Raw genomic sequence first — 111,558 nt, 5'->3', positions numbered from 1 at the left:
AAGAACACCGGAAAACCACCGCGCCCCGGAAAACCCGCGGCCCGCCCCCGCCCTGGGACGCGAGCGGCGGGGCCTTCACGGGCTAACGTGGAACGGATGGGGACCCGCGAAGGCTGAGCAGGAGGCGCACGTGTCCGAAGGAACCGGCGGTACGCCACCGCGCACCCTCGCGGAGGCCCTGCGCACCCAGGGGGACGACTCGCTCGCCGCCCTGCTGCGTGCCAGGCCCGATCTGCTCAACCCCGTGCCGGGCGATCTCTCCCAGCTCGCGACCCGCGCCGGGACCCGTGCGTCCGTAGTACGGGCGCTGGAACGGCTCGACCGGTTCACGCTCCAGACCGCGGAGGCGCTGGCCGTCGCGCCCGAGCCCGCCCCGTACGACACGCTGCGCGCGCTGCTGACCGGCGACGAGGGCGACGAGCGGATCGAGGCGGCGCTGCCCGCCGCCGTGGCGACCCTGCGTGACCAGGCGCTGATCTGGGGCGCGGACGACCGGCTGCGCCTCGTCCGTACCGCACGCGAGCTGCTGGCGCCGTCCGCCACCCACCCCTCGCCGACCGGGCTCGGCCCGACCGTCACCGAGGCCACGGCCGGGATGTCGCCGGGCCGGCTCCAGGAGATCCTGACCGCGACGGGGCTGCCCTCCACCCACGACCCGGTCTCCGCCGTCGCCGCGCTCACCGCGCTCTTCACCGACCGGACGCGCATGGCGGCGCTGCTCGACACCGCCCCCATGGAGGCGCTGTCGGTGCTGGACCGGCTGGTGTGGGGGCCGCCGTACGGCGAGGTGACGTCGAGCCCGACGCCGCCCGTGCGCTGGCTGCGCGACCGGGGGCTGCTGCTGCCCGCGACCACGCGGACGGTCGTGCTGCCGCGCGAGGCCGCGCTCCATCTGCGTGCCGGGCGCGCGCACCGCAGGCCGGAGCCCGCGGCGCCCGCGATCGCGCCGCGTACCGAGGGGGCTGCGGCCGGGTCGGCCGCCGCACGTGCCCAGGCAGGACGGCTCCTGTCCACGGCCGCCCGCCCGGAGACGGGCCGGCCCGAGGACGCCCGCCCGCAGGTGGTGGACAGCACGGCCGCGGGCCAGGCGTTCACCGCCCTCGCCACCGTCGAGGAGCTGGCCAAGGACTGGAACGAGGGCGGCCCGAACGTCCTGCGGGCCGGCGGGCTCTCCGTACGCGACCTCAAGCGCACCGCCACCGCCCTGGACGTCACCGAGCCCATCGCCGCCTTCTGGGTCGAACTCGCCTTCGCGGCAGGGCTGTTGGCGTCGGACGGTGAGACGGAAGAGCGGTACGCGCCGACCCCCGCCTACGACGAATGGCAGGAGCTGCCCGCCCCCGAACGCTGGGCCCGCCTCGCCATCGCCTGGCTGACGGCGACCCGTACGGCCGGTCTGATCGGCAGCCAGGACTCCAAGGGCCGTACGCTCGCGGCGCTCGGCCCCGACCTGGACCGGGGGCCCGCGCCGGAGGTACGGCGGCGGATCCTCGAACTCCTCGCCACCCTCCCCGAAGGCACCGCACCCGACCCCGAGTCGCTGCTCGCCCGGCTGCGCTGGGAACGCCCCCTGCGCGGCGCGTCCGCCGCCGGCCGCTCGGACGACCTGCGCGCGCGGCTCGCGGCCTGGACGCTGAACGAGGCGGAGGTGCTGGGGATCACGGGCCGGGGCGCGCTGTCGTCCCACGCCCGCGCGCTGCTCGACAGGAGCGACAGGGTCGACGGGGCCGACAAGGGCACGGACACCGGTACGGGTACGGGTACGGGCAGGCTTCCCGGCGCCCCGGCCCCCTCCGGACTCTCCCCCTCCGGTTCCTCCCCCGCCGGGCTCCGCGCCGCCCGCGCCCTCGCGCCGCTCCTGCCCGAAGCCCTCGACCACGTACTCCTCCAGGCCGACCTGACCGCCGTGGCCCCGGGCCCGCTGCTGCGCCCCCTCGCCGAGCTGCTGTCCGTCGCCGCCGACGTCGAGTCGAAGGGCGGCGCGACCGTCTACCGCTTCACGCCCGGCTCCGTACGCCGTGCCCTGGACGCCGGACAGTCCGCCTCCGACCTGCACGAATTCCTCAAGAACCACAGCCGTACGCCCGTTCCGCAGCCGCTCGCCTACCTCATCGACGACGTGGCACGGAAACACGGCCACCTGCGGGTCGGCGTGGCCTCCGCGTACGTACGGTGCGACGACGAGGCCGTGCTCGACGAGATCCTGGCCGACAAGCGCTCCCAGAGCCTGCGGCTGCGCCGCCTCGCCCCGACCGTGCTCGCGGCCCACTCGGACGCGGGGGCGCTGCTCGAAGGGCTGCGCGCCATGGGGTTCGCGCCCGCCGCCGAGTCTGCGGAAGGCGACGTGATGATCACCCGCGCCCACGCCCACCGCACCCCGCCGCGTGCCGCCCCGGTGCCCGTCCCGGACGGGCCGCCCACGCCGGACGGGACGCTGCTGAACGCGGCGGTACGGGCGATCCGGGCCGGAGACCTGGCCGCGACGGTGGTCCGCAGGCCGGTGCCCGAGCCGATGGCGTCCGGGTCGGCCACGCTGTCGGCGGCGGCGACCGCGGCGGCGATGTCCGGTGGCGCTTCCCCGGCCGGCGTGAACGGCGCGCTCCCGCGTACGACGTCCGCCGAAACGCTCGCGACGGTCCAGGCCGCCGCGATGACGGGCTCGGCACTCTGGATCGGCTACGTCAACGCGGACGGCGCGGCCAGCCAGCGCGTCATCGCGCCGGTACGGGTGGAGGGCGGCTACGTGACCGCGTACGACCACACGGCCGACGAGGTCCGTACGTACCCGCTGCACCGCATCACGGGAGTGGCGGAGCTGGCCGACGACCCGGCCTGAACCGCCTCAGCCGCAGCAGAAGCCGGGCGGACGCCCGCTCGGCGGGCTTCTCCACGGACACCTTCGGCTTCGGCTTCGGCCGGGACTCCTCCGGCTCGGGCTCCGGCCGGGCCTGGGGCTGGGGCTGGGGCTGGGGCGCGTTCAGCATGTGGAACCGGCGCGAGACCCGCCGTCCCAGCACCAGATACGCGATGAGCGCGCCGCTGGTGTTCAGGATCACGTCGTCCACGTCGAAGGCACGCCCCTCGACCATCGCCCCCTGCGCCAGCTCCACCAGCGCCATCACCAGGGCCGTCAGCAGCACCACCCGTACCATCCGCAGCCTGCGCGGCATGAGCAACGGAAGGATCACCCCGAAGGGCGCCCCCATCAGCAGGTTCCCACCGATCTGCTTGCAGGCGGCGAGGAACGTGTAGTCCTCGGCGTACTGCCGCAGCGAGTGCCCGGGCCGGAGGTTGGACCCCGCGAGGTCGGCGGACACCGGGGACGGCGTCAACGTCATCTCGGCCAGCACGGCGGCGAACCCCACCAGGGCGACGAACGCCACCGCCATGATCAGGGCCCGTAGCGCGCTCCGGCCCCAAGAACGCCGGGAGGCTCGCGCCCCCCGCCAACCCTGCCGGCCCCACGAGCGCTGCAAACCACGCGAAGTAGCCCCGGGAGCAGCCTTCGCCGACCCGGTCTGTTCCGTCTCAGCGGTCATAGCACCTCTGTGCCCCCGCTCCGCCCGGATATGTTCGCCGACGCCGCCGGGAAGGACGGGCCCCGGCGCTGCCTAGGACTTTGCCCGGGCCGCGCGCAACAGCTCCACCAGTTCATCCACATCTGTCCACGGGTTGGCCAGGTGACCCGATTCGCTCTTTGAGCGCAGGGTCAGCGCCCGTTTCCTGGCAGCAGCGTAATTTTCACCCTTCGCGCCTTGAAGCTCCGCGTAGTCCAGGTGCTTCCGCTGAACCGTGTAGCCGCATCCGGACTCCTTCTCCAGTACACGCTGGGCACCATCCGAGGTGTGATAGGCGAAGACGTTCCTGAGATGCAGAAGAATCCAGAGCTCGAAGCAGGGATTCGTCAGCGCGACCTTGATCCCGCTCTCCCTGGCCAGAGCCAGCGCCTCGTCGAGCGAGGAGTGCTGCTTCGGCGCCTCGACATCCACGACGCACCACACCTCGTCGTACTCCGTGTGCCGATCGGCAGCCGAGTTGACGGCTCGTCGCTTATGACCGATGGCTGCCCGTACGAGCGATTTCGGCTCGCCGTGCGTTCCGCCGAGGCAGATCGTCACCGGTAATGATTTCAGCTCCTGATTCAGTCCCTTGAAGTACTGCTTCTCGGTGCACTCGCCCTCGCAGTAGATCAGAAACCTCCGCTGCTCAGGGCGGGAACTCCCGGCCCGCCGCAACGGCTTCCCCCGACGCCCCACCTACGCCCCTCCGACCGCCGTGAAAATCTCGCGCATCACATCTTCGTCCAAGTGCGGAACCGCACCGTAGCGGCCCGCGAGGTAGCGCTTCTCCAAATTCTCCAGAGAATCACGCACATGAAAATCTGTCATGGGGAAGATCCTGGTCGCGAGAGTGTCGGGGTCCTTCTCCGTGAACCAGACCTGATCCCGGTACAGCTCGGTCCTGACGTTCTTCCCCAACAAGGCCGCCTCATGGGTGCTGAACAGCAACTGCGCTCCGGACCGGTTGATCTCCGGCGACTGGAAGATGCCGACGAGCGCGTCCACGAGGTACGGGTGGAGGCGGGCGTCGAGCTCATCGACGCACAGCACCGATCCGTCGACCAGCGTGGCGAGCACCGGCCCCATGAGACCGATCCAGGTTCGCGTCCCGCTCGATTCCTGCGCCAGGTCCAGCGGAAAGACCCCCTCGCTCGTGCGGTGCTCCACCCGCACCGCATTGGTCCAAGGTTTTTCGATTTGAACCCTGCCCCCCAGCGCATCCTTCATCGCCTGGGTGATCCTGTGGTACTCATCCATGACTGCTTCGTCCGGCTCCCCCACTTCCAGTCCGGACACTCCGAGATCCGCGAAGCGCAGGAGCTCCAGAACAGGAACCGCCGACTCTTTCCGGCGATCATCCACCGAAAGAAGGTCCACGGTTTGTTTGAGTCGTGCCCGGAAGTTTCCGTCCGTGGCCATTCTCAAGCCGGACTGGAACCATTGGTACACCGCACCCAGATGCACATGACCTTGCGCTGCCGCAACCGAGAGATAGAGGCTGTTCGGACGAAGAAGCTCCGAGATGATCTTCTTCCGACCCGTCAGCGAACGGCCGAACACCACACTGGAGTCTGCCTTGCGCTCATAAAGCCTGTTCGCCTTGCGCTCCGGATAGTAGTAGAGCCACTCTTCCGTCACGCGTTCGTCGTCGACGGAGAATCCGAACTCGTGACGTACCCCGTTCAGTGCGAAATCCATGACGAAAGAGGTCGGCAGGGAGGACGTATCCCGCCGCAGCGCGAAAGGGCGACGCGGAACGCCGCCGGCCGGATCCCACTGCCCGAAAGAAGACAGCACCGCCCCACGCATCCATCTGATCGCGTCGATCACATTGGACTTGCCGGAAGCATTCGTGCCGTAGATCGCCACAACGGGCACGGAGCGGTGATCGCCGTTCGCGAGCTGGTGCTCGGCCCTCTCGGGGTGGCGGTCGGAGGCGACGAGCGACAACTCCTGCTCGTCCCGGAGCGATGCGTGGTTGGTCACCTGGAACCTCAACAACATGGCAACCCCCTCCAGCGGAGACGACAAAGACGACTGAGAAACGTGTCGTTCCCAGCTCTCTACGTCAAAACTTGACGATACAAGCAGGTAGCCGCATCAGCCAGGCCGTTCACCCCATCGGGGCGCCTTTACGCCGCTTCCCCGAATGCCGTCCGTCCCCCGGCGACCGACCCACATTCCCACCGACTACGGCAGACTGGAGGTTTGGCCCGCGCCGAAGGGATGTACGCACGTGAACGGACCGCTCATCGTCCAGAGCGACAAGACGTTGCTGCTCGAAGTCGATCACGACCAGGCCGACGCCTGCCGTCGTGCCATCGCGCCCTTCGCCGAACTGGAGCGCGCCCCCGAGCACATCCACACCTACCGGCTGACCCCGCTGGGCCTGTGGAACGCCCGCGCCGCCGGGCACGACGCCGAGCAGGTGGTCGACGCGCTGGTGGAGTTCTCCCGCTATCCCGTGCCGCACGCCCTGCTCGTGGACGTCGCCGAGACGATGGCCCGCTACGGGCGGCTCACCCTCTCCAAGCACCCCACCCACGGCCTGGTCCTGACCTCCACCGACCGGCCCGTGCTGGAGGAGATCCTCCGCTCCAAGAAGGTCCAGCCGCTGGTCGGCAGCCGGCTCGACCCGGACACCGTCGCCGTGCACCCCTCCGAGCGCGGCCAGATCAAGCAGACGCTGCTCAAGCTGGGCTGGCCGGCCGAGGACCTGGCCGGTTACGTGGACGGTGAGGCGCACGCGATCGAGCTGGACGAGTCGGGGTGGGCGCTGCGGCCGTATCAGAAGCAGGCCGTCGAGGGGTTCTGGCACGGCGGTTCGGGAGTCGTCGTACTGCCCTGCGGAGCCGGGAAGACGCTGGTCGGGGCCGGTGCGATGGCGCAGGCGAAGGCGACGACGCTGATCCTGGTGACCAACACCGTCTCGGCCCGCCAGTGGAAGCACGAACTGGTGAAGCGCACGTCGCTGACCGAGGAGGAGATCGGCGAGTACAGCGGTACGAGGAAGGAGATCCGGCCGGTCACCATCGCCACGTACCAGGTGCTCACGACGCGCCGTAAGGGCATCTACCCGCACCTGGAGCTGTTCGACTCGCGCGACTGGGGGCTGATCGTCTACGACGAGGTGCATCTGCTGCCCGCGCCCGTCTTCAAGTTCACGGCCGATCTCCAGGCCAGGCGGCGGCTCGGCCTGACGGCGACGCTCGTACGGGAGGACGGCCGCGAGTCGGACGTCTTCTCGCTGATCGGGCCGAAGCGTTTCGACGCGCCGTGGAAGGAGATCGAGGCGCAGGGGTACATCGCTCCCGCGGACTGCGTCGAGGTACGGGTCAACCTCACCGACCGCGAGCGCCTCGCGTACGCGACCGCCGAGACGGAGGAGAAGTACCGCTTCTGCGCGACGACGGCGACGAAGCGGAAGGTGACGGAGGCGCTGGTGCGCAAGCACCAGGGCGAGCAGACGCTCGTCATCGGCCAGTACATCGACCAGCTCGACGAGCTGGGCGAGCATCTGGACGCGCCGGTCATCAAGGGCGAGACGAGCAACGCGCAGCGCGAGAAGCTCTTCGAGTCGTTCCGGCAGGGCGAGATCTCGGTGCTGGTGGTGTCTAAGGTCGCGAACTTCTCGATCGACCTGCCCGAGGCGACGGTCGCGATCCAGGTCTCCGGCACGTTCGGCTCCCGCCAGGAGGAGGCCCAGCGGCTCGGCCGGGTGCTGCGCCCCAAGGCGGACGGCCACGAGGCGCGCTTCTACTCGGTGGTCGCGCGCGACACGATCGACCAGGACTTCGCGGCGCACCGGCAGCGCTTCCTGGCGGAGCAGGGGTACGCGTACCGGATCGTCGACGCGGACGAACTGCTCACCGAGGGGTGAGGAGGAGCCCCGGAGGGCGGGAGCGGGGCGCCCTGCCCTGCCCACCGGTTCCCGGTACTCTGGCGGAGAATCGGGCGTGGCAAGGAGAAGTGCATGACGCCGCACGAGATCTACCAGGTTCTCTACACCGAATCGGCGGCCCGCGACCGCGACCGTCTGGACGCCCCGCGCCGGGCGCTGTTCGAGAAGGCCGTCGACATCCTGGCGCGTGACCCCTACACGGAGCTGTCACGCACGGTAGGGGTGGGGGAACAGGACCGGGAGATCCGGCTCACTTCTCAGATCGTCGCCGAGTACATGGTGTCGAGGGGGCGCCTGCTCCTCGTGGTGCTCCGCGTGTTCGACGACGCCGACATCCTCCTGCCCGAGACCTGAGCGGCCGGGCGCCGCTCCGCCACCCGCGTCGGCCCCGGCGCGGGGCCCCGGCAGGGCGGACGGGGGCCCGGTGCCGGCGGGGGTCCGGGTGTGGTGCCAGGCCGCGTGGGCCAGGAGGGCCAGGGCGCACAGCGCGTACGGGGCGATCAGGGGCTGCTGCCACCACGGCAGCCGCAGGGCCGGCTCGCCCTCGTACGGTACGGCCCAGAAGCTGCGCGCCGTCCAGACCGCCCCGGCCAGTGCCGCCGTACGGAGGCGGCCCTCGGCGAGCAGGGCCGCGAGCAGCGGTACGCACCAGACCCACTCGTGCGACCAGCTCACCGGGGTGACGAGCAGCGCGGTCACGGCGGTGAGCAGGATGCCCCAGGTCTCCGACCCCGCGCGCAGGACGGCGCGGCGGGCGGTCCACAGCCCGGCGGCGGCCGTGAGCAGGGCGGCGGCCACCCAGACCGTGCCCGGCTCGGGCGTGTGCAGGAGGCGGGCCAGCAGGCCGTGCAGGGACTGGTTGCCGGCGGCCCACGCGGCACCGGTGCGGTCGGTCTCGAAGACCTGGCTCGTCCAGAACTCGCCGCTGGCGTACGGGAGGACGAGCATCCCGAGCAGCACCGTGCCGGTGAGCGAGGCGAGGGCGGTCAGCCCCTGCCGTACGCGGGACGTGACCAGCAGATACGCGATGAAGAGGGCCGGGGTGAGGGTGATGCCCGCCGCGATACCGAGGGCGAAGCCCTTGCCGAGCGCGCGGTCGGGGCGCGCCAGGTCCCACAGGACGAGGCAGGCGAGGGCGAGGGTGATCTCGCCGAGGAGGATCGTCCGGGCGACGGGTTCGAGCCAGAGTCCGAGGGCCATGGCCGCGGCCACGACGGCCGGGGAGGCCACGAAGACCGGGGCGGCCGGGGAGGCCACGACGGCGCGGGCGGCCGGGGCGGCGCCGGAACGGGTCGCCAGCCGCAGGGACAGCCGGACGAGCAGCGCCAGCAGGGCGAGGTTGCCGAGGACGAAGACCACCTTGAGGGCGTCGGCGGACAGCCAGGTGGTCGGTACGAAGAGGATCGCCGCGAAGGGCGGGTACGCGGTCCCGTCGAGGCCGGATCCGTCGAGCCCGGGGCCGTACAGCTCGATCCCGTAGGGGTCGGTCCCGTCGAGGACGGCGGCACCTTCCGCGCGGTAGACGCGGGTGTCGGCCAGCGGGACGGGCCGGGTGACGCAGACGGTGGCGAACGCGGCGAGGGAGAGGACGAGCGCGCCCACTGCGATGAGTGAGCGAGAGGTCACGGTCCGGTAGGTCACGGCCGCGACCCTAGTGGATCAGTGACGGCGCTGGATGCCCGCCTCCTCCTGGTACTCGCCCATCACGGCCACGTTGAACGCCGTGGTCAGGAAGACCTTGGCCGCCCGCAGCGCGTTGCCGACCGGGTGACCCGGGTGGGGGACGGAGCCCGTCGCGGTCGCGCCGGGAAGCGGCGCGCTCTGCGGGGCGTGGACCGGGGTGAAGGTTGCTGTGCTCATACATCCATGGTCGCTCCGGGGACTGTGGACCACATCGGCCCACGGTGTGAAACCCGTGTGCGCCGCTGTACGACTTTCGGCGGGGCCGGGTCCCCTGAAGGACGGAGCCCTCGCCCGGGGAACGGATTCCGTGCCCCGCCCGGGAGGTACGCGGCCCGCGCGGCGGAGACCCGGGGAAAAGCATTCGCCCGCCGGCCGTCCGCTGGCTACAATCCTGCACCTTGCCCGCCTCCCTCCGCTGGGAGCGCCGTCGTCCGGACGGAAACCGGACGGCCGACCGCCATGACGTGATCCACGCCGAAACGGAGCCCGCCGCCCCGCCGCCCCCACACGTCGTCACGCGCCCACCGACGCGTGTACGGGTTGGACGGAGGGAGCGCGCGGCCCGCCGGCGTGCGTACAGCCCCGGAGGCAACACCGTGCCCGCGCCCCTCGACCCCCCTGACCCCCTGCTGTCGCGCGAACGCGCCCACCTCGGCGCCTCCCGCTCCGCCCTGCGCGCCATGCGCGAGGACGTGCAGGCCCTCGACATCCGCGACGTCACCGCGAACTGGGTCAACGCCGCCGTCCTCCAGTCCCAGATCGACGAGCGCGTCAAGGCGCTCGCCGATCTCGCCCACACCCCGCTCTTCTTCGGCCGGCTCGACTACCTGCACGCCGTCGGGGCGGAGGAGGCCGAGGGCGCCAGGGGCGAGTCCTTCTACATCGGGCGGCGGCACGTCCACGACGCCGACGGCGACCCCATGGTGATCGACTGGCGCGCGCCCGTCTCGCAGCCCTTCTACCAGGCGTCCCGGGGGAAGCCGCTGGATGTGGCGCTGCGCCGGCGCTTCGGTTACACGGCCGGTGAGCTGACCGCGTACGAGGACGAGCACCTCTCCGACCCGACGGAGGCCGCCACCTCCAGCAAGCTGCTCCAGGCCGAGATCGAGCGCCCGCGCGTCGGCCCCATGCGGGACATCGTCGCGACGATCCAGCCCGAGCAGGACGAGATCGTCCGCAGCGGGCTGGGCGGCACGGTGTGCGTGCAGGGCGGGCCCGGCACCGGGAAGACGGCAGTCGGCCTGCACCGGGTCGCGTATCTGCTGTACGCGCACCGCGAGCGCCTGGCCCGTACCGGAACGCTGGTCATCGGACCGAACGCCTCCTTCCTCCACTACATCGAGCAGGTGCTGCCCACCCTGGGCGAGCTGGAGGTGAAACAGGCGACGGTCGCCGATCTGGTCGCGGCCGGGACGGAGGTGCGCGGTACGGATCCGGCCGACGCCGCCGTCATCAAGGGCGACGCCCGGATGGCGGAGGTGCTGCGCCGGGCCGTACGGTCCCACGTCACGCTGCCGACGGAGCCGGTCGTGGTGGTGCGCGGCTCGCGGCGCTGGCGGGTTCCGGTGCACGAACTCGTCGAGATGGTCGAGCAGTTGCTCGCCCGCGACATGCGGTACGGCGCGGCCCACGAGGCCCTGCCGCAGCGCATCGCGCACGCCGTGCTCGTACGGATGGAGGAGGCGGGCGAGGCGCCCGACGACCGGGTGCAGAACGCGGTGGCGCGCAACCCTGCGGTGAAGGCGGCGGTCAAGTCCGTCTGGCCGCAGGTGGATCCGGCGAAGCTGGTGCTGCGGCTGCTCTGCGACGCGGAGTTCCTGGCCGCGCACGCGGACGGCGTACTGACGGCCGACGAGCAGAAGACGATCCTGTGGACGAAGCCGGCACGGAGCGTACGGTCCGCGAAGTGGTCCCCGGCGGACGCCGTGCTGATCGACGAGGCGGGCGACCTGATCGCCCGTACACACTCGCTCGGCCATGTGGTGCTCGACGAGGCGCAGGACCTCTCGCCCATGCAGTACCGGGCGGTGGGCCGGCGCTGCTCGACCGGTTCCGCGACCGTGCTGGGCGACCTGGCACAGGGCACGACACCATGGGCGACGACGAGTTGGGCGGACGCGCTGCACCACCTCGGCAAAACGGACGCGCTGGTGGAGGAGTTGACGGCGGGCTTCCGCGTACCGCGCGAGGTGATCGCGTACGCGTCCCGGCTGCTGCCCGCGATCTCACCGGGGCTGGCGCCCGTGGCCTCCGTACGGGAGTCGCCGGGGTCGCTGGCGGTACGGGCGGTTCCCGAGGCGGCGGAGCTGGACGCGGCGACGGTCGCGGCGTGCCGGGAGTCGCTGGCGCACGAGGGGTCGATCGGCCTGATCGCGGCGGACGCCCGGATCCCGGCGTTGGCGGAGGCGCTGACGGCGGCGGGGCTCGGGTATCTCGCGCCGGGCGAGGAGACGAACGCGGAGGCGCGGCTGACGCTCGTACCGGCGTCGCTGGCGAAGGGGCTGGAGTACGACTACGTGGTGCTGGACGAACCGTCGGCGGTGGTCGACGGCGAACCGGACGAACGGACGGGGCTGCGGCGGCTGTACGTGGCGCTCACGCGAGCGGTGTCGGGCCTGGTGGTGGTGCACGCCACGGCGCTGCCGGAGCAGCTCACCGGGGCTTGAGGCCGGGGCCCGGGGCAGGGCGAAGCCCGAAGCCGGGCACGCGGGGCGAGGGCAGGGCGACGCGGGCGGACCCCGGGACGGGCGCCCCGCCCTCAGGCCACCGGGCGGGACGAGGCCCGAGGCCCTGCGGGGCCGGAGGTCGGGCGAAGCCCGAAGCCGGGCACGCGGGGCGGTACCGCCGGTGAGGACGGATCACCGGCCGTCCACGCCCGCCGGGCGTGGCCCGGGACGGTGCGGGCGCGGGGCGGACCGCCCCGCGCCCGCGCTCGCACCGGCCGCCCCCGCACCGCCCGCACGGCGCTCCCGGCCCCGCCCGCGCCCGCCCGCTACGTGTAGGCGGTCACCGCGTCGAGCGTCGCCCGCCACTCCCGTACCGCCGCCGCCGAGACCGGCGCGGTCCATCCCGCCGGGCGGGCCGCGCCGCCGATGTGGAACGCCGTCACGCCCGCCGCGCGCAGGACCGGGACGTGGGGCAGCGACAGGCCGCCGCCGGCCATGAGGCGGGCCCCGTACCCCGGTTCGCCGTGGGCGCCGGCCGCCGCTTCGGCCAGGAGGGTGGGCAGGCCCTCGGCGACGCCCGCCGGGGAGCCCGCCGTGAGGTACGTGTCCAGGCCGGGCAGGTCCGCGAGGCTCCTGCGCAGCGCGTCGCGGTCGGCCGCGTGGTCGATCGCCCGGTGGAAGGTCCAGCGGCAGCCGTCCAGTTCGGCGATCAGCCGTTCGACCGTGACCAGGTCCGGTGTGCCGTCCGGGTCGAGGAAGCCGAGGACGAACTCGTCCGCGCCCTCGGCCCGCAGCGCCCGCGCCGCCTCGACCAGCGCCTCCGCGCCGTCGGGGCCGCCCGCCGCGAATCCGTCCGTCAGGCGGAGCATCACCCGCAGGGGGATCGGGACGGCCGCGCGGATCTTCGCGAAGGTCGCGGTGGCCGGGGTCAGTCCGTCCGCCGCCATATCAGTCACCAGTTCGAGGCGGTCCGCACCTCCGTTCCGTGCGGCGATCGCGTCCTCCGCGTCGAGGGCGATCACCTCCAGGACTGCGCGCTTGGTCATGAGAGGGGACCTCATTCGTCGGGGAGGGGACGGGGAGATAGGTCTAGTCCAATATTCAAGCCTAAAGGGCAGGACCGATCACGGCCAGCCCTTGAATTACATAGGGGTGGGGGGTATACAGGAAGGAGATTCATACCCCTAGGGGGTACGATGGACAGTCGAAGAGAGAAGGAGCCGCCGCCCATGAGCACCACACGGACCACCGGCACCCCGACCGGCACCGCCCCGGGCTCCACCGCCGAAGTCGAACTCATGATCGGCGGCATGACCTGCGCCTCCTGCGCCGCTCGCGTCGAAAAGAAGCTCAACCGGATGGACGGGGTCGAGGCCACCGTCAATTACTCGACCGAGAAGGCCAAGGTCAGTTACGCCGACGGGCTCTCCGTGGACGATCTGATCGCCACCGTCGAGGCCACCGGCTACACGGCGCGCACGCCCCCGCCCGCCCACCCCGTACGCCCCGCGTCGGCCGGGAGCGGATCCGGTGAGCGGGACGAGGAGAAGAAGGACGACGCGGACGACGCCGAGCTGCGGACCCTGCGCGAGCGCCTGATCACCGCCGTCCTCCTCTCCGTCCCGGTCATCGCGATGGCCATGATCCCGCCGCTCCAGTTCGACAACTGGCAGTGGCTGTCCCTCACCCTCGCCGCCCCCGTCGTCACCTACGCGGGCTGGCCCTTCCACCGCGCCGCCTGGACCAACGCCCGGCACGGCGCGGCGACGATGGACACCCTCATCTCGGTGGGCACCTCGGCCGCGTTCCTCTGGTCGCTGTGGGCGCTCTTCTTCGGCACGGCGGGCATGCACGGCATGACCCACCCCTTCGAGCTGACGATCGGCCGTGGCGACGCCTCCGGGAACATCTACCTCGAAGCCGCCGCCGGGGTCACCGCCTTCATCCTCGCCGGCCGCTACTTCGAGGCCCGCTCCAAGCGCAAGGCCGGAGCCGCCCTCCGCGCGCTGCTCGACCTCGGCGCCAAGGAGGTCACCATCCTGAGTGACGGCCGGGAGACCACCATCCCCACGGCGGACCTCCAGGTCGGCGACCGTTTCCTGGTCAGGCCCGGCGAGAAGATCGCCACCGACGGCACCGTCGTCGAGGGCTCCTCCGCCGTGGACGCCTCGATGCTGACCGGCGAGTCCGTCCCGGTCGAGGTCGCCGTGGGCGACGGCGTCACCGGAGCGACCCTCAACGCGGGCGGCCGGCTCGTCGTGGAGGCCACCCGTATCGGCTCCGACACCCAGCTCGCCCGTATGGCGCGCATGGTGGAGGACGCCCAGAACGGCAAGGCGTCCGTCCAGCGCCTCGCCGACCGGATCTCCGCCGTCTTCGTGCCGGTCGTGATCGTGCTCGCGCTGGCCACGCTCGGCGGCTGGCTGGCGGCGGGCGGCGGGCTGACGGCCGCGTTCACGGCCGCCGTCGCCGTACTGATCATCGCCTGCCCGTGCGCCCTCGGCCTCGCCACGCCCACCGCCCTCATGGTGGGTACGGGGCGCGGCGCGCAGCTCGGCATCCTCATCAAGGGGCCCGAGGTGCTGGAGTCGACGCGGCGGGTGGACACCATCGTGCTGGACAAGACCGGCACCGTCACCACCGGGAAGATGACCCTCCTCGCCACGCACAGCGCGGACGGCACCACCGAGGACGAGGTGCTGCGGCTGGCGGGCGCCCTGGAGCACGCCTCCGAGCATCCCGTCGCCCGAGCGGTCGCGGAGGGCGCGGCGGCGCGCGTCGGCACGCTCCCCACGCCCGAGGAGTTCGCGAACGTCGCCGGGCTCGGCGTGCAGGGCGTGGTCGAGGGCCACGCCGTCCTCGTGGGCCGGGCCAGGCTGCTCGCGGAGTGGGAGATCCACCTGTCCGAGGAGCTGGCGCGGCGGAAGGCCGGGATCGAGACGGCGGGCCGGACGGCGATCGCGGTGGCCTGGGACGGCGAGGCGCGGGCCGTGCTCGACGTCGCGGACGCGGTGAAGGAGACCAGCGCGGAGGCGGTACGGCGGCTGCGCGCGCTGGGCCTCACGCCGGTCCTGCTCACCGGTGACCACCGGGCCGTCGCCGCGTCCGTGGCCGCCGAGGTCGGCATCGACGCCGACCGGGTGATCGCGGAGGTCATGCCCGAGGACAAGGTCGAGGCGGTCAGGAAGCTCCAGGCGGAGGGCCGGTCCGTGGCGATGGTCGGTGACGGTGTCAACGACGCCGCCGCCCTCGCCCAGGCCGACCTGGGCCTGGCGATGGGCACCGGCACGGACGCCGCGATCGAGGCCGGCGACCTCACGCTCGTACGGGGCGACCTGCGCGTGGCGGCCGACGCGATCCGCCTGGCGCGCCGCACGCTCGGCACGATCCGGGGGAACCTGTTCTGGGCCTTCGCCTACAACGTGGCGGCGCTGCCGCTCGCCGCCGCCGGACTCCTCAACCCGATGATCGCGGGCGCGGCGATGGCGTTCTCGTCGGTCTTCGTCGTCGGCAACAGCCTGCGGCTGAGGCGCTTCAAGGCGTCCTGACCGCGCCACCGCCCGCTGCCACGAGCCTGGGCCGCTCTCTGGCCTAGGCTCGTGGCATGCCCGACTCCGCCGCCCTCCGCGACCGCTTCGCGACCACCCTCCGGTCCCTGCTGCTCCCCGGGCCGGGCGACGCGGCCCCCGGGGCGGCCGGGGACCCGTACCCGGATCCGTACGTGTACGCCGACGACCTCCTCGCCCGCTGGGCCGAGCCTCAGCGGCGCTACCACACCACCGGCCACCTGACGGCCGTCCTGGACCGGATCGACACGCTCGCGGAGTACGCGGACGACCCGGCGCTCGTGCGCCTCGCCGCCTGGTTCCACGACGCGGTCTACCGCCCTGACCGCTCCGAGAACGAGGAGCGCTCCGCCCGGCTCGCCGAACGCGCCCTGGCCGAGGCCGGTGTGGGCGCGGACGGTACGGCCGAGGTGGCCCGGCTGGTCCGGCTCACCGCCGGGCACGCCACCGGCCCCGGCGACCGGAACGGCGCCGTCCTGTGCGACGCCGACCTCGCGGTCCTGGCCTCCGCGCCGGACGCGTACGCCGCGTACACGACGGCCGTACGGGAGGAGTACGGCTTCGTCCCCGACCCGGACTTCCGCGCGGGCCGGGCGGCCGTGCTGGAGCAACTGCTCGCGCTGCCGGGCCTCTTCCGTACCCCGTACGGTGTGCGGGAGTGGGAGGCGCCGGCCCGCGCGAACATGACGTCGGAACTCCGCGGTCTCACCATCTGAACAGATGACGTGTGCCGGAATGTCACGGCCGACCGGGCCGGTTGCACCTGGCATGCCCGACTCCGCCGATCCCGGCTCCCCGGCCCCGACCAGCGCCGCCGACCCCGCTTCCGCGCCGCCCACCGCCTCACCTTCCGCGCCGCCCACCGCCTCACCTTCCGCGCCGCCCACCGCGTCGCCTGCCGCTTCCGCGTCGCCTGTCGCGTCCGCGCGGCCGTCGGCCGGTATGCCGCTGGCCGTCTACATCCTCGGCCTCTCGGTCTTCGCGCTCGGCACGAGCGAGTTCATGCTCTCCGGCCTGCTGCCGCCGCTCGCCGCCGACATGGACGTGTCCATCCCGACCGCCGGCCTGCTCATCTCCGCGTTCGCGATCGGCATGGTCATCGGCGCCCCGCTGCTCGCCGTGGCCACCCTGCGCCTCCCCCGACGTACCACGCTCATCGCCCTGATCTCGGTCTTCGGGCTCGGCCAGGTCGCGGGCGCGCTCGCCCCTTCGTACGAGGTGCTGTTCGTGTCCCGGGTGGTCAGCGCGTTCGCGTGCGCCGGGTTCTGGGCGGTCGGCGCGGCCGTCGCCATCGCCATGGTCGCGCCGAACGCGCGCGCCCGCGCGATGGCCGTCATGATCGGCGGGCTCTCCATCGCCAACGTGCTCGGCGTCCCCGCCGGCGCGTTCCTCGGTGAACACCTCGGCTGGCGCTCGGCGTTCTGGGCGGTCGGCGCGGCCTCCGCGGTGGCGCTGATCGGGGTGGCGACCCTGATCCCGCGCATCCCGCTGCCCGCCGAGAAGCCGCGGCTCAAGCGGGAGCTGACCATCTACCGGGACCGTCAGGTCTGGCTCTCCATCGCCGTCACCGCCCTCGCGGCCGGGGGCGTCTTCTGCGCCTTCTCGTACCTCGCCCCGCTGCTCACCGATGTGGCGGGCCTGGACAGCGGCTGGGTCCCGACGGTGCTCGCGCTCTTCGGCATCGGCGCGCTGGTCGGTACGGCGCTGGGCGGCCGGTACGCGGACGCGCACCTCTTCGGCGTCCTGATCAGCGGCACCGCCGCGTCGACGGTGCTGCTCACGCTGCTGGCGCTGACCGCCTCGAACCCGGTCGCCGTCGTCGTCCTGACGTTCCTGCTCGGGGTCTCGGCGTTCTTCACCGCGCCCGCGCTCAACGCCCGTATGTTCAACATCGCCGCCGCGGCCCCCACTCTCGCGGGCGCCACCACGACGGCCGCCTTCAACCTCGGCAACACGGGCGGCCCCTGGCTCGGCGGCACCGTGATCGACGCGGACTTCGGCTTCGCCTCGACGGCGTGGGCGGGCGCGGCGATGACCCTGGTCGCGATCGGCCTGGCGGCGCTGTCGCTCCGCCTCCACCGCGCGACGGCCAGCCGGGTGGTGACCGGCTCGGCGGCGTGCTCGGCCACCGACGCGGTCGCGGAGGCGGCAGCCGCCGCGGACGGGGTCAGCGAGCGGCCGGCCGATCGACGAGGTCTGCCAGCTCGGCCGTGAACAGCAGGGCGGGGTCGAACCCCATCCCGTTGAAGTGACCCGCGACTTCCAGGGACAGGACACCGTGCAGCCGGGTCCAGACGGTCAGGGCCCGGTGGAGGGTGGCGGGCAGGGCGGGGTGACCGCTCGCCCACTGCCGGCGGTCCGCGAGGTGGGCGTCCAACGTGGCCGCCGGGGAGGCCGGGGAGGCCGCGGGCAGTTCGCCGCAGGCGTCGAGCAGCGTCGCCATGATCTCCTGGGAGATCGCGGTGATGTCGTCGGGTGCGTGGTAGCCCGGGACGGGTGTGCCGTAGATGAGGAGGTACCGGTGGGGGTCCTCCAGGGCCCATTCCCGCAGGACGTGCGCGAGCGCGGTCACGTCGGCGCCGGACGCGGTGGCCGTGTCGGCCGCGTGGAGGGCGTCGGCGAGGCTCCGGTACGCGTCCCTGATCAGCTCGGTGATCAGCTCATCGCGGCCGGCGTAGTAGCGGTAGAGCGCGGGGCCGCTCATGCCCATCAGCTTGGCGATCGCGTTGAGGGAGAGCGCGGACGCGCCCGCCGTGGCGATCTGCTCCCAGGCGCGTTCCTTGATCTCCGCTCGCACCTGGGCGCGGTAGCGCTCGCGCGGGGTCTTCGTGCCCGTGTCCGTCATGGCAGGCCGCCTTTCCACGCCTCTCGTACCGATTCCGACACCGATTCCGACACCGATACTGGCACTTGGCATCGACACCGGAACCACTACACCTTAACGATATAATTAGAGGCTATCACGGGGTGGTGGGTGCGGATCAGTGCGCGCCGGGCGGCCCTTCGGACGGCGCAGGCCCGCTTCCGTGAGCCGGCGGACGAGTTCCTTCGGGCCGATCCGCACCGCGCCCGCCCGCACGGCGTCGTCGTAACGGTCCGACGGTACGTCGTAGTGGTCCCGCTCGAAGGCGCGCGGCGGGCAGCCGATCGACGCGGCGAAGGCGTGCAGCTCGCCGAAGGAGACGTCGCTGACCAGGTGTGACCACAGGCGGCCGTGGCCCGGCCAGGTGGGCGGGTCGATGTACACCGTCATACGGACCCGCCCCCGCCCGGCCCGCCCCGCGCCTCGGACCCGTCCGGCCCGCCCAGCGCGCCGACCGCCGCGACCGCCACCCCCGCCTTCCCGCACACCCAGTGCGGGTCGGGCCCCAGCTCCGGCTCCACCTCCAGCGCGTGCGGCTCGCCCTCCACGCAGACCGGGCAGAGCGGCCAGCGCCCGTACCGTTCCATCAGCGCGTCCTGGACGTCCTGGGCGACCAGCCCCACCACGTACGCCACACCCTCGGGCCACTGCCCGACCCACCAGCGGCGGTGCGAGACCGACTCCTCGACCAGGGACACGACCTCGGGGCGCGCCACGTCCCCGGCGGCCAGGTCCGCGAGGACCAGCGCGCGGGCGGCGTGCAGCGCCAGTTCCAGCGGATCGGGGGTCGCGTCCGCGTCCGGATTCGCGTCCGGACCCGCGTGCGCGTCCGGATTCGCGTCCGGGTCCGGGTCCGCGTCCGGAGCCGCGTGCGCGTCCGGGCCCGGAATCTCGTCCGGGGTCGGGGTCTCGTCGTCCATTCCGCAATTGTCACCCGGGTGCCGCCCCACACCCCCCGAGGGGGGTTGACGGTCCGATTTGACGAAAATATCTTTCAAGGGTGACCCACGACGTGAAGGAAAGTTTCAGCGGTGACGCTCCCCCCGCCCCCGCCGCCCTCGCCGCCAAGGTGCGGACCCTCGCACCGACCATGACCCGCTCCATGCAGCTCGTCGCGGAAGCCGTCGCCGGTGACCCCGCCGGCTGCGCCGCCCTCACCGTCACCGGCCTCGCCGAACTGACCGGCACCAGCGAGGCCACCGTCGTCCGCACCGCCCGGCTCCTCGGCTACCCCGGCTACCGCGATCTCCGCCTCGCCCTCGCCGGCCTCGCCGCCCAGCAGCAGTCCGGCCGCGCGCCCTCCGTCACCGCCGACATAGCCGTGGACGACCCCATCGGGGACGTCGTCGCCAAGCTCGCCTACGACGAACAGCAGACCCTCGCCGACACCGCCGCCGGGCTCGACACCGTCCAGCTCGGCGCCGTCGTCGCCGCGTCCGCCGCCGCCCGCAGGATCGACATCTACGGCGTCGGCGCGTCCTCCCTCGTCGGCATGGACCTGGCGCAGAAACTGCTCCGTATCGGCCTCATCGCGCACTCCCACAGCGACCCGCACCTCGCCGTGACCAACGCCGTCCAGCTCCAGCCGGGCGACGTGGCCATCGCGATCACCCACTCCGGCTCCACCGGCGACGTCATCGAACCGCTCCGCGTCGCCTTCGACCGGGGCGCGACGACGGTCGCGATCACCGGCCGCCCGGACAGCCCGGTCTCGCAGTACGCCGACCATGTCCTGACGACCTCCACCGCCCGCGAGAGCGAGCTGCGCCCGGCCGCCATGTCCAGCCGTACGAGCCAGCTCCTCGTCGTCGACTGCCTGTTCATAGGTGTGGCGCAGCGTACGTACGAGACGGCCGCGCCCGCGCTCTCCGCGTCGTACGAAGCGCTCGCGCACCGCCACCGGCCGCGCGGCAACGCCCGCTGACGCGTCCGCTCCCCGTCGCGACGGCTCCACCGCGCATCTCCTTCCCACCGGCACCCGCACCCCCGGAAACCGGCGCCCGCACCCCCGGAAAGAAAGAGCCGCTTCCCCATGTCCTCCACGCACGACACGAACCACAAGAACCACACCCGCCACACGGACAACGGCGCGTACGGCGACCTCCGCGCCCAGCTCGACGCCCTCACCACCGAGGCGTTCCGCCCCGAACTGGCGGAGATCGACCGGCTTCCCACGCTCGACATCGCACGGATCATGAACGGCGAGGACGCCACCGTCCCCGCCGCCGTCGCCGCCCAGCTCCCCCGTATCGCCGCCGCCATCGACGCCACGGCCGAGCGCGTGGCCGACGGGGGCCGGCTGATCTACGCGGGCGCCGGTACGGCGGGGCGGCTCGGCGTGCTGGACGCCAGCGAGTGCCCGCCCACGTTCAACACCGACCCGGGCGAGGTCGTCGGCCTGATCGCGGGCGGCCCCGGTGCGCTGGTCACCTCGGTCGAGGGCGCCGAGGACTCCCGGGAACTGGCGGCGGCCGATCTGACGGCGATAAAGCTGACCTCGGCGGACACGGTCGTCGGCGTCTCCGCCTCCGGCCGCACCCCGTACGCGGTCGGCGCCGTCGAGCACGCCCGCGCCCTCGGCGCGCTCACCATCGGCCTCTCCTGCAACGAGGGCAGCGCGCTCGCGGCGGCGGCCGAACACGGTATCGAGGTCGTCGTCGGGCCCGAAATGCTCACGGGTTCCACCCGCCTCAAGGCCGGCACGGCGCAGAAGCTCGTCCTCAACATGCTCTCGACGATCACGATGATCCGGCGGGGCAAGACGTACGGGAACCTCATGGTCGACGTCCGCGCCTCCAACGAAAAGCTGCGCGCCCGCTCCCGCCGGATCGTCTCCCTCGCCACGGGCGCGTCCGACGACGAGATCGAGTCGGCGCTCGCCGCCACCGGCGGCGAGGTCAAGAACGCCATCCTGCTCGTCCTCGGCGCGGTCGACGGCCCGACGGCCGCGCGGCTGCTGACGGAGAACGACGGCCACCTGCGCGCCGCGCTGCTCCGCGCCCACGCGTCCCCCACCCCTTGACCTCCTGAAGCAAGGCAGCGCCGCATGGACAAGAACCGCGCCACAGCGGAAGCGATCCTCCCGCTCGTCGGAGGCGCCGCGAACGTCGCCTCCGTGGCCCACTGCATGACGCGGCTCCGCCTCGGGCTGCACGACCGTTCCCTGGTGCGGGAGGCGGAGCTGCGGGCGCTGCCCGCGGTGCTCGGGGTGGTGGACGACGCGACGTACCAGATCGTGCTGGGCCCGGGGACGGTGGCGCGGGTGACCCCGGAGTTCGAGGCGCTGCTGACGCGGCCCGGTACCCGGCCGACGCCGTCAACGCCCCCCACACCGTCCGCAGCATCTCCGTCCACACCGTCCGCACCGTCTCCGTCCACGGCTGACGGCCTGGCGGCGAAGGGCGAGGCTATCAGGTCGTCACGGAAGGCCAGGAACGCCACCCCGGTCAAGCTCCTCCTCCGCCGGATCGCCGACATCTTCGTCCCCCTGATCCCCGCCCTCATCGGCTGCGGCATCATCGCGAGCCTGGGCGGTCTGCTCACCAACCTCCACCTGCTGCCCTCCCTCGCCCCCGCGCTCGCCGCGCTCGCGTCCGGATTCATGTCGCTGATCGCGGTGTTCGTCGGCCACAACACGGCGAAGGAGTTCGGCGGCACCCCCGTCCTGGGCGGCGCCGTGGCCGCGGTCATCGTCTTCCCGGGCGTCGCGCACGTCGACGTGTTCGGCCGCCACCTCGCGCCGGGCCAGGGCGGTGTGCTGGGCGCGCTCGCCGCGGCGTTCCTCGCTACGCGTGTCGAGAAGTGGTGCCGGAGGCGGGTGCCGGAGGCGCTGGACGTCCTCGTCACCCCGACCCTGACCGTCCTCGTCGCCGGTCTGGCCACGCTGTACGGCCTGATGTACGTGGCCGGCGAAGTGTCCACCGCCATCGGTGACTTCGCCACCTGGCTCCTCACCTACGGCGGTTCCGTCGCGGGCCTCGTGCTGGGCGGGCTGTTCCTGCCGCTGGTGATGCTGGGCCTGCACCAGGCGCTGATCCCCCTCCACACGACGCTCATCGAGCAGCAGGGGTACACCGTGCTGCTCCCGATCCTGGCGATGGCGGGCGCGGGCCAGGTCGGCGCGGCGGCCGCGGTCCACGTACGTCTCCCCCGCAACACCTCCCTGCGCCGCACCATCCGCTCCGCCCTTCCCGCGGGCCTCCTCGGCGTGGGCGAACCCCTGATCTACGGCGTCTCGCTCCCCCTGGGCCGCCCCTTCGTCACGGCGTGCGTGGGCGGCGCGGCCGGCGGCGGCTTCGTAGGCCTGTTCCATCAGCTGGGCACGGCGGTCGGGGCGACGGCGATCGGCCCGTCCGGCTGGGCCCTCTTCCCGCTCCTGGCCGGCGACCGGGGCCTGGGCGCGGCGCTCGCGGTGTACGGGGGCGGGCTGCTGACCGGATACGTCACGGGGTTCGTCGCCACGTACTACTTCGGCTTCACGAGCACGATACTGGCCGGCCTCGGCACATCCCCGCCCGCGACCGGCGCGCCCACGCCCCCGCAGCCGGCCGCGGAGCCGTCCCCGACGCCCTCGGTGAGCTGACCGCCCGGGTCCTCAGCCGGCGGCGGCCGTGCGCAGGAACTCCACCAGGTCGTCCACGTCGTAGCCGAGCAGCGGCCCCCGCTCGGCGGCCATCAGCAGCAACTGGCCCACGATCGCCGCGCCGCGGCCGTCCGTGCCGTCGGCGGTCCAGTCCCAGAGCCCCTCGATCCCCAGGTCGGTCATGAGGACCCCGTACTCCTCCCGGATCTCCGCGCACAGCACCGCCACGGCGGCGAGCAGGGTGACGCCGGGGCGCTCGCAGCGAAGGCAGAAGTAGTCACCGTAGGGCTCGACCGAACACCCCTGCGGCGGAGCGGACCTGAGTACCCCGTAGCGCGGGGCGTAGAAGTCCGGTGCGCCCTCGGCTTCGCAGTGGATCAGCCGGAACCGGTGCAGGGGCCTGTGCGTTCGGGACGCCACATCCGTGTCCTCGGTGACCCGTGTCGCGTTCAATGTTCACTCCCACGCTCCGTATCGATTGTGTGCACACAGCGTGTCCGAGTGTGGTTAGCCTGAAAAGAGAAGCTGTCCCAACACCGCCACCTGTCCGAACCGGGAGATCCCCATGGCTGGACCCAAACCTCTCGATCCGTCCTCGTCGCCGCGCGCCATGCTCGGCGCGGAGCTGAGACACCGGCGGAACGAAGCGGACCTGTCCCAGGACGAGTTAGGGGCGGCGCTGTTCGTCAGCGGTTCGTTCATCGGGCAGTTGGAGGCGGGGACGCGCAGGATGCAGCCGGAGTACGCGACGCACTTCGACCAGACCTTCGGGACGGGCGGCTTCTTCCTCCGGAACTGCGAGGCGCTGAAGAAGTCCAGGTACCCGGACCACTTCGCCGAGGCGGCGGAGGCCGAGGCGGTCGCGACGATGATCCGGGAGTACGCGCCGCAGCTGATCCCGGGCCTGCTGCAGACGGGCCCGTACGCCACGGCGGTCTTCCGCGCGTACCACCCGACGGCTCCGGAGGACGCCATCGAGGAGCTGCTGGCCGCTCGGCTGGATCGGGCCGCATTGTTGAAGGACCCAACAAAACCGATGGTTTGGACGGTGCTCGACGAGGCGGTGCTGCGCAGGCCCGTGGGGAGCCCGGCCGTGATGGCGGAGGCGCTGCGCCATGTGGCGGCCATGACCCGGCGGCACCGGATCCTCGTACAGGTACTGCCGTTCGCGGCGGGCGCGCACGCGGCGCTGGAGGGCGCGCTCAAGCTGATGGCGTTCGAGGAAGCGCCTCCGCTCGTCTATCTCCAGAGCACCGGATCGGGTCAACTGCTGGACGATCCGGCGACGGTCACCCGACACGAACTGACTTACGATCTACTGGGGGCCACCGCGCTGTCACCGAGAGCATCCTTGGTCCTGATCGAATCAGTGGCGGAGGACTACGCGCGTGACGAGCAGCAGCCATGAGTACGTCCTGAGCGCGGCGAGCCGGCACAAGTCCAGCTACAGCGGAGGCACCGGCGGCAACTGCCGTGAAGTCGCCACGGAGTTCACCGGAGCGGCCATGTGGCGGAAGTCCACCTTCAGCGGCGGCAGCGGCGGTGACTGCCTTGAAGTCGCCGACGGCCTGACCGGCATAGTCCCCGTCCGCGACTCCAAGACCCCCCACGCCCCGGGCCTCGCCTTCCAGGCGCCCGTGTGGTCCGCCTTCGTCACCGAGGTCAAGACCGCCCGGCTGGAGACCCGGAGCGAGGCCCCGTCCGGCCGGTCATGAGACGTCCGGCGGCGAAGAGCGCGGACGCGGGCGGCACGTCGGGTCCTTCATGACGCCGGGGCGTCGCCGGGACGCCCGAGCGGAGGATTCGCCTCACGCCGCCCCACCTCACCTGGGGCCACCGCTCAACCGGCCATCCGGTAGCCGAAGTTCCCGCCCCCGGCGGAGCCGCCCAGCGTGCCCAGGTGGAAGCTGGTGGAGCCGACGCCGGTGACGCCGGTCGACGCGCCGGTGGGGAGCTTCCAGACGCGGCCCTTGTAGCCGTCCTCGCCGTTGCCGCCCACGTAGACCTCCGGGGCACCGTCCCGGTCGGTGTCGGCCACCGCCAGGGCCGAGCCGAAGTGGTCGTTGTTCTCCGAGGTGCTGGGAACACCCTTGCTGTTCTGGGTGAGGGACTTCGCACCGGTGGTGGTGATCCCGGAGGCGCTGCCGCGCAGTACGGTGATCGCGCCCGAGGCCGTGGTGGTCTCCGGGTCGGCGCCGGTCTCGTACGAGGCGCCGATGATCACGTCGTCGTAGCCGTCCTGGTCGGTGTCGCCGATGGCCAGCGCCGAGCCGAAGCGGTCGCCCTCCTCGTCCAGGCCCGGGACGCCGGCGCTCGCCTGCGTGTAGGAGCGGGCCTTCGGGGTGGCGCTGACGCCGTTCGGGCCGCCGTAGGCCACGTAGATCCTGTTGTCCTCCGGGTGGCCCGTCACCAGGTCCTGGTAGCCGTCCTTGTTCAGGTCGCCGAAGGCCGAGGGGTAGAAGGTGCTGTACGCCTGCGGTCCGCCGAAGCCGCTGCCCTTGACGAGGCCGGTGGCCGAGCCCTTCAGCACCAGACCTCCGGGCGTGCCGTTCCCGAGGACGACCCCTCCGCTGGCGACGATGTCGTCGATCCCGTCGCCGGTCAGGTCGCCCACGTGGACGACGGAGGTCAGCAGCTTGTCCTGGGAACCGGTGTCGCGGAACCAGACGCCCGCCGACGTTCCCGTCGTACGGTCGATCGGTCCGAGCCGTACGGAGAGGCCGTACGAGGTGCCGTTGTGGCCGCGCGTGACGAAGTCGTCGACCCCGTCGCCGTTGACGTCACCCACGCCGACGGTGCCGCCGAGGACCTTCGGGTCGTGGGCCCGGTAGGTGCCGGGTGCGACGGTGGTGCCCGCGCCGGTGAGGCCCTTGGCGCTCCCCCAGAGCACCGTGTGCCGCTCCGCCCAGTTGACCACCAGGTCGTCGTAGCCGTCGCCGTCGAGGTCCCCGTGGGCGCTGACCGCGCGCCACCTGCCGTCCTCGACCGGCTCACCGGGGACGCCCGGCGTGGCCTGGCTGATGATCGAGGCCGTGTCGTACGTCAGGCCGGTGGCGGAGCCGTACGCGACGGTGACGACGCCCGCCCGCTTGACTCCGTCGGCGGTCGCCGTGTGCGCGCCGATGGCGAGGTCCGGATAGCCGTCGCCGTTGAAGTCCGCTCCGGAGCCGGCGCCGGAGCCCGCCGCCCCGGCTCCCCCCGCCGTGCCCGTACGGGCGGCGGCCGTGCTCTCGGCGGCGGCCGGTGTCACGCCGCTGACGCCGAGCAGGGCGACCGTGCAGACCGCCGCCGTGGTGAGCGCTCTCCTGCGCATCAGAACCCCCCAGGTTCCCGTGGCGGCCCGGTGGGAGGGCCGCCGAAATAGCCGAACGAGTGTGATCATACGGTCCCCTCCGAGCCGCCACCCACCACCGGCGGCTCTTTACATACGGAGCCAACTCCCCTGTTTACAGGGGCAATTTGACGGCCAATATTCTTTGACGAAGGGGCCTGACGGATCATAGGGTCGGATGTGTCGGGTGAGCTGACCGACGGGGACCGACCGGGGGATCCAAGGGGGGAAGTTCAGCTCATCGAGGACGCGTGAAACATATCCGCGTCCTCGTTCCCGATCGGGCATGCGCGCGGCGTCGCGCTGCCGCATGCCCAATTCACCGGGAAGAAATTGAATCGGAGGTTCGCACGGGCATCGCTCGTGCTCACTTCCCGCACCGCGCCGGCTGTCGCCGGCACACCGACCGGTGCGACATCCGCGCAGGCCACGTACTACAGCGAGGGCATGCCGAAGCGGTCGTTCAACGTCAAAACCGTCGGCATCAACGACCAGTGGGCCAAGCACTTCGACACCGGCCGCAAGAACTGGAACGACGCCGGCGTAAAGGCGAAGATCGGCCGGAAGGCCGGCGCCAAAGCCTCGTTCACGGCCAACCGCTCCAGCGCGAGTTGGTACGGGGTTCACACGCCGTCCGGGACGCGGGCCAGACGGGCTTTCAAGATCCAGGTGAATGCCCGCACCATCGACCGGGATTCCGGTTCGAAGTACGACCAGTGGGTCCGCAGCGCCACCACGCGCGAACTCGGGCACGCGCCGAGTCTCCACGACAACCCGAATACGAGTAAAGCGTCGCTCATGAAGCACAGCCGTAATCGCGCGACGGTGCGGAAGCCGCCGGCGTACGACAAGTCCGAGGTGAAGAGGATCTACTCGTGACAGCGACACGGAACATTCTCGTCATCGGCGCCGCGGCCCTCGCCGCGTTCGGCGTCGTCGGCTGCTCCTCGGACGGCGGATCCACGAACGGATCCACGAACGGGTCCGGATCCGGGTCCTCGGCGCGGTCCGACGTCGTGGCGTACCACGCGGACCACCCCGCCTACGACTCGCTCGACGCGGTCATCGAGGAGTCCGGCCTCGTCGGCGACGGCTCCGCCGCCCGGACCGACGCCCGGACCACCGCCGGGGCTCGCCGGACCGCCCTGCTCGTCGACCGGGACGCCGAGACTCTGGTGGTGCACTCCGAGCCGCGAGGGGGAAGTACATGAGCCGCCTCACGCACCCGTACGGAGCCACCGTCAAGCTCCCCCACCCCGTGGGCATCACCCTGGAGACCGAGAAGCTCAAGGACCACACCCGCTGACGTCCGCCGGGAAAAGCCCGAGGGCGGCACCCCTTCCGCAAGCCGAAGCTCGAAGAAGGGATGCCGCCCCCGGTCAGGACGGTTGATCGACCGGCCGGCCGGACGCGGCGGGCGTCCGGGCGGCCTCAGGTCGATCAGAAGTCCATGTCACCGCCCGGCATGCCGCCGCCGGCCGGGGCCGAACCGGCCTTCTCCGGCTTGTCGGCGATGACGGCCTCGGTGGTGAGGAACAGCGCGGCGATGGACGCGGCGTTCTGGAGAGCGGAGCGCGTGACCTTCGCCGGGTCGATGATGCCCTCGGCGATCATGTCGACGTACTCGCCGGTCGCGGCGTTCAGGCCGTGACCGACCGTCAGGTTGCGGACCTTCTCCACGACGACGCCGCCCTCAAGACCACCGTTGACGGCGATCTGCTTGAGCGGAGCCTCCAGCGCGAGCTTGACGATCGCGGCACCGGTGGCCTCGTCGCCCGTCAGCTCAAGCTTCTCGAAGACCGAGGAAGCCTGGAGCAGAGCCACGCCACCACCGGCGACGATGCCCTCCTCGACGGCGGCCTTGGCGTTGCGCACCGCGTCCTCGATGCGGTGCTTGCGCTCCTTGAGCTCGACCTCGGTCGCGGCGCCGGCCTTGATGACGGCCACGCCGCCGGCCAGCTTCGCGAGGCGCTCCTGGAGCTTCTCGCGGTCGTAGTCCGAGTCGCTGTTCTCGATCTCGACACGGATCTGGCTGACACGGCCAGCGACCTGGTCGCTGTCGCCGCCACCGTCGACGATGGTCGTCTCGTCCTTGGTGATGACGACGTTGCGGGCGCGACCGAGCAGGTCGAGGCCGGCGTTCTCCAGCTTGAGGCCGACCTCCTCGGAGATGACCGTGCCGCCCGTGAGGATGGCGATGTCGTTCAGCATCGCCTTGCGGCGGTCACCGAAGCCCGGAGCCTTGACGGCGACGGACTTGAAGGTGCCCTTGAGCTTGTTGACGACCAGGGTCGACAGGGCCTCGCCCTCGACGTCCTCGGCGATGATCAGCAGGGGCTTGCCGGACTGGATGACCTTCTCCAGCAGGGGAAGGAGGTCCTTCACGCTGCCGATCTTGGAGTTGGCGATCAGGATGTACGGGTCGTCGAGCGACGCCTCCATACGCTCCATGTCCGTGGCGAAGTACGCCGAGATGTAGCCCTTGTCGAAGCGCATGCCCTCGGTGAGCTCAAGCTCAAGGCCGAAGGTCTGCGACTCCTCGACGGTGATGACGCCTTCCTTGCCGACCTTGTCCATCGCCTCGGCGATGAGCTCGCCGATCTGGGTGTCGGCGGCGGAGATGGAGGCCGTCGAAGCGATCTGCTCCTTGGTCTCCACGTCCTTGGCCTGCTCCAGCAGGGCGCCGGAGACGGCCTCGACGGCCTTCTCGATGCCGCGCTTGAGGGCCATCGGGTTGGCGCCGGCCGCCACGTTGCGCAGGCCCTCGCGGACGAGCGCCTGGGCGAGGACGGTCGCGGTGGTCGTACCGTCACCGGCGACGTCGTCCGTCTTCTTGGCGACTTCCTTGACCAGCTCGGCGCCGATCTTCTCGTACGGGTCCTCGAGCTCGATCTCCTTGGCGATGGACACACCATCGTTGGTGATCGTGGGGGCGCCCCACTTCTTCTCAAGGACGACGTTGCGGCCCTTGGGACCGAGGGTGACCTTGACGGCGTCGGCGAGCTGGTTCATCCCGCGCTCGAGACCGCGCCGTGCCTCCTCGTCGAACGCGATGATCTTGGCCATGTGAAGTGGTCCTCCCGGACGAATGGGGTCTCCCCTGCTCGAACGCAGCTGAGAGCTTGGGGAAGGATTCTCCGGACCGCGCTGGCGCCCGCGACGGACGGCCTGAGAGCCGACGGTTCCTTGCCCCGCCGACCCTTCGGGCCTCACCGACCCGGTCCTAAGTTGTCACTCTCACTTGCAGAGTGCTAACGCCAATAATTAGCACTCGACCCAGGAGAGTGCAAGCGTCCACAGGGCATCGCCGGGGGGTGGCGGCCGGTTGGACGGGTGGGCGCAGGCGTCCGCGGGACGCAGTCGGGGCAGGTGGCGGGTGGGCGGGGGCCGCTCGGCGACCGCGGGGTCACGCATGAGGGGCCCGCATCCCCGGGCGGGATGCGGGCCCCTCATGCGTGAGTGCGAGTCTTTACCGAGTACCTGAGTGCGTCGGTGGCCGATCGCGCCGGGATCAGACGGCGAGCTTGACCATGTCCGCCTGCGGACCCTTCTGGCCCTGCGAGATCTCGAACTCCACTCGCTGACCTTCTTCAAGGGTGCGGTAACCGTCCATCTGGATCGCGCTGTAGTGGACGAATACATCCGCACCACCGTCGACCGCGATGAAGCCGTAGCCCTTCTCCGCGTTGAACCACTTGACGGTGCCCTGAGCCATGCCAACTCCCCTATTACTGGCCCTTGCACGGGGCCACACTTCGCGCCGGAACGCGTCGACCGCGGCTGAATGTATCTGCCCAACTGCCCTCTGCAACAGGTCAATCGGACGAGAATTCTGGGCGTGGCCGAACACGCATAGTGCTGAATCCACTGCGTTCCGGGACAAGTCGGGCCGGGCAAAGCGTACGTACGCCGCAAAAGGCTCCAGGACTTTGCCCTCATGTTGTCGCGTTCTCGCTCGCGTGCGGAGCGGGCGACAGTGGGGCGTTCCCACACTCTACCGTGCTCAACCATGTAGAACGGTCCCCTCCGCTTCTCTTGCGGAGAGGACCGTGTCCGGTGGATTCGGGGGCGTCAGCCGCCGGCGACCGCCGGGATGATCGAGATGCCCGCGCCCGCCGGAGTGGCGGTCTCCAGGCCCTGTTCGAAGCGGATGTCGTCGTCGTTCACGTACACGTTGACGAAGCGGCGCAGCTTGCCCTGGTCGTCCAGGACGCGCCCGGAGATGCCCGGGTGGTTCGTCTCCAGCGACTGGATGACCTCGGAGAGGGTGGCGCCCTCCGCCGGAACCTCGGCCTGGCCACCGGTGTAGGTGCGGAGGATGGTGGGGATACGGACCTTGACGCTCATCGTGGGAAGCCTTTCTGCGGTCTGCGGAGTCGGTGGGCCGGCTCGCGGGAGTCGGTGGATCAGCTCACGGCGAGGCCCGCGTCGCGGAACGCGTCGAGGCTCGGGCGGATCGTCGCCGTCGGGCCGGTCGTCGGCGCCACGGCGTCCAGCGTCTTGAGCCCGTCACCGGTGTTGAGGACGACGGTGGTGAGGGACGGGTCGAGCACGCCCGCCTCGATGAGCTTCTTCGTCACGCCGACGGTCACCCCGCCCGCGGTCTCCGCGAAGATGCCCTCGGTGCGCGCCAGCAGCTTGATCGCGTCGACGATCTGCTCGTCGTTGACGTCCTCCACCGCGCCGCCGGTGCGCCGGGCGATGTCCAGGACGTACGGGCCGTCGGCCGGGTTGCCGATCGCCAGGGACTTGGCGATGGTGTCCGGCTTCTGCGGGCGTACGACGTCGTGCCCGGCCTTGAAGGCGGTGGAGACCGGCGAGCAGCCCTCGGCCTGGGCGCCGAAGATCCGGTAGGGACGGTCCTCGACGAGGCCGAGCTTGATCAGCTCCTGGAGCCCCTTGTCGATCTTCGTGAGCTGCGATCCCGAGGCGATCGGGATGACGATCTGGTCCGGCAGCCGCCAGCCGAGCTGTTCGCAGATCTCGTACGCGAGGGTCTTGGAGCCCTCTCCGTAGTACGGCCGCAGGTTGACGTTGACGAAGCCCCAGCCCTCGCCCAGCGGGTCGCCGATGAGCTCGGAGCAGAAGCGGTTGACGTCGTCGTAGTTGCCCTCGATGCCGACCAGGTCCCCGCCGTACACCGCGGCCATGACGACCTTGCCCTGCTCCAGGTCGTGCGGGATGAACACGCAGGAGCGGAAGCCGGCGCGGGCCGCGGCGGCGCCGACGGCGCCCGCGAGGTTGCCGGTGGAGGAGCAGGAGAGGGTGGTGAAGCCGAAGGCGCGGGCGGCCTCGACGGCGATGGCGACGACGCGGTCCTTGAAGGAGTGCGTCGGGTTGCCGGAGTCGTCCTTGATGTGGAGCGAGCCGGTGATCCCCAGTTCACGGGCGAGGTTGTCGGCCTTGACCAGCTTCGTGAAACCCGGGTTGATGTTGGGCTTCGAGGCGACGTCGGCGGGGACGGGCAGCAGCGGCGCGTACCGCCAGATGTTGTCCGGGCCCTCGGCGATGCGCTTCTTCAGCTCTTCGGGGGTGCCGCTCGGCAGGTCGTACGCGACTTCGAGCGGCCCGAAACAGCTCGCGCAGGCGAAGATGGGGCCGAGTTCGAAACGCTCTCCGCATTCGCGGCACGAGAGTGCGGCGGCGGGTCCGAGGTCGACGGTCTCGTTCGTGACGGTCTCGTTCGTACCGCTCGGGACGGTCTGCACAGCCATGGTGGCGAGGCCCTTTCTCCTCATCTTCCTCGCGACGTACTTCGCCGCAAGACGGAATTGGCACCTTCCCCACCGTGACCTCGCGGTCGGCGGGATGGTTGCCGGGACTTCGACGGGCCGTTCCCTCAGTCCCTCTGGATGAGCGCTATGGCGCCGGAACCTGGGCCCGGTGCGTTTGTTCACGTGATGACCCCGGCATGCGGTGGTCATTCGTGTTGTTCAAGACTGTAACCGAAGGTGTGAAGGGTTGAGATAGTCGTCCGCACCGCGAGATGGATCACGTTCGGCGCCCGGGGACCCGCGCGCCGGCGGGCGAATGACCGCACATGTCAAGGATCGCGCAGGGAGTACCGAACGTGCTGGAAGAGGTGGAGCACTGGCTGACCAGGCGTTCCTGGTCGGCCGGGGACCGTACGCTCGACCGGCTCCTGGCGGCGAAGGCGGCGCGCGGCAGCACCGTCAGTGTGGTCCTGCCCGCGCTCGACGAGGAGGAGACGGTCGGCGCGATCGTCTCCGTCGTCCGGCGGGAGCTGATGGAGCGGGTCCGGCTCGTCGACGAGCTGGTGGTGATCGACTCCGGCTCCACCGACCGTACGGGTGAGGTCGCCGCGGCGGCGGGCGCGCGGGTGGTGCACCGGGACACGATCCTGCCGCGGCTGCCCGCGCTGCCCGGCAAGGGCGAGGTGCTGTGGCGGTCGCTGCTGGTGACGAGCGGCGACATCGTGTGCTTCGTCGACGCCGATCTGCGGGAGTTCTCGCCGGATTTCGTCTCCGGGATCGTGGGCCCGCTGCTCACCGAGCCCGAGGTGCAGTTCGTGAAGGCGATGTACGACCGGCCGCTGGGCGGCGGCGGTACGCGGGGGGAGGCCGGCCAGGGCGGCCGGGTGACGGAGCTGGTGGCGCGCCCGCTGCTCAACCTGCACTGGCCGCGGCTGGCCGGTTTCGTCCAGCCGCTGGGCGGGGAGTACGCGGCGCGCCGCTCGCTGCTGGAGCGGCTGCCGTTCCCGGTGGGATACGGCGTGGAGCTGGGCCTGCTGGTGGACGCGCTCCACACGGTGGGGCTGGACGCGCTGGCCCAGGTGGACGTGGGGGTACGGCTCCACCGCCACCAGGACGACCGGGCGCTGGGGCGGATGGCCGCGGCGATCTACCGTACGGCGCAGCTCCGGCTCCAGCGGGGCCATCTCGTACGGCCGCGGCTCACGCAGTTCGAGCGGGGCGAGGACGGTTTCACGCCGCGTACGCACGCGGTGGACACGGAGGAGCGTCCACCGATGCGGGAGATCACGGAGTACACGGCCGGACGCGCGGCGTAACGTCAGATCATCGCACTACTTGCCTACATTGCTGCCTCATGGGCATGAATCTGGCGTTTTCGAGGGCTTCGGAGTTCACGCGGGTGCTGGCACAGGCCGGGTCCACGGCCGAGCGGCTGTGGCTGCTGGGCGGGATGACGTTCGCGCTGACAGCGGCCGGGGTGGTCGCGCTGGCGGCGGCGCGCGGGCGCCGCGACTGACCGGGCGCGGGCGCCGTGACTGACCGGGCGCGGGCACATCGACCGGCGGGGAGGCGTGGGGACGTCACACAAGGCCGTACGTTTGAGCGTTTCCGCGACGGGCTAGGTTTCGCGACATGGTTACCGAGCCGTCCGTCACCCCCGCGCCCGCCCGCGTCCTCGTGGCGTCCAACCGCGGCCCCGTCTCGTACACGCGGCGCGACGACGGCACGCTGGAGGCCAGGCGCGGCGGCGGCGGGCTGGTGTCGGGCCTGTCGGCCATCGGGTCGGACGACGATGCCGTCTGGGTGTGCGCGGCGCTCGGCGAGGGCGACCGGGAGGCCGTACGGCGTACGGAGGGCCGCCTCGACCCGGCCGACACGGGCGGGCAGCGGGTACGGATGCTGGGCATCGAGCCCGAGGTGTACGCCGCCGCGTACAACGACATCGCCAACTCGACGCTCTGGTTCGTCCACCACATGCTCTACCAGACCCCGCTGGAGCCGTCCTTCGGCCCGGAGTTCCGCGAGCGGTGGGCCGCGTACGAGACGTACAACCGCGCCTTCGCCGAGGCGCTGGCGCAGGAGGCGGCCGAGGGCGCGGCGGTCCTGGTCCAGGACTACCACCTGGCGCTCGTCCCCGGGATGCTCCGGGCGCTCCGCCCCGACCTCAGGATCGGGCACTTCTCGCACACGCCGTGGGCGCCCGCCGAGTACTTCCGGCTGCTGCCCGACGACATCGCGGAGCGGCTGCTGCTGGGCATGCTCGGCGCCGACCGGCTGGGCTTCCTGACCTGGCGGTGGGCGGGGGCGTTCAAGGAGTGCGCCCGCTCGGTACTGGCGGACCACGGCCTGACGGCGCACTGGCCGGAGGACGGGGCCGGCGACGGGGCCGAGGACGGCGGGCGCCACCTCACCTGCCCGCGCGGCAGCGCCCCCGGCCCCTCCGGCGGCCGGACGTACCTCGCGGTCCACGGCCTGGGCGCCGACGGCGACTTCCTGCGCGAACGCGCGCACCGCCCGGACGTCGCCGAGCGGATGGCGACCCTGCGCGGACAGATCGGCGTCACCCCGGACGGGGCCGACCGGAGGACGATCGTCCGGGTGGACCGTACGGAGCTGTCCAAGAACATCGTCCGGGGCCTGCTCTCCTACCGGCAGCTCCTGCTCGACCACCCCGAGTGGCGCGAGCGCGTCGTCCACGTGGCCTTCGCGTACCCCTCCCGGCAGGACCTGGCGATCTACCGCGCCTACACGGAGGAGGTCCAGCGGGTCGCCGACGGGATCAACGCGGAGCTGGGCACGCCCGGCTGGACCCCGGTCGTCCTCCACGTCCAGGACGACTTCGCCCGCTCCCTGGCCGCGTACCGCATGGCGGACGTGGCACTGGTCAACCCCATCCGCGACGGCATGAACCTGGTCGCGAAGGAGATCCCCGTCCTCTCCGAGCGCGCCTGCGCGCTGGTGCTGTCACGGGAGGCGGGCGCGTACGCGGAGCTGGGCGAGGACGCGCTGGTGGTGAACCCGTACGACATCAACGCGACGGCCGCCGCCCTCCACGAGGCCCTGACCATGCCCACGGCCGACCGCACGGACCGCGCCAAACGCCTCGCCGCGGCGGCGACGGCCCTGCCCCCGCAGCGCTGGTTCCTGGACCAGCTGGAGGCGCTGCGGGCCTGAGGTCCTCTCCAGACCTACGGGGCTACGGGGCGGCCGTACGCGCCAGCGCCGCCAGGAAGTCCGCCAGGGCCGCCGGGCCGGGGAGGGCGAGGTCGGCCCGTTCGGTCAGTTCGGGGACTTCGGTGCCGCTGCAGACCAGGAGGCCCGGGTGGCCCTCCGAGCGGAGTTTCTCGACCGCCGCGTAGGCCGGCAGGTCGCCCAGGTCGTCGCCCGCGTACAGGACCGTCTCGGCGCCGACCTCGCGGACGTACTCCAGCAGCGCCACGCCCTTGTCGACGCCCGGCGGGCGCAGCTCCAGGACCATGCGGCCCGGTTCTACGATCAGGCCGTGGCGCGCGGCGAGGGAGGCGAGGGGGTCGCGCAGCGCCTCGAAGGCGGCTTGCGGGTCGGTGGCGCGGCGGGTGTGGACGGCGACCGCGCGGCCCTTCTCCTCGATCCAGGTGCCGCGCCAGGCGCCGAACTCTTCGAGGAATCCGGGGAGTTCGGCGCGTACGGCCGCGACGCCCTCGTGCGGGGCGGGGGCGTGGACCGTACCGGAGACGGCGTCCCAGCGTTCGGCGCCGTAGTGGCCGAGGACGACCAGGTGTTCCAGCCCCGGCACTCCGGCGAAGCCGCCGTACCGTACGGCGACCGCGGCGGGGCGCCCCGTGACCACCGCGACGGAGGCGACGCGTGGGGCGAGGGCGGCGAGGGCGGGGAGCGCGCGCTCGTGGGCGCGGGCCTGTTCGGGGTCGGGGACGATGTCGGCGAGGGTGCCGTCGAAGTCGAGCGCGACGACGGCACCGCCGGGCCGGGCGAGAAGCGCGGCCAGGCCGTCGGCGCCGGCGGGGGTGGTCGGTTCCGGCAGGGAGTACGCGTGGCTGCCCATGCTCCGACCCTATCCACGTCAACCGCCGTACGGGCGGAAATCCGGTCCGCGTCTTCGGTCAGCGGAGGTCGCGGCGCGCCGCCCTGACCCTGCGGAGCCGGTTCACCGTCACCGGGTCGTGCTCCGCGGCCCTCGGGTCGTCCAGCAGCGCGTTCAGGAGCTGGTAGTAGCGCGTCGGGGAGAGGCCCAGCCGCTCGCGGATCTCCCGCTCCTTGGCCCCGGGGCCCGGCCAGCCGCGCCCCTCCATGGCGAGTACGGCACGGTCCCGCGCGGACAGGGCCGGGGCGGGGGCGGCGTCGGGGGCAGCCTCCGGATCCGGGTCGGGGACGGTCCCCGGGGCGGGGGCGGCCTCCTGGTCCCGCTCCGGGGCGGCCTCGGGGTCCGGATCGGGGGCGGCCTCCGGGGCCGGGGCAGCCCCCGGGTCAGAGGCGGCCTCCGGGTCCGGGTCCGGGTCAGGGGCCGAGTGGGGCGTGGTCATATCAGTGACACGCTACTCGGAGGCCTCCGCCGCCGACGCGTCCCTGGCGATCTGCCCCAGCACCGCCCCCGGGTTCTCCCCGCGCTCGACCGCCCTGCCGATGTTCTTCTTGAAGCTCTCGCTCACCTGCGACCACGTGTTCTTGCCGTACGGGAACAGCTCCGAGTCGGGCAGCGCCGTCAGGAACGTCCTGACGTCCTGGTGCTCCGGGTCGGCGAGCATCGCCTCGTTCGCGCTGTAGGTGACCGGCAGCAGGTCGTACTGGCCGGCGAAGCTGAGCACGTTCTTGTCCTCGTACGCGAAGTCCAGGAACTTTCCGATCTCCTGGCGGTGGCCGTTCTGCTTGAACGCCATGACCCAGTCGGCGACGCCGACCGACGACTTCGCGGCGCCGTTCTCGCCGGGCAGCGGCACCGTGCCGACCTTGATGCCCCGCTTCACCGCGTCCTTCATCAGCGTCGGGTGGCCGTTGAGCATGCCGACCTGGCCGCTGGTGAACGCCTTGAAGGCGGTGGCACGGTCCAGCTTCCCGGGCGCGACCGGGCCGGTCAGCCCCGCGCCGACGAGGTTCTTCTGGAGCCAGGTGAAGGTGGCGACGTTCACCGGTGAGTCGATGCTGTACGAGCCGTCGGCGGTGTCCGTGACGCCGCCCCCGCCGCTCAGCAGCCACATCAGCGCCTCGCCCTGCGCCTCCTCGGTGCCGAGCGGCAGCGCGAAGGGGGTCGTCACGCCGTCCGCCTTGAGCGCCTCGGCGTCGGACTTGAGGTCGTCCCAGTCCTTCGGGGCGCTCACCCCGGCCGACTTGAAGAGGTCCTTGTTGTAGAAGAGCAGCCGGGTGGAGGCGATGAACGGCATCCCGTACTGAATACGGTTGACCTCACCGGCCTCGGAGAGCTGGTCGAGGAAGTTCGCCTGAGTGGGTACGGAGAGCAGATCGTCGGCCGCGTAGAGCTTGTCGTCCTTGGCGTAGTCGGAGTACGAACCGACCTGCGCGATGTCGGGGGCGTTGCCCTCCTCGACCATCCGCGCGACATCGGCGTCGATCGTCTTCCACGGCCGGATGTTTATGTCGATCTTGATTCCGGGATGGCCGGCCTGGAACGAACTCGCCACCGACTCCCAGTAATTCCGGGAAGTGTCCTCGGAGTTGGTGCCGTACTCCGCGGCGACCACCTTGAGCGTGACATCCGCGCTGCCCGAGGCGCCCGCGCACCCCGCCAGCGTCACCGTCATGCCGAACGCGGCCACCGCGGCCGCCATGGTCCGGTAACCGCGGTAACCCTGATGACACTCTCGTACAGGTCGCACAGGTCTGTTCCCCGCCTTTTCTGTTTTCTTGCCGCTGCGCGTAAGGCCCTCGACCGGTCCCCCGTGACGCACTGTTGGACGCGCTGTCGCCGACTGCCGGTATCCATCAGCCGGTTTCGATCAGTCGGGTATCGAGCAAGTGATTTTCCCTCACACAAAGGTTTGAGGTCTACCGTGCGGCGGTTGCGCTTCCGCAACGTCCGATATCCCCGGTCCACACGGGGTGAATGTTCTGTTCTTTTGTATGGGCCGACAACAATCCGGAGCCATCAGAGGCCGGAGGTACGCCACCGGGCCATCAGGGGCGCGCCACCGAGCCATCGGGCGTAGTGGACTAGACCTTTCACGGGTTCACACGCGAGACTGTCCCCGTGAGATCCGACAGGCACGCCAGACACGTCATCGCCCTGGATGTGGGCGGCACCGGGATGAAGGCCGCCCTCGTCGGCGCGGACGGCTCGCTGCTGTACGAGACGCGGCGCGCGACGGGCAGGGAGCGCGGCCCCGAGGCCGTCGTCGAGACCATCCTCGCCTTCGCCGCGGAGCTGCGCGCGTACGGCGCCGAGCACTTCGGGGGGAGCGCGGTGGCCGCCGGGGTCGCCGTGCCCGGCATCGTCGACGCCGAGCGCGGGATCGCGCGGTACGCGGCGAACCTGGGCTGGCGCGACCTGCCGCTGCGGGATCTGCTCGGGGCGCGGCTGGGCGGCGTACCGGTGGCGCTCGGGCACGACGTACGCACCGGCGGCCTCGCGGAGGGCAGGCTCGGCGCGGGCCGGGGCGCGGACCGCTTCCTGTTCGTACCACTGGGCACGGGGATCGCCGGGGCCATCGGCATCGACGGCGCCATAGAGGCGGGCGCGCACGGCTCCGCGGGCGAGATCGGCCATGTCGTGGTGCGCCCGGACGGCCCCGTGTGCGGCTGCGGCCAGCGCGGCTGTCTGGAGACCCTGGCGTCCGCCGCCGCGGTGACCCGCGCCTGGCGGCTGGCGAGCGGCGACCCGGAGGCGGACGCGGCGGACTGCGCGAAGGCCGTCGACTCCGGCGACCCGGCGGCCGTACGGGTGTGGCACGACGCGGTCGACGCGCTGGCCGCGGGCCTGGTCACCGCGCTCACCCTGCTGGACCCGCGCACCCTGATCATCGGCGGCGGGCTCGCCGAGGCCGGCGACACCCTGTTCACGCCGCTGCGCGACGCGGTGGCGGAGCGGATCACGTTCCAGAAGCTCCCCGAGATCGTCCCCGCGGCGCTCGGGGACACGGCGGGCTGTCTGGGAGCGGGGCTGCTCGCCTGGGACCTGGTGGACGCCGGGGCCTCCCCGGGCGCGGCGGTCGCGCAGGCCCCGCCCGGTACCACGGTCGCGGGGGCCTCAGGGGCCTCCTCTCCCGCCGGCTCCGCCCCCTCCTCCCGCGCCCCGCACGAAGGACCGTCCGACACCACCCCGTCACTCGCACCGGAGGTAACCGCCTGATGGCCGCTCGCGTCACATCCGCCGTACGCGCCGAACCCACCGTCCTCACCGGCGCCCGGGTGGTACTGCCCACCGGGACCGTGGACGGCGGACGGGTGATCGTCCAGGGCGGCCGGATCGCGGGCCACGCCCCGGCGGACGCCGCCACCCTGGACCTGACGGGCCACTGGCTCGTCCCCGGCTTCGTCGACCTCCACAACCACGGCGGCGGCGGCGCCTCCTTCACCTCCGGTTCCGTGGACGACGTACTCAAGGGCATCCGTACACACCGCGAACACGGCACCACCACGCTCGTCGCCTCCGCCGTCACCGGCGAGATGCACTTCCTCGCCCAGCGCGCCGGGCTCCTCTCCGAACTGGTCGAGCAGGGCGACCTCGCCGGGATCCACTTCGAGGGGCCCTTCATCTCCCCCTGCCGCAAGGGTGCCCACAGCGAGGAACTGCTGCGCGACCCCGACCCGGCCGAGGTGCGCAAGCTGATCGACGCGGCGCGCGGCACGGCCAGGATGGTCACGCTCGCCACCGAACTCCCGGGCGGCATCGACTCCGTACGGCTGCTGGCGGAGCACGGCGTGATCGCCGCGATCGGGCACACGGACGCGACGTACGAGCAGACCGTCGAGGCCATCGACGCGGGCGCGACCGTCGCCACGCACCTCTTCAACGCGATGCCGCCGCTCGGCCACCGGGTGCCGGGACCGATCGCCGCGCTGCTGGAGGACGAGCGGGTCACCGTCGAGCTGATCAACGACGGTACGCATCTGCACCCGGCCGCCCTGGAACTGGCGTTCCACCGCGCGGGCGCGGACCGCGTCGCGTTCGTGACGGACGCGATGGACGCGGCGGGCTTCGGCGACGGGCGCTACCAACTCGGCCCGCTCGCCGTCGAGGTGAAGGACGGGGTCGCCCGGCTGGCGGAGGGCGGCTCGATCGCGGGCTCGACGCTGACACAGGACACCGCGTTCCGGCGGGCGGCGACGGTGGACCGGCTGCCCGTGGAGGACATCGTCCGGGCGATCTCCGCCAACCCGGCGAGACTGCTCGGCGTGTACGACAAGGTCGGCTCGCTGGAGCCGGGCAAGGACGCCGACGCGGTGGTACTGGACGCGGACTTCGGTCTCAAGGGCGTGCTGCACAAGGGGGAATGGGTGATCGACCCCCGCGTCGGCTGACCCGGCGCGGGTACGGAAGCGGTCGGCCCGGGGTCTGGGCCAACCGCTTTCTTTTTGACATGATCGCTACGGCGCTCCAAGGACCAGGCGCCCCGGCGATCCACCACGCGACCGCGTACCCAGGCAGGGGGATGGATGATCCTGACGGTGACGCTCAACGCCGCGCTGGACATCACGTACCGCACGCCCGCGCTCGTCCCGCACACCACCCACCGCGTCAGCGAGGTCGTCGAACGCCCCGGCGGCAAGGGCGTGAACGTCGCACGGGTGCTGTCCGCGCTGGGGCACCGGACCGTGGTGACCGGGTTCGCGGGCGGCCGGACCGGCGACGTCCTGCGGGAGTTGCTGGGCGGCAGCGGCCGGCCCGCCGCATGGAGCGGCGGGCCCCGCGCCACCGGTCCGGTCGACGCGCTGCTGCCGATCGCCGGGTCCACCCGGCGCACCATCGCCGTCGTGGACGCCTCGACCGGCGACACCACCCAGCTCAACGAGCCGGGCCCGGTGGTCTCCGCCGCCGAGTGGACCGGCTTCCTCTCCCACTACGACCGGCTGCTGCGCACCGGCGCCGAGGCCGTGGCGCTCTGCGGCAGCCTGCCGCCCGGCATCCACGTCGGCGCGTACGCCGAGCTGATCCGCCGCGCACGCGCCGCCGGGGTCCCCGTACTCCTCGACACCAGCGGCGAACCCCTGCGCCGGGGCGTCGCCGCCCGCCCCGACCTCGTCAAGCCGAACGCCGACGAACTCGCCCGCCTCACCGGCTCCCGCGAGCCGGAGCGCGCCACCCAGGACGCCCGGCGGCGCGGCGCCCACGCGGTCGTCGCCTCGCTCGGCCCGGACGGGCTCCTCGCGGTCACGCCGGACGGCGTCTGGCGCGCGGTGCCGCCGGACACCGTGCGGGGCAATCCGACGGGCGCGGGCGACTCGGCGGTGGCCGGGCTGCTCTCGGGGCTCGTCGAACGCCTGCCGTGGCCGGCCAGGCTCAGCCGCGCGGTCGCGCTGTCGACGGCGACGGTACTGGCCCCGGCGGCGGGCGAGTTCGACGCGCGCGGGTACGAGGAGCTGCTGCCCCGCGTCACGGTGACGGGGACCGGGCGGCCGGTCCCCGAATGAGCCTGAACCGGAACCGGAACCGGATCCCGCTGCGACACCGGTGTCGGAGCCGAAACCGGTGCCGGAGCCGGAATGAGCTGGAGAACAGAGGACCACATGCCACTCGTCACCACCGCTGAACTCGTCTCGGCCGCCGCGGCCCGGGGCCACGGGATCGGCGCGTTCAACGTGATCACCCTGGAGCACGCGGAGGCCATCGCGGAGGGCGCCGAGCGGGTGGGGGCGCCGGCGATCCTCCAGATATCGGAGAACGCGGTGCGGTTCCACGGCGGCCGGCTCGGCGCCGTGGCCGCCGCCACCGCCGCGGTGGCCCGCGCCGCCTCCGTACCGCTCGCGCTCCACCTCGACCACGTCGAATCCGCCGAACTGCTGCGCGCCGCACCGGCCGAGGGGTTCAGCTCGGTGATGTTCGACGCGTCGAAGCTGCCGTACGCGGAGAACCTGAAGGCGACCGCCGAGGCGGTGCGGTGGGGCCATGACCACGGTGTCTGGGTCGAGGCGGAGCTGGGCGCGGTGGGCGGCAAGGAGGGCGACGGCGCGGACGGCGGCGGTCCCGCGCTGGACGCGCACACGCCCGGCGTACGGACGGACCCGGCCGAGGCGGCGGTCTTCGTCGCCGAGACGGGCGTCGACGCGCTGGCCGTCGCCGTCGGCTCGTCCCACGCGATGACCCGGCGCACGGCCGCCCTCGACCACGCCCTGGTCGCCGCCCTGCGCGAGGCCGTCCCCGTACCGCTGGTCCTGCACGGCTCCTCGGGCGTCCCGGACGAGGAGATCCGCCGCGCGGTCGCCGCGGGCATGGTCAAGGTCAACGTCGGCACGGCGCTCAACACGGCCTGTACGGAAGCGGTACGGGCCCATCTCGCCGGGCATCCGGCGACGGTCGACCCCCGGAAATACCTCGCCCCGGCTCGCGAGGCGATGGCCGGGACGGTGGCGGGGTTCCTGCGGGTCGTCAGCTCTCCACAGGCGTGACGGTCAGCTCTTCGGGGGCGTGACCTCAAGCCAGTCGAGGATGGCGTCGCACTGGTTGCCCTGCTCGCAGGAGATCTTGAGGGTGTTCTTGCCCGCCTGGAGCTCGACCGGCGCCCAGGTGGTCTGCCAGTTCTTCGCCAGATCCGGGTCGTCGGAGCTGATGAAGTTCTTCAGCCCGAGGGGAGAGTTGTTCGCCTTGCCGTTGACGGTCAGCGTGGCGTTCGCGTCCTTGGCCGGGATGGCGTAGCGCACGGACAGCGCGTAGCTGCCGGCTTCCTTGATGTCGGCGGTCCAGGTCACGGAGGCGCCGACGGCGTTGAAACCGGTCACGTACGAGCCGTTGGTGCCCTCGGCCCCGTCGATGTCCGTGGCGAGCGCGGCGGGCGGCCCCAGCTTGAGGGTCGCCGCGTCCTGCTTGGGCAGTTCGATGCCGTCGGCGGACGAGTCGCCGCCGTTCTCCTCGTCCTTGCCGGACGCGGACGGGCTCGGGTCCGTCGTCTGACCGACCGACGCCCCCGGGTCCGACGGCCCCGCCTCGTTCTTGTCCTTGTCGCTGTTGCTGGAGAGCAGCGCCGCTGTGATGCCGATCACCACGATCGCGACCACCGCGATCGCGCCGATGAGCAGGCCCCTGGTGTTCGGGCCGCGTCCGCCGCCACGGCCGCCGCCGCGTCCGCCGCCGCGCGGGGCGGGGACCTGGGTGGTGGTGGCGCCGTGCTGCTGCGGGGGCGCCTGCTGGCCGTAAGGAGCCTGGCCGTACGCCTGCTGCTGGCCGTGGGCCGCCTGCTGCGGCGGCACCGCCTGCTGCCCGTACTGGCGCTCGCCGACCGTCCTGACCTGGTTGTACGACGTCCTGGGGACGCCCGGCTGGGTGGCCGGACCCGGGTAGCCGTAACCGCCTTGGCGCCGCTGACCGGCGCCCGCCGCTGCCTGTCCGTCTTCGTACAGGTAGCCGAACGGGTCGTCGTCCTCGGGCTTGTTCGCGCCGTTGTTCCCGGCCGTCATCGGTGGTCACTCCTTACCATCTCGCCAGCGTCGCCGACCGGCCGAGCCTACCTCGTGCGGGCAAGACTACGGACGGGTCTTGACGGGTGGCTGCCAGTCTGCGGCCCTTGGGTGAACAACCGATCGCGGACATGTCCCAGCCCTGTCCCGAACGGCCCGCGCCCACGGCCCCAGGTGTGCCGCCCTGCCCGCCGTCTACCCCGGGGAACGCGTCCGGCACCTTCCGGGAGGGGCGCCGCCCGGACAGCCTCCCGCTCCCCCGCCCTTACGTCGCGTTACCCCGCCCGCCGCTGCACCTGCTTGCGGGAGCGCTTCTCGACGTACATCCGCTGGTCCGCGGATTGCAGGACTTCCTCGACCGACATTCCGCAGCTGGCCCAACTGATGCCGAAGCTGGCGCCGACCCGGACGGCCCGGCCGTCGACCCTGATCGGCGGGATGATCGCGTTCCGCAGCCGTACGGCGAGGTCGGCGGCGTCCGCCGAGCCGAGGCCGTCGGCGAGGACGACGAACTCGTCGCCGCCGAGCCGGGCCACGGTGTCGCCGTCGCGTACGCCGGTGGTGAGCCGGCGCGCGACCTCGATCAGCACCTCGTCGCCGGTGTTGTGGCCGAAGCGGTCGTTGATGGACTTGAACCCGTCGAGGTCGCAGAAGAGGACCGCGAGCCCCTTCGTGCCGTCGTCCGCGTCGCCCTCGGCGGGCGCGACCAGGTGGACGTGGTGGTCGAAGGGGCCGGCGCCGGGGACCGGGCCCCCGTCGCGTACGCCACCGCGCCGGCCCGCGTGCTCCTCGTAACCGTCCTGCCCGGCGTAACCGTCGTAGCCGGCATAGGCGTCACCCGGGCCGCCCGGACCGTGGGCGCCCGCGTACGCGTCGTACGTGTCGTAGCCGGGCTCGTACAGGACCGTGCCCTCGTACCCCCCGTACGCCGCGTCCAGGGCCTCGACGGCGGTCTTCTCCCGCGTGGCGAACGGGCGCGAACAGAGCCGGGCGCTGAGGCGGGAGCGCAGCTCCGCGCTGTTGGGCAGGCCGGTGAGGGAGTCGTGCGAGGCGCGGTGGGCGAGGTGGAGTTCGCGGCTCTTGCGCTCCTCGATGTCCTCGACGTGGGTGAGGAGGAAGCGGGGGCCGTCCGCCGTGTCCGCCACCACGGAGTTGCGCAGCGAGACCCAGACGTACGTGCCGTCGCGCCGCGCGAGGCGCAGTTCGGCGCGGCCCCCCTCGGCGGAGGTGCGCAGCAGTGTGCCGATGTCCTCGGGGTGGACGAGGTCGGAGAAGGAGTGGCGGCGCATCACGGCGGCGGGGCGGCCCAGGAGACGGCAGAGCGCGTCGTTGGTGCGCAGCAGTTTGCCGTGCTGGTCGCCGCCCATCTCGGCGATGGCCATGCCGCTGGGCGCGTACTCGAAGGCCTGGCGGAAGGATTCCTCACTGGCCCGGAGCGCCTGCTGTTCGCGTTCCAGACGGACGAGGGCGCGCTGCATGTTTGCTCGGAGGCGGGCGTTGCTGATCGCAATGGCCGCCTGGGACGCGTACATCTGGAGGGCTTCCTGCCCCCAGGGCCCCGGCCTGCGGCCACCGCGCGGCCGGTCGACGGATATCACGCCGAGCAGCTCGCCCCCGCGCCCGGCGGCGTGCGCCGGCGGGTCCTTGCGCGCGGTCGAGTACATGGGGGCGTAGAGGCGGTCGGCGGGGTGCCACTCGTCCTCGAAGCGGGGGTCGGGGCCTTCGGTGTACCACTGCGGTACGTCGTCCTCCAGCAGCACCCAGCCCTCGGTGTGCGGTATGAACCGCAGGTCACCCCAGGTGTCCCCCATGGCGAGCCGGCGCTCCCAGGAAGTACGGGAGCCGACCCGGCCGGTGATCAGTGCCTCGGCGGCGACGCTCCCCGCGAAGGCGGCGACGACCAGATCGCCGTCGGCCTGGACGACATTGACACACGCGAGTTCATAGCCGAGCCCCGTGACGACGCCGTCGGCGACGGTCTGCAGGGTGTCCGCCAGACTGCGGGCGGTGTTGAGCTCTGCGACGGCCTCGTGCAACTGCCGCAGGGTCGCAAGGCGGACATACGGCTCCGACTCGGTCTCCATTGCTCGCTCTCCCCGAGACCTCGACAGCAACTCCAGGATTCTCATCGGCGCTTGTGTGGCACTGTCCTCGCAACTGAATCACAGCGAGCTGTTCGCCAGGTACACAGGGTCAACAATTACCTCGCTCTGTGTCTCAAGTCACACGTCCGTGCGGAGGGAGAACGCCTGGTGGAAGCGCTCCCGCGCCTTTGCGGAACGCAAGTCCCGGCCGTGGGAAGCCGTTCGGAGCGGGGTCCGGAGTGGTCCTAGGACCTGGCTGGTCCCCTGGTCCGATGCGGGCGCGGGACCGACGAGACTAGCGTCTCCCCCGTGTCCCAGACGAGTCCCGCCCCACGTACCGAAGCCGTCCCGCATGCTGAGGGGGTGAGCGACGACGAGTTCCGCGCGGCCCTCGCCCGGCTGGCCGCGGGTGTGGTGCTGGTGACGGCGCACGAACCGGCCCTGAGTACGGACGGACCGCGCGGCGAGGACGCGGGCATGACGGCGACGGCCTTCCTGTCCGTCTCCCTGGACCCTCCGCTGGTCCTGGTCAGCCTCCGCAACGGCTCCCGGATGGACGACCTGCTCGCCGAACAGCCGCTGTGGGCGGCGTCCTTGCTCTCGGAGAACCAGCGGCACATCGCGGGCCGGTTCGCGATGAAGGGGCGGATCAGCGACCGGCTCCTGTTCCAGGACCTCCCGTACCGCCGGGGCGCGGTGAGCGGCGCACCGCTGATGGAGGGGGCGCTGGCGACGCTGGAGTGCCGTACGGAGCAGCGGGTCGAGGCGGGCGACCACACACTGGTGATCGGGCGGGTACTGACGGCGGCCCTGCCGGGCGGGGAGGCCGGGCCGCTGACGTACTTCAAGGGCCGCTACCGCCAGTTGGGCCAGGGCTGAGACCGCCGGAGTCCGCGGAGGGCCCCTGGAGCCTCGTACGAGGTCTCGTACCAGACCTCGCACGAGGACGCGCCAGACCTCGTGCGAGGACGGGCGCGGGCGTCTACCAGTCGTGGCCGGTGCGACCGCGCTTCGTCTGCGCGCGCTGCTTCTTCTCGCGCAGCCTGCGCTCGTTGATCCCGCGCGGGATCTTCGTCTTGCGGCGGGCGCGCGGCGGCGGGGCCGTCGCCTCGGCCAGCAGGGCGGCGAGCCGTACCGACGCCGTCTCGCGGTTGCGCCACTGGGAGCGGTGCTCCGACGCGCGTACGGTGACCACGCCGCCCACCAGCCGGCTCGCGAGCCGGTCCAGCGCGCGCTCCTTCCAGACGGGCGGCAGGGCCTCCGTCCTGGCCAGGTCGAAGCGCAGCTCCACCTGGGAGTCGCTGGTGTTGACGTGCTGGCCGCCGGGTCCGGACGAGCGCGAGAAACGCCACATCAGCTCGGCCTCCGGCAAGGAGACCGAACCGCGGATGACATGAGGAGGCCCGGACATGCCCCCATGGTCCCGTGTCCACGCCCCTCCCGTCACCTCGTTAATGCGGCGGCCTCCGCCGGCCGTCGCCCCGGCCGTCCTTCCGGCCGTCCTTCCGGCCGCTCCGGCCGTCCGGGTAAAGAAAGTAAAGGGGGCGGAACCTCCGGGACCTCTGCCCGCGTTATGTCGGATGACGGTAGCTTCGGGGCCACTCGAAGCCCTCACCTGACAACGAAAGGCACATCCCATGGCTGTAAGCCTGTCCAAGGGCGGCAACGTCTCACTCACCAAGGAGGCGCCCGGCCTCACCGCCGTCACGGTCGGCCTCGGCTGGGACACCCGCACGACCACCGGTACGGACTTCGACCTCGACGCCTCGGCGATCGCGGTGAACGACGGCGGGAAGGTCTTCTCGGACGGTCACTTCGTCTTCTTCAACAACAAGGCGACGCCGGACCAGACGATCGTCCACACCGGTGACAACCGGACGGGCGAGGGCGACGGCGACGACGAGGCCATCAACGTCAATCTGGCGGGCCTGCCGGCGGACATCACCAAGATCGTCTTCCCGGTCTCGATCTACGACGCCGAGACCCGCAGCCAGAACTTCGGCCAGGTGCGCAACGCGTACATCCGCATCGTGAACCAGGCGGGCGGCGCGGAGATCGCGCGCTACGACCTGAGCGAGGACGCGGCCACGGAGACGGCGATGGTCTTCGGCGAGCTGTACCGCAACGGCGCGGAGTGGAAGTTCCGCGCGGTCGGCCAGGGGTACGCCTCGGGCCTGGTGGGCATCGCGACGGACTTCGGCGTCAACCTCTGATCACCGGTCCCCGACCACTGATCGCCGGCGCCCCCTGACGGCTGCCCGACGACGCCCACGCAGGGCCCCGGCCTCCCGGCCGGGGCCCTGCGCCGCCGTCCGTCCCGTTACGACTCGTGTTCCGGAACAGGCAGTGCCACGGCGGACCTCCTTCGCGCGGAGAACGACACCGCCGGCGTAGGACGCAGTCCGGGCGAAGAAGTCGAAGCGCTTCGCTCGAACGTGAAAGCGGTGACGTTTCTCCAGGCCAGAGCGGTACAGAAGGTACGAGGGCCTCTCGTGGGCCGGAGGTTCGTTCGGGCGTGACACCATCGGGTCGTGCTCGACATCGGCTACTCCCTCTCCCGGCGCTTCCCCGATCCCCCGCAGACCGACTACCGCCGCGCGGAGGTCAAGGAGCTGCGGCACGATCTGTTCTGCGGGGACGTCTATCTCGCCGACACCGCCGCCGACCGTGAGGTGTCCACCGCGTGGGGGTGGGTGCCCGTGCTCGACTTCGCGTGGGCCCTGTGCGACATCGTCGAGCGGATCGACCAGGACCCGCGGGGCAGCCGGGCCGCCACGCCGCAGGTCGCCGAGCTGGACTTCACGGAGTCCGCGGACCGGATGTTCTTCCAGCGGCGCTTCGGATGGGTCGACATCGAGGCGGACTGGATGCCCGGCGACGAGCCGCCGCTCACGTTCAGCCACCGGCTGCTGCGCCGGGAGGCGCGTGACTTCCTGCACGATGTGATCGCGGACCTCACCGACCTGCACGACGGGCTGGCCGACAACCCGGTCGTCTGGGACCTCCAGAGCCGCTTCCCCCGCTCCTGAACCGGCGGCACCCACGCGCCCGCCCGGAAGACCCAGGAACACCCAGGAACCCCCGTGGCCCAGGGCGTCCCGCGGCCATCACGGAGTCGTCGCACAGTCGTCACACAGCCCACTCACGGTTCCTGGGCATTCGCAGGCGTACATCGCGTGTCCCCGGGCAGATGCAGTCTGCCGGGGCACTGCCGGGGACGCGGGCGACCGCTTCCTCCCCCCACCGAAACGGCGTGCCCGCGGAGTACCGTCTGGGCCCCGACCTATCCCCCCAGGTCGGGGCCTACGGCGTGCCCCCGGACGACCGGGCGCCAGGACGCCAGGACGCCAGGACCGGTCAGTCCTCCACCCGTACGCCAATCTGTGCCGCGAACGCCGGTGCGAGGTGGAGCAGTTGCGCCGAGCTGATCACCGCTCCCGCCAGCCGGTCCAGACCGCGCGCGATGTCCAGCTCGGCGACCGTCCGCAGGTCGACGTCCTTCATCCGGACCCCGCTCAGATCGACCCGCCGGAGCACGCAGTCCCGGAACTCGACGCGCTCCAGCTCCGCTCCCCCGAAGTCCGGTTCGGCCAGCACGCACCCCTCGAACACCACATCCTTCAGCCGCGCCTTGCGCAGATTCAGGTAGTCGATCTTCCCGCCCTTGATCAGCACCCGCTCCAGTACGGCACCGTGCAACTGCAGGCCGCCCAGCCGCGCGTCCACCACCTCCACATCCCGCAGGGACGCCCCCGCGAGGTCCGTTCCCACACCCCGGACACCGGTCAGGACGGAGTCGACGAACCGCGCCCGCACCAGCGCCGTCCCGTCCAGCCCGCACTCCCGCAGCGCGCAGTCGATGAACCGCGCGCCGGGCCCGGACTGGCTGCCCAGATCCAGGCCCTGGAACTCCAGCCCGTCGTAGTCCCCGTCCGGCTCCAGATCGCCGCCGTACGGGCTCAGCGGCGGGAGCCGCACCTCTGCCCGACGCGCCGCAGCCGTCCCGCTCTTCGCCGTCTTCCTCGCCATGCCCCCATGGTGGCCTACGGCACTGACAACGCCCCGATGTCACATCCGACAGGCCGTTCCACGTCACCTCGGTGAGCGCGTCGACGACCATGCCGGCCAGCTCGCGACCACGCGGAACAAACGAGGGAGAGAGGTCATCATGGGTCACAGTCCAGCCCCCGACCGGAGCCACAGCACCGACACCGACACCAGCACCGGTCCCGGCACCGGTCCCGGCATCACCGTCATCGGCGGCGGACTCGCCGGGCTCACCGCCGCCATCACCGCCGCCGAGGCGGGCGCCCACGTCACCCTCCACGAGGCCCACCACACCCTCGGCGGCCGGGCCAGGACCGCCGAAGGCCCGTACGCGGTCAACGACGGACCGCACGCCCTCTACCGGCGCGGGCCCCACTGGCACTGGCTCCGGCGGCGCGGGCTGCTCGGGCCCCTGGCGAACCCGCCCCTGCGGGAGGCCGCGCGCTTCCGCTTCCACCACGGCGGGGCGCTGCGCCGTACCCCGCCCGCCGCTCTGTTCGCCCTCGCCCGCCGCAGCGCCGAACGGGCCCCGGCCGACGTGGACTTCCTCACCTGGGCCACGGAGCGGGCCGGCCGCGCGACCGCCCGCGCCGCCGCGCACTACGTCGCCGTAGCCCTCTTCCACCACGACCCGGGCTCGCTCTCCGCCGCCTTCGTCCAGGAGCGGCTGCGGCGCGCCGCCGCACTGCCGCCGGAGGCCCGGTACCCGGCCGGCGGCTGGGGCGGGCTCAGCGGGCGGATGGCCGGGCACGCCCGGAACCTGGGCGTACGGATCGAGACGTCCAGCCGGATCGACACCCTGCCCGACGGGCCCGTCGTCGTGGCGACCTCCTTGGACGCGGCCCGGCGCCTCCTCAAGGACGACGGGCTGCGCTGGCCCAGCGGCCGTACGCTCCTGATCGACCTGGCACTCCGTACGCGCCGGGGCGACCCGTTCGTGGTCTCGGACCTGGACGCCCCGGGGTGGCTCGAACGGTTCACCGCGCAGGACCCGTCCCTCGCCCCGGCCGGCGAACAGCTCATCCAGGGGCAGATCCCGATCGGCCCCGACACGCCCCGCGCCACCGGGGTCGCGCGCGCCGAGCACCTGCTCGACGTGGGGTTCCCCGGCTGGCGCGAGCGCACCGTCTGGCGGCGCGAAGCACTGGCGAACGGCCGTACGGGAGCGGTCGACCCGCCCGGCACCACCTGGCGGGACCGGCCCCGCATCGACCGGGGCGGGACCGGCGTCTTCCTCGCCGGGGACCAGGTGGCGGCGCCCGGGGTGCTCTCGGAGGTGGCCTTCACCAGCGGGATCACGGCGGCGTCGCTGGCGCTGAAGTCGCTCACCGGGGTTCCCACCGGCGGCTCTTGACCTCAAGCGAACTTGAGGCCGGAGGCCGGCCCCGCCCCGGTCGATCCTGGGACGGTCGAATCCTCCGGTTCGCCCGGCCCGGCGATGCTCAGGGGTGTGAGCGGAAACCTCCGCGTACTGGAGGAACGGGCACTCGCCGAGGCGGCGGCGGGCCGGCTGCGCCCGGCCGTACAACGCTTCCGCCTCGCGGACGCGGCACGGGCGCACGGTGCGCTGGAGACGCGCGGGACGGTGGGCAAGGTGGTCCTGGAACCGTGAACCCGCCCTGCCCCCTGATACGCGGTCAGGCGGCCCAGCGGCGCGGGGTGTGGACCAGGGTCGCCCAGGTACGGGTGCCGACACCGGCGCCCACACCGAGGTGATGCGCGGAGCCGAAGCCCCAGGTCCCGTGGTGGGCCGCCACCAGATCGGGTACGCCTTCGAGCGCGCCCAGACGGCGCTCGTCGCACACGGCGGCGAGACGGGGGTGGGTGTGGGCGGCGTGCGTGTCGTGCACGGTGATCCGCAGGACGCCCTCCAGGTCGTGATGGAGCGAGAGCTGGACCTGTTCCCCGGACGCGGTGAAACGGCAGGCGTAGAAGACGAGTTCGCGTACGAGACGCAGGGCGGGGTCGATCAGGGTGTCGGCGACGCAGTGGACGTCGAGAATGACCTCGGCGGCCTCCCTCGCGATGGCGGGCGTCGCGACGGCGGAGGGCAGGGCGAGACCGTACGCGAGGTTCCCGGGGACGGGCTCCTCCGGGTCCTGCGGGGGCGGCGGACACTGGGTGAAGCGCGGGACGGGGTACGCGGCGGGGGTGGTTCCGTTTTCGGGCATGACAACTCCGCTCGGCGGTGGGGTGGTTGTACGTACCGACAGGCGCGCTGCGGCACGCTTGCGCAACGCCCTTCACCTTCACGGTGCGTGAGCGTTGCACCACTGAAGGTAGAGTACGCTCGGCGGTAATTACCACTACCCCTAGATAATTACCCCTTCAGGTGGACGAGGCTGACGCCCGACGGGCAAACTGACCCCGACTTTGGCCAAGGGAAGCAACACATGCCACCACGAAGTTCCCCCAGCGAACGCCAGAAGCGGCTCGGCGCCGAACTGCGCAGAATGCGCTTCGACGCGGGAGAGTCCACGGAGTTCGCCGCCCGGCTGCTCGGGCTGGACCGTATGAAGATCTCGAACATCGAGTCCGGCGTTCGCGCCATCACCCCCGAACGCGTGCGGACGCTCGCCTGCAACTACGACTGCCGGGACGCTCCTTACGTCGACGCGCTGGCCGCCATCGCGGGCGACCGCTCCAAGGGCTGGTGGGATTCGTACTGGGGCCAACTCCCCGCAGGGCTGATCGACATCACCGAGCTGGAATGGCATGCCCTCGCCGTCCGAACAGGCGCATTCCTGCACGTACCCGGGCTCCTCCAGACCGACGGTTACGTTCGCGCGGTGGGCAACGCCGCACTACCGTCCCTGTCGGCGCACGAGACCGAACTGCGCGTCGCCCTGCGCATGCAGCGGCAACAGGTACTCCATCGCGAGAACCCGATCGATTACATCGCATACGTCCACGAAGCGGCCCTGCGCATCGAGTTCGGCGGCCTGAAGGTCATGCGCGCCCAACTGGTACACCTTTGCGAGATGAGCGAGCAGGGCAACGTAGAGCTACGGGTCATCCCATTCTCTTCCGGCGCCTTCCCCGGCGCAGGCCAAGGGGTGCTCTACGCAAAGGGTGTCGTCCCCCAACTTGACACCGTTCAGCTCGACTCGGCCCACGGCCCCATGTTCGCGCACGTACCCGCGCAACTCGACAAGTACCGTGCCCAGTTGGACTGGATGGAGCGCGTCTCCCTGAGCGCCGGCGAGTCCCGGGACTTCATACACGCTCTGACCAGCGCCTGACAGGAGAAGACACCGTGCCCGACATCACCTGGGAAGCCCCCTTCTGCGCGGAGAGTTCGAACTGCTTCCGCATCGGCACCGACCCGGACGGCAACGCCTACATCGCCGTCTCCGGCCAGGAAGACACGTACCTCACCGACACCCGCGAAGCCCTCACCACCCTCATCCGCGACATCAAGGCCGGCAAGGCCGACCACCTGCTCTGATCGGTGCGGCCGAGCAGGGAAACGAGGGTGCCGGGGGCCGGATCGTGGCGCATGATCGCGTCATGTCCGACCCCGCTTCGTTCCGTGACCCGACCAACTGGTCCGACAGCTCCTACGAGCTCGGCGTCGAGGTCGGCTCAACCGATGACGCGCGGGTTCAGGCTGTCCTGAGCGCCCTGTGGTCCGCAGCGGACGTGCGGGGATGCTTCGCGTACGACGGCCGCGAGCCCCATGAGCAGGAGCCGGTGCCCTGCACGGTTGCCTCCTTGGCCGAATACGGGCACCTTCGCGGCCAGGTGCGTCTGCCGACCGGCCAGTTGTCGGTGTGCGGGTGTGTGGCGATTCGCGGTGGTGACGAGGGCAGCGACTGGGTGGACTTCTATGTGCCGCTGGGAGTGCTGGACAAGGCGGACATCCCGTACGGGGACGGCCGGCCGTTCTTCCGGTCCGCCGTCATGGACGACTGGCTCGCCGGCATCGGGGCCGAGGCCTTCGGGCGCGCTCCGTTCAGCCTGGGTGTGATCGGCTGGAACGTCTCCGGATGCGCCGACTCAGCAACGCTGGCGGGGAGGCTGCCGGAAAGACGTGACATCGGGTACCTGCTGCCCCGGGCCGGGGTCCTGCACTACGGCGCGGCCAACACCTGAGTCCGGATCGGGCGCCCGATCCGCACGGGCGCCGGACGTGTGCCGCACCGGTCCTGACACCTTCCGCGAGGTGCTGGACGACGTCATCCGGACGGCCTCGGAGGACGACCGGCAGGCAGCGCGAGTCGCCCCGGACGTACTCATGCCGCCCGGCGCGCCGGGCTCCGCCGCGCGTCGTCGCGGAGCAGGCCGATCCGCGCCCCGAGGGCGACCGCGCCCATGCCGACGGCGGTGACGACGCCCTGCGTGCCGTCGACGACGAAGGGGGCGATCACGGCGACGACGAGGTTGAACAGGAACAGGAACCAGAGGACGGGGCGGGAGGAGAGCAGCGACTTCATGATGTTTTCCTACGTCTCTTCGCGTGGCCGGGAGCGGTGGGCCTTACGCCGTCAAGCCTCCCTGCGCGCCCGCGCCCCGACGAGGTGGCCCGCTCCCGGACCGGTGGTGTAGCGGGCTCCACCACGGCCCCGCCCGCCGGACACGAGAGGCGGACACAGGAGGCAGGCACAAGAGGCGGACACGCCCTATTCGTGGTGTCCTGTCCAGGGGCCCGGCCGCCCCGTCCGTATCCCGGCCGCAACATGTCCGCATCATGTCCGCATCCCGACCGAACCCCTACGGAGCCACTGCGAGGGAAGAAAGCCGATGAGCGACCCGGCGACACCCGGCGTACGGCCCGGTACCTCCGACACCGACCCCGAGGCCCACCGCTGGTGGGGGCTCGCCGTCATCGCGATGGCGCAGCTCATGGTCGTGCTCGACGCCACCATCGTGAACATCGCCCTGCCGTCCGCCCAGCGCGAGCTGGGGCTCAGCAACGGTAACCGGCAGTGGGTGATCACCGCGTACACCCTCGCCTTCGGCGGGCTGCTGCTGCTCGGCGGCCGGATCGCCGACCTCGTCGGCCGCAAGCGCACCTTCATCATCGGCCTCATCGGCTTCGCCGCCGCCTCCGCGCTCGGCGGCGCCGCCCAGAGCCCGTCCATGCTCTTCGCGGCCCGCGCCCTCCAGGGCGTGTTCGCGGCGGTCCTGGCGCCCTCCGCGCTCTCCCTGCTCACCACGACCTTCAGCGACGGCAGGGAGCGCGCGAAGGCGTTCGGGATCTACAGCGCCATCGCGGGCGGCGGGGCCGCGATCGGGCTGCTGCTCGGCGGCATCCTCACCGAGTTCCTGTCCTGGCGCTGGTGCCTGTACGTGAACGTGCCGATCGCCGCGCTCGCCGTCTTCGGCGCGTTCACGCTGCTGCACGACCGGGCCGGGCACAAGGAGTCGCGCCTCGACATCCCGGGCGTCGTCCTCGGCTGCGGCGGGCTCGTCGCCCTCGTCTACGGCTTCAGCGAGGCCGAGTCCTCCGGCTGGTCCTCACCGCGCGTCCTCGCCCTGCTCTGCGGCTCCGTGGCACTGCTGACCGCGTTCGCCTGGTGGCAGACGCGTGCGCCGAGCCCGCTGCTTCCGCCGCACATCATCAAGAACCGCAACCGGGGCGGCTCCGTCCTCACGATGTGCCTGACGACGATCGGCATGTTCGGGCTGTTCCTGTTCATGACGTTCTTCCTCCAGAACATCCTCGGCTACTCGCCGCTCAGGACCGGCCTGGCCTTCCTGCCGATGTGCGCGATGATCATCATCGGGTCGACGCAGATCGCCGCCCGGCTGCTGCACTTCGTACCGCCGCGCCTGCTCATGGGGCCGGGGCTGCTGCTCGCGGCGGGCGGGCTGTTCACCCTCACCTTCATCGACACCCACTCCACCTACGCGGCCCACATCCTGCCGGGCACGCTGATGCTCGGCCTCGGCATGGGGCTGACGTTCCTGCCCGTCATGTCGGTCGCCACGGGCGGGGTCGCGCCGAAGGACGCCGGGGTGACCTCCGCGACCGTCAACACGGCGCAGCAGGTCGGCGGCTCCATCGGTACGTCGCTGCTCAACACCGTGGCGACGACCAGCACCACCGCCTATCTGACCGGCCGCCTCGCGGAGGCGGCGCGCCAGGGCGGTATCAGCCCGGCGGAGAAGGCCGGGCTCGTCGACACGGCGACGGTGCACGGCTTCACCGTGGCCATCGGCTGGGCGGCGCTCATCCTGGTGGTGGCGGCGGTCCTCGCGATGGTGCTGGTCACGGCCCGCTCGCCACGGCAGCGGGAGCAGGCCACCGCCTGATCGCGGGGATCAGCCGCGTCCCAGCGTGTCCAGCGCCCCGTCCGTCAGGCGGAACACCGTCCACCCGTCCTGCGGGAGGGCCCCCAGCGACCGGTAGAAGGCGATCGACGGTTCGTTCCAGTCGAGCACCGACCACTCCAGGCGCTCGTAGCCGCGCGCCACGCAGATCCGGGCCAGCTCCGTCAGCAGCGCCTTGCCGTGGCCGCCGCCCCGGCGGTCGGGGCGTACGTACAGGTCCTCCAGGTAGATCCCGTGCACCCCGCGCCAGGTGGAGAAGTTCAGGAACCAGAGCGCGAAGCCGGCCGGCTCGCCGTCCTCCGTCTCGGCGAGGTGCGCGAACGCGGCGGGCCGCTCCCCGAACAGCGCCTCGTGGAGCTGTTCCTCGGTCGTGCGCACCTCGTGCAGGGCCTTCTCGTACTCCGCGAGCTCCCGGATCATCGCGTGGATCACCGGTACGTCTGCGGGTGTTGCGGTACGGATCATGCCTTCAGCCTGCCGCCTGCCGCGTCCCGCGCGCCAGCAGTGCCCGAGCGATGGACACCTGGACGGGGTCCGGTCCGGTGTCGCCCTCGCGCAGCCGCCACAACAGGTTCTGGAGGACGCGCCCCAGCGTCCAGGCCGCCGCCCGCTCGCGGTCCAGGGCCAGCGTCTCCGTCATCAGGTCGAAGCGCCACAGCGTGTCGTCCGGGTCGAAGCGGTTGCGGAGCGCGGGCATCAGTTCGAAGCCCGGGTCGCCCGCCAGCGGCTTCGGGTCGATCGCCAGCCAGGGCTCCCGGTCCGCCGCGAGGACGTTCTCGAAGTGCAGGTCCCAGTGGAGCAGCCGGTCGCCGGGCTCGGCGGCGACCTCCCGTACCGCCGCCGCGCAGTCCAGCAGCAGCCGCCGGTCAGGGCCGGCGGGCAGGGCCGCCGCCAGGGCCGGGGTGTCGTCGAGCATCCGGGCGGCGATGTCCCCGAGGCGGCGCAGCTCGGGCGGGGCGGGCGTCGCGCTCAGCCGTGCCAGCAGCCCGGCGATGACCGGCAGGGCCTCGCGCGGCTCCCGCGCGGTCAGGTCGCGGGTGCGCAGCCGCTCCAGCAGCAGGGCGCCTGTCGTACGGTCGTACCGCAGCAGCCGTACGGCGCCGTCGCCGCCCCAGGCGCGCAGCGCCACCGGCTCACCGGCCGTCTCGTCGTCCACCGGCTGGAGTTTGAGCATCGCGGGCACGCCGGCCGTGTCCTCCACCGGCAGCACCAGCGCGCATCTGCCGGTCAGCGAGGGGCCGTTGACCCGCAGCCCCCAACGGGCGAGCAGGGTGGCGGCCATGTCCGGCAGGGCCGCGAGGAACGCCCTGCCGGCCGGCCCGCCCTCCCTCGACCGCGATTCCGCGAACTCCTCCGGGATGTCAATCACGGCCCCGATCCTAGGACCGTGGGTGAATCGCCCCATGCGCCGCATCCTTCACACGGTCCGCGTCCGGATCCGCCCGGTCCGCGCCTGGGTCCGTCCGGTCCGCGCCTGGGTCCGTCCCATCCGGGCCTGGGTCACGAGTGCTCCGGGCACCTATCTCTGGCTGGCCGCGCTCTTCATCACGACCGTCGCGCTGCACCGGATGTCGACGGACTTCGAGGAGGACTTCCTCCGCCAGCGCTCGACCAACATCCACGAACTGTCCACCGACCCCGTCCGGGTCCTCATCGCCAGCGCGTTCTGGATCGACGGCGGTACGTGGATCCCGTACGCCGTGCTCTACACGGTGTTCCACGCCCCGGCCGAGCGGTGGCTCGGGACGGCGCGCTGGCTCGCGGTCGTCGTCCTCGCCCATGTCGGCGCGACGCTGGTCAGCGAAGGGGTCCTGGGCTGGGCGGTCCACCACGGGCACGCGCCGCAAGCCGCCGTCAACACCCTGGACGTCGGGGTCAGTTACGCGCTCGCGGGGGTGATCGCCGTCCTCACGTACCGGATTCCGCGCCCCTGGCACCTGCCGTACCTCGCCGTCGTCCTGATCTTCTTCGGCACCCCGCTGATCGTCGGGCGCAGCTTCACCGACCTGGGGCACTTCGCGGCCGTGCTCATCGGTCTCGCCTGCCGTCCGCTGACGCGGGACCCGGCCCCGAGGAACGGCGGCGCCCGGCGCAACACCCGTACGCCGTCGGGTCCGTAACCCGGAACGGAGCTGGTCATGGCGGTCCGACTACGCTGACCCCCGAGGTTCCCGGACAATGGAGTGTGCACATGAACGCGGGTCGGACAGCGACGGTCCAGCAGACGGCTCCGGTGCGGGCCGAGCACCGGCTGGATATCGCCCGCGCCGCCACCGGACTGTTCATGGTGAAAGGTGTGGAACGCACGTCGCTCACCGACATCGCCGACGCCGCCGGAATCCCGGCCAGCACGCTGTGGAGCCACTTCCCGACCAAGGAGGAGTGCGTCACTCCCCTGTTCTCCTACAGCACGGAGCGGATCGCGCGACGGCTCGACACCTGGCCGCCGGACCACCCCCTGATCGACGCCTTCGACGCGTTCGACGGCGAGGACTGGCTGACGCCGACGGGCCCCTCCGGCGAGGAGACCCTGCGCGCCATCCTCGACGCGCTGCGGCTCACCCGTGCCGAGCCGAGCATGCACACCCTGTGGATACGGGAGAGCTTCGCGGCGCTGCCGGTCGTCGCCCGCGCCATCGCCGCCCGCTCCGGCCGCGCGGAGCAGGGCATGGACGCCACGGTGCAGGCGTCCATGCTGCTCTCCGCGCTCCAGTTCGCGCTCCGGGCGTACGCCTGGACGCCCCCGGAGGCGCGCCAAGTCGACCTGATGGACACGCTGCTCGAAGCGGTACGGATCGCGATGCGCGGGCTGCCCGCCTGACACCGGGCGCGCTGCCCCTCCGGCACGGGGCGCGCTGTCCTTCTGACCAGGGATACGGCCGGATGCGGGAAATTCGGCCGATCCGCCGGCCGCGCCCCGTTCCTTCGCTACCTTTCCTCACATGGCATCCAAGGACGAACACTCCAAGGACGAACCTCCCGAGCACGCCCCCTTCGCACGTGAACCCCTGAAGGAAGAGTCCGAGTCCCCGGCCGGGGACTGGCCGCTCCCCCCGTCCTGGATGTGGGGGTGCACGGAGTGCACCGTGCTGTACAAGGCGATGAAACGCGCCCCCCAGGTGGTCGACGCGGCACGGGCGGCGGGCGGCCCGGGCATCGACTACGACCCCATGGACACCGTGGTCTCCACGCAGATCCGGCTCGCGCGGCACATCGCCACCGGCCACGCCGAGGACGTCCCGGCGGTGGACGAGGGCTGCGACCGCTGTGTGTCGGACGTCAAGGCCGAGCAGTTCCCCGCCGTGCTCATGCTGGAGCACCGGGCCCGCCACCTCTTCGCACCGCCGAGCATCGCCGGCCTGATCTGACGTACGCCGTCCTGGCCCGTACGGGACGGGCCAGGACGGGACGGGCCGGGGCTCAGCTCGACGCCGTCAGCCGGTCGTCGCCGTGGCCTCGGCGGGCTCTCCCGGGGCGGCCGCGGTCGCCGGGGTCGCCGTCGCGGCGGCCGGGCGGTGGCGCGGCAGGAAGAGGCAGAGGACGAAGGCGAGGAGCGCGGCACCGGCACCGGTGGCCATGACCGCGCGGAAGCCGTCCTGCGAGGGCAGTGCGGTGGTGCCGAAGGTGATGGTCATCTGGGCGAGGACGACACCGGCGACGGCGCTGGCGAACGACGTACCGATGGACCGCATCAGCGCGTTGAGGCTGTTGGCGGCGGCCGTCTCGGACGCGGGCACGGCGCCCATGATCAGGGCGGGCATGGCCCCGTACGCGAAGCCGACACCGGCGCCGATGACACAGGAGGACAGGATGAGGTGCCACACCTCGGACATCAGCGCGATGTTGAGGCCGTAGCCGGTGGCGACGATGAGGGCGCCGATCATCAGGGTGACCTTCGGCCCCTTGCTCTTGGAGATGCCCGCGGACAGCGGGGCCATCACCATCATCACCAGGCCCTGCGGGGCGAGGACCAGGCCGGTGTAGAGCATCGACTTGCCCAGTCCGTAGCCGGTGACCTCGGGGAGCTGGAGGAGCTGCGGGAGGACCAGGGACATGGCGAACATCGAGAAGCCGAGCGCCACCGAGGCGAGGTTGGTGAAGAGCACCTGCCTGCGGGCGGTGGTCCGGAGGTCCACCAGCGGCTGCGCGGTACGCAGCTCGAAGAAGCCCCACGCCACCAGGACGGCGACCGCGAGGGCGAAGAGGCCGAGGACGGTGCCGCTGGTCCAGCCCCAGTCGCCGCCCTTGGAGATGGCCAGCAGCAGGGAGACCAGGCCGGTCGCCAGACCGAGGGAGCCGACCAGGTCGAACCGGCCGCCGGTACGCACCTTCGACTCGGGCACGAGCACCGCGACGAGGACGGCGGCGACGGCACCGAGGACCGCCGAGGTCCAGAACAGCACGTGCCAGTTGAACCTGTCGGCGATGAGCGCGGCGGAGGGCAGACCGAGGGCGCCGCCCACGCCGAGCGAGGCGCTCATCAGCGCGGTCGCCCCGGCGAGCCGTTCGGCGGGCAGGACGTCCCGCATGATGCTGATGCCGAGCGGGATGACGGCGCCGGCCAGCCCCTGGAGGACGCGTCCGACGATCATCGGGACCAGGGAGTCGCTGAGCGCGCAGACGACGGAGCCGGTCACCAGCAGGGCGATGCTGACCAGCAGCATGCGGCGCTTGCCGTACATGTCGCCGACGCGTCCGGCGACCGGGGTGGCGACGGCGGCGGCGAGCAGGGTGGCGGTGACCGCCCACGCGGCGTTCGACGCAGAGGCGTTGAGGTACTTGGGCAGCTCCGGGACGATCGGGATCACCAGGGTCTGCATCAGCGAGACGACGATTCCGGCGAAGGCCAGGACCGCCACCACGGCGTTCGCCCTCGGCGGCGCGGCGCCCCCGGCGACGGGCCGGGTGGGAGTGGGCGGGGTGTCGGACATGGAAGTGCCTCCGTGGGAGCCATCAGGTGTGCTTGACTCAGGCAACCATATTCCGATTGATTGACTTAAGCAACTTTACCCAACCGTGACCGGAAATCGATGGAAGGTTTGCATTACTTGAGTCAAGCAATCTTAAAACTCTTGATTGACTTAGGCAAGTAGCTCTACGGTGGCCTCATGCCCACACCCCCACCCGCGCCGGAACCGGCCCGCGAGCCCGCCCCGACGGATCTGAACGAGATCGAACGAGGCCTCTCCCGCCTCACCTACCTGGCCGGGCGGGCCCGGCACCACGAGCACCTGAAGACCGCGACCGGGCTGCCGCTCGACCGGGCCGCCGTGGCGATCCTGCGGCGCCTCGCCACCCGCGGCGGCGAGGCGCCGCGCCCCGGGGCGCTGGCGGTCCGGCTCTCCGTGGAGGCGTCCCATGTCGCCCGCCAGTTGCGCCACTTGGAGGAGCACGGCTATGTGGCCCGCGCCCCCGACCCGGACGACCGCCGCGCGCAGCGCGTCCGGCTCACGGACGCCGGGCTGGCCGCGATCGACCGCGTACGGGAGGTGAGCCGCCGGGGCGTGGAAGAGGCCCTGGCCGACTGGTCGCCCGAGGAGCTGCGGGAGTTCGCCACGCTCTTCCGCCGCCTGGTCGACGACTTCGCCGCCCGCTCCGAGAAAAGTGTCGATGTACGGCCCTCCGCCTGACGGCGGAGCCGCGTTCCGCGCGGACCGGTCCTTATGACGAATGGTTTTGCCATGCAGAGCAGCCTCAACGGGAAGCTGTCGCCGCGCCGTGGTGACGGACAGCACGTCCTGGTCGTCGCCGACGATCCCGGCATCACCGAACTACTCACCACCACCCTGGAGTTGGCGGGCTACCGGGTCGGCATGGCGGACACCGGCGCCGAGGGGATGGTACGGATCACCCAGCACCGCTTCGACCTGGTCGTCTGGGACGCCACCCTGCCGGACCTGGCGGCCTTCGCCCGGGGCCGTCGCGTCGTACCGGCGGACCGCCCCCCGCTGCTCTTCCTGGCCGCGTGCGAGGCCCTCCCGCGCCTCGCCCCCGAACTCAGCCCGGGGGCCGAGGACTACGTCACCAAGCCCGTACGGATCGCCGAGGTGCTGGCCAGGGCGCAGGCCCTGCTGGGCGCCCGCCGCTCCGAACGGTACGAAGGGCCGCCCTGCTACGGCGACCTGGTCCTGGACGACGTCACGTGCCGGGCGCGGCGCGGGCCGCGACCGCTCGGCCTCACCCCGGCCGAGTACCGGCTGCTGCACCACCTGATGGCCAACGCGGAGCGCGTGCTGTCGAAGGAACAGATCAGCCGGCACGTCTGGGGCGAGTTCCGCGCCGGGCAGGCGATCGAAAAGCTCGTCTCCCGCCTGCGCCGGAAGGTGGACCAGGAGGAGCCCACGCTGGTCCACACCCACCGGGGCTTCGGGTACTGGCTCGGTTGCCCCGGCCACTGAGCCCCTGGGTCGATAAGATCCGGTGCTGACCATTGATTTGGGCAGCTCACACCGGAGGTCGGCCCCATGTTTGACGCACTGAAGGACCTGAAGGACAAGGCCACGGATCTCGCGAGCGAGCATGGCGAGGTGATCGGGAACGGGCTGGAGAAGGTCGCCGACGTGATCGACGACAAGACCGACGGCAAGTACAGCGATCACCTCGACACCGGCGTCGACAAGGCGAAGGACTTCCTTGAGGGGCTGCAGGAGAAGAAGTCCTCGGACGACTGACCCGGCGCCCCTCCCTCCTTCGGCGCCGCAGGGCCGGCCCGCGAGGCCGCGCCCGCAGAGCCGGTCCGTACCCCGCCGTACGGACCGGTCCGGTCCGGCCCTCCCCCGCGCCCGCGCCCGTACACATCGCGCGTCGCACCGCACCGGCGCCTCGTCGCACCGAACCGCACCGCACCGCACGGTCGTTCGACATCCCCCAGGAATTGCAAACTTCTTCAATTGCCTAGATGCTGTACGGGCCGTGTGCCGCGCCACGGGGCCGGTGCGGCGTGAGGGAGAGCGAGGGTTTCGTGGGGATTCCGCTGTACCAGGCGAAGGCGGAGTTCTTCCGGATGCTGGGGCATCCGGTGCGCATCCGGGTCCTGGAACTGCTCCAGGACGGCCCGATGCCCGTACGGGACCTGCTCGCCGAGATCGAGATCGAGCCCTCCGCGCTCTCCCAGCAACTGGCGGTGCTGCGCCGCTCCGGGATCGTCACCTCCAGCCGCGAAGGCCCCACCGTCGTCTACGAACTGGCGGGAGGGGACGTCGCGGATCTGCTGCGGGCCGCGCGGCGGATCCTGACCGAGCTGCTGGCCGGTCAGCACCAACTCCTGGAAGAACTGCGGGAATCCGAGGTCTCGGCGCGGTGAGCCGCCGCATCGCCCCGCTGCCCCACCGCCATGTGCTGACGCTGCCGGCCCAGCCCGCCGCCGTACGCACGGCACGCGAGACCACCCAGCGGTTACTGGCCGAGTGGGGCATCAGCCCGCACCACCCGGCAGTCGATCCGGCCCTGCTGATCCTGAGCGAACTGGTCACGAACAGCGTCAGACACGCCGCGTCCGTCTCCCCCAGCCTCACCGTCAGCTACGCGGCCGGCCACGACACCCTCGTGTTCGCGGTCCACGACCGCCACCCGTACCAGCCGTCCCTCCGTACCCGTACCGGCACCCACGCGGGTACCGGTGGCGCGAGCAAGGGGCTGGCGACCGTCGTCGAACTCACGTCGAGCCTCGCGGGCTCCGCGGTCGTACGCCAGGACGGGGACGGCGGAGGCAAGAGCATCTGCATCACGCTTCCGCTCTAGTACGGCAGTCGGGCTCTGCTCCTGATGTGCAGTCAGCTCGCCCGAGCCGCAGAGATCCCCGGCTCATCCGGTGACGCGAAACAGGCGGTCGGCCTCAAGCACACCCCGGCGCGCTGCTACCGGGTCCGGAAGCGGCACACCGCGCTCGCGCTCGCCGCCTGCGCGCCGCCGGCCGTCGCATCGGCCCTGGCCGAAGCCACCCACCCCGTACCCGCCCTACCCGACGACGCCGGCCAGCAGGCGCCGGCCGACGGCACGACCGCGCCGACCGTCCCCGGGACCCAGCGCCTGCTCGCCGCGATCACACGGCGCATGCGGCAGGCCCCGGACCTCGCGCCCGCCTGGCCCGGTCCGATTGGCGACGAAGCCACCAGGCCCGAGCCCGTTGGCACCACTGCCGCGCACGCCTCGAACTCATGAAACGACTGTGCGTACCGGACCGCGAGTCCGACGGCCGTATCGGATTCGTCACGCGCGCGGCGCCTGCGACAGCGCGTCCACGGTCACGCCCACGACAGCCAGGAGCTGCGCCGGGCTCGCCCCGGCCCTGCTCATGACGGCGAGCGACTGGTTCACAGCCGCCGCGTGTACGGCGAGGGCATCGGCGTCCTGGTCGGTCAGCCGGCCGGCCTTCAGCGCGGCACGCAGGCGCAGGCGCTGGAAGCCGAGCGCCTGCCTGGCATGCGCCGCGACGCTCGGACTCAGCACTGGAATCGCCATGACCGACTGGGCGATCAGGCATCCATCAGGCAGTTCGGGATCGGCGATGCGCTCAAGGGTGACGTCGAAGAACGCACGAACGGCGGCAACGGGTTCCGAGGCCGCACACGACAGGGCGGCGTCGTACTTCTCGCCATAGCGCGCGGCGTAGAGATCCAGGCATCGCAGGAAGAGCGTGTCCTTGTCGCCGAGGGAGGAGTAGATGGAACTGCGGTTCAGGCCGGTCGCCCGAGACAGATCGTCCAATGAGGTGTCGGCGTAGCCGTCGCGCCAGAACTGGATCATCGCGGCGTCCAGCGCCGTGTCCATGTCGAACTGCTTCTTGCCTGCCACGCGGGACTTCCTTGCCGATGCGTCGATGGTTCGGACCGTATCGCGCACCATTCTATCTTGAACCGATCAGTTCAAGATGTGTTAGCGTTCGAGCGTGGCCATGGCCAGGCATACCGCGCGCATTTCGCGACCGCGCGAGAAACACACCACGTGGTCCCAGACGCCGCCGTCAGCTGCACCGCCCAACCGCACACCTGACACCTGACACCGATGGAGGATCCCCGTGACCGGCCCAGCGACCAGCACTCCGCATGTCTCCGAAAGCAACCCCGTCCGCGACCTGCCCCTGCGGCATCTGGCCGGATTCACTCACCGCTGGGTCGACGCGGACGGCGTCCGCCTTCATGCCGTCGAAGGCGGACGGCCGAGCGGCCCGGCCGTCGTCCTGCTCGCCGGATTCCCGCAAACCTGGTGGGCCTGGCGAAAGGTGATGCCCGGCCTCACCCACCGGTTCCACGTCATCGCGATCGACCTGCCGGGGCAGGGCCACTCCGAGCGTCCGGAGCGCGGCTACGACACGCACGCGGTCGCCGCGCACGTCCACGCCGCCGTGAAGGCCCTCGGAGTGTCGAATTACTCCCTGGTCGCCCACGACATCGGCGCCTGGGTCGCTTTCTCCCTCGCCCTCAACTTCGAGAGCCACTTGCGCGGGGTCGCCCTGCTCGACGCCGGAATTCCCGGCATCACCCTCCCGGAGGCGATTCCCACCGACCCGGATCGAGCGTGGAAGACCTGGCATTTCGCTTTCCACACCGTGCCCGATCTGCCCGAGACGCTGCTTGCCGGCCGCGAACGCGAGTACGTCGGCTGGTTCCTGAAGGTGAAGGCCCTGTCTCCCGACACGTTCGACGACGCCGAACTCGACCACTACGCGGCGGCCGTCGCCGTCGACGGCGGCCTGCGCGCTTCCCTCGCGTACTACCGGGACGCCGCGGAGTCGGCGCGTAAGAACCGCGAGGCGCTCAAGGAGCGGCGCCTGACCGTGCCGATCCTCGGAATCTCCAGCAGCCACGGTTCCGTTCCGGACATGGCCGCCTCCATCAGCCCGTGGGCCGACAACACCACCCGAATCGTCGTGCCCGACGCTGGACACTTCATCCCCGACGAGCAGCCCGAAGCTGTCGCTGCCGCGGTAGCGGACTTCATCGCCGACGTCGGCTGACGCCCGTCGAACCTACCCGGCCGCGCCGCCCAAGGCCGCGCGAAACTCGGACCGCGGAGTCCGACTTCCTTACCAGGGACTCCCGTTCAGGCGTTCCGTTCAGGCCTCTCACTCGGGCGCCCCGTTCAGGCGTCCCGTCCGGACCCGGCCGGCCTCGTCCGCACGTTCCCCATGGCCCCGGTCACCGTGATCTCGATCGCGACCCGCTCCGGGTTGACGCGCGGCGGCTTGTAGCGCCGGGTGTAGCGCCGCTCCGCCTCGGCGACCGCTCCGGGGTCGCGGTTGACCACCGCGGTGCCTTCGAGCGTGGCCCAGCGGGCTCCGTCGACCTGGCTGACCGCGATCGGCGCGTCAGGTCCCGCCGCGATGACGTTCCGGGCCTTCGCCGTCCCACCCCCGGTGATGACGCGGGCGATCCCGGCCCGCGGGTCGTAGGTCACTCCGACGGGCACCAGGTGCGTGGTGCCGTCCGGGCGGCGGGTGGCGAGCAGGCACACGTGCCGCTCCTCCCAGAACGCGAGAAAGGCCGGATCCGCAAGCAGGGCGCGTGATGCCATGGTGGAAGTCTCTCGGTGGAAGTACGGGGAGCGGAGCAGCGGCGGCGGGAGCGGCGCCGCCGTCCGCCGGTGCGTTGACGCGTCGATGCTACGTGCGGAGAACCGGACGCCGATGCCCACGCCGATGCCGGTACCCACCCGGACACCCCGGGGACGGGGCGCCGCAGGCCCGGCGGAACGCCGTCGCTTTCCAGAACAGCGGTACTTCATGCACCGCCCGGCGCATTGCCCTCGTTCGTGTGCACGCGACGGCCTTTCCGTTCCGCCGCGCCCGCCCCGCCCGGATAGTGAGGGGGCAGCGGCCCGAGACCGAAAAGCAGAGGAGAGCGCCATGCGTACCGTTGAGGCGACCCACCGTGTCCACCTCGTCTTCTCGCTGTTCGACGCGGACGGGAACGGCTTTCTGGAGGCCGGCGACTTCGCGCTGATGGGCAGCCGGGTGGTCGGGGCGGTGCCCACGGCCCCCGACGCCAGGAAGCGCGCGCTGCTCGACGCCTTCCACCGGTACTGGACGACCCTCGTCACCGAACTGGACGCCGACGGCGACGGGCGGGTCGGCCAGGAGGAGTTCACCGCCTGTGTGCTGACGCCGGAGCGGTTCGAGGAGACGATCGACGCCTTCGCCGAAGCGTTCGCCGGTCTCGGCTCCCTGGAGGACGACGGCCTCGTCACGCGTCCCGTCTTCGTGGGTCTGATGAGGGGCGTCGGCTTCCAACGGCCCAACATCCACGCCCTGTTCGACGCCTTGGAACCCACGGACGACGACCGTGTCGCGGTGGACGCCTGGGCGGAGGCCATCAGGGACTTCTACCGCCCCGAGAAGGCCGGCATCGCCGGGGACCACCTGACCGCGGGTGTGGTGCTGTGACCCGGTCCCTCGACGGTACGGCCCCGGAGCTGAACCCCGGTGTGGCGCAGGGCGTGGGCCGGACCGCACTCATGGTGGCCGCCGCCCGCGCCATCGAGACCCACCGTCCCGACGCCCTGGCGCGGGACGAGTTCGCGGAGCGCTTCGTCCGGGCGGCGCCGGCCTCGGCCGGCTGGCCGGTCCGGCCGGACCAGGTGCCCGGAGGGGACGCGGACCCGCTCTGGGGCCGCCTCGGCCGGTACTTCGCCCTGCGCACCCGGGTCCTGGACGACCATCTGCTCCGTACGGCGGACTCGGGCGTGCGCCAGGTGGTGCTGCTGGGCGCGGGCCTGGACTCCCGGGCGTTCCGGCTCGGCTGGCCGCCCGGCTGTGTGATCCACGAGATCGACACCGCCGGCATGATGGCCTTCAAACAGGCCGTACTCGACGGGGCGGGGGCCGTCCCCGTGGCCGAGCGCAGACCGCTCGCGGCCGATCTCCGGCTCGACTGGGCGGACGCGCTGACCGACACGGGTTTCGACCCGGCCGTACCGACCGCCTGGCTCGTCGAGGGGCTGCTGCTGTACCTCCCGGCGGCGGCCGAGCGGCACCTCATCGCGACGGTGGACCGGCTGAGCGCGCCCGGAAGCACGCTGGCGTACGAGATCAAGAACCTGGAGGGGGCGGACGTACGTGCCAGTGCGGTCTACACGACGACGAAGGCGCGGATCGACATCGACCTGCCGTCCCTCTTCGACCCGGATCCGCGCCCCGCGTCGGCCGCCGACCTCGCCCGGTGGGGCTGGTCGGTCTCGGTCCGCTCGCCGTTCGACTTCACCCGCCTCCACGGGCGCGGTCCGCTCCCCGAGCCGAACGACGCGCTGGCGGCCAACCGCTGGATCTTCGCGGAGGCGCCCGCCCCGAGGACCGGACACGAATGAGGTCACCGCGGACCGATCATGCCGAGCGGGCGGCGGCGCTCACGTCTCCGGTCCGGTCCCGGCACCACGGCGAAGATGATCCATGGGAGCAGGCCGAGGATCGGACCACCGAGGAGACGGGCGCCGGCCCGTCCAGGCCCGCTACCGGTCGTCACGCCGACGCGCCCCTCCATCCCGCGTCCCCTTCCTCCGGAACGCCGGTCAGGTCCAGGATGCCGCGCTCCGTTCCGCTCCGCGACACGATTCCGTGGCCCATGTCACATTCCGGAATGTGAACGCATTCGGCCAAGGGGGTGTCCACGCTCTAGCCTGGCGGGTGCAGCTGGTTCGCCCTGCCCTCCAGGCAGACGCGTCGTAAGAGGGAACCCGGTGGGAATCCGGGACTGCCCCGCAGCGGTGAGCGGGAACGACCGCCGTCATACGCACTGGATCCGGCCGGATCCGGGAAGCGACGGCCAGTAGGTGTCTGCCTCGGCAGACGTGCCCGCGAGTCCGAAGACCTGCCCGTTGCCCGTACGCGACCGATCGCGTGCGGATATCCCGGTGACCTCGTGGGCGGGTCGGCGTACATACCGGACGGACGAGCGCGCCCGAGGCGCCGCACCGAACGTCGGGTTTCGTCACCCCTTCGCGCTCGCGTCCCGTCCCCGGGATGTTCAGGAGTCATCTCGCGAAGGAGATTTCCGTGACAACGAAGTCCGCAGCCGCGGCAGCACGGGCCACCGTGTACGGCTACCCCCGCCAGGGCCCGAACCGGGAACTGAAGAAGGCCGTCGAGGGGTACTGGAAGGGCCGCGTCACCGCGGAAGCCCTCCGGGAGACGGCGACCGGCCTGCGCCGGACCAACTGGCGGCAGATGGTGGACGCGGGCGTCCACGAGGTGCCGACCGGCGACTTCTCGTACTACGACCACGTCCTGGACACCAGCGTCATGGTCGGCGCCGTACCCGAACGGCACCGTGCGGCCGTCACCGCCGACGCGCTCGACGGCTACTTCGCGATGGCGCGCGGCACGCAGGATGTCGCGCCGCTGGAGATGACCAAGTGGTTCGACACGAACTACCACTACCTCGTCCCGGAACTCGGCCCCGACACCGTCTTCACCGCCGACTCCACCCGGCAGGTCGCCGAGCTGACGGAGGCCCTGACGCTCGGGCACACCGCCCGCCCGGTCCTGGTCGGCCCCGTCACGTATCTCCTGCTCTCCAAGCCGGCCCCCGGAGTCGCGGGCGACTTCGAGCCGCTGACCCTGCTGGACCGGCTGCTGCCCGTCTACGCCGAGGTCCTCGCCGACCTGCGCGCCGCCGGCGCCGAGTGGGTGCAGCTCGACGAGCCCGCGCTGGTCCAGGACCGTACGCGCGCCGAGCTGAACGCCGCCGCCCGCGCCTACCGCGACCTCGGTGGCTCGGCCGACCGGCCCAAGCTGCTGGTCGCCTCCTACTTCGACCGGCTCGGCGACGCGCTCCCCGTCCTGGCGAAGGCCCCGGTCGACGGCCTGGCGCTCGACTTCACCGACGCGGCGGCAGCCAACCTCGACGACCTCGCCGCCGCAGGCGGACTCCCCGGCAAGCGGCTCGTCGCGGGCGTCGTCAACGGCCGCAACATCTGGATCAACGACTACGAGAAGTCCCTCGCCACCCTCGCCACGCTCCTCGGCCTCGCCGCCCGGGTCGACGTGGCGGCGTCCTGCTCCCTCCTGCACGTACCGCTCGACACCACGGTGGAACGGGACGTCGACCCGCAGGTCCTGCGCTGGCTCGCCTTCGCCCGGCAGAAGACCGCCGAGATCGTCACCCTGGCCAAGGGGCTGGCCCGGGGCACCGGCGCCATCACCGCCGAACTCGCCGCCAACCGGGCCGACCTCGCCTCCCGTACGGACTCCGCGCTCACCCACGACCCGGCCGTACGGGCCAGGACCGCCGCCGTCACCGACGCCGACGGCCGCCGCTCCCAGCCGTACACCGAGCGCGCCGCCGCCCAGCGCGCCCACCTCGGACTGCCGCTGCTGCCGACGACCACCATCGGCTCGTTCCCGCAGACCGACGAGTTGCGCACGGCCCGCGCCGACCTGCGCGCCGGACGGACCGACACGGCCGGTTACGAGGAGCGCATCCGCGCCGAGATCGGCGAGGTCATCTCCTTCCAGGAGAAGACGGGGATCGACGTCCTGGTCCACGGCGAGCCCGAGCGCAACGACATGGTGCAGTACTTCGCCGAACAGCTCACCGGCTACCTCGCCACCCAGCACGGCTGGGTGCAGTCCTACGGCACCCGCTACGTCCGCCCGCCGGTGCTGGCCGGGGACATCTCCCGCCCCGAACCGATGACGGTGCGCTGGACCTCGTACGCCCAGTCCCTCACCGACCGCCCCGTCAAGGGCATGCTGACCGGGCCCGTCACCATGCTGGCCTGGTCCTTCGTCCGCGACGACCAGCCCCTCGGCGACACCGCCCGCCAGGTCGCCCTCGCCCTCCGCGACGAGGTCAACGACCTCGAAGCGGACGGGACTTCGGTGATCCAGGTCGACGAACCCGCCCTGCGCGAAACCCTGCCCCTGCGCGCCGCCGACCGCGCCGCCTACCTGGACTGGGCGACCGAGTCCTTCCGCCTCACCACCAGCGGCGTACGCCCGGACACCCAGATCCACACCCACATGTGCTACGCCGAGTTCGGCGACATCGTCCAGGCCATCGACGACCTCGACGCCGACGTCATCAGCCTGGAGGCCGCCCGCTCCCACATGCAGGTCGCCCGCGAACTCGCCGCCCACGGCTACCCCCGCGAGGCGGGCCCCGGCGTGTACGACATCCACTCCCCGCGCGTCCCCGACGCGGCCGAGGCCGCCGCCCTGCTCCGCGAGGGCCTGGAGGCCATCCCCGCGGAACGCCTCTGGGTCAACCCCGACTGCGGCCTGAAGACCCGCGGCTGGCCCGAGACCAGGGCGTCCCTGGAGAACCTGGTCGCCGCCGCCCGTACGGTACGCGGCGAACTGCCCGCGTCCTGACCGAGCGGCACGCGGAGGGCCGGGGCCGGGGCACCTACGGGCGCCCCGGTCCCGGCGCGATCTCGGCGATCAGGTCCTCGACACGCTTCCTGATCTCGTCACGGATGGGGCGTACGGCCTCGACGCCCCGGCCCGCCGGGTCGTCCAGGGCCCAGTCGAGGTAGCGCTTGCCGGGGAAGACCGGGCAGGTGTCGCCGCAGCCCATGGTGACGCAGACGTCGGACTCCTCGACGGCGCCGGCCGTGAGGATCTTCGGGGTCTCGGCGGAGATGTCGATGCCGACCTCCGCCATCGCCTCGACCGCGGCCGGGTTGACCGCGTCGCCGGGGTCGGAGCCGGCGGAGCGCACCTCGACGCGGTCTCCGGCCAGGTGGGTCAGCCAGGCGGCGGCCATCTGGGAACGGCCGGCGTTGTGGACGCAGACGAACAGCACAGCGGGCTTGACGGACATCTGGCGGTCTCTCCTTCTCATATCTCGCGCAACTCGATCTCGCACAACTCGTGTCCCGCGCAACTCGGGTCCCGCGCAACTCGGGTCCCGCGCAACTCGCGACGGGAATCCGCCGCCTGGTGACATCAGCCACCACTGATGTGAAAGTATCAGCCCATGATGACTTCAGTCGACACTGACCTGATCCGGGTTCTGTCCGACCCCCTCAGGCTCCGGATCGTCACCCTGCTCGCCCGCGAGACGCTCTGCACGACGCACCTGGTCGAGGAGACCGGCGCCAAGCAGACCAACCTCTCCAACCACCTGCGGGTGCTGCGCGAGGCCGGGGTGGTGGAGACGGAACCCTGCGGACGGTTCACGTACTACAAGCTCAGGCCCGAGGTCCTCGAAGCCGTGGCCGGTTCCTTCACGGCGCTCGCCGCCACCGCCCGCGCCACCCGCAGCGCGGATACGAAGAGGACCTGCCCGTGACCGGCGCCGAACCGACATCCGGGAGCCCCGGGAGCACCACGCCCGCCGCACCCGCCACGCCCAGCACTCCCGGCGCTCCCGGCACGGACACCGTCGTCGCGCGGCTCTCGACGCTCGACCGCTTCCTGGCCGTCTGGATCCTGCTCGCCATGGCGTCTGGCCTGGGTCTGGGGCGCATGATCCCCGGGCTCGACGACGCCCTGGCCAAGGTCGAGATCGGCGGGATCTCCCTGCCGATCGCGGCCGGTCTGCTGATCATGATGTATCCGGTCCTGGCCAAGGTCCGCTACGACCGGCTCGACTCGGTCACCGGCGACCGCGGGCTGCTGGTGTCCTCGCTGGTCGTCAACTGGATCGCCGGCCCGGCCGTGATGTTCGCGCTGGCCTGGATCTTCCTGCCCGACCTGCCCGAGTACCGCACGGGTCTGATCATCGTCGGCCTGGCCCGCTGCATCGCCATGGTCATCATCTGGAACGACCTGGCCCGCGGCGACCGCGAAGCCGCCGCCGTCCTCGTCGCGCTGAACTCCGTGTTCCAGGTCGTCGCGTTCGGCGTGCTCGGCTGGTTCTACCTCGACCTGCTGCCCCGGTGGCTGGGCCTGGGAGACGGCCAGGGCCTGGACGTTCCCCTCTGGCACATCGCGCTCAACGTGATCGTCTTCCTCGGCGTCCCCCTGCTGGCCGGCTTCCTCACCCGCCGGATCGGCGAGAAGAGGGCGGGCCGCGAGCGCTACGAGGCGGCGTTCCTGCCGAAGATCGGCCCCTGGGCCCTGTACGGGCTGCTGTTCACGATCGTCATCCTCTTCGCACTCCAGGGGAGGACGATCACCTCGCAGCCGATGGACGTCGCCCGCATCGCGCTGCCGCTGCTGGTGTACTTCGCGGTCATGTTCTTCGGGACCTTCCTGCTCGGCAGGGCGATCGGTCTCGCCTACGACCGCACCGCCACGCTGGCGTTCACGGCGGCGGGCAACAACTTCGAGCTGGCCATCGCGGTCGCCATCGCCACCTTCGGCGTCAGCAGCGGCCAGGCGCTCTCCGGAGTCGTCGGCCCGCTCATCGAAGTCCCGGTCCTGATCGGCCTGGTCCATGTCGCGCTGGCCTGGCGCGCGAAGTTCCGGGCGAACGCGCTCGTCACGGCCCGGGCGGAGAGCTGACGCGGCTCCGCCCCCCTGCCGGGCCGGCGGCCGGCCCGCGTGACCGTACACAGCCTGCGGACGGCGCGAACGGGATCTACCGTCTCCCGTCGACCAGGCCGGATTCCCAGGCCCAGGCGGCGATCTCCACCCGGTTACGGGCAGGCAGCTTGATCTGCACGTTGCCGAGATGGGTCTTCACCGTGCCCACCGAGATGGACAGTTCGGTGGCGATCTCCGCGTTGGTCAGCCCTCTGGCCACCAGACGTACGAGATCCTTCTCCCGTGCGGAGAGCGCGGTGTCCGGCTCCCGGGTCGCGGGAACGGCGCTGCTGAGGCGGCGCAGCAGCCGTACGGTGATGGCCGGGCTGACCAGTGCCTCGCCTGAGGCGGCGGCTCTGATGGCTTCGACCAGCAGGGCGGGGCCGGAGTCCTTGATCAGGAAGCCGGAGGCGCCTTCGCTCAGGGCGCGCTGGACGTACTCGTCGTCGTCGAATGTCGTGACCACGACGACCTTCGGCGGATTCACGGTGCCGGGGCGGGTCAGTCTGCGCAGCGCCTCCAGCCCGTCCATGCGGGGCATGCGGATGTCCATCAGGACCACGTCGGGCCGGTGGCGTTCGGCGAGTTCCACGGCGTAAACCCCGTCCGGGGCCTCCGCCACGATCTCGATGTCGTCCTCCGCGCCCAGGATCATCGCGAACCCGGCGCGGACCATGGCCTGGTCGTCGGCGATCAGCACCCGGATCGTCATGAGAGTGCCATCCCTGCCGTGGACACCGGGAGTGTCGCCTCGACGCCCCAGCCGCCGCCCGCCACCGGGCCCGCCTCGACTCTTCCGCCGATCAGGCCCACCCGTTCGGCCAGGCCCTTGAGCCCGAAGCCGCCGTGGGAGACGTGGCGCGGCTGTCCGTCGTCGCTGACCCGTACGGTCACCCGGTCTCCCGAGCGGTCCACGCGCACCCGCACCTCGGTGCACCCGTGGGCGTGTTTGCGTACGTTGGTGAGGGCCTCCATCACCACCCGGTGCGCGGTGGTGGTCACCTCCACCGGCAGGTCGTCGAAGGCCCCTTCGAGGTCGAGCCGGGCCCGGGCGCCGCCGACCGCCGAGAACTCCTCGACCAGCGAACGCACTTCACCGATGCCCGCCAGCGGGGTCAGCGCCACTTCCCCGTCGGCGTCACGCAGCATCCCCACCATGTTCCGCATGGAGGTCAGCGCCTCCGAACCCGCCCGCTCGATCCGCAGCAGCGCCGGCGGCACCAGTTCGGGCCGCCGGCCCGCCATCACCTGGGCCCCCTGCGCCTGCACGACGATGCCGGTCACATGGTGGGCGACGAAGTCGTGCAGGTCCCTGGCGAACTCCGTCCGCTGCTCCAGCCGGAGCGCCGCCGCCTGCCGCCGCCGGTCCGCCAGCAGCAGACGCATCCCCAGACCGATACCCAACACCGTGATGGCTGCCAGGGCGAAGAGCAGCGCCAGGATGGTGGTGGACTGCCGCACCGAGACCGATACCGGCCGCAGCACGATCGCCGCGTACAGCAGGGGGACGGCCACCGCCGCCCACGACGGCTTCCCCCGCCGGGCGACGAGCAGCATGAGCCACGCCAGAGCCGCCGGTTCGGCGAATCCCATCGCCTGCGAGCCGGCGTCCATCTCCACGTGCAGGAAGACGGAGATGCACAGCGACACGAACGCGATGCTGCCGCCGACCGCCGGCAGCGCCCGGCTGCCGAGCCGGGGCGACACCACGACGAGAGCGACCGCCAGCAGGGCGCCGATCAGCTTGGCGGGGCCGTGATCCACGATCCAGTAGAAACCGCCGCCCACGCCGTCCAGCACGATCAGGCCGACCAGGCCCACGACCAGCAGCAGCCATGCCGTGGCCGGCAGGAACAGCGCGCGGCCTCTGCCCCTGGTGTCCGTGGCTGTGGCCGCTCCGTACGCCGTCTCCGCCATCGCTCTCACCGTCCCTCCGGCCGACCGGCCGAAAGTCGGAGCCGGCCGCGCATGATCTGTCTTTCGCCCGATCCGCCGCAGGACGCGGCCGAGGAGAGTGGTGTGCACCGGGCGGCGTTCGCCATTCATCACATAAGGAGCATGTCATGACCACGGCCAACGTCCCCTGGGTGGGGAACCCCGGAGGCGCCGGAGCCCGGCTCGGCCAGGCCCCGCTTTCCGCCTCAGGATCGCTCCACGTCGACCGAGGCTACCGGGGTGCCGGGCGCCTCCCGTCGCCATGGTCCACAGGGTGGACGTGACCGGTCCGATCGCCCTCCGCCGTCGGCACCGGCCGCCGACCGGCGGGCCGCCGCACGCCACGCCGCGCGGCAGGCCCCGTCAGCGGCCGTACAGCCCGCCCCCGACAGCGCCTTCCCCCCGCAGCGGTCGACCCCCCACGGCCGGCCTCTCCCCCACGTGACACCACGCGGCCGCCCTCCCCCACATACGACGGCCCGCCTCTCCCCTCACACGCACAGGAGCCATCCATGGACCACGCAGAATCGCACCGCGGAAGCGGAACGGAGCGCGCACACCCCGTCGGCACGTCGGCGATCGAGGCCCAGGGGCTCGGCAAGAAGTACCGGCGCGGCTGGGCCTTGCGGAACGTTTCCTTCCGGCTGCCGGCCGGGCGGGTGTGCGGCCTGGTCGGCCCCAACGGCGCCGGCAAGAGCACCCTGATGGGCCTGGCCAACAACATGATCCGGCCGACGACCGGCGCCCTGCGGGTGTTCGGCGCGGCGCCGGGGTCGACGGAGGCGGTGCCGCGCACCTCGTTCCTGACCCAGGAGAAGCCGCTGTTCCGGCGCTTCAGCGTGGCCGAGACCCTGCGGCTGGGCCGGGAGTTCAACCCCCGCTGGGACCAGGAGGTCGCCGAGGGCATCGTCCGCGCGGGCCAGGTGCCGCTGGAGGCGAAGGTCGGCACCCTGTCCGGCGGGCAGCGCACCCGGGTCGCCTTCGCCCTGGCTTTCGGGAAGCGCCCTGATCTGCTCATCCTCGACGAGCCGATGGCCGATCTGGACCCGCTGGTCCGCAGCGAGCTCATGGCCACACTGAAGGCGGAGGCCGCCCAGCACGGCACCACGGTGCTGGTCTCCTCGCACATGCTCGCCGAGCTGGAGCACATCTGCGACTACCTCCTCGTCATCGCGAACGGCGGTCTGCGGCTCGCGGGCGAGGTGGACGAACTGCGCGCCGCACACGCCCTGATCGACGCCCCGGAAGGCGGCCCCTCCCTCGCCGCAGCCCCGCACCAGATCATCGATTCCCGCCGCGGCCAGGGCCGGCCGGGTGTCCTGGTGCGCCTCGGCGCCCCGATCCAGTACGGCGGGCCCGCCGCCGAGACCCCGACCCTGGAGGAGCTGCTGCTCGCCTATCTGCGGTCACCCGACGCGCCCCCGCTGATCACCCCCAGCGCCCGGGCCGGCGACATCCACGACATCATCACCCGCGACCGTACGAAGGCTGTGACCGCATGACCACGCTCACCCGCGACCCGGCCCGTACGACGCCCACCCGATCCCCGCGGGACAACTGGATCCCCCGCCTCGGCGGTACGGTCTGGCTCGTCTGGCGCCAGCACCGCGCCGCGTTCTGGACGATCATCGCCGCCACCCTCCTCGGCGTGCTCGCCATGCTCTACCTGCGCGGGCAGATGATGGACTTCCTGTCCGCCCAGGAGCCGACCTCACGCAGGTCCGGCGGCCTGCCGCCCGAGTTCGAGACCCACATCGACCGAATGCTCAACATCAAGAGCTACATCGGCTACATCCCCGTCCTGGCCGGCGTCCTCCTCGGGGCTCCGCTCATCGCGGGCGACCTGGAATCCGGCACCGCCAAGCTGGTGACCTCGCAGTCCGTCAGCCGACTGCGGTGGCTCACCACGAAACTCGCCGTCCCCGCCACGATGCTCGCCCTGTCGACCGGCGTGCTCAGCTCCGTCCTCACCTGGTGGTGGAACCCGGTCAAGGGACTTTCCGACGGTCTCATGTGGACCTCCTTCTTCGGTGCCACGGGGGTCACACCGGTGGCCTACGCCCTTCTCACCTTCACCGTGGGTGTGGCGGCCGGCCTGCTCCTGCGCCGCACGCTGGTATCGATGGTGGTCACGCTCGGCATCGTCGTGGCGATCGGGTTCGTCTGGAGCGAACTCTGGCGCTACCTGGGACACGTCATGTCGATCAGCACCGACAACGGCGTCGGCGCCGGCAGGGTACCGCCGGAGCTGCCCGACCAGGCCGAGCAGCTGGGACAGGGCACCTACTTCCTCACCAGCTCCGGAGCCCGCCTGGACTGGACCACCTGCCTCGACCAGGTCGACAACGACCGGGCACACACCGCCTGCCTGGAGTCCAAGCACGTCATCGGCTGGTCCCTCGACTACCTCCCGGTCGACCAGATGCAGACGATGCAGTGGCTCGGAGCCGGCATCATGCTCGCCATCACCGCCGCCGTCGTCACCTTCATCATCACCTGGGGCCGCAAGCGACTCCTCTGATCCGCGGCCGGCTGACGCCCTCGGCGTCCCGCCACGCCCACGGCACAGCGAAAGCCCAGGCCGGACACTGTCCGGCCTGGGCTTACCGCGCTACCGCACTTCGGCCGTGCGTACGGTGCGCCCCCGTACACCTACTCCCGCTGCGACAGATCTCCTGTCGAGGTCGATGCCGGGCTTCCGGTGTCCCCGCCAGGCGAAAGCCGCACCAGAGCGGTGGGAAAGGTGTGAAGGCCGCGTAAGCGGGCACCAGGCTGTCACGAACCCGAGCGGCACAACCGATCACAGGTGGGGTGTACGCGCATGAACAGCTCGACGATCGCCGTCGCCTCGGCGCATCCCGCACCGACCGTGGTGCGCGGCGACAGTACGGACACCATCCACCAGGCCCGTGAGACCACCCGCGCCTTCGCCGACAGCCTCAGCCCGGCCCCGGACCCGGCCTCGGCGGACGCTCTCGTCCTGGTGGTCTCCGAGCTCGCCACCAACGCCCTGCGCCACGGCGGCGGCCGCTACACCCTCGAACTCCGCGCCCGCCCGGACGCGGTGACCGCCGCGGTCAGCGACCCCAGCCCGACGGCGCCACGCGAACGGACGCCCGACCTCCACGGGGGCACCGGCGGCTTCGGCTGGCACATGGTCCGCCGCCTCACCAGCGAACTGGCCATCACCGCCGGGCCCGGCTCCGGCAAGACCATCCACGCCAGCCTCCCCCGGTAACGCCATTGACGTGCTCTTCCCAGCCACGGACAGCCGCGGACGGCGACGGACGGCCACGGACGGCGACCGTGGTATGCGGGAAGGTCCGGTCCGCCACAGCGGCCCACTCGGACTCCGCGCGCCCCGCGAATCCCCGGGCCGAAGCGGTCACCGCTGAACCGGCGAAGCTCTCCCACGGCTACGGCTACGGCTACGGCACGTGCGCTGCCGAGGCCGGCGTTCGTGGACGACTATCTCTCCACGAGGCACCCGAAAATCTACTCCGGCTGGAATAGACATTGAAATGTGGTCCGGTTATGGTTTTTCTCGTAGCCCAGAGAGACAGCCGGGCGCGCGCACCGGGAGGTCCGGCAGACGGTGCAGCGGTTCCTCGGGGCCCTGGTGTCATACGGCTGCCATACGGCACCAGGGCCCCTCCACCGCGTTCCACAGAGAGGTGCGATGACAGCGAACGACTCGTTCGACCGTCTCGATGATGACGACTACCCCGCCTACACCATGGGCCGGGCCGCGGAGACGCTCGGCACCACCCAGGGCTTCCTCCGCGCCATCGGCGAAGCCCGCCTGATCACCCCGCTCCGCTCCGAGGGCGGCCACCGCCGCTACTCCCGCTACCAGCTGCGCATCGCCGCGCGCGCCCGGGAACTCGTCGACCAGGGCACCCCGATCGAGGCCGCCTGCCGCATCGTCATCCTCGAAGACCAGCTCCAGGAAGCCCTGCGCATCAACGCCGAGTACCGCCGCGCCGCCGAATCGGCGGATCCACCGCCCGTGGTCTGAGGTGGTGGAGCCGACCGAACTGATGGCCCGTCTCTCCCCGCCGCGACCCGGACCGCGACGCGCCGAGCCCCCGGGGTGTCCCCGAACCCGACAGATGTTCTATGTTGCACAGGCAAAACAGCGGGGGAGGCGACGGACGACGCATGGCACGGGACTACGACAGTCAACTACTGGAGTCGGTGACGGTACGCCGTCGCAGGATGCGCGACGCGCTGCTCTTCGGGGCGGGGCGGGCGCGACGCACCGCGGACGAACGGCTCGGGAAGGTGTTCGCGGGGATGGCCATCGCGGCCGTCCTGTGCGCGGGATGCGTCGGATGGTCCTTCATCCAGGCCACGTTGGCGAAGCAGAAGGCCGAACAGCAGGAACAGAAGCAGCGACAACAGGGACTCGTGCAGCCGTACGCACAGCCGCCGGCCCTGTCGAGGACGGCCGCCGAGGCGGCGTCCCGGCACGCCTCCAGGCCCGCGTCGGGACCGCCGCTCACGACGCTCTCGAAGGCCGGGGCCCCGGCCGGGCCGGCAGCCCCGTCGAAGGCCCCCCGCACGTCGAAGGCCCTCGCATCGCCAGCGCCGACGAAGTCGCCCAAGTCGACCCATTCGTAGAAACCTTGACCCTGAAGGGCCGCAACGCCGCGATGATAGGTTCCCGCAAGTGGTGAGCACAGCAACGCCTTCCCGAGCGCAACTGTCCCGGGTGACCCTGGTCGGCGAGCGGCGCCGGGCCGACATGGTCCTCCCCTCGGACACCCCCATAGGGCAGCTGCTCCCGGACATCCTGCAGTTGCTCGACGACCGTGCCGCCTCGCGGCCCATGACACGCCAGTTGGTGACGTCGGACGGTTCCGCGCTGCCGCAGGACAGCACGCTGGCCGGCGCCGGCATAGCCGACGGCGCGGTCCTGCGGCTGGTCAGGACCCACTCCGCGCCACCCGCCCCCGTCGTTCACGACGTCGTCGACCTCGTGGCCGACGATCTCGACCTCCAGGCCTGGCGCTGGCGCCCCGCTGCCCGCAGGGGCAGCGCGGGGGTGGCGACCGTCGCCTTCGCGGTGATCGCCGCACTGCTCGCCCGCCGCGAGTTCGCACTCGACGTCCTGGCCGGCGCCCTGCTCGTCGTCACCGTCCTCCTGTTCGCCGCCGGCGCCCTCGGCGCCCGCGTCGGGAACGGAAACCGGGGCCTGGCCTCGGCTCTCCTGCTCGCCTCCGGAGCACTCGGCATCCTCACGGCGTGGACGGCCGCCGACGCCCACCAGTGGGCGGGGACCGCACGACTGGCCGCCGTCGCGGCCGCCCTCGTCCTGACCCTCGTCATGCTCGGCTGGTTCTCCCCGCTCGGTCGCGGCGGATTCATGGGCGCCGCCGCCGTCGCCACGATCACCGCCGTGTGGGAGGCGGTCGCCTCCGTTCAGGACGACCCGGCCCGACTCGGCGCGGTCATGGCCGTGTTCTCCGTCGTCCTGCTCGGCCTGCTGCCCCGCCTCGCGCTGATGGCCTCGGGGCTGACAGCGCTCGACGACCGGCGCTCCGGCGGAACCTCCGTGAGCCGGCATCAGGTGGGCAACGCGCTCGCCGCCACGCACCGGGGCCTCGCCCTCGCCACGATCGCGACGGCCGTCTCCGCCGCGGCGGCCGGCTGGTTGCTCACGCTGGCCGGCGAACCGAGCCTGTGGACCGTGGTGCTGCCGTCCCTCGTCGCCGTGGTGCTCCTGTCGAGGGCGCGGGCCTTCCCGCTCGTCGCGGAGGTCGTGGCGCTGATCGCCGCGGCGGGGCTGCTCCTCGTACGCCTCGTGATGCTGTGGATCGGACACGGCGGCGGCGCGGGAGCCCTCGCCGTGCTGTGCGTGGCCGCGCTGCTGCCGCTGCTCGGGCTCGCGATGCAGCCGTCCGACCACGTGCAGGTACGACTGCGGCGCATGGCCGACTTCGTCGAGTCCGTCGGGGTGGTGGGGTTGTTCCCGCTGGCCATCGGGGTGTTCGGCATCTACGGGCAGTTGCTCGACAAATTCTGAGGTCCACGCACAGGCGCTCCGCGCGGGGCAGCAGGTCGGAACAAGAGGTCAGGGGGCAGACATGTCGAACGCGGACAACTGGCAGGGTGACGTCCTGCGGGACCTGAGGGGCGGCGGCCCGCAGCCCGCCCCGCAGGGCGGGGCCGGGCCCGCCGGGCAGGGCGCCACCGCGCCCGTGCCCCCCGGCCCGGGTCAGGATCCCGCGCCGCCCGACGCCCCGCCGACCCCGCACGCGCCCCCGCACCCCGCCCCCCAGGTCCCGCCCGCCGCCCACCGGCCGAAGGACGACGCCCCGGCACACGGCCCCGCTCACGCCGGCGCCCGCGCGCCCCGTACCCCCGACTCCCGCCCCGCGGTCGATCCGAGTCTCGCCGGAGCGAGCCGCAAGCCCCGCAACGGCGAACCCTTCCCGGCCCGGGCCGCCCGCGCGATCTGGCGGACCGTTTCCTCATCCGTGGCCCGCGAGGTCGCCGAGGTCTCCCGCACCGCCGAATCGCTCCAACAGCCGGTGACCACCGGCCGCCAGATCGCCGTCACCTCCATCCGCGGCGGCGCGGGCAAGTCCACCGTCGCGGCCCTGCTGGGCACCACGTACGCCCACTACCGCCAGGACCCCGTCCTCTTCGTCGAGGCCGACCCCGCCCTCGGCTCGCTGCCCATCCGTCTCGGTGCCGAGTCACTGCGCTGGACCACCGGGGACGTCGCCGACATCGTCCAACCGCAGATGTCGCTGCTCGACATCACCGGCTACCTCGTCCAGCTCCGCGACAACGCCTGGCTGCTCCCCGGCAGCCAGGGCCAGATCGGCGCCATGCTGGACTTCCGCTCCTACGAACGCGTCATGGTCGCCCTGCGCCGCTACTTCGGCGTCACGGTCGTCGACTGCGAGACGCTCCCCGCGGAAGTGGCCCGCGTCGCACTGACCGCCTCCCAGGCCTGCGTCCTGACCACCCCCGCGACCCTCGACGGCGTCGCCAGCACGCACGCGGTGCTCCAGTGGATGCGGGGCCTGCCCCCGCACGTGATCGGCGGCACCGTCGTGGTCCTCACCGAACAGGCCCCGCACTCGGGCATCGACACCGACGAGGCGGTACGCACGCTCCGGTCCACCGGAACGAGCGTCCACGTCCTGCCGTACGACCGCCACCTCGCGGACGGCGGCGCGATCCGCACCGACCTGCTCGCCCAGGCGACCAGGACGGCCGCCACCCGCATCGCGGCGGACGCGTTCCAGCTTTCCCAGAAGCGCCACTGACGGACGACGACGGACGGCGAAGATGAGCACCCGACTGATCCACCGCCCGGCCCGGACGGTCAAGCCGCCCGCCGCCTCCGAGGCACGCGTCATAGAGGCACCGCCGAACCTGCCCGAGGGCAAGGCGGGCAACATCGCCATGTCGCTGCTGCCCGTGGCCGGTGTCATGTCGTCCGTCGTGATGATGACGGTCGTCCGCAACAGCCAGTTCGCCGCCCTCGGCGCACTCATCCTCGTCGTCACCGTCATCGGTTCCGTCGGCCTCGTCTTCTCCCAGCGCGGCAAGGCCCAACGCACCCGCCGGACCCAGCGCGAGGCGTACCTCGCCTATCTGGAGGACCTCCGCGAGGAACTCGCCACCGAGGAACGCGAACGGGGCGAGCGCGCCGACGTGCTCAACCCGCAGCCCCACGCGCTCTACGACATCGTGCGCGACCCGGCACGGCTGTGGGAGCGCCGCCGCGTCGACGCCGACTTCCTGCGCGTGCGCGTCGGGACCGGCGAGATGCCCGTACGCGACCTGCGGATCGCGGACCAGGGCTCCACCGTCCTCACCCCGCCCGACCTCTTCATGCTCAACGAGGCCTCGGCCCTGACCACCCGGTTCCGCAACGGCACCGAACTCCCGCTCACCGTCCCCCTCGACCGCATCGGCAACGTCACCGTCATCGGCCCCCGCGAGGACTGCCTGCGCGTCGCCCGCGCCCTGATGGTGCAGACCGCCGCCGCCCACGCACCCGACGACGTCGCCATCGCCCTGGCCGTACCGGGCGACCGGCTCGACGACTGGGAATGGGCCAAGTGGATGCCGCACCTGCTCGACACCGAGCAGTTCGACGGCCCCGTCGCAGCCCGCCGGATCGCCCCCTCGGCGGCGCAGCTCGCCCGCCGGCTCGGCCCCGAACTGCGCCGCCGCGCTTCCTACGCCGCCGAGGTCCGCCGCGGACTGTCCGGCAAGGACGCCCTGTCGATGACCTCCCGGCTGCTCGTCGTCGCCGACGGACACGGCGAGGACGCCGTCGAGCTGCCGCGCCCGGACGACGCCGTCGGCCTGCGCGAGATGGGCGTCACCGTCCTGCACCTGCTCGACCAGCGGATCCAGGAGCCCGGCCACGTCGGCGTACGGATCACCGTCGAAGGAGACCGGGTCCTCATCGAGGACCTGCGCCAGGAGGAGCCGATCAGCGCCCACGGCACCGTGGACGGGGTCGGCATCCCCTTCGCCGAGGGCCTGGCCCGGATGCTCGCGCCGCTGCGGCTGTCCGCCGAGTCCCTGGTCGACGCCCCGCTCTCCGGCCCCGTCGACTTCGCCGACCTGCTCGGCATCGACGACGTGGCCCGCCTCGACCTCGACCGGCTGTGGGCGCCGCGCGGCGAGCGCGCCTTCCTGCGCGTGCCCATCGGCGTCAGCGACTCCCGCGAGCCGGTCCTGCTCGACCTGAAGGAGTCCTCCGAGCTGGGCATGGGCCCGCACGGGCTGTGCGTCGGCGCCACCGGCTCCGGCAAGTCCGAACTGCTGCGCACCCTCGTACTCGCCCTGGTCGCCACGCACCCGCCGGAGGACCTCGCGCTCGTCCTCGTCGACTACAAGGGAGGCGCGACCTTCGCCCCGTTCGCGGACCTGCCGCACGTCGCCGGTGTCATCACCAACCTGGAGAACCAGGCCGGTCTCGTCGAGCGCGTCCACGCCTCCCTCGCGGGCGAGGTCAAGCGCCGCCAACAGGTCCTCAAGGGCGCGGGCAACGTCGCCGACATCGGCGACTACGCCGCGCTGCGCGCCGACCGGCGGCCCGACCTGGAACCGCTGCCGCACCTCTTCGTCGTCATCGACGAGTTCGGCGAACTGCTCACGGCCAAGCCCGATTTCATCGACCTCTTCCTGTCCATCGGCCGGATCGGCCGCTCCATCGGCGTGCACCTGCTGCTCTCCAGCCAGCGCATCGAGGGCGGCAAGCTCAAGGGCCTGGACACCTACCTCTCCTACCGGCTGGGCCTGCGCACCTTCTCCGCCGACGAGTCCCGCACCGTCCTGGACACCACCGACGCCTTCCACCTCCCCCCGCTGCCCGGCTTCGGCTACCTCAAGGTCGACACCAGCCACTACGAGCGCTTCAAGGCGAGCTACGTCTCCGGCGGCTACCGCGGGCCCGTCCGACGGACCGAGGAGGAGGACACCGGCCCCCTCGCCCTGGCGTACGAGGCGTTCAACACCCTCGCCGACCTGGAGAACCAGGGGCCGCAGGAGCCCTCCGCCCGGCGCCGCGAGACCGGCCCCACCGAGATGGGCGTCATCGTCGGACAACTGGAGCACGCCGCCGCGCCCGTGCGCCGGATCTGGCTGCCGCCGCTGTCCACCGCGATCGCGCTGGACACGGTCGCCGGCCCGCTGGACGCCGGCCCGCGCGGGATGCAGCTCGCCAAGCGGCGCGGCCGGCTCACCGTACCGCTGGGCCTGCTCGACGACCCGACGAAGCAGTGGCAGGGCGAGTGGTACCTCGACCTGACCGTCGCCGGCGGCCACGCGGCCGTCATCGGCGGACCGCAGTCCGGCAAGACCACCCTGCTGCGCACCCTCGTCCTCTCCCTCGCACTGACCCACACCCCGCGCGAGGTCGGCGTCTACGGCCTCGACCTGGTCGGCGGCGGCCTCCAGGCCCTGTCAGGTCTGCCGCACGTCGGCGGCATCGCCGGCCGCGCCGACCGCGAGCGCGCGGCCCGTACCGTCGAAGAGGTACGGAACATGCTCGCCACCCGCGAGGACCTCTTCCGCGAGCACGGCATCGACTCCGTCGAGCAGTTGCGCACCCTGCACACGGCGGGCCGGCTGCCGCAGCTGGCCTCCGCCGAGATCGTCCTCGTCATCGACGGCTTCGGCGCGCTGCGCGACGACTTCGAGGAACTCGACGACGCCGTCGTGGACATCCTCAAGCGCGGCGGCGGCTACGGCATCCACGTCGTCGCGGGCATGCTCCGCTGGAACGACGTCCGCATCGCCACCCAGTCGAACTTCGGCACCAGGGTCGAACTGCGCCTCAACGACCCCGGCGAGTCCAGCATCGAGCGCAAGCTCGCCGAGACCCTCTCGCCCGACGAGCCCGGCCGGGTCCTCACCGACGGCAAGCTGTTCGCACAGGTCGCGCTGCCCCGTACGGACGGCCTCGCCGACCAGGCGGAGCTGGGCGCCGTACTGGAACGCACGGCCCGCCAGGTGCACGCCACCTGGAGCGGAGAGGCCGCCCAGCCGGTACGGGTACTGCCGCACGTCCTGGAGCCGCACCTGCTGCCGGGGCCTGCCGCCGAACCCCGCCGGGTGCCGATCGGCCTCGACCAGAGCGCACTGGCGCCCGTACTGCTGGACCTCTTCGCGCACGACCAGCACCTGCTGGTCATGGGCGACAGCGAATGCGGCAAGACGAACCTGCTGAAGACCATCGCGGCCGGACTCATCGAACGGTACGGCGAGGAGGAACTGGTCTTCGCCGTCATGGACCCGCGCCGCGCCCTGCGCGGAGCGATCCCCGAGGAGTTCAACGGGGGCTACGCGTACAACGCCAAGATGTGCGCGGGACTGGCCGCGGGCATCGCCACCGAGCTGGAACGGCGGATGCCCGACGACAGAGCCCCCCTGGACGACCTGGAACCCGGCAGCTGGGGCGGCGGCCCCCGGATCGTGGTCCTCGTGGACGACTACGACGTGCTCACCACCGCGGGGCAGTCGCCGCTCGCCCCCTTCCTGCCGTACATCCCGTCGGCGGTCGACATAGGCCTGCACTTCGTGCTGACCCGCCGCGTCGCCGGCGCCTCGCGCGGCATGTACGAGCCGCTGGTGCAGGGGCTGCGCGAATCAGGGGCCTCGGCCGTGGTGATGGCGGGCGACCGCAGCGAGGGCCAGCTCTTCCCCGGTGTGTACGCCTCGCAGCAGCCCGCCGGACGCGGTGTGCTCGTCCGACGGGGACAGAGCCGGCGCCTGATCCAGACCGTGTACACGCCCGAGTGACGAAACCACCGGACCACTAAGGACCGTACGACCCCATGACCAAGGACGTCATAGCCCTCACCCCGCGGATGCCCGACGCCTGGAGCGTGCTCGCGGGGCTGCTCTCCGGTGGCCCTGACAAGCTGGTGGACACCACCGGCGAGGGCGCCGTCGTACAGCTCTGCGACGCGCGGGGCCGGCCGCTGGTGGCCGTCGAGGCGCCGATGCTCGTGCAGGTCCCCGGCGAGGCCGCGCGGCTGTTCGCGGCCGTGGAGCCACCGGTGCCGTTCTGGTGGACCGAGGCCCGCGCCACCACCGGCGTCGCGGAGGCCGAACGGCTGGCGGGCACCTTCGCGGCCCGGGTCGCCGCACTGACCGGCGGCACGGCCTGGCCGCCGGAGGCCGCGCTCTCCGTGGCCGTGGTCCCGTCCGAGGACGTGGGCGTCGCCCCCGCGCCGGCCGCCGCGCAACCCGCCGTGGACGTCCTGACCGACCAGGTCGCCGTCGTCATCATGGACCGGCCCGTGATCGCCATGACGGCCTGGCTCTCGGACGCCTTCCGGGCCGCCGCCGCTTCGGAGCGCGGACTCCAGATCGTCAGCCCGGCGGGCAGCACCCTCACCCCGGCCGTGCGCGACGCTCTGGCCGGCTGGCCCTCGCGCTGGGTCGTGCAGGACGAACGGGACGGCTACTACGACGGCCGCTCGGGCGCCGTGCTGCGCTGGCAGGAGGGCATGTTCGCGACGGTCGTGCGGCCGGACGCGACCGAGGACGATCCGCGCACCCCGGTCGCGGCCTCGTTCCGGGAGTTCACGGACACCGGCGAACGCCAACTCGCGGTCTCCTTCCGGACGGTCCACCCCGCCGACGACCGGCTGGTGCTCGGCGGCGCCCTGGAGACGGTCTGGCGAGAGCTCACCGGCGAGCCACCGGCCGGCTGGGCGACCGCCGAGCCCGCCAACCTGCCCTGGTCCCCGGCGCGGTTGACCGACGTCGCCCACGCGCGGTCGCCCGACCCGAGCTGGTTCGTGGTGGTCGGGAGCCCGGCGCGGCCCGGCATCGCCGGCGTCCGGGTGACCCGTACGAAGGCGGGTGTGGAGGAGGACGTCACGCTCGCGTTCGGCTACGGGGCCCACGAGGAGCCGCCGTTGGACGCGCTGCCGCGGCTCGCGGAGACGCTCGCCACCCGCCACCCCCTGCGCTCCATGCTCGTACAGCTCCGCAAAGCACGCCGTGACCTGGCGGTACCGGCCCGCTTCGAGGGCCCCGGCGTGCCGTTGGCGTTCGTCCTGGGCTCCGAAGAGGTCCGGGCGATGCCGGGCGACCGCGCACGGCGCACGCCATTGTCAGTGCCACCGGTCACACTGGGACCGAAGGCACGCCCGGCGCTGTACTACCCGTTCCCGGGGGAGCCTTCGGACCTGTCGGGGTGGAGCGACTTCGAGCGGTTGATGCGGCACCTGAAGGGCGAGTGACCGGCCTGTTGGTTTGTCAGGCCTTCGTCACAACTACTCGGTTGCCGACTGCGTCAGCGATATGAGTTGATAAAAATGAACATACTCACGATCAACGAGTAGACGGGGGAGTGGAATGAAGTTCGACATGGGGACGCAGGTTCTGACGAGCCTGATGTCGGGGTCGCGGAACTCGGGTACCGACCTGGGAAGCCTGATCCAGCAGTTGATCAACGCGGCGCAGCCCCTGGAGGGCAAGTTCAACGGTCAGGGCAAGGTCGCGTTCGACTCGTTCAAGCTGCGGTCGGACGAGATCACGAAGGAACTGAACGCCTCGCTGTCGGCCATCCTGGGCGGCCAGTCCGGCATGGAGCAGGCCTTCGGGTCCGGTGACCAGGAGCAGGACGACAACGCGCGCACGCAGATGGGCGCGGGCAACTTCGACGCGGCCCGGTTCTCCGGCCGCTGATCCTCTTCAGAACCTTTCAACCACACGGGGAGTGTGTTGCGTGATGGCCGGTGACACGGACCGTCGGTCCTACGACGCGGGTGCGTCGACCGAGGCACAGGGCAACATCCAAGTGGTCATCGGCCAGTTGGAGCAGGTGATCGCGGCACGCGAGGCGCAGGTGAGCGCGGCGATGTCGGACTTCGCGGCGGACGGTGTGGCGGACGACTACCACGCCAAGGAACTGCGCTGGAAGAACGCCTCGCAAGAGGTGAAGAACATCATCCGGCTGCTCAAGACGACGCTGGAGAAGAACGACGCGACGGCGCAGCAGACGCTGGCGCGGGCCAGGGCCGCGGTCGACAACATCGGCTGAGTGGGTTGTCGGAGCTTCGGGGGAGCTATGACGTCGTGGGACATCAAGCCGCAGGGTGTGCAGAGCCAGCTCAAGCTCACCGGTGAGCGGGCGGGTGATCTGGAAAAGGCATTGAACAAGCTGATGTCGGACATGTCGGAGGCCGCGTACGCGGCCGGTACGGCGATTCCGGGTTCGGCGGCCACGGTGCCCTCACCCACCATGCAGGGGCCGGTGCCGACGGGGCAGGTGCCCTTGTCGCACCGGGGCAGCACGGGCCCGGTGGGCGCCGCGCTCAGCCAGTACCTGGAGAAGAGGCAGACGGACCTCAAGTCCGTGGTGGACCGTATCCAGGCCTCACTCCTGGGCGCGGCCAAGGCGACGAACGAGTACCTCCAAGGTGACCTGGAGGCGGCCAAGGAGGCCCAGGACGCGGCGAAGAACGTACGCCTGGACCTGCTGAAGGACGCCCCGGGAGGCGCCAAGTGAGCAACGCACCGGTCGATCCCGCCGAAGTACCCGTGTTCACGGGGCAGTTGTCGGTCCTGGACGAGAAGGTGACGGCGCTGTCGGCGGACGGCGGCGCGCTGGCGAACGCCGGCTCGTCGGTCCATACGACGTTCGGTGGGATGTCGGCGTATTACCAGGCCCCCGAGGCGGAGCAGCTGTTCGCGGTGACCAAGCCGGTCGCGGACATCACGCTGTCGTTCAGTGGCGACCTGTGCACCATCGCGGGGGCCCTGGGCACGTACTCGCAGGAGATCCGGCCTCTGGTGAAGAAGCTGGAGGAGCTGAAGGCGGAGGCGGCGTCGTTCCGGTCGAAGGTCTCGCGCGACGAGGACTGGATCGAGGACGGGGATCTCATTGACGAGAACCTCGACCGCCGGAACAAGATCGCCGAGGTGTGGACGCAGTTCCAGGCGGCGGAGCGGCACGCGCACGACAAGATCGTGGCATTGGTGTGCGGAGCGCCGCTGAAGGTGAACGACGGCTCCAACGGTGAGGGCATGTACGGCTATGACGCCGAGGCTCTCAAGCAGGCGAAGTCCCTGCCGTGGGGTGACGCGGTGGAGGAGTCGGTTCCGGCGTGGCAGGTGTGGGAGCACGCCTATGACTTCGGCAAGGGCCTGATCGTCGACGGCGTGTGGGGCACGATCAAGGGTCTGGGGACACTGGTCGGCTTCGACGGCTGGGACGCGGCGGGGCAGGCGTGGACGGGGCTGGGGAAGCTCGCGACCGGTCTGGTGATCACCGCGTCACCCGCGGCGGTGGCGTTCTGGATGGCGGACGAGAAGGATCTGCCGCCGTGGATCCGTGATTCGCGGACGGCGATGAAAGAGACCGGCAAGGCGCTTGTCGCATGGGACCAGTGGGGTTCGAACCCTTCCCGCGCGGCGGGCGCGGTCACGTTCAACGTGCTGACGACGGTGTTCACCGGTGGTGCCGGTGGTGCGGTGGCGGGCGCGGGCAAGGCCGGGCTCGCGGCGAAGGCGATTTCCTTCGCGGGCAAGGCGGGTCGCGCGATCGATCCGATGACGTACGTGTTCAAGGGTGCCGGGGCCGGCATCTCGAAGATCGGCGATGTGATGGCCGGTCTGAAGGGCATGGGAAAGATCGAGATTCCCAGGATCGACGAGGGCGCGTTCAGCCTGCCCGAAGGCGCCTTGGAACTGCCTGACGGAACGATTCGGCTGCCCAAGGACACCCCGATACCCGCAGGGGCCGTCAAGGTCTCCGACGACACCATCAGACTCCCCGAGGGCACCGCCTCCCTGCCCCCGGGCACGGTCAAGTGGCCTTTCGACGGCCCCGCGAAGTACGCCGACGAGGCGGGCAACCTCTACAAGGAGGACGGCAGCCTCTACCAGAAGGCCGGCGACGCCAGGCCGGAACCGTCCCCGAAACTCGACACGGACGCGAACACCCCCAGGACGGAGACCCCGGCCCGCCAGGAGGCCCCGGTCCTGGCAGGAGTCGGCGCCCGAGGCGGCGACGACGTCATCCGCGTCGGCAGCGACATCTCCGACCCGGTCCGCGCGGCGGACAACGGCGCCCACGGGGGCAGCTTCGACAACACCCCCACGGGCCGCGCGGGCGACCACGGCACTCCGGGCGGCCACGCCCCGGACGGGGCGCCGCGCAACGACCTGGACAACACCCCCCGCGGCAACTCCCGCCCGGACACTCCGTCCACAGCCGCCACCCATGCGGACGGCTCCGGATCAGGTGCCACCCACACAGATGGCCCGTCCACAGGAGGCGGCCACCACGAGCCCCCGTCCCCTGGCAGCGCCCACCCGGAAGCTTCGGGCACGGGCGGCATCGACGGCGCGACGACTCCCGGCGGTGGCGCACCCGGTCCGAATCGTGTTCCCGACCCTCCGAGTTTCATGCGGCAGGGGGACAACCCCTACGGCCCTCCCGGGTCGCTCAAGCCGGAGCAGATCACGGAGATCCAGGTCTACAGGGCCAATCACGAGGAGGGGTACTTCAAGGACTACTACGAGAAGCGCGGCTACCGCCAGGACACCGACCTCCCCGACGAGAGCGGCTTCCCACCGCCGCAGCTGATCAGGGACCCCGCCAATCCGACGATGTGGATCGCGAAAGACAGTGCTCCGCCGGCCTTCCCGACGAAGTACTACCCAGGCTGGGACCGTTCAGGTACCGCCCAGCAGTTCACTGATCCGCACGCCAAGTCCATCCTGGACAACGCGGCCAGGACACGGCACGAGGCGATTCAGGCCGACAACCCCCTGCACGATCCGCTTGGTAAGGCCAAAAAGGCTTGGGAAGCGAATAGAACGCCCGAGAACAAGGCGATATATGACGCTCTCAAGGCCGATCACGCACCGTTCCACGACACGATGTCAAAGGCCACTGAGGCCTACGGTGAGTCTGTCGCCCGCCATCATGCCGTCTCGCAGTTCTACGACGGAGCAAAGTGGGAGCCGACCGCCGGACCCAAGAACGGGAACGATCAGTTCGACCAGGTCTGGCGGCGCAAGAACGACGAGGGCTTCGCCGTAATCGAAGCGAAGAGCGACGTCGGTACGGGCATCAACGAGCGTACGCTGCCGACCGGATACAAGGCGAAGCAGGGCTCGCGCGAATACTTCCTCGACATCATGAACGAGATGTGGAAGAGAGCGCAGAACGGAGATGCCGCCGAGCTCAAGTTGTACACTGACCTCAAGAAGGCGCTCATAGCGGACAAGGTCGAATACATCCTCGTGAAGGGTGTTTCCGACGGGCCGACTCATGGGGGCTTCAAGAGTCGCCGATTCAATATCGGAACGTTCAAAGAGGAAGACTTCTTCTTCGAGGCCACCAACAGGAGTAATCCGTGACGGTAATTGTGGAGCGGCATGCCGTTCCTACGGTCGAGGAGCAGGTCACCGAGCGCCTCTCCGAGGAGTTCGAGACGAGCATTCAGAATCTGGATGCCTCGCCTGCGATCGTCGGCATGGCACTGAACGAGGCACTCCTGCAGGTGCAGGCGAACCAGGCCCTCAATCCGCGCGGCAACCGTTTCGCCACGTGGGACGCCACCGTCTCCGCCATGCAAATCGGCACGACAGCCTTTGTTGCCGCCTCCGCCACCGAAGGCTCGATCGAGACGCGCATCGCACACGAGATGCGCACCGTCAACGCCACGGGGCCCCAGTTCTACGCAAACGCCGGCAACTGGTTGACCGCACTCTGGTTCGTGATCATCTGCCGGGATCAGCCCCGTATGGGCACGATGTGCCAGATTCCGCTCGAACTCCTGCGATCGTCCGGCGCGGAGGGGGATGAGTACCTCTACCACTGGGTGGACGCCCTGCAGACGTACTGGCGTGAGCAACCGGGTCTGCCGGAGAAACTGACGGCGGCCATCGAGCAGTCCCATCCGGATATCGCCACGATCACGCCGCGCGATCTGCTCCAGTGTGTGCTGTACCCGCCGATCAACCTCTTCTACCAGTTCCTGCGCAAGGACCACGACGGGTTCAACCAGGCGCTCGTGGAGGCTCTGGAACTCCACAAGGCGTACTGGAGTACGCCGGAGCGTTCGGGGGACATCGCAGGGTTCCTGGCCCTCGGGCCGCTGGCGATCGCATGTCTCGCGTACGACGCAGGCTTCCCCATCGAGGTCGAGTCCGAGTACCTGCCCGTCCGCCTTCTGGACCGTTCCTGGGTGGGCGAGTTCGACACGTGATGCCATTTGACCGGGACACGGTCGTGACCGTGTCCCGCCAGGACTATCCGAAGGATGCGATGGCGGCGGTGGTTCCTGTCATGGAGGGGTCGCTGTCCGATGTGCTGGAGGGGATCGAGACCTCGCACCGTTCCAGGTCGGGCGCGGTCACGGAGTCGCTGAACGTCGCCCTGGTCCGTAGTGTCGGGGACCCCGGCGCCGTGATGCTGGAAACCTGGGAGTCCTGGCTGCTGGCCATGCAGGCGCATTCGGCTGTCTTCGCCGCCGCCGTTTCCGAAGGGGAAGCGGTCACCTGCAAGGTCCGCCAGGAGGAGCGCCACCTCGCCACCACCGGGCCGCAGGCCTACCTCAACGCGAGCACCTGGTTCGACGCCTTCTACCTCGCGATCATCTGCCGTGAAGCAGCCCGCCTCGACATGCTGGCGCGAGTTCCGGTGTCCCTGCTGCGCGACTTCGGCGGCACGCTGGACGAGTACGCCTACGCCTGGGTGGAGACCCTCCAGAGCTTCTGGCTCCACCGTGACGACCTGCGCACCCACCTGGTGCGCGCCGTGGATCTGAGCGCTCCCGAGCAGGCCCGTGTCCTCGACGCGGAGACCATGACCAAACTCCATTACCCGCCGATCATGTTGCTCTACCGCTACCTGCGCAACGACGTGGCCGGCTTCAACGAGGCCCTGGCCGACGCCGTCCGCTGGCACAAGGAGTACTGGACCGCGGACGAGGACCGCACCCTCAACATCCAGGGGGTCGTGGCCCTCGCTCCGCTGGCGATAGCCTGCCTGGCCAAGGCCAACGGCCTCCCGCTCGAGATCGAGTCCGACTACCTCCCCCAGGCCCTCCTCGACTTCGCCTGGCGCGGTGAGTTCGACGCGTAGCACCGCGCCCCGCCGGCCGGGGCCATGGCCGGGGCGCTGAACGGCACCTTCAAGGCCGAGCTGATCGAGATGCAAGGCGCCTGGCAGGACGTGGACCAGGTGGAGCGCGCGATCCTCCAATGGGGCACGTGGTACAGCAAAGACCGCCTGCACTCCTCGCTCGACCACGTGCCACCAGCCGAGTTCGAACGCGACTTCCGGCAGGGCCAGGAACGAGCCCCGCAGTCCGTCTGAAAAAAGGTCACCGGACTCCACGAAACTCGGGACAGCTCACTTCACGCGCCCCCGCATGAGTTCCAACGGTCCGGACTGGCGCCAAGGCAAGGCCGACCCCCGAGCCGCTCGACCCGAGCGACCACGGCGGTGCGCAAGGCATGCGGACTCAGAAGGGCACCAGGCCATATAGTCGTACGATCCTGGCCGAAATGACTTCGCGCGGTGGCAGGGACGCCGAGATCACGAAGGACCTCTGTGCCGCGTTGAAAGCGGTGAAGCTCAGGTAACCCCTTGTCAAGGCCAAGGCAGATGTCAACAGTGACGGCCTCTACGCTGGTGCCGTGATCGAGGACTTCACGTTTTAGCTGGAGGAGAGCCAATGGCAACGCGCGTTCCGCGCCATGACTTCCCTACGGACAACTCGGCGGAGGTCATGGAGCCGGTGGTTGCGGCCGCCCAGGAGGCCGTCGAGGGGATCGAGGCGTCCGAGGACGACCGCTGGGACGCGCTGCCGTCCGCACTGTCGGCGGCGAAATGGCACTGCCTCCAGGACCCGGTGGCCGGCGATCTCAAAACCTGGGAGTCGTGGGTCCTGGCCATGCAGGTGGGATCCGCACTCTTCGCCGCCGGCACCGCGCAGGAAGGCCCGGTGAACTGCCGGGTCGGGACCCTGGACGAGGTGCGCAAGCTCCCGGCGACCGGTCCGCAGGACTACTTGCATGCCGGGAACTGGCTCACCTCGTTCTACCTGGCGCTCATCTGCCGCGAGAACGAGCGGGTGAACCAGCTGGCCCAGGTCCCGGTGGGGTTCCTGCGTGCCTCAGGCGCGGAGTTCGACGAATACGTCTACACCTGGATCGAGACCCTCCAGAACTTCTGGTTCGGCCGGGCGGAGACCTGGAACACCCTGGTCGCCGCGGTCAACGGCACCGATCCCCAGCACGCCCGGATCACCGGCACGGAACTGATACCGAAGATCATTTACCCGTCACTGGAGCTCTTCCAGCTCTATCTGCGCCGGGAGGACCAGGCCTTCAACGACTCCCTGGCGACGGCCCTGACCTGGCACAAGGAGTACTGGACCGCGAACGAGGCCCGTTCCCTCAGCGGTGACGGTCTGGTCGCCCTGGCACCGCTCGCGATCGCCTGCATGGCGTCTGACGCAGACATGCCGATCGAGGTCGAGTCGGAGTACCTCCCCAAGCACCTGCTGCGGCACACCTGGGTCGGTGAGTTCGCCACGTGAGTCGTGCGGTGACTCGCCATCCCTTCCCCACAGAGAACGCGGAAGCAGCGCTCACCGCGCTCAAGGAGAGTGCGGAAGGGTGGATCGGTGGTCTGGAGGCGGACTCGACCGGTCTGGGCGAAGCCCTGGACACCACGCTCATGGTGGCCAAGGTGCACTGCCTGACGGATCCGCGGGGGTCGATCTTTCCCACGTGGGATGCCTGGGTGAACGCCATGCAGGTCGGTTCGGCCGTCTTCGCCGCCGCGACCGCGGCCGAGGACCAGGTGCGGTGCCGGATAGCGCACGAGGACCGTACGCTCCAGACCACCGGCCCACAGCAGTACGTGACACCCGGCACCTGGCTGGCCGCGTTCCACCTGGCCGTGGTGTGCCGGGAGCGGGACAGGATCACAGCGCTGTGCCGGGTGCCGCTGTCGCTGCTCCGGGACAACAACGCGCACTTCGACGCGTTCGAGTACGCCTGGATCGACGCGCTGCAGACCTACTGGCTCGGTGGTGACGGCCTCAGCGCGAAGCTGGTGGCCGCGATCGACGGCACGGACCCGGCGGTCGCCACTCATCCGGAAGCCGCGGGCAAGCTGATGTATCCGCCGATGGAGATGTTCCACCGCGTCGTTCGCGGGGACCACGCCGGGTTCGATCGCGCCCTCGCCGCAGCCCTGGAGTGGCACAAGGAGTACTGGACCGACGAGGGCCGGGCGGCCCGGGTCTCGGGTCTCGTCGCCCTCGCGCCGCTCGCCATGGCCTGCTTCGCCCGGAACGAGGGCATTCCGATCGAGGTCGAGTCCGAATACCTGCCCGCCACCCTCCTCGCCGGCAACTGGTGCGGCGAATTCCCCACTTAAGGCGGACTGCGTGACGAGCCCGGTGCGGGCTCAAGTGAACCGCCCCGGTCAGGGAGACGCGCAGAGCGTGAAATCCAGGCCGCACAAAGGGCCGTTGACCGCACTAACGCCTCTTTGAGCCAAAATTCAACGACGGGCCCCTCATTGCATATCCAACCAATGGCGCAAAATGATAAGGAAGTTCGATGGGTACGCTGCTGCGCGCGCCGAGAGAGTGCGGTTCGTGGTTCTGGGACCTGGACGACGTGGTGGAGCCTGGCCTGGAGTCCGCGCTCAGCACCGCGGGGCGCATGAGTGCGGTGCTCCAGAAGCACGCTTTGCTGGAGCCGGACGCGCTTGAGTGGAACTGGCTCCAGGTCGGAAAGGGCGGCCTCGGTATCCATAGCCGCCTGGACCTTGTCAGGCGTTCGCTCGACGATCCGGCATTGCCCGATGAACTCCGCGCCTGTCGGCCGACGGGTCATCCGCAGGCGGAGATGGGCGGAATCCTTGTGCTGGGGTCCGGCGCGTGGTTCGACGCGAGCGGAACACGCCAGAAGGAGTACCGTCTGGTCGAACTCATGGTGTCAACCGACGAGATCGGCCCTTCGGCCGAACTGTCCGTGTACCACGACGTATGGGGTCTGTGTGATTTCCGGGGCGAGCCCCACCCGGCCGTTCATGCCGCTAACGCGCCACGGCTCGCGTCAGCCCTGCAGGAGCTCGTCCAAGCGCTCGGAGTCGAGGCGGAGCCCGGCGAGCCGACGTACTACGGTCGAGCGGAGGGGCATGGGCTCAAGGCTCCCGACATCATCTACGGGCGGGGACCGGACCTCACCGATGCGGTATTCGGCTAGATATCCAACCCGGTCCACATTGCCCTGGGGGAGCACCGCATGGCCGAGGACGTGATCGCGCTCACCGAGTTCAGCCAGACTGGCTGAGCATTCTGGCTGGTCTGCGGGGCGGGCTGTTCACGGGCGAGGCCGAGAAGTGCCTTGCCGGTCACCGCGTCAGTGTCACGGCTAACAGATCATTTCAGAATCCGGTTCGGAATCGTCTCAAGCAGATGATGCTGCAGGCGAGTTGAAGCAGGCCGAGATGGAGATCGGCGCGTATCTCGTAGCCGATCCGAAGGCGTTTGAACTGGTCCAGCCAGGCGAAGGTGCGCTCGACGACCCAGCGGGTCTTGCCCAGTCCGGAGCCGTGCGGGGTGCCGCGACGGGCGATCCAGAATTTCGCCTTCGCCGACAGCCTGCTCAGCCGCTGGCCGGCGCGGTTCAATGATCGGGAACTGGACGAGAAGGGCCTGTACCTCTTCGCCCGCTCGACCGCGCTGCTCGGTGACCTGAAACGCGACCAAGGTTCTGTGCTCGGCCCACTCTCCGCCCAGCACTCCTACGCCGGGGCTCGCGCGGTCTTCACTCAGCTCGGCATCCCGCGTCGTGTCGCCCAGCTCGACCTCTCCCTCGCGGTGGTCACGGAAATGTCCGGCAACCTGGAGGTTGCCGCCCGCCACTACGAGATCCTCGCCGTCGACGACCGCCTCTCCCGCCGAGACCGCGCCAGGGCCCGCCTACGGGTGGGCACGGCGCTGAGCAAGAACGGCCGGCACGACTACGCGACCCGTGTCATGCAGGCCGCGACCCGCGACTTCGAGGACCTCACCGAACCCGACGACTGGTCGGTGGCCCACCAGAAACTCGCCCTCGCCCGCCGAGGTGCCGGCGACCTCACCCAGGCCCTGCAGTACATCGACATCGCCCGCACCAGCGGGGCCACCGACTCACCGATGCAACGCGTACGGCTGGACACCGCCCATGGCCACATCCTGCTCTCCGACATGGCGACCCGGGATGATGGACTCCTCGTCCTCGATCAGGCCACGCGCACGGCCGCGCGGTACGGACTCGTCCACCAACTGCGCAGTATCGAGGGCATCAAGGCCATGAACGAGGGGGCGACCGGCCCCGGGCGACGGTGACCAGGGAGAGACGCGTGAGCGACAACCAGCAGGCCATCACCGAGGACCAGTGGCGCCGGGCGGCGCTGATCTGGGACTACCACCAGATGCACCACCAGTTGCGGCCCGTCGACGTGGCGATCGGCCTGGGCAGCCACGATCTCGGCGTCGCGACCCGTTCTGTCGAGCTGTACCGCGCCGGACTCTTCTCGACCTTGGTCTTCACCGGCGGCAACAGCCCCACCACCGCCAAGGTCTTTCCGCGCGGCGAGGCCGTCCACTTCCGCGAGCACGCCATCGACCTCGGCGTACCCGCGGAGGCGATCCTGCTGGAACCGGACGCCGGCAACACGGGGCAGAACATCACTCTCTCCCGTCAGGTCCTCACCGCCGCCGGTATCACCCCGACCACCGTGCTACTGGTCTCCAAGCCCTACATGGAACGGCGGTCGTTCGCGACCGCCCGCAAGCTCTGGCCCGACGTCGAGATCCTCTGCGCGTCGGAGCCGCTGGAGTTCGACGACTACGTGAAGTCCATCGGCGACGAGAAGCTCGTCCTGGACATGCTCGTCGGCGATCTCCAGCGGGTCATCGAGTATCCGAAGCTCGGATTCGCCATCGAGCAGGAGGTCCCGGAGGACGTGCAGGCAGCGTACGAATCCCTCACCCATGACGGCTTCACCAGCCGTCTCATCACTTCCTGACCTGCCGGAGCCGGGCAGGCTGTGTGCCATCCACCAGCCCAATCCGTTGCCGAGACTGACCACACTGGCCGGCCTGTTCGCGGCTGACCACTGAATCGTCCTGGACGACCTGCAGTTCACCCGCCGCGACCACCAGCACCGAGCCCGCCTCGGGACTCTCGATGATCCGAGTCGTCGGCAGTGGCTCACCGTCCCCACTCACCTTCCCCACGGACGGCCGACTCTCATCCGGGACACGTTGATCGACGATCCAGACCGGGCCCGGCGGAAGACCGCTGGGATGCTGCGGCAGTACTACGGAGCGAGTCCCTATTGGCCTGCGCTCGCACAGGCCCTGGCCCCAGTGCTGGATGCCTTCGGCACGGGACGGACCGCCACGGTCGCCCCAGTCTCCGTCCGTGGCGGTGTGCGCGATGTCGCGGGCCGCGGTCCGCAGGGCGTGGGCAGCCCGCTCCTCGGCCCGGACCTCCCCCTCCAGCGCAAGGCCGAGGCCGAGAAGGTGGCACTCAAGACCGCGAAGAAGGAGAAGGCCAAGAAGGCCGGCAGGGCCAAGGGCAGCAAGCAGAGCAACAAGGCGAAAGCCCGGGCCGAGGAGGCCGTGAAGGCCAAGCGCCGGAACTCCAAGAGGTAGGTCCCTGAGCGTCTCCGCTCGCGCAGGCCCTCCCGTCGCGCCCCGACCATCCGGCACGCCAGCCCCGGAACAGCAGAAACCCCAGGTCACGAGCTATGCGACCTGGGGTTCAACGGAGCCCCCTGTCGGATTCGAACCGACGACCTACGCATTACAAGTGCGTTGCTCTGGCCAACTGAGCTAAGGAGGCGCGTCCGAGAAGTGTAACCGGACCCGATCACCCGGCCGCCGGAATTTGCTGCGTGCAGGAGTGCTGACAGATCGCCGAACGGCGGGTAGCGTCACCTGAAGTTCACCCAGGTGGACTAGACCCATCTCCCGCCTCCTTCGGTGGGGGACCCATTCCTTTACTCGGATCGTCCGGCACGTTCCTGCCGGTGAGGGGACACATCGCCATGGCTACTGTCTCGTTCGACAAGGCAACCCGCGTCTACCCGGGCTCCACGAAGCCCGCCGTGGACCAGTTGGAGATCGAGATCGAGGATGGCGAGTTCCTCGTCCTCGTCGGTCCCTCCGGTTGCGGCAAGTCGACCTCCCTGCGCATGCTCGCGGGTCTTGAGGACGTCAACGGCGGCTCCATCCGGATCGGCGAGCGCGATGTCACGCACCTGCCGCCGAAGGACCGCGACATCGCGATGGTGTTCCAGAACTACGCGCTCTACCCGCACATGTCCGTCGCCGACAACATGGGCTTCGCGCTCAAGATCGCCGGCGTGAACAAGGCGGACATCCGCAAGAAGGTCGAAGAGGCCGCGAAGATCCTCGACCTCAGCGAGTACCTGGACCGCAAGCCGAAGGCGCTCTCCGGTGGCCAGCGGCAGCGTGTCGCGATGGGGCGGGCCATCGTGCGGGAGCCGCAGGTGTTCCTCATGGACGAGCCGCTGTCGAACCTCGACGCCAAGCTCCGTGTCTCCACCCGTACGCAGATCGCCTCGCTCCAGCGCCGCCTCGGCATCACCACGGTGTACGTGACCCACGACCAGGTCGAGGCCATGACCATGGGTGACCGGGTCGCGGTCCTCAAGGACGGGCTGCTCCAGCAGGTCGACTCGCCGCGCAACATGTACGACCGGCCCAACAACCTCTTCGTCGCCGGCTTCATCGGCTCCCCGGCCATGAACCTGGTCGAGGTGCCGATCACCGACGGCGGTGTGAAGTTCGGCAACAGCGTCGTGCCGGTCTCCCGCGAGGCGCTCTCCGTCGCGTCGGAGAAGGGCGACAAGACCGTCACGGTCGGCGTCCGCCCCGAGCACTTCGACATCGTCGAGGAGGGCGGCACCGCGGGCGCGCTCTCGAAGGACGCCCCGGCCGGTCTCGCCGTGACCGTCAACGTCGTCGAGGAACTGGGCGCCGACGGTTACGTGTACGGCACCGCCGAGGTCGGCGGCGAGTCCAAGGAGGTCGTCGTCCGCGTCAACGGCCGTGCCGTGCCCGACAAGGGCGCCACGCTGCACGTCGTGCCGCGCGCCGGCGAGACGCACGTCTTCTCGACCTCCACGGGCGAGCGCCTCACCGACTGATCCCGCGCCACAAGCACCACGAGCGACCCGGGAGGAGTTCGGCGCGCCCGCGCCGAACTCCGGCCCGAATTCGTCCGCACGGCCCCGTACTCCGGTACGGGGCCGTCGGCGTATCCTGCTTCCCCACCGCAAATACCTCTCCATACGGGCCATTTCGGATGGCGGCCGTCAACCCCCTATTCGAAAAAACCGATCGAACCGTCCCTCAACCGAGTGACTAAATGTCGCCAAATCATCACTGACCGCTACGCTCGCCTGCGTGACCCACACAGCCCGCCGTATCGGCCGAACTCTCGCATTCGTACTGCCCGTCGTCCTGGTGCTCTCCGGGACCCTCGCGGTCGCCCGTGTTCCGTGGGCGACCAGCTCCACCGAGTCGCAGGTCCTGACGGCCTCCTCGGACACCGCCTCGGTCCGGGCCAAGTCCCGTGCCCCCCAGGACGTTCTGCGCGACCAGCTCCTCATGGAGCTTCAGGAGAAGGATCCGGGGATCGCCCTGACGCACCTCCAGCGGCAGGTCGAGGAACGCCCCTCGCTCGCGCGGCACTGCGTGTCGATCGCCCGCGCCCTCGGACGCGCCGCGGTCGCCACGTACGGCCCGGCCCGCGCGCAGTCGTTCTCCCGCCCCGTGTGCGACACGTCCTTCGCGTACGGCGTCTCCGAGCAGGCCGTGGGGAGCTGATCCCGCGCACGCCGACCGCCCCGCTCCCTGGCCGCGAGCCGCCCGACCGCCCCGCCTATCGTTCACGGCATGCATACGTATCCGACACAGGCCGTGGTGCTCGCGGGCGGCCAGGGGTCGCGGCTGCGGCCGTACACCGACGACCGCCCCAAGCCGATGGTCGAGATCCCCGGAACCGGGACCCCGATCATCGGCCACCAGCTCGCCTGGCTCGCCGCCGAGGGCGTGACCGACGCCGTCGTCTCGTGCGGCCATCTCGCCGAGGTCCTCCAGGAGTGGCTGGACTCGGCCGATCTCCCCCTGCGTGTCACCACCGTGGTGGAGGAGGAACCCCTGGGGCGCGGCGGCGGCCTCAAGCACGCCGCGGCCGGGCTGCCGGACCCCGGGCAGCCCTGGTACGCCACCAACGGCGACATCTGGACGCGCTTCTCGCTGCGCGAGATGGCCGCCTTCCACTTCGAGCGCGACGCGACCGCCACCCTCGCGCTCGCCCGGCCGCGGATCCCCTGGGGGGCCGTCGAGACCGACGAGTTCGGCCATGTCCTCGACTTCATCGAGTCCCCGCCCTCGCCGTATCTGATCAACGCGGGGGTGTACGTGTTCTCCGCGGGCTTCCACGAGCTGCTGCCGGACCGCGGCGACCATGAGCGGACCACCTTCCCCCGGCTGGCCCGGGAACGCCGTCTCGCGGGCTTCCCGCTGCCTCAGGGGGCCTACTGGCGCGCCATCGACACCGCGAAGGACCTCACGGAGGCCGCGAAGGAGCTGGCCGGCGGGGCGCGCTGAGCCGTAGCCGGAAGCGAATGCCCTGACGCGACGCGAATGCCCTGGCGCGGGCGGGCGTCGGCGCGGACGCGAACGCCCTGACGCGCGGGGGCGTCGGCGCGCACGCGGAAGCTAACGCCGTGACGCGGGCGGGCGTGCCTCGGACGCTTACGTGCGTGCCTTCACGCCCCTTCACCCGGACGTGCGGGAGGGGGCGGCCGCCCGTGGTCCGGGTGGCCGCCCCCTCCTCAGATCGTCGGAGGCCGGGCGCGGTCGGTGGTGGTGGTGTCAGCCGAGGAGTCCGCCGATGGGGTTACGGTTTCCGCCGCCGCCCGAGGAGCCCCCTGAGGAGCCGGTGGCGGGCGCGCCCCCGTCGCCGCCGCCTCCGCCGCTCCCGTCGCCCGTACCGCCCGTGGAGGACGGTCCCTGGCTGCTGGAGGGCGGCGGGGCCTGCTCGGCCGTCCGGGGCGGCTGCTGGACCGTGCCCTGGGTCTGGCTGGGCTGCTGCTGTTGCTGTTGGGTCTGCCCGGTGCTCGTTCCCGTACCGGCGCCGGTGCTCGCGCCGCCGCTCTCCGGCGTCGTACCGGCGCCCGGTTCCGACTGGCGCGCCGACGGGCTGCCCGAGCGGGTCGCGGACGGCGCCGACGACGTACCGCTGGTGGCGCCCCCGCTGTCCGGCGAGCCGGACGCGCCGCCCGACGGGCCGCGCTGCCGCTGCGGCAGCGGCATGCCCGGGAGCTGGTTGACCGGGTCGACGCCCGGCCCCGGTACCCGCACCAGGTCCGAGGAGCGTACGGCCCCGCCCAGCACCGAGCCGATCAGCAGCGTCAGCCCGATGACGACGCTCGCCACGATCGTGCCCCTGCGCAGCACGCGCCGTCGCAGGTCCCAGAGTTCGGAGCGCGGTCCGAGCGTGCGCCACGCCTCGCTCGCGAGCCGCCCGTCGACGGAGTAGACGGGCGCGCCCGCGATGATCAGCGGGGACCAGGCGGCCAGGTAGATGATGTCGGGCGCGTCGTACGCCGGTACGGTCCGCCAGCTCACCGTCAGCAGCAGCGCCGCCGACAGCAGCGTCCCCACGGAGGCGGCGACCCGCTGCCAGAGGCCGAGGACGGTCAGGACGCCGACCACGATCTGGAGGAAGGCGACGCTGAGCCCCGCGCCGACCGGGTGCGAGAGCGCGAAGTCCCGCAGGGGTTCCGCCAGCGCCCATGGCTGGAGCGAGCTGAGCCACTTGACCATGGAGCCGCGCTCGCCGCCGTCGAAGTAGACGGGGTCGCAGAGCTTGCCCATGCCCGCGTAGATGGAGATGAAGCCGAGGAAGACGCGGAGCGGGAGCAGCACCACGCCGAGGTTCATGCGGCGGCCGGGGTAGTAGGCGTGCCGGACGGAGTCGTTGCCGTGCCGCTGGAGACGCGGCCGCTCGTCGGGGTCGTATCCGAGGTCGCCGTCGAGGTCGTTGTCGAGGTCGCCCCCGTCGTCCCCGTCGATGCCGTGGCCGCCGTACGCTCGACGGCCCGCGCCCGGTCCCTGCTCGGGCAGGTCGTACGCGCCGACCGCCCGGCGCATGGGCGGCAGCAGCGGCGTGGCCTCCGTGCGGGGGCCGCCGACGACGGGGTTCGGCATCGTCGTCTCGGTGTCGGAGACCGGGCCGGGCCGGGGGATGACCTGCGTCGCGCCGGCTTCGTACCGTCTTCCGGGGCCGCGGGCGCCGCCCGCCGGTACCGGGGCGGAGTTCCTTACGGCCTGGAGGAGCCCGCTCGCCCCGGGGTCGCCCGGTGCCGACTTCCCGCTCCAGACGACGGGCGCCCGCCTCCGTGGCGCCCTGCCGCCGGCGGCGACGGCCGCGCCGGTCATGGCGGGGATGCGCAGGGGGCTGGGGCGCTGAGGCGTTGCGAGCTTCACCCGGAAGCTGGCGTGGTTCACGATGACCTGCGCGGGATCGCAGTCCACCTTGAGCATGCTCAGCGGGGGCTGATCGTCGAACCCGGGCCGGGGCGTTCTGGTGTCCACACTCATCTAACCGAGTGACTTGTGTTTAGGACACTGCCTTGACGCGCCTATGTGTCCGAGACCCGTCAAGATCATCAAGCAGGGCCGTTCGGGGGACGGTACGGGCACTCCGCACCGCCCCCGTGAACCGTCTCAGGCTCGGTGGCGCGACGCCTCGTACAGCACCACGCCCGCCGCGACACCCGCGTTCAGCGACTCCGCGCCGCCCGGCATCGGGATCCGTACGCGGATGTCGCACGTCTCCCCCACCAGCCGCGACAGGCCCTTGCCCTCGCTGCCGATGACGATCACGACCGGGCCGCCGAGCGCCGCGAGGTCGCCGACCTCCGCCTCGCCGTCCGCCGCGAGACCGACGACCGTGAGACCGGCCTTCTGGTACGCCTCCAGCGTGCGGGTGAGGTTGGTGCAGCGGGCGACCGGCGTGCGCGCGGCCGTACCCGCCGAGGACTTCCAGGCACCGGCCGTCATCCCGGCGGCGCGCCGCTCCGGTACGACGACGCCGTGGCCGCCGAAGGCGGAGACGGAGCGGACGACGGCGCCCAGGTTGCGCGGGTCCGTCACCCCGTCGAGCGCGACGATCAGCGGGTCCTCACCGTCGTCGAAGGCGGCGGCGGACAGGTCGTCCGGGTGCGCGTACTCGTACGGCGGGACCTGGAGGACGAGCCCCTGGTGGTTGAGGCCGTTCGTCATGCGGTCCAGCTCGGGCTTGGGGGCCTCCATGAGGTGGATGCCGCCGCGGTCCGCCGCGAGCTGGAGCGCCTCGCGGACGCGCTCGTCGTTGTCGATGAACTGCTGTACGTAGAGCATCGAGGCGGGCACGCCGTCGCGCAGCGCCTCGAAGACCGGGTTACGGCCGACGACCATCTCGCTGGTGCCCTTGCCGCCACGCCGGACGACCTGGCGGCGGGCCGTCTGCTTGGCCTTGGCGTTGGCGACGCGGTTCTGGGCATGGCCCTTGCGCGCGGACGCGGGCGGTGTCGGGCCCTTCCCTTCCAGGCCGCGGCGTCGCTTGCCACCGCTGCCGACCTGCGCGCCCTTCTTGTTGGACGTACGGCGGTTCCTGCGCTGGCTGTTCCCGGCCATGACCTACCTGTTTCATTGCTTTCGTTACGCGGCTACGCGGCGCTTCGGTCGCGCGGCGTTCATACGTTTTATGTCAGGGTACGTAAGTGTGCCGCCCGGACCACCGGGCGGCACACTTCAGCAGGTCAGCGCGGTCCCAGAGTCCACCGCGGACCCGAAGGCCCGTCCTCGATGACCAGCCCGGTCTGCTGGAGCTGATCGCGGATCGCGTCCGCCGTGCCCCAGTCCTTGCGGCCCCGCGCGGCCTCGCGCTGCTCCAGCACGAGCCGTACGAGCGTGTCCACGACGCCGTGCAGCTCCGCGCCGCGGTCGGTCTCGCCTGCCCAGTGCGGGTCGAGCGGGTCCAGGCCGAGGACGCCGAGCATGGCCCGTACCTCCGCGAGCCGGGCGACGGCCGCTTCCTTGTCGTCGGCGGCGAGCGCGGAGTTGCCCTGGCGGACGGTGGTGTGGACGATCGCGAGGGCCTGCGGGACGCCCAGGTCGTCGTCCATGGCCTCGGCGAAGGCGGGCGGCACCTCGTCCGCGGGCTCCACCACTCCCCCGGCCTTCTCCATGACCCGCTGGACGAAGCCCTCGATCCGCGCGAACGCGGACTCGGCCTCGCGCAGGGCGTCCTCGCTGTACTCGATCATCGAGCGGTAGTGCGGGGTGCCGAGGTAGTAGCGGAGCACGATGGGGCGCCAGTGCTTGACCATCTCGGAGACCAGCACCGAGTTGCCGAGCGACTTGGACATCTTCTCGCCGCTCATGGTGACCCACGCGTTGTGCACCCAGTACTTCGCGAACTCGTCGCCGTACCCCTTGGCCTGCGCGATCTCGTTCTCGTGGTGCGGGAAGATCAGGTCGAGGCCGCCTCCGTGGATGTCGAAGGCGGAGCCCAGGTACTTGTGGGCCATCGCCGAGCACTCCAGGTGCCAGCCGGGCCGGCCGCGGCCCCAGGGCGTCTCCCAGGACGGCTCGCCGGGCTTGACGGCCTTCCACATCGCGAAGTCGCGCTGGTCGCGCTTGCCGGTCTCACCCTCGCCGGAGGGCTGGCGCAGATCGTCCAGATCCTGGTTGGACAGCTCCAGGTAGCCGGGGAAGGACCGGACGTCGAAGTAGACGTTGCCGTCGGCCTCGTACGCGTGGCCGCGCTCGATCAGACCGCGCATCATCTCGATCATCTCGGTGATGTGCCCGGTGGCGCGCGGCTCGTAGGTGGGCGGCAGGCAGCCGAGCACGTCGTAACCGGAGTTGAAGGCGCGCTCGTTCTCGTAGCCGATGGACCACCACGGACGGCCCTGGTCGGCCGACTTGGCGATGATCTTGTCGTCGATGTCCGTGACGTTGCGGATGAACGTCACGTCGTAGCCGCGGTGCTCGAACCAGCGGCGCATGATGTCGAAGTTCAGTCCCGACCGGATGTGCCCGATGTGCGGGGCGGCCTGCACGGTGGCGCCACACAGGTAGATCGAGACGCAGCCCGGCACGAGCGGGGTGAAGTCACGGATCTGCCGGGCGCCGGTGTCGTACAGCCGAATAGTCACGCGACAAGGGTAGTGCGCCCGGGGCAGTGCCCCGCGACCCTTTGGGCCACGGGGACACCGAAGCGTGACATTGACGACGCCGGACATGGGTGGCGACACGTGGCGACACTCATGTGGCGACACGTGTCACGGTCACGTGGCGCGGACGCGTCCGCCGGGGTCGAGGCGAGCACGCCCGCCGGGGCCAGGACGACGAGCACGCCCGCCGGGGTCGAGACGGCACGTCCCGCCGCGGCTCAGAGCCTGCCGACGACCTTGCGGGGCGTGATGCGGACGACGACCCGCTCGTTGTCGTCCCCGGCACTCGGGTTGAATTCCGCGTAGTGCTTGCCCGTGTACTTCACGGACAGCTCGTCGATCAGCTCCTGGCCGCCCTCGGTGGTCAGCGCCGCCGTGCCCCGGATCTCCGCGTAGGTGTACGGGGCGTCGGCGGGCTGCACGACGACGGTGACCCGGGGGTCGCGACGCAGGTTCTTCTCCTTCTGACGGTCGACCGTGGTGGAGATCAGGACGTCGTCCCCGTCGCGCTTCACCCATACAGGTGAAACCTGCGGGCTTCCATCGGGCTGGATGGTGGCGATGTTGACGAAGACGGGGGTGTCGAGGAGCTGCTTGAGGTCATCGGAGAGTGCGGCTGTCATGGCTGCCTTCCTGCTTCGTGCTGCGGCCGTACGGTGGATGAATACCGAACGATGATCGCCCAACCCGGTCGTTCGCGCCGGTATTTCGCGCCGTTCGATCCCGCGCTCCGGCCGGTACGGGGCCACGGAGCCGGATCCGTAAGAGGGTTGGGACACCTGCGGACCGACAGGTGCCCGCAGAACCACGCACCACGGGGCCGCGGCGCCCCAGGACCGCGGCACGCACCGGACCGCGGCACGCACCGGACCGCCGCACGCACCGGACCGCAACGTCCCGGGGCCTCAGCCCGTCGGGGCCGTACGCACCACCAGCGCCGTGGCGATCGCCGCCAGGCCCTCGCCGCGCCCGGTGAAGCCGAGGCCGTCGGAGGTGGCGGCGGAGACCGCGACCGGCGCGCCGACCGCCTCGGAGAGCACCCGCTGTGCCTCGTCCCGGCGCTTGCCGATCTTGGGCCGCGCCCCGACGACCTGGACGGCGACGTTGCCGATCGAGAAGCCCTCCGCGCGGACGATCCTGGCCGCCTCCTTGAGGAGGGTGACGCCCGGGGCTCCGGACCACTCGGGGCGGCCCGTGCCGAAGTGCGCGCCGAGGTCACCGAGGCCGGCGGCGGAGAAGAGCGCGTTGCAGGCCGCGTGCGCGACGACGTCCGCGTCGGAGTGGCCGGCCAGCCCGGGGCCCTCGCCCTCCCAGAGCAGGCCCGCGCACCACAGCTCACGGCCCTCCTCGAAGGCGTGGATGTCGGTGCCGATGCCCACCTGCGGCAGCGCCGGCACCAGGGTGGGAGGTGCGGGGGACACGGGAGGTGCGGGGGGCGTGGGAGGTACGGGGGGCGTGGGGCGCTCAGAAGCCATCGGTGAGCCTCCTCCGGGCGAGAACCGCCTCGGCCAGCACCAGATCCAGCGGCCTGGTCACCTTGAACGCCTCCTCGTGTCCTGGCACGACCACCACGGGCGCGCCGAGCCGCTCGACCATACCGGCGCAGTCGGTCGCGCCCTCACCCACCTGCGCCACCGTCCGGTGCGCGCGCTCCAGCGTGGCGCGGTCGAAGCCCTGCGGGGTCTGTACGGCGCGCAGCAGGGCCCGCTCGGGCGTGGCGACGACCGGTTCCGGCTCGCCCTTCGCCCGTGGCTCGACCTGCTTGACGGTGTCGGCGAGGGGCAGCGCGGGGACGACGGCGGGCGCACCGTCCCGTACGGCCTCGACGACGGCGTCCACGGTCTCGACCGGGACGAGCGGGCGGGCCGCGTCGTGGACGAGCACGCTGGTGATGGCGTCGGGCAGGGCGTCGATGCCGAGCCGTACGGACTCCTGGCGGGTCTCTCCGCCGGGCACGACGAGGTAGTCGGTGCGCTCGGGCAGGGCGTGCGCGTCGAGGAGGTTCTTCACCTCCGGTGCGCCGTCCGGCGGTGCGACCACGACGACGAGCGAGACGGCCCGCGAAGCGGCCATCGCGCGGACGGCGTGGATCAGCATCGGTGTGCCGCCCAGCGCGCGCAGCGCCTTGGGGGCGCCTGGGCCGAGCCGTACGCCCCGGCCTGCGGCGGGGATCACCGCGGCGGTGCGGTGGGGGCGGGGTTCCTCAGACATCGCTTGCACTCCGGCGGGTTTGTTCTGGCTTTGTTCCGGCAGGTTTGTTTCCGCGGCCGACATGGGTAGGGGCTCAGCGAGCCGGGCGGGACGCCTTGACCCGACCCTTCCGTGACCAGGGTCGAGACGATCGCCGCACCGGCCCCCCCCAGGGGCCTCGGCGTCGGACGTACGAACGCACGACGCGCCGCGCACGAAGCGCGACGCGACATCCATACATCCAGGGGCACGTGGGCAGAAACACGCGCGTGGGCAGAGACGCGAAGGCATGAAGCGTGCGGGCATGAAGCATGCGGACGTGGGCATGAGCATGCCGCGAGACGATACGAACATGCCGCAGTGCCCGACGACTCGGCTTTCCCCCAAAAGCCTGCCAACGGGCACCACGGCATTCGCTGCTTCACTTCACATCGCGCGGGCTGCGTGCGTCGCGTTCAGTTCAGGACGCGAGGACCTCGTCGAGCAGAGCCTCGGCCTTGTCTTCATTCGTGTTCTCCGCGAGAGCCAGCTCGCTGACAAGAATCTGCCGCGCCTTGGCGAGCATGCGCTTCTCACCTGCGGAGAGTCCGCGCTCGCGCTCCCGGCGCCACAGGTCGCGGACCACTTCGGCGACCTTGATGACGTCGCCGGAGGCGAGCTTCTCGAGATTTGCCTTGTAGCGACGGGACCAGTTTGTCGGCTCTTCCGCGTACGGCGCCCTGAGCACCTCGAAGACCCGGTCCAGCCCGTCCTGACCGACCACATCGCGCACGCCGACGAACTCCGCATTGTCCGCCGGTACACGCACCGTCAAGTCGCCCTGGGCGACCTTGAGCACCAAGTAGGTCTTGTCCACGCCTTTGATCTGGCGAGTTTCGATGGCCTCGATCAGCGCGGCCCCGTGATGGGGATAGACCACGGTGTCGCCAACCTTGAACGTCATGTGACAGGTACCCCTTCCGTGGCTATCCAGGGTAACACGAGAATGGCTTCTTCTGAATGGCGTTTTCGCAGGTCAGGGCGCATCTCGGGGCTTGACAACAGCGCCAGGAACGTGCTGCGAACGGCTTCCGGAAGGGGGTATTCGCAGGTCGGAGCCGCTGCGATGGGGCATGGAAACACCCGCGTCACGTGGAGCGCGGGCCCCTCAAGGGAGGGCTAACGTCCCGTTTTGCCGGGTTACGGCGGCGGAACTTACCGTACCGCGTTCGGATGTCGGTCACTCGTACGAACAGAAGTGTGGCGAGGGCACGACAGAAGTACGACGGAAGTGCGCGGGAATCCGAATTCGATCACGGTCGCGCGTGCCACGGTATTCGTAAGGAATGCCGGACGGCCCGGATAATTGATCACCGGATTTATGTGAACGGTGTGCGAAACAGGGTGGAGATCAGCCGTCAATCGATCATCGGCGGGGGCGACGGTGTCACCCGGGGCCGGCGCCGGCACGGACCGGTGACGCCGGGAGGCGGGTCGGGTGCGGGGCGGCGAGGACGGCTCGGTAACCTGAGGGCGCAGACGCACCTTTGGCCCCGTCTTGAGGTCATCGGCCCGCTCCTCGCACCCGTACCACCGCAAGCCTCGCACCACCGCAGCACCGCACGTCCTGTACGACCCGCACCACCCTCGTTCCCAGCCCTCCCTCCCTCCGTCCGTACGTCCTAGGAGATGCCGCCGCCGTGAGCCGCAGCCTTCGACGCGGCGCCCTCGCCGCCACTGCCCTCGTGTTCTCGCTTGCCCCGCTCACCGCGTGCGGCGCCGGCAACAACGCGCAGACACTCGGCGTCAAGCCGGACAACGCCGCCACGTCCGTCGACAAGATCAGCCTCCAGAACATCACGGTGGTCACCCAGCCCAAGGCCGACGCGGAGGGTCCCGCGGTCGTCACCGGCACCGTCTTCAACAGCGACACGAGCGCGCAGACCCTCGACTCGGTGAAGCTCCCGGGCACCAACGCCACGGTGAAGCTCGCACCCGCCAAGGGGTCGGGGCCGATCACCGTACCGGCGCTCGGCTCGGTCCAGCTCGGCGGTACGGGCAATGCCTCGGCCATGATCGAGAACGGCCGCGAGGCCGCGAAGAACGGCGACGCGCAGAAGGTCGTGTTCTCCTTCAGCAAGACCGGCGAGGTCGCGCTGCGCGCCTTCGTCTTCCCGTCGGACACCTACTTCAAGGGCGTCGGCCCCAGCTCCGCCCCCTCCGCGTCGGCCTCCGGGGGCACCCCCAGCGGCTCGTCGTCGCCCGGGGCCGGAGCCGGTGCGGCGGGCCAGGACGCGCCGGGGACCCCGTCCGGCTCCGCCTCGAACTCGGCCTCGGCCGACGCCGAGACGGACGCGGGTACGGGTACGTCCCACTGACGTACGAGCACAGCGACGATACGGCGTTGGCGTCGGCCCGGAGTTCCTGGC

105 protein-coding genes, 1 tRNA gene, 6 pseudogenes and 2 riboswitches are annotated in these 111,558 nt (G+C 71.3%); of the genes and pseudogenes, 71 read left to right on the top strand and 41 right to left on the bottom strand.

What is annotated here, in order from left to right:
* Positions 1–130 precede the first annotated feature (130 nt).
* On the top strand, positions 131–2,836 hold the full coding sequence (locus ACFXPL_RS09835; protein ID WP_384915313.1) for a helicase C-terminal domain-containing protein: 2,706 nt from the start codon (positions 131–133) through the stop codon (positions 2,834–2,836).
* Here the strand turns inward: ACFXPL_RS09835 and ACFXPL_RS09830 are convergent.
* The 3 genes from ACFXPL_RS09830 to ACFXPL_RS09820 form a co-directional block, all read right to left on the bottom strand.
* Positions 2,799–3,389: a VanZ family protein gene (locus ACFXPL_RS09830; RefSeq protein WP_384915310.1), complete on the bottom strand. Its 591-nt coding sequence runs from the start codon at positions 3,387–3,389 to the stop codon at positions 2,799–2,801. The two genes, ACFXPL_RS09835 and ACFXPL_RS09830, sit on opposite strands and share 38 nt — an antisense overlap.
* Positions 3,390–3,611: 222 nt before the next feature.
* The gene (locus ACFXPL_RS09825) at positions 3,612–4,256 is read right to left on the bottom strand and encodes an RloB family protein (RefSeq protein ID WP_384915307.1); all 645 of its coding nucleotides are present in this window, start codon (positions 4,254–4,256) and stop codon (positions 3,612–3,614) included.
* A complete protein-coding gene (locus ACFXPL_RS09820) occupies positions 4,257–5,546 on the bottom strand; it encodes an ATP/GTP-binding protein (RefSeq protein ID WP_384915304.1) in 1,290 nt (429 codons plus the stop codon). It abuts the gene before it with no gap.
* A 250-nt stretch (positions 5,547–5,796) separates the two neighbouring features.
* Here ACFXPL_RS09820 and ACFXPL_RS09815 point away from each other — a divergent pair, with 250 nt between their 5' ends.
* Positions 5,797–7,440, top strand: a complete 1,644-nt coding sequence (locus ACFXPL_RS09815) for a DNA repair helicase XPB (protein WP_384915301.1) — start codon at positions 5,797–5,799, stop codon at positions 7,438–7,440.
* A 228-nt stretch (positions 7,441–7,668) separates the two neighbouring features.
* Here the strand turns inward: ACFXPL_RS09815 and ACFXPL_RS09810 are convergent, their stop codons facing one another.
* Together ACFXPL_RS09810 and ACFXPL_RS09805 are read right to left on the bottom strand one after the other, a co-directional pair.
* Positions 7,669–9,102, bottom strand: a complete 1,434-nt coding sequence (locus ACFXPL_RS09810) for a glycosyltransferase 87 family protein (RefSeq protein WP_384915298.1) — start codon at positions 9,100–9,102, stop codon at positions 7,669–7,671.
* Positions 9,103–9,120: 18 nt separating this feature from the next.
* A complete protein-coding gene (locus ACFXPL_RS09805) occupies positions 9,121–9,321 on the bottom strand; it encodes a hypothetical protein (RefSeq protein ID WP_384915295.1) in 201 nt (66 codons plus the stop codon).
* A 419-nt stretch (positions 9,322–9,740) separates the two neighbouring features.
* Between ACFXPL_RS09805 and ACFXPL_RS09800 the strand changes: the two genes are divergently transcribed.
* Positions 9,741–11,810, top strand: coding sequence for a HelD family protein (locus ACFXPL_RS09800; RefSeq protein ID WP_384915292.1), 2,070 nt, complete (start codon positions 9,741–9,743; stop codon positions 11,808–11,810).
* A gap of 326 nt (positions 11,811–12,136) precedes the next feature.
* On the opposite strand, the gene ACFXPL_RS09795 is transcribed toward ACFXPL_RS09800, so the two are convergent.
* Positions 12,137–12,856, bottom strand: coding sequence for a copper homeostasis protein CutC (locus ACFXPL_RS09795; RefSeq protein ID WP_384915289.1), 720 nt, complete (start codon positions 12,854–12,856; stop codon positions 12,137–12,139).
* A gap of 183 nt (positions 12,857–13,039) precedes the next feature.
* On the opposite strand from ACFXPL_RS09795, the gene ACFXPL_RS09790 reads away from it, so the two are divergent.
* The 3 genes from ACFXPL_RS09790 to ACFXPL_RS09780 all read left to right on the top strand — a co-directional run bounded on the left by ACFXPL_RS09790 (position 13,040) and on the right by ACFXPL_RS09780 (position 17,590).
* Positions 13,040–15,358, top strand: a complete 2,319-nt coding sequence (locus ACFXPL_RS09790; protein WP_384915287.1) for a heavy metal translocating P-type ATPase — start codon at positions 13,040–13,042, stop codon at positions 15,356–15,358.
* 56 nt (positions 15,359–15,414) lie between these two features.
* Positions 15,415–16,092: a hypothetical protein gene (locus tag ACFXPL_RS09785; protein ID WP_384915284.1), complete on the top strand. Its 678-nt coding sequence runs from the start codon at positions 15,415–15,417 to the stop codon at positions 16,090–16,092.
* 226 nt (positions 16,093–16,318) lie between these two features.
* Complete coding sequence (locus ACFXPL_RS09780; RefSeq protein ID WP_384915432.1) at positions 16,319–17,590, top strand: Cmx/CmrA family chloramphenicol efflux MFS transporter; 1,272 nt, start codon at positions 16,319–16,321, stop codon at positions 17,588–17,590.
* On the opposite strand, the gene ACFXPL_RS09775 is transcribed toward ACFXPL_RS09780, so the two are convergent.
* The 3 genes from ACFXPL_RS09775 to ACFXPL_RS09765 form a co-directional block, all read right to left on the bottom strand.
* Complete coding sequence (locus ACFXPL_RS09775; protein WP_384915281.1) at positions 17,544–18,221, bottom strand: TetR/AcrR family transcriptional regulator; 678 nt, start codon at positions 18,219–18,221, stop codon at positions 17,544–17,546. The genes ACFXPL_RS09780 and ACFXPL_RS09775 overlap by 47 nt on opposite strands.
* Before the next feature lie 105 nt (positions 18,222–18,326).
* Positions 18,327–18,629, bottom strand: coding sequence for a DUF4031 domain-containing protein (locus tag ACFXPL_RS09770; protein ID WP_384915278.1), 303 nt, complete (start codon positions 18,627–18,629; stop codon positions 18,327–18,329).
* On the bottom strand, positions 18,626–19,015 hold the full coding sequence (locus tag ACFXPL_RS09765; protein WP_384915429.1) for a hypothetical protein: 390 nt from the start codon (positions 19,013–19,015) through the stop codon (positions 18,626–18,628). Before ACFXPL_RS09765 ends, ACFXPL_RS09770 begins: the two co-directional genes overlap by 4 nt.
* 224 nt (positions 19,016–19,239) lie before the next feature.
* Here ACFXPL_RS09765 and ACFXPL_RS09760 point away from each other — a divergent pair, with 224 nt between their 5' ends.
* The 3 genes from ACFXPL_RS09760 to ACFXPL_RS09750 all read left to right on the top strand — a co-directional run bounded on the left by ACFXPL_RS09760 (position 19,240) and on the right by ACFXPL_RS09750 (position 22,821).
* On the top strand, positions 19,240–20,163 hold the full coding sequence (locus tag ACFXPL_RS09760; protein WP_384915275.1) for a MurR/RpiR family transcriptional regulator: 924 nt from the start codon (positions 19,240–19,242) through the stop codon (positions 20,161–20,163).
* Positions 20,164–20,271: 108 nt separating this feature from the next.
* The gene (murQ, locus tag ACFXPL_RS09755; protein WP_384915272.1) at positions 20,272–21,261 is read left to right on the top strand and encodes an N-acetylmuramic acid 6-phosphate etherase; all 990 of its coding nucleotides are present in this window, start codon (positions 20,272–20,274) and stop codon (positions 21,259–21,261) included.
* 24 nt (positions 21,262–21,285) lie between these two features.
* Positions 21,286–22,821 carry a PTS transporter subunit EIIC gene (locus ACFXPL_RS09750; protein WP_384915269.1) on the top strand — a complete coding sequence of 512 codons (1,536 nt, stop codon included), beginning with the start codon at positions 21,286–21,288 and terminating at the stop codon, positions 22,819–22,821.
* Between the two features lie 12 nt (positions 22,822–22,833).
* On the opposite strand, the gene ACFXPL_RS09745 is transcribed toward ACFXPL_RS09750, so the two are convergent.
* Complete coding sequence (locus ACFXPL_RS09745; protein ID WP_384915266.1) at positions 22,834–23,274, bottom strand: amidase; 441 nt, start codon at positions 23,272–23,274, stop codon at positions 22,834–22,836.
* Positions 23,275–23,386: 112 nt separating this feature from the next.
* Between ACFXPL_RS09745 and ACFXPL_RS09740 the strand changes: the two genes are divergently transcribed.
* The gene (locus ACFXPL_RS09740) at positions 23,387–24,229 is read left to right on the top strand and encodes a helix-turn-helix domain-containing protein (protein ID WP_384915264.1); all 843 of its coding nucleotides are present in this window, start codon (positions 23,387–23,389) and stop codon (positions 24,227–24,229) included.
* Positions 24,210–24,536 (top strand): DUF397 domain-containing protein, encoded by a 327-nt coding sequence (locus ACFXPL_RS09735; protein ID WP_384915261.1) that lies wholly within the window; start codon positions 24,210–24,212, stop codon positions 24,534–24,536. Before ACFXPL_RS09740 ends, ACFXPL_RS09735 begins: the two co-directional genes overlap by 20 nt.
* A gap of 125 nt (positions 24,537–24,661) precedes the next feature.
* Here the strand turns inward: ACFXPL_RS09735 and ACFXPL_RS09730 are convergent, their stop codons facing one another.
* Entirely contained in the window at positions 24,662–26,134 is a 1,473-nt protein-coding gene (locus ACFXPL_RS09730; RefSeq protein ID WP_384915258.1) for a VCBS repeat-containing protein, read from the bottom strand.
* Positions 26,135–26,515: 381 nt separating this feature from the next.
* Here ACFXPL_RS09730 and ACFXPL_RS09725 point away from each other — a divergent pair, with 381 nt between their 5' ends.
* A complete protein-coding gene (locus ACFXPL_RS09725) occupies positions 26,516–27,031 on the top strand; it encodes a hypothetical protein (protein WP_384915256.1) in 516 nt (171 codons plus the stop codon).
* Entirely contained in the window at positions 27,028–27,363 is a 336-nt protein-coding gene (locus tag ACFXPL_RS09720) for a hypothetical protein (protein ID WP_384915253.1), read from the top strand. Before ACFXPL_RS09725 ends, ACFXPL_RS09720 begins: the two co-directional genes overlap by 4 nt.
* A 229-nt stretch (positions 27,364–27,592) precedes the next feature.
* On the opposite strand, the gene groL is transcribed toward ACFXPL_RS09720, so the two are convergent.
* From groL to thrC, 4 genes are all read right to left on the bottom strand, one after another.
* Complete coding sequence (groL, locus tag ACFXPL_RS09715) at positions 27,593–29,218, bottom strand: chaperonin GroEL (RefSeq protein WP_384915250.1); 1,626 nt, start codon at positions 29,216–29,218, stop codon at positions 27,593–27,595.
* 445 nt (positions 29,219–29,663) lie between these two features.
* Entirely contained in the window at positions 29,664–29,867 is a 204-nt protein-coding gene (locus ACFXPL_RS09710) for a cold-shock protein (protein ID WP_005315736.1), read from the bottom strand.
* A 356-nt stretch (positions 29,868–30,223) separates the two neighbouring features.
* Positions 30,224–30,499, bottom strand: a complete 276-nt coding sequence (locus ACFXPL_RS09705; protein WP_384915247.1) for a MoaD/ThiS family protein — start codon at positions 30,497–30,499, stop codon at positions 30,224–30,226.
* Between the two features lie 59 nt (positions 30,500–30,558).
* Positions 30,559–31,866, bottom strand: coding sequence for a threonine synthase (thrC, locus tag ACFXPL_RS09700; RefSeq protein ID WP_384915244.1), 1,308 nt, complete (start codon positions 31,864–31,866; stop codon positions 30,559–30,561).
* A 17-nt stretch (positions 31,867–31,883) separates the two neighbouring features.
* A riboswitch (SAM riboswitch) is annotated at positions 31,884–32,011 on the bottom strand.
* A gap of 211 nt (positions 32,012–32,222) precedes the next feature.
* Here thrC and ACFXPL_RS09695 point away from each other — a divergent pair.
* From ACFXPL_RS09695 to ACFXPL_RS09685, 3 genes are all read left to right on the top strand, one after another.
* Positions 32,223–33,182: a glucosyl-3-phosphoglycerate synthase gene (locus ACFXPL_RS09695; RefSeq protein WP_384915426.1), complete on the top strand. Its 960-nt coding sequence runs from the start codon at positions 32,223–32,225 to the stop codon at positions 33,180–33,182.
* A gap of 38 nt (positions 33,183–33,220) precedes the next feature.
* Positions 33,221–33,382: a hypothetical protein gene (locus ACFXPL_RS09690; RefSeq protein ID WP_384915241.1), complete on the top strand. Its 162-nt coding sequence runs from the start codon at positions 33,221–33,223 to the stop codon at positions 33,380–33,382.
* A 116-nt stretch (positions 33,383–33,498) separates the two neighbouring features.
* A complete protein-coding gene (locus tag ACFXPL_RS09685; RefSeq protein ID WP_384915239.1) occupies positions 33,499–35,040 on the top strand; it encodes a trehalose-6-phosphate synthase in 1,542 nt (513 codons plus the stop codon).
* Between the two features lie 22 nt (positions 35,041–35,062).
* On the opposite strand, the gene otsB is transcribed toward ACFXPL_RS09685, so the two are convergent.
* Genes otsB through ACFXPL_RS09670 form a run of 3 tightly spaced genes read right to left on the bottom strand, consistent with a single transcriptional unit; the run spans position 35,063 to position 37,646 of the window.
* Entirely contained in the window at positions 35,063–35,908 is an 846-nt protein-coding gene (gene otsB / locus ACFXPL_RS09680; RefSeq protein ID WP_384915236.1) for a trehalose-phosphatase, read from the bottom strand.
* A 58-nt stretch (positions 35,909–35,966) separates the two neighbouring features.
* On the bottom strand, positions 35,967–36,386 hold the full coding sequence (locus tag ACFXPL_RS09675) for a DUF3263 domain-containing protein (protein ID WP_384915233.1): 420 nt from the start codon (positions 36,384–36,386) through the stop codon (positions 35,967–35,969).
* 12 nt (positions 36,387–36,398) lie between these two features.
* Positions 36,399–37,646 (bottom strand): ABC transporter substrate-binding protein, encoded by a 1,248-nt coding sequence (locus tag ACFXPL_RS09670; protein WP_384915229.1) that lies wholly within the window; start codon positions 37,644–37,646, stop codon positions 36,399–36,401.
* A 476-nt stretch (positions 37,647–38,122) separates the two neighbouring features.
* On the opposite strand from ACFXPL_RS09670, the pseudogene ACFXPL_RS09665 reads away from it, so the two are divergent.
* The 4 genes and pseudogenes from ACFXPL_RS09665 to ACFXPL_RS09650 all read left to right on the top strand — a co-directional run.
* Positions 38,123–39,010, top strand: a pseudogene (locus tag ACFXPL_RS09665) (ROK family protein); the annotation flags it as partial.
* A 152-nt stretch (positions 39,011–39,162) separates the two neighbouring features.
* Positions 39,163–40,335: an N-acetylglucosamine-6-phosphate deacetylase gene (nagA, locus tag ACFXPL_RS09660; RefSeq protein ID WP_384915226.1), complete on the top strand. Its 1,173-nt coding sequence runs from the start codon at positions 39,163–39,165 to the stop codon at positions 40,333–40,335.
* Positions 40,336–40,470: 135 nt separating this feature from the next.
* Positions 40,471–41,445, top strand: coding sequence for a 1-phosphofructokinase family hexose kinase (locus tag ACFXPL_RS09655; protein WP_384915222.1), 975 nt, complete (start codon positions 40,471–40,473; stop codon positions 41,443–41,445).
* 96 nt (positions 41,446–41,541) lie between these two features.
* The gene (locus ACFXPL_RS09650) at positions 41,542–42,420 is read left to right on the top strand and encodes a ketose-bisphosphate aldolase (RefSeq protein ID WP_384915423.1); all 879 of its coding nucleotides are present in this window, start codon (positions 41,542–41,544) and stop codon (positions 42,418–42,420) included.
* A 3-nt stretch (positions 42,421–42,423) separates the two neighbouring features.
* On the opposite strand, the gene ACFXPL_RS09645 is transcribed toward ACFXPL_RS09650, so the two are convergent.
* Both ACFXPL_RS09645 and cdgB read right to left on the bottom strand, forming a co-directional pair.
* Positions 42,424–43,425, bottom strand: a complete 1,002-nt coding sequence (locus ACFXPL_RS09645) for a CBM35 domain-containing protein (protein WP_384915219.1) — start codon at positions 43,423–43,425, stop codon at positions 42,424–42,426.
* Positions 43,426–43,700: 275 nt separating this feature from the next.
* The gene (gene cdgB, locus ACFXPL_RS09640) at positions 43,701–45,509 is read right to left on the bottom strand and encodes a diguanylate cyclase CdgB (RefSeq protein WP_384915216.1); all 1,809 of its coding nucleotides are present in this window, start codon (positions 45,507–45,509) and stop codon (positions 43,701–43,703) included.
* Between the two features lie 309 nt (positions 45,510–45,818).
* Between cdgB and ACFXPL_RS09635 the strand changes: the two genes are divergently transcribed.
* A complete protein-coding gene (locus tag ACFXPL_RS09635; protein ID WP_384915214.1) occupies positions 45,819–46,388 on the top strand; it encodes a flavin reductase family protein in 570 nt (189 codons plus the stop codon).
* 103 nt (positions 46,389–46,491) lie between these two features.
* On the opposite strand, the gene arfB is transcribed toward ACFXPL_RS09635, so the two are convergent.
* A complete protein-coding gene (gene arfB / locus ACFXPL_RS09630; protein ID WP_384915211.1) occupies positions 46,492–46,920 on the bottom strand; it encodes an alternative ribosome rescue aminoacyl-tRNA hydrolase ArfB in 429 nt (142 codons plus the stop codon).
* A gap of 226 nt (positions 46,921–47,146) precedes the next feature.
* Between arfB and ACFXPL_RS09625 the strand changes: the two genes are divergently transcribed.
* Together ACFXPL_RS09625 and ACFXPL_RS09620 are read left to right on the top strand one after the other, a co-directional pair.
* The gene (locus ACFXPL_RS09625) at positions 47,147–47,722 is read left to right on the top strand and encodes a TerD family protein (protein ID WP_384915208.1); all 576 of its coding nucleotides are present in this window, start codon (positions 47,147–47,149) and stop codon (positions 47,720–47,722) included.
* Positions 47,723–48,040: 318 nt separating this feature from the next.
* The gene (locus ACFXPL_RS09620; RefSeq protein ID WP_384915206.1) at positions 48,041–48,538 is read left to right on the top strand and encodes a hypothetical protein; all 498 of its coding nucleotides are present in this window, start codon (positions 48,041–48,043) and stop codon (positions 48,536–48,538) included.
* 328 nt (positions 48,539–48,866) lie between these two features.
* On the opposite strand, the gene ACFXPL_RS09615 is transcribed toward ACFXPL_RS09620, so the two are convergent.
* The gene (locus ACFXPL_RS09615; RefSeq protein WP_384915203.1) at positions 48,867–49,538 is read right to left on the bottom strand and encodes a pentapeptide repeat-containing protein; all 672 of its coding nucleotides are present in this window, start codon (positions 49,536–49,538) and stop codon (positions 48,867–48,869) included.
* Between the two features lie 139 nt (positions 49,539–49,677).
* Between ACFXPL_RS09615 and ACFXPL_RS09610 the strand changes: the two genes are divergently transcribed.
* Positions 49,678–50,910: an NAD(P)-binding protein gene (locus tag ACFXPL_RS09610; protein ID WP_384915200.1), complete on the top strand. Its 1,233-nt coding sequence runs from the start codon at positions 49,678–49,680 to the stop codon at positions 50,908–50,910.
* A 66-nt stretch (positions 50,911–50,976) separates the two neighbouring features.
* Positions 50,977–51,168, top strand: a pseudogene (locus tag ACFXPL_RS09605) (zinc-binding dehydrogenase); the annotation flags it as partial.
* 25 nt (positions 51,169–51,193) lie between these two features.
* On the opposite strand, the gene ACFXPL_RS09600 reads toward ACFXPL_RS09605, so the two are convergent.
* Positions 51,194–51,727, bottom strand: a complete 534-nt coding sequence (locus tag ACFXPL_RS09600; RefSeq protein WP_384915197.1) for an ATP-binding protein — start codon at positions 51,725–51,727, stop codon at positions 51,194–51,196.
* Positions 51,728–51,949: 222 nt separating this feature from the next.
* On the opposite strand from ACFXPL_RS09600, the gene ACFXPL_RS09595 reads away from it, so the two are divergent.
* From ACFXPL_RS09595 to ACFXPL_RS09585, 3 genes are all read left to right on the top strand, one after another.
* Positions 51,950–52,798 carry a helix-turn-helix domain-containing protein gene (locus tag ACFXPL_RS09595; RefSeq protein WP_384915194.1) on the top strand — a complete coding sequence of 283 codons (849 nt, stop codon included), beginning with the start codon at positions 51,950–51,952 and terminating at the stop codon, positions 52,796–52,798.
* Positions 52,799–52,812: 14 nt separating this feature from the next.
* Positions 52,813–53,004: a hypothetical protein gene (locus ACFXPL_RS09590; protein WP_384915191.1), complete on the top strand. Its 192-nt coding sequence runs from the start codon at positions 52,813–52,815 to the stop codon at positions 53,002–53,004.
* A gap of 62 nt (positions 53,005–53,066) precedes the next feature.
* Positions 53,067–53,651 (top strand): hypothetical protein, encoded by a 585-nt coding sequence (locus ACFXPL_RS09585; RefSeq protein ID WP_384915188.1) that lies wholly within the window; start codon positions 53,067–53,069, stop codon positions 53,649–53,651.
* Positions 53,652–53,791: 140 nt separating this feature from the next.
* Here ACFXPL_RS09585 and ACFXPL_RS09580 read toward each other — a convergent pair whose 3' ends face one another.
* Entirely contained in the window at positions 53,792–53,992 is a 201-nt protein-coding gene (locus tag ACFXPL_RS09580; RefSeq protein WP_384915186.1) for a hypothetical protein, read from the bottom strand.
* Between the two features lie 307 nt (positions 53,993–54,299).
* On the opposite strand from ACFXPL_RS09580, the gene ACFXPL_RS09575 reads away from it, so the two are divergent.
* The gene (locus tag ACFXPL_RS09575; RefSeq protein ID WP_384915183.1) at positions 54,300–55,814 is read left to right on the top strand and encodes an MFS transporter; all 1,515 of its coding nucleotides are present in this window, start codon (positions 54,300–54,302) and stop codon (positions 55,812–55,814) included.
* A gap of 9 nt (positions 55,815–55,823) precedes the next feature.
* On the opposite strand, the gene ACFXPL_RS09570 is transcribed toward ACFXPL_RS09575, so the two are convergent.
* Entirely contained in the window at positions 55,824–56,297 is a 474-nt protein-coding gene (locus tag ACFXPL_RS09570; protein WP_384915180.1) for a GNAT family N-acetyltransferase, read from the bottom strand.
* 4 nt (positions 56,298–56,301) lie between these two features.
* Complete coding sequence (locus ACFXPL_RS09565) at positions 56,302–57,237, bottom strand: aminoglycoside phosphotransferase family protein (RefSeq protein WP_384915177.1); 936 nt, start codon at positions 57,235–57,237, stop codon at positions 56,302–56,304.
* On the opposite strand from ACFXPL_RS09565, the gene ACFXPL_RS09560 reads away from it, so the two are divergent.
* From ACFXPL_RS09560 to ACFXPL_RS09550, 3 genes are all read left to right on the top strand, one after another.
* Entirely contained in the window at positions 57,236–57,952 is a 717-nt protein-coding gene (locus ACFXPL_RS09560) for a rhomboid-like protein (protein ID WP_384915175.1), read from the top strand. The genes ACFXPL_RS09565 and ACFXPL_RS09560 overlap by 2 nt on opposite strands.
* 71 nt (positions 57,953–58,023) lie before the next feature.
* Positions 58,024–58,653, top strand: a complete 630-nt coding sequence (locus ACFXPL_RS09555; RefSeq protein ID WP_384915172.1) for a TetR/AcrR family transcriptional regulator — start codon at positions 58,024–58,026, stop codon at positions 58,651–58,653.
* Between the two features lie 121 nt (positions 58,654–58,774).
* Positions 58,775–59,200 (top strand): hypothetical protein, encoded by a 426-nt coding sequence (locus tag ACFXPL_RS09550; protein ID WP_384915171.1) that lies wholly within the window; start codon positions 58,775–58,777, stop codon positions 59,198–59,200.
* A gap of 66 nt (positions 59,201–59,266) precedes the next feature.
* On the opposite strand, the gene ACFXPL_RS09545 is transcribed toward ACFXPL_RS09550, so the two are convergent.
* Positions 59,267–60,763, bottom strand: coding sequence for an MFS transporter (locus ACFXPL_RS09545; protein WP_384915168.1), 1,497 nt, complete (start codon positions 60,761–60,763; stop codon positions 59,267–59,269).
* Between the two features lie 177 nt (positions 60,764–60,940).
* Between ACFXPL_RS09545 and ACFXPL_RS09540 the strand changes: the two genes are divergently transcribed.
* The 6 genes from ACFXPL_RS09540 to ACFXPL_RS09515 all read left to right on the top strand — a co-directional run bounded on the left by ACFXPL_RS09540 (position 60,941) and on the right by ACFXPL_RS09515 (position 63,992).
* Entirely contained in the window at positions 60,941–61,462 is a 522-nt protein-coding gene (locus ACFXPL_RS09540; protein WP_384915165.1) for a MarR family winged helix-turn-helix transcriptional regulator, read from the top strand.
* 51 nt (positions 61,463–61,513) lie between these two features.
* Positions 61,514–62,230, top strand: a complete 717-nt coding sequence (locus ACFXPL_RS09535) for a response regulator transcription factor (protein ID WP_384915163.1) — start codon at positions 61,514–61,516, stop codon at positions 62,228–62,230.
* Between the two features lie 66 nt (positions 62,231–62,296).
* Positions 62,297–62,503: an antitoxin gene (locus tag ACFXPL_RS09530; protein ID WP_384915160.1), complete on the top strand. Its 207-nt coding sequence runs from the start codon at positions 62,297–62,299 to the stop codon at positions 62,501–62,503.
* Positions 62,504–62,793: 290 nt separating this feature from the next.
* Positions 62,794–63,135, top strand: a complete 342-nt coding sequence (locus tag ACFXPL_RS09525; protein WP_384915157.1) for an ArsR/SmtB family transcription factor — start codon at positions 62,794–62,796, stop codon at positions 63,133–63,135.
* On the top strand, positions 63,132–63,572 hold the full coding sequence (locus ACFXPL_RS09520) for an ATP-binding protein (protein WP_384915154.1): 441 nt from the start codon (positions 63,132–63,134) through the stop codon (positions 63,570–63,572). Before ACFXPL_RS09525 ends, ACFXPL_RS09520 begins: the two co-directional genes overlap by 4 nt.
* Positions 63,573–63,596: 24 nt before the next feature.
* Positions 63,597–63,992, top strand: coding sequence for a hypothetical protein (locus ACFXPL_RS09515; protein WP_384915151.1), 396 nt, complete (start codon positions 63,597–63,599; stop codon positions 63,990–63,992).
* A 48-nt stretch (positions 63,993–64,040) separates the two neighbouring features.
* On the opposite strand, the gene ACFXPL_RS09510 is transcribed toward ACFXPL_RS09515, so the two are convergent.
* Positions 64,041–64,625, bottom strand: a complete 585-nt coding sequence (locus tag ACFXPL_RS09510; RefSeq protein ID WP_384915148.1) for a TetR/AcrR family transcriptional regulator — start codon at positions 64,623–64,625, stop codon at positions 64,041–64,043.
* A gap of 223 nt (positions 64,626–64,848) precedes the next feature.
* Here ACFXPL_RS09510 and ACFXPL_RS09505 point away from each other — a divergent pair, with 223 nt between their 5' ends.
* Positions 64,849–65,787, top strand: coding sequence for an alpha/beta fold hydrolase (locus ACFXPL_RS09505; protein WP_384915145.1), 939 nt, complete (start codon positions 64,849–64,851; stop codon positions 65,785–65,787).
* 125 nt (positions 65,788–65,912) lie between these two features.
* On the opposite strand, the gene ACFXPL_RS09500 is transcribed toward ACFXPL_RS09505, so the two are convergent.
* On the bottom strand, positions 65,913–66,344 hold the full coding sequence (locus tag ACFXPL_RS09500) for a pyridoxamine 5'-phosphate oxidase family protein (RefSeq protein ID WP_384915142.1): 432 nt from the start codon (positions 66,342–66,344) through the stop codon (positions 65,913–65,915).
* Positions 66,345–66,675: 331 nt separating this feature from the next.
* Here ACFXPL_RS09500 and ACFXPL_RS09495 point away from each other — a divergent pair, with 331 nt between their 5' ends.
* The 3 genes from ACFXPL_RS09495 (at position 66,676) to metE (ending at position 71,136) form a co-directional block, all read left to right on the top strand.
* Positions 66,676–67,212 carry an EF-hand domain-containing protein gene (locus ACFXPL_RS09495; protein WP_384915140.1) on the top strand — a complete coding sequence of 179 codons (537 nt, stop codon included), beginning with the start codon at positions 66,676–66,678 and terminating at the stop codon, positions 67,210–67,212.
* Entirely contained in the window at positions 67,209–68,132 is a 924-nt protein-coding gene (locus ACFXPL_RS09490; RefSeq protein ID WP_384915137.1) for an SAM-dependent methyltransferase, read from the top strand. The genes ACFXPL_RS09495 and ACFXPL_RS09490 overlap by 4 nt, the downstream gene beginning before the upstream one ends.
* A gap of 324 nt (positions 68,133–68,456) precedes the next feature.
* A riboswitch (cobalamin riboswitch) is annotated at positions 68,457–68,655 on the top strand.
* A gap of 162 nt (positions 68,656–68,817) precedes the next feature.
* Positions 68,818–71,136 carry a 5-methyltetrahydropteroyltriglutamate--homocysteine S-methyltransferase gene (metE, locus tag ACFXPL_RS09485; RefSeq protein WP_384915134.1) on the top strand — a complete coding sequence of 773 codons (2,319 nt, stop codon included), beginning with the start codon at positions 68,818–68,820 and terminating at the stop codon, positions 71,134–71,136.
* 34 nt (positions 71,137–71,170) lie between these two features.
* On the opposite strand, the gene ACFXPL_RS09480 is transcribed toward metE, so the two are convergent.
* A complete protein-coding gene (locus ACFXPL_RS09480) occupies positions 71,171–71,587 on the bottom strand; it encodes an arsenate reductase ArsC (RefSeq protein WP_384915131.1) in 417 nt (138 codons plus the stop codon).
* A gap of 156 nt (positions 71,588–71,743) precedes the next feature.
* On the opposite strand from ACFXPL_RS09480, the gene ACFXPL_RS09475 reads away from it, so the two are divergent.
* Positions 71,744–72,058 (top strand): ArsR/SmtB family transcription factor, encoded by a 315-nt coding sequence (locus tag ACFXPL_RS09475; protein WP_384915128.1) that lies wholly within the window; start codon positions 71,744–71,746, stop codon positions 72,056–72,058.
* Positions 72,049–73,215 (top strand): ACR3 family arsenite efflux transporter, encoded by a 1,167-nt coding sequence (gene arsB / locus ACFXPL_RS09470; RefSeq protein WP_384915420.1) that lies wholly within the window; start codon positions 72,049–72,051, stop codon positions 73,213–73,215. The genes ACFXPL_RS09475 and arsB overlap by 10 nt, the downstream gene beginning before the upstream one ends.
* Positions 73,216–73,291: 76 nt before the next feature.
* Here the strand turns inward: arsB and ACFXPL_RS09465 are convergent, their stop codons facing one another.
* Positions 73,292–73,948: a response regulator gene (locus ACFXPL_RS09465; protein WP_384915125.1), complete on the bottom strand. Its 657-nt coding sequence runs from the start codon at positions 73,946–73,948 to the stop codon at positions 73,292–73,294.
* Positions 73,945–75,153 (bottom strand): sensor histidine kinase, encoded by a 1,209-nt coding sequence (locus tag ACFXPL_RS09460; protein ID WP_384915122.1) that lies wholly within the window; start codon positions 75,151–75,153, stop codon positions 73,945–73,947. The genes ACFXPL_RS09465 and ACFXPL_RS09460 overlap by 4 nt, the downstream gene beginning before the upstream one ends.
* 530 nt (positions 75,154–75,683) lie before the next feature.
* Between ACFXPL_RS09460 and ACFXPL_RS09455 the strand changes: the two genes are divergently transcribed.
* The 19 genes and pseudogenes from ACFXPL_RS09455 (at position 75,684) to ACFXPL_RS09365 (ending at position 96,912) form a co-directional block, all read left to right on the top strand.
* On the top strand, positions 75,684–76,673 hold the full coding sequence (locus ACFXPL_RS09455; protein ID WP_384915119.1) for an ABC transporter ATP-binding protein: 990 nt from the start codon (positions 75,684–75,686) through the stop codon (positions 76,671–76,673).
* Positions 76,670–77,692: an ABC transporter permease gene (locus ACFXPL_RS09450; protein WP_384915116.1), complete on the top strand. Its 1,023-nt coding sequence runs from the start codon at positions 76,670–76,672 to the stop codon at positions 77,690–77,692. Before ACFXPL_RS09455 ends, ACFXPL_RS09450 begins: the two co-directional genes overlap by 4 nt.
* Before the next feature lie 300 nt (positions 77,693–77,992).
* On the top strand, positions 77,993–78,409 hold the full coding sequence (locus ACFXPL_RS09445) for an ATP-binding protein (protein WP_384915113.1): 417 nt from the start codon (positions 77,993–77,995) through the stop codon (positions 78,407–78,409).
* 441 nt (positions 78,410–78,850) lie between these two features.
* Positions 78,851–79,189: a MerR family transcriptional regulator gene (locus tag ACFXPL_RS09440; protein WP_384915111.1), complete on the top strand. Its 339-nt coding sequence runs from the start codon at positions 78,851–78,853 to the stop codon at positions 79,187–79,189.
* A 143-nt stretch (positions 79,190–79,332) separates the two neighbouring features.
* Positions 79,333–79,575: pseudogene (locus ACFXPL_RS09435) on the top strand (hypothetical protein); the annotation flags it as partial.
* A gap of 268 nt (positions 79,576–79,843) precedes the next feature.
* Positions 79,844–81,199, top strand: coding sequence for a type VII secretion integral membrane protein EccD (gene eccD / locus ACFXPL_RS09430; RefSeq protein WP_384915108.1), 1,356 nt, complete (start codon positions 79,844–79,846; stop codon positions 81,197–81,199).
* A 61-nt stretch (positions 81,200–81,260) separates the two neighbouring features.
* The gene (locus tag ACFXPL_RS09425; RefSeq protein ID WP_384915105.1) at positions 81,261–82,454 is read left to right on the top strand and encodes a MinD/ParA family protein; all 1,194 of its coding nucleotides are present in this window, start codon (positions 81,261–81,263) and stop codon (positions 82,452–82,454) included.
* A 22-nt stretch (positions 82,455–82,476) separates the two neighbouring features.
* Entirely contained in the window at positions 82,477–86,451 is a 3,975-nt protein-coding gene (gene eccCa / locus ACFXPL_RS09420) for a type VII secretion protein EccCa (RefSeq protein WP_384915102.1), read from the top strand.
* A 35-nt stretch (positions 86,452–86,486) separates the two neighbouring features.
* Positions 86,487–87,905, top strand: a complete 1,419-nt coding sequence (locus tag ACFXPL_RS09415; RefSeq protein WP_384915099.1) for a DUF6177 family protein — start codon at positions 86,487–86,489, stop codon at positions 87,903–87,905.
* Positions 87,906–88,020: 115 nt separating this feature from the next.
* The gene (locus tag ACFXPL_RS09410) at positions 88,021–88,353 is read left to right on the top strand and encodes a hypothetical protein (RefSeq protein ID WP_384915096.1); all 333 of its coding nucleotides are present in this window, start codon (positions 88,021–88,023) and stop codon (positions 88,351–88,353) included.
* 43 nt (positions 88,354–88,396) lie between these two features.
* On the top strand, positions 88,397–88,708 hold the full coding sequence (locus ACFXPL_RS09405; RefSeq protein WP_384915093.1) for a pore-forming ESAT-6 family protein: 312 nt from the start codon (positions 88,397–88,399) through the stop codon (positions 88,706–88,708).
* 27 nt (positions 88,709–88,735) lie between these two features.
* Positions 88,736–89,176: a DUF6507 family protein gene (locus ACFXPL_RS09400; protein WP_384915090.1), complete on the top strand. Its 441-nt coding sequence runs from the start codon at positions 88,736–88,738 to the stop codon at positions 89,174–89,176.
* Entirely contained in the window at positions 89,173–92,037 is a 2,865-nt protein-coding gene (locus ACFXPL_RS09395) for a hypothetical protein (RefSeq protein WP_384915087.1), read from the top strand. The genes ACFXPL_RS09400 and ACFXPL_RS09395 overlap by 4 nt, the downstream gene beginning before the upstream one ends.
* Positions 92,034–92,888: an immunity 49 family protein gene (locus tag ACFXPL_RS09390; protein WP_384915084.1), complete on the top strand. Its 855-nt coding sequence runs from the start codon at positions 92,034–92,036 to the stop codon at positions 92,886–92,888. The genes ACFXPL_RS09395 and ACFXPL_RS09390 overlap by 4 nt, the downstream gene beginning before the upstream one ends.
* Before the next feature lie 29 nt (positions 92,889–92,917).
* Positions 92,918–93,766 carry an immunity 49 family protein gene (locus ACFXPL_RS09385; RefSeq protein ID WP_384915081.1) on the top strand — a complete coding sequence of 283 codons (849 nt, stop codon included), beginning with the start codon at positions 92,918–92,920 and terminating at the stop codon, positions 93,764–93,766.
* Positions 93,767–93,790: 24 nt separating this feature from the next.
* A complete protein-coding gene (locus tag ACFXPL_RS09380) occupies positions 93,791–94,000 on the top strand; it encodes an integrase core domain-containing protein (protein WP_384915078.1) in 210 nt (69 codons plus the stop codon).
* 361 nt (positions 94,001–94,361) lie between these two features.
* Positions 94,362–95,228 carry an immunity 49 family protein gene (locus ACFXPL_RS09375; RefSeq protein WP_384915075.1) on the top strand — a complete coding sequence of 289 codons (867 nt, stop codon included), beginning with the start codon at positions 94,362–94,364 and terminating at the stop codon, positions 95,226–95,228.
* 8 nt (positions 95,229–95,236) lie between these two features.
* Positions 95,237–96,076: an immunity 49 family protein gene (locus ACFXPL_RS09370; RefSeq protein ID WP_384915072.1), complete on the top strand. Its 840-nt coding sequence runs from the start codon at positions 95,237–95,239 to the stop codon at positions 96,074–96,076.
* Between the two features lie 185 nt (positions 96,077–96,261).
* The gene (locus tag ACFXPL_RS09365) at positions 96,262–96,912 is read left to right on the top strand and encodes a hypothetical protein (protein WP_384915069.1); all 651 of its coding nucleotides are present in this window, start codon (positions 96,262–96,264) and stop codon (positions 96,910–96,912) included.
* A 181-nt stretch (positions 96,913–97,093) separates the two neighbouring features.
* Here ACFXPL_RS09365 and ACFXPL_RS09360 read toward each other — a convergent pair.
* A pseudogene (locus tag ACFXPL_RS09360) lies at positions 97,094–97,285 on the bottom strand (transposase); the annotation flags it as partial.
* Between the two features lies 1 nt (position 97,286).
* Here ACFXPL_RS09360 and ACFXPL_RS09355 point away from each other — a divergent pair.
* From ACFXPL_RS09355 to ACFXPL_RS09340, 4 genes and pseudogenes are all read left to right on the top strand, one after another.
* Positions 97,287–98,039 (top strand): annotated as a pseudogene (locus ACFXPL_RS09355) (hypothetical protein); the annotation flags it as partial.
* A gap of 14 nt (positions 98,040–98,053) precedes the next feature.
* The gene (locus tag ACFXPL_RS09350; RefSeq protein ID WP_384915066.1) at positions 98,054–98,722 is read left to right on the top strand and encodes a YdcF family protein; all 669 of its coding nucleotides are present in this window, start codon (positions 98,054–98,056) and stop codon (positions 98,720–98,722) included.
* A gap of 94 nt (positions 98,723–98,816) precedes the next feature.
* A pseudogene (locus ACFXPL_RS09345) lies at positions 98,817–99,062 on the top strand (WbqC family protein); the annotation flags it as partial.
* 66 nt (positions 99,063–99,128) lie between these two features.
* On the top strand, positions 99,129–99,353 hold the full coding sequence (locus ACFXPL_RS09340; RefSeq protein WP_384915063.1) for a hypothetical protein: 225 nt from the start codon (positions 99,129–99,131) through the stop codon (positions 99,351–99,353).
* Between the two features lie 116 nt (positions 99,354–99,469).
* Here ACFXPL_RS09340 and ACFXPL_RS09335 read toward each other — a convergent pair.
* Positions 99,470–99,543, bottom strand: a tRNA-Thr gene (locus ACFXPL_RS09335).
* Positions 99,544–99,748: 205 nt separating this feature from the next.
* Between ACFXPL_RS09335 and ACFXPL_RS09330 the strand changes: the two genes are divergently transcribed.
* The 3 genes from ACFXPL_RS09330 (at position 99,749) to ACFXPL_RS09320 (ending at position 102,341) form a co-directional block, all read left to right on the top strand.
* Positions 99,749–100,873 (top strand): ABC transporter ATP-binding protein, encoded by a 1,125-nt coding sequence (locus ACFXPL_RS09330; protein WP_384915060.1) that lies wholly within the window; start codon positions 99,749–99,751, stop codon positions 100,871–100,873.
* Positions 100,874–101,132: 259 nt separating this feature from the next.
* Positions 101,133–101,555 carry a hypothetical protein gene (locus tag ACFXPL_RS09325; RefSeq protein WP_384915057.1) on the top strand — a complete coding sequence of 141 codons (423 nt, stop codon included), beginning with the start codon at positions 101,133–101,135 and terminating at the stop codon, positions 101,553–101,555.
* 69 nt (positions 101,556–101,624) lie between these two features.
* Positions 101,625–102,341 carry an NDP-sugar synthase gene (locus ACFXPL_RS09320; protein WP_384915054.1) on the top strand — a complete coding sequence of 239 codons (717 nt, stop codon included), beginning with the start codon at positions 101,625–101,627 and terminating at the stop codon, positions 102,339–102,341.
* 267 nt (positions 102,342–102,608) lie between these two features.
* Here ACFXPL_RS09320 and ACFXPL_RS09315 read toward each other — a convergent pair whose 3' ends face one another.
* The 7 genes from ACFXPL_RS09315 to ACFXPL_RS09285 all read right to left on the bottom strand — a co-directional run bounded on the left by ACFXPL_RS09315 (position 102,609) and on the right by ACFXPL_RS09285 (position 110,093).
* On the bottom strand, positions 102,609–104,339 hold the full coding sequence (locus tag ACFXPL_RS09315; RefSeq protein WP_384915051.1) for a DoxX family protein: 1,731 nt from the start codon (positions 104,337–104,339) through the stop codon (positions 102,609–102,611).
* A 126-nt stretch (positions 104,340–104,465) separates the two neighbouring features.
* Complete coding sequence (rlmB, locus tag ACFXPL_RS09310; RefSeq protein ID WP_384915048.1) at positions 104,466–105,416, bottom strand: 23S rRNA (guanosine(2251)-2'-O)-methyltransferase RlmB; 951 nt, start codon at positions 105,414–105,416, stop codon at positions 104,466–104,468.
* 125 nt (positions 105,417–105,541) lie between these two features.
* Positions 105,542–106,942 carry a cysteine--tRNA ligase gene (gene cysS, locus ACFXPL_RS09305; RefSeq protein ID WP_384915045.1) on the bottom strand — a complete coding sequence of 467 codons (1,401 nt, stop codon included), beginning with the start codon at positions 106,940–106,942 and terminating at the stop codon, positions 105,542–105,544.
* Positions 106,943–107,178: 236 nt separating this feature from the next.
* Positions 107,179–107,583 (bottom strand): PPOX class F420-dependent oxidoreductase, encoded by a 405-nt coding sequence (locus tag ACFXPL_RS09300; RefSeq protein WP_384915042.1) that lies wholly within the window; start codon positions 107,581–107,583, stop codon positions 107,179–107,181.
* 282 nt (positions 107,584–107,865) lie between these two features.
* Complete coding sequence (gene ispF / locus ACFXPL_RS09295; RefSeq protein WP_384915039.1) at positions 107,866–108,435, bottom strand: 2-C-methyl-D-erythritol 2,4-cyclodiphosphate synthase; 570 nt, start codon at positions 108,433–108,435, stop codon at positions 107,866–107,868.
* Complete coding sequence (ispD, locus tag ACFXPL_RS09290) at positions 108,425–109,171, bottom strand: 2-C-methyl-D-erythritol 4-phosphate cytidylyltransferase (RefSeq protein WP_384915036.1); 747 nt, start codon at positions 109,169–109,171, stop codon at positions 108,425–108,427. The genes ispF and ispD overlap by 11 nt, the downstream gene beginning before the upstream one ends.
* Positions 109,172–109,610: 439 nt before the next feature.
* The gene (locus ACFXPL_RS09285; protein ID WP_003953493.1) at positions 109,611–110,093 is read right to left on the bottom strand and encodes a CarD family transcriptional regulator; all 483 of its coding nucleotides are present in this window, start codon (positions 110,091–110,093) and stop codon (positions 109,611–109,613) included.
* A 736-nt stretch (positions 110,094–110,829) separates the two neighbouring features.
* On the opposite strand from ACFXPL_RS09285, the gene ACFXPL_RS09280 reads away from it, so the two are divergent.
* Positions 110,830–111,507 carry a DUF461 domain-containing protein gene (locus ACFXPL_RS09280; RefSeq protein WP_384915033.1) on the top strand — a complete coding sequence of 226 codons (678 nt, stop codon included), beginning with the start codon at positions 110,830–110,832 and terminating at the stop codon, positions 111,505–111,507.
* The last annotated feature ends 51 nt before the right edge of the window (positions 111,508–111,558 follow it).

It is taken from the genome of Streptomyces sp. NPDC059092, from assembly GCF_042756365.1.
Classification (GTDB): domain Bacteria; phylum Actinomycetota; class Actinomycetes; order Streptomycetales; family Streptomycetaceae; genus Streptomyces.
Note: the sequence above shows the minus strand (reverse complement) of the source record. Positions and strands in the feature narration are given on the sequence as shown.

Excerpts from the sequence above, each read along its gene's own strand:
- ACFXPL_RS09830 (WP_384915310.1), bottom strand. The coding sequence starts at position 3,389 with ATGGCGGTGGCGTTCGTCGCCCTGGTGGGGTTCGCCGCCGTGCTGGCC.
- ACFXPL_RS09805 (WP_384915295.1), bottom strand. The coding sequence starts at position 9,321 with ATGAGCACAGCAACCTTCACCCCGGTCCACGCCCCGCAGAGCGCGCCG.
- ACFXPL_RS09795 (WP_384915289.1), bottom strand. The coding sequence starts at position 12,856 with ATGACCAAGCGCGCAGTCCTGGAGGTGATCGCCCTCGACGCGGAGGAC.
- ACFXPL_RS09790 (WP_384915287.1), top strand. The coding sequence starts at position 13,040 with ATGAGCACCACACGGACCACCGGCACCCCGACCGGCACCGCCCCGGGC.
- ACFXPL_RS09785 (WP_384915284.1), top strand. The coding sequence starts at position 15,415 with ATGCCCGACTCCGCCGCCCTCCGCGACCGCTTCGCGACCACCCTCCGG.
- ACFXPL_RS09780 (WP_384915432.1), top strand. The coding sequence starts at position 16,319 with ATGCCGCTGGCCGTCTACATCCTCGGCCTCTCGGTCTTCGCGCTCGGC.
- ACFXPL_RS09775 (WP_384915281.1), bottom strand. The coding sequence starts at position 18,221 with ATGACGGACACGGGCACGAAGACCCCGCGCGAGCGCTACCGCGCCCAG.
- ACFXPL_RS09770 (WP_384915278.1), bottom strand. The coding sequence starts at position 18,629 with ATGACGGTGTACATCGACCCGCCCACCTGGCCGGGCCACGGCCGCCTG.
- murQ (WP_384915272.1), top strand. The coding sequence starts at position 20,272 with ATGTCCTCCACGCACGACACGAACCACAAGAACCACACCCGCCACACG.
- ACFXPL_RS09750 (WP_384915269.1), top strand. The coding sequence starts at position 21,286 with ATGGACAAGAACCGCGCCACAGCGGAAGCGATCCTCCCGCTCGTCGGA.
- ACFXPL_RS09740 (WP_384915264.1), top strand. The coding sequence starts at position 23,387 with ATGGCTGGACCCAAACCTCTCGATCCGTCCTCGTCGCCGCGCGCCATG.
- ACFXPL_RS09730 (WP_384915258.1), bottom strand. The coding sequence starts at position 26,134 with ATGCGCAGGAGAGCGCTCACCACGGCGGCGGTCTGCACGGTCGCCCTG.
- groL (WP_384915250.1), bottom strand. The coding sequence starts at position 29,218 with ATGGCCAAGATCATCGCGTTCGACGAGGAGGCACGGCGCGGTCTCGAG.
- ACFXPL_RS09710 (WP_005315736.1), bottom strand. The coding sequence starts at position 29,867 with ATGGCTCAGGGCACCGTCAAGTGGTTCAACGCGGAGAAGGGCTACGGC.
- ACFXPL_RS09705 (WP_384915247.1), bottom strand. The coding sequence starts at position 30,499 with ATGAGCGTCAAGGTCCGTATCCCCACCATCCTCCGCACCTACACCGGT.
- thrC (WP_384915244.1), bottom strand. The coding sequence starts at position 31,866 with ATGGCTGTGCAGACCGTCCCGAGCGGTACGAACGAGACCGTCACGAAC.
- ACFXPL_RS09690 (WP_384915241.1), top strand. The coding sequence starts at position 33,221 with ATGGGCATGAATCTGGCGTTTTCGAGGGCTTCGGAGTTCACGCGGGTG.
- ACFXPL_RS09685 (WP_384915239.1), top strand. The coding sequence starts at position 33,499 with ATGGTTACCGAGCCGTCCGTCACCCCCGCGCCCGCCCGCGTCCTCGTG.
- otsB (WP_384915236.1), bottom strand. The coding sequence starts at position 35,908 with ATGGGCAGCCACGCGTACTCCCTGCCGGAACCGACCACCCCCGCCGGC.
- ACFXPL_RS09675 (WP_384915233.1), bottom strand. The coding sequence starts at position 36,386 with ATGACCACGCCCCACTCGGCCCCTGACCCGGACCCGGACCCGGAGGCC.
- ACFXPL_RS09670 (WP_384915229.1), bottom strand. The coding sequence starts at position 37,646 with ATGGCGGCCGCGGTGGCCGCGTTCGGCATGACGGTGACGCTGGCGGGG.
- nagA (WP_384915226.1), top strand. The coding sequence starts at position 39,163 with ATGGCCGCTCGCGTCACATCCGCCGTACGCGCCGAACCCACCGTCCTC.
- ACFXPL_RS09655 (WP_384915222.1), top strand. The coding sequence starts at position 40,471 with ATGATCCTGACGGTGACGCTCAACGCCGCGCTGGACATCACGTACCGC.
- ACFXPL_RS09650 (WP_384915423.1), top strand. The coding sequence starts at position 41,542 with ATGCCACTCGTCACCACCGCTGAACTCGTCTCGGCCGCCGCGGCCCGG.
- ACFXPL_RS09645 (WP_384915219.1), bottom strand. The coding sequence starts at position 43,425 with ATGACGGCCGGGAACAACGGCGCGAACAAGCCCGAGGACGACGACCCG.
- cdgB (WP_384915216.1), bottom strand. The coding sequence starts at position 45,509 with ATGGAGACCGAGTCGGAGCCGTATGTCCGCCTTGCGACCCTGCGGCAG.
- arfB (WP_384915211.1), bottom strand. The coding sequence starts at position 46,920 with ATGTCCGGGCCTCCTCATGTCATCCGCGGTTCGGTCTCCTTGCCGGAG.
- ACFXPL_RS09625 (WP_384915208.1), top strand. The coding sequence starts at position 47,147 with ATGGCTGTAAGCCTGTCCAAGGGCGGCAACGTCTCACTCACCAAGGAG.
- ACFXPL_RS09615 (WP_384915203.1), bottom strand. The coding sequence starts at position 49,538 with ATGGCGAGGAAGACGGCGAAGAGCGGGACGGCTGCGGCGCGTCGGGCA.
- ACFXPL_RS09610 (WP_384915200.1), top strand. The coding sequence starts at position 49,678 with ATGGGTCACAGTCCAGCCCCCGACCGGAGCCACAGCACCGACACCGAC.
- ACFXPL_RS09600 (WP_384915197.1), bottom strand. The coding sequence starts at position 51,727 with ATGCCCGAAAACGGAACCACCCCCGCCGCGTACCCCGTCCCGCGCTTC.
- ACFXPL_RS09595 (WP_384915194.1), top strand. The coding sequence starts at position 51,950 with ATGCCACCACGAAGTTCCCCCAGCGAACGCCAGAAGCGGCTCGGCGCC.
- ACFXPL_RS09585 (WP_384915188.1), top strand. The coding sequence starts at position 53,067 with ATGTCCGACCCCGCTTCGTTCCGTGACCCGACCAACTGGTCCGACAGC.
- ACFXPL_RS09580 (WP_384915186.1), bottom strand. The coding sequence starts at position 53,992 with ATGAAGTCGCTGCTCTCCTCCCGCCCCGTCCTCTGGTTCCTGTTCCTG.
- ACFXPL_RS09575 (WP_384915183.1), top strand. The coding sequence starts at position 54,300 with ATGAGCGACCCGGCGACACCCGGCGTACGGCCCGGTACCTCCGACACC.
- ACFXPL_RS09570 (WP_384915180.1), bottom strand. The coding sequence starts at position 56,297 with ATGATCCGTACCGCAACACCCGCAGACGTACCGGTGATCCACGCGATG.
- ACFXPL_RS09560 (WP_384915175.1), top strand. The coding sequence starts at position 57,236 with ATGCGCCGCATCCTTCACACGGTCCGCGTCCGGATCCGCCCGGTCCGC.
- ACFXPL_RS09565 (WP_384915177.1), bottom strand. The coding sequence starts at position 57,237 with ATGGGGCGATTCACCCACGGTCCTAGGATCGGGGCCGTGATTGACATC.
- ACFXPL_RS09555 (WP_384915172.1), top strand. The coding sequence starts at position 58,024 with ATGAACGCGGGTCGGACAGCGACGGTCCAGCAGACGGCTCCGGTGCGG.
- ACFXPL_RS09550 (WP_384915171.1), top strand. The coding sequence starts at position 58,775 with ATGGCATCCAAGGACGAACACTCCAAGGACGAACCTCCCGAGCACGCC.
- ACFXPL_RS09545 (WP_384915168.1), bottom strand. The coding sequence starts at position 60,763 with ATGTCCGACACCCCGCCCACTCCCACCCGGCCCGTCGCCGGGGGCGCC.
- ACFXPL_RS09540 (WP_384915165.1), top strand. The coding sequence starts at position 60,941 with ATGCCCACACCCCCACCCGCGCCGGAACCGGCCCGCGAGCCCGCCCCG.
- ACFXPL_RS09535 (WP_384915163.1), top strand. The coding sequence starts at position 61,514 with ATGCAGAGCAGCCTCAACGGGAAGCTGTCGCCGCGCCGTGGTGACGGA.
- ACFXPL_RS09530 (WP_384915160.1), top strand. The coding sequence starts at position 62,297 with ATGTTTGACGCACTGAAGGACCTGAAGGACAAGGCCACGGATCTCGCG.
- ACFXPL_RS09515 (WP_384915151.1), top strand. The coding sequence starts at position 63,597 with ATGTGCAGTCAGCTCGCCCGAGCCGCAGAGATCCCCGGCTCATCCGGT.
- ACFXPL_RS09500 (WP_384915142.1), bottom strand. The coding sequence starts at position 66,344 with ATGGCATCACGCGCCCTGCTTGCGGATCCGGCCTTTCTCGCGTTCTGG.
- ACFXPL_RS09495 (WP_384915140.1), top strand. The coding sequence starts at position 66,676 with ATGCGTACCGTTGAGGCGACCCACCGTGTCCACCTCGTCTTCTCGCTG.
- ACFXPL_RS09480 (WP_384915131.1), bottom strand. The coding sequence starts at position 71,587 with ATGTCCGTCAAGCCCGCTGTGCTGTTCGTCTGCGTCCACAACGCCGGC.
- ACFXPL_RS09475 (WP_384915128.1), top strand. The coding sequence starts at position 71,744 with ATGATGACTTCAGTCGACACTGACCTGATCCGGGTTCTGTCCGACCCC.
- ACFXPL_RS09465 (WP_384915125.1), bottom strand. The coding sequence starts at position 73,948 with ATGACGATCCGGGTGCTGATCGCCGACGACCAGGCCATGGTCCGCGCC.
- ACFXPL_RS09460 (WP_384915122.1), bottom strand. The coding sequence starts at position 75,153 with ATGGCGGAGACGGCGTACGGAGCGGCCACAGCCACGGACACCAGGGGC.
- ACFXPL_RS09455 (WP_384915119.1), top strand. The coding sequence starts at position 75,684 with ATGGACCACGCAGAATCGCACCGCGGAAGCGGAACGGAGCGCGCACAC.
- ACFXPL_RS09450 (WP_384915116.1), top strand. The coding sequence starts at position 76,670 with ATGACCACGCTCACCCGCGACCCGGCCCGTACGACGCCCACCCGATCC.
- ACFXPL_RS09445 (WP_384915113.1), top strand. The coding sequence starts at position 77,993 with ATGAACAGCTCGACGATCGCCGTCGCCTCGGCGCATCCCGCACCGACC.
- ACFXPL_RS09440 (WP_384915111.1), top strand. The coding sequence starts at position 78,851 with ATGACAGCGAACGACTCGTTCGACCGTCTCGATGATGACGACTACCCC.
- ACFXPL_RS09425 (WP_384915105.1), top strand. The coding sequence starts at position 81,261 with ATGTCGAACGCGGACAACTGGCAGGGTGACGTCCTGCGGGACCTGAGG.
- eccCa (WP_384915102.1), top strand. The coding sequence starts at position 82,477 with ATGAGCACCCGACTGATCCACCGCCCGGCCCGGACGGTCAAGCCGCCC.
- ACFXPL_RS09415 (WP_384915099.1), top strand. The coding sequence starts at position 86,487 with ATGACCAAGGACGTCATAGCCCTCACCCCGCGGATGCCCGACGCCTGG.
- ACFXPL_RS09410 (WP_384915096.1), top strand. The coding sequence starts at position 88,021 with ATGAAGTTCGACATGGGGACGCAGGTTCTGACGAGCCTGATGTCGGGG.
- ACFXPL_RS09405 (WP_384915093.1), top strand. The coding sequence starts at position 88,397 with ATGGCCGGTGACACGGACCGTCGGTCCTACGACGCGGGTGCGTCGACC.
- ACFXPL_RS09400 (WP_384915090.1), top strand. The coding sequence starts at position 88,736 with ATGACGTCGTGGGACATCAAGCCGCAGGGTGTGCAGAGCCAGCTCAAG.
- ACFXPL_RS09380 (WP_384915078.1), top strand. The coding sequence starts at position 93,791 with ATGGCCGGGGCGCTGAACGGCACCTTCAAGGCCGAGCTGATCGAGATG.
- ACFXPL_RS09375 (WP_384915075.1), top strand. The coding sequence starts at position 94,362 with ATGGCAACGCGCGTTCCGCGCCATGACTTCCCTACGGACAACTCGGCG.
- ACFXPL_RS09365 (WP_384915069.1), top strand. The coding sequence starts at position 96,262 with ATGGGTACGCTGCTGCGCGCGCCGAGAGAGTGCGGTTCGTGGTTCTGG.
- ACFXPL_RS09330 (WP_384915060.1), top strand. The coding sequence starts at position 99,749 with ATGGCTACTGTCTCGTTCGACAAGGCAACCCGCGTCTACCCGGGCTCC.
- ACFXPL_RS09320 (WP_384915054.1), top strand. The coding sequence starts at position 101,625 with ATGCATACGTATCCGACACAGGCCGTGGTGCTCGCGGGCGGCCAGGGG.
- ACFXPL_RS09315 (WP_384915051.1), bottom strand. The coding sequence starts at position 104,339 with ATGAGTGTGGACACCAGAACGCCCCGGCCCGGGTTCGACGATCAGCCC.
- rlmB (WP_384915048.1), bottom strand. The coding sequence starts at position 105,416 with ATGGCCGGGAACAGCCAGCGCAGGAACCGCCGTACGTCCAACAAGAAG.
- ACFXPL_RS09300 (WP_384915042.1), bottom strand. The coding sequence starts at position 107,583 with ATGACAGCCGCACTCTCCGATGACCTCAAGCAGCTCCTCGACACCCCC.
- ispF (WP_384915039.1), bottom strand. The coding sequence starts at position 108,435 with ATGGCTTCTGAGCGCCCCACGCCCCCCGTACCTCCCACGCCCCCCGCA.
- ispD (WP_384915036.1), bottom strand. The coding sequence starts at position 109,171 with ATGTCTGAGGAACCCCGCCCCCACCGCACCGCCGCGGTGATCCCCGCC.
- ACFXPL_RS09285 (WP_003953493.1), bottom strand. The coding sequence starts at position 110,093 with ATGACGTTCAAGGTTGGCGACACCGTGGTCTATCCCCATCACGGGGCC.